Source organism: Chryseobacterium sp. S90 (assembly GCF_047444895.1).
GTDB lineage: Bacteria > Bacteroidota > Bacteroidia > Flavobacteriales > Weeksellaceae > Chryseobacterium.
On sequence record NZ_JBLGCX010000002.1, the window covers coordinates 1 to 115,343 of the forward strand.

100 protein-coding genes and 2 pseudogenes (1 of these 102 running past the window's edge) are annotated in these 115,343 nt (G+C 35.0%); 72 read left to right on the forward strand and 30 right to left on the reverse strand.

From position 1 onward, the window contains the following. Window positions 1–289: 289 nt before the first annotated feature. Window positions 290–766 (reverse strand): DUF1573 domain-containing protein, encoded by a 477-nt coding sequence (locus tag ACLMCG_RS07760; protein WP_047386795.1) that lies wholly within the window; start codon window positions 764–766, stop codon window positions 290–292. Window positions 767–894: 128 nt separating this feature from the next. On the opposite strand from ACLMCG_RS07760, the gene ACLMCG_RS07765 reads away from it, so the two are divergent. The 5 genes from ACLMCG_RS07765 to ACLMCG_RS07785 all read left to right on the forward strand — a co-directional run bounded on the left by ACLMCG_RS07765 (window position 895) and on the right by ACLMCG_RS07785 (window position 6,768). Next, complete coding sequence (locus ACLMCG_RS07765; RefSeq protein ID WP_413961123.1) at window positions 895–3,510, forward strand: valine--tRNA ligase; 2,616 nt, start codon at window positions 895–897, stop codon at window positions 3,508–3,510. A gap of 86 nt (window positions 3,511–3,596) precedes the next feature. Beyond that, window positions 3,597–4,232, forward strand: coding sequence for a DUF4241 domain-containing protein (locus tag ACLMCG_RS07770; RefSeq protein ID WP_413961122.1), 636 nt, complete (start codon window positions 3,597–3,599; stop codon window positions 4,230–4,232). Window positions 4,233–4,299: 67 nt separating this feature from the next. After that, window positions 4,300–5,190, forward strand: coding sequence for a ribokinase (locus ACLMCG_RS07775; protein WP_223600032.1), 891 nt, complete (start codon window positions 4,300–4,302; stop codon window positions 5,188–5,190). 91 nt (window positions 5,191–5,281) lie between these two features. Continuing rightward, complete coding sequence (locus ACLMCG_RS07780; protein WP_413961121.1) at window positions 5,282–6,127, forward strand: serine aminopeptidase domain-containing protein; 846 nt, start codon at window positions 5,282–5,284, stop codon at window positions 6,125–6,127. After that, window positions 6,124–6,768 carry an HD domain-containing protein gene (locus ACLMCG_RS07785; RefSeq protein WP_413961120.1) on the forward strand — a complete coding sequence of 215 codons (645 nt, stop codon included), beginning with the start codon at window positions 6,124–6,126 and terminating at the stop codon, window positions 6,766–6,768. Before ACLMCG_RS07780 ends, ACLMCG_RS07785 begins: the two co-directional genes overlap by 4 nt. Here the strand turns inward: ACLMCG_RS07785 and ACLMCG_RS07790 are convergent. After that, a complete protein-coding gene (locus tag ACLMCG_RS07790; protein WP_413961119.1) occupies window positions 6,765–8,006 on the reverse strand; it encodes an outer membrane beta-barrel protein in 1,242 nt (413 codons plus the stop codon). The genes ACLMCG_RS07785 and ACLMCG_RS07790 overlap by 4 nt on opposite strands. Window positions 8,007–8,074: 68 nt before the next feature. Here ACLMCG_RS07790 and ACLMCG_RS07795 point away from each other — a divergent pair, with 68 nt between their 5' ends. Further along, complete coding sequence (locus ACLMCG_RS07795) at window positions 8,075–8,668, forward strand: hypothetical protein (RefSeq protein ID WP_413961118.1); 594 nt, start codon at window positions 8,075–8,077, stop codon at window positions 8,666–8,668. Between the two features lie 59 nt (window positions 8,669–8,727). Here the strand turns inward: ACLMCG_RS07795 and ACLMCG_RS07800 are convergent, their stop codons facing one another. The 6 genes from ACLMCG_RS07800 to ACLMCG_RS07825 form a co-directional block, all read right to left on the reverse strand. Then, window positions 8,728–8,958, reverse strand: a complete 231-nt coding sequence (locus ACLMCG_RS07800) for a hypothetical protein (RefSeq protein WP_223600037.1) — start codon at window positions 8,956–8,958, stop codon at window positions 8,728–8,730. A gap of 117 nt (window positions 8,959–9,075) precedes the next feature. Next, window positions 9,076–9,966, reverse strand: a complete 891-nt coding sequence (locus tag ACLMCG_RS07805) for a DUF72 domain-containing protein (protein WP_184556840.1) — start codon at window positions 9,964–9,966, stop codon at window positions 9,076–9,078. 98 nt (window positions 9,967–10,064) lie between these two features. Continuing rightward, on the reverse strand, window positions 10,065–12,203 hold the full coding sequence (locus ACLMCG_RS07810) for a T9SS type A sorting domain-containing protein (protein ID WP_413961117.1): 2,139 nt from the start codon (window positions 12,201–12,203) through the stop codon (window positions 10,065–10,067). Between the two features lie 319 nt (window positions 12,204–12,522). Next, window positions 12,523–14,181: a ribonucleoside-diphosphate reductase subunit alpha gene (locus tag ACLMCG_RS07815; protein ID WP_047386822.1), complete on the reverse strand. Its 1,659-nt coding sequence runs from the start codon at window positions 14,179–14,181 to the stop codon at window positions 12,523–12,525. A gap of 54 nt (window positions 14,182–14,235) precedes the next feature. Continuing rightward, window positions 14,236–14,526, reverse strand: a complete 291-nt coding sequence (locus ACLMCG_RS07820; protein ID WP_413961116.1) for a hypothetical protein — start codon at window positions 14,524–14,526, stop codon at window positions 14,236–14,238. A 108-nt stretch (window positions 14,527–14,634) separates the two neighbouring features. Next, window positions 14,635–15,609: a ribonucleotide-diphosphate reductase subunit beta gene (locus ACLMCG_RS07825; protein WP_047378790.1), complete on the reverse strand. Its 975-nt coding sequence runs from the start codon at window positions 15,607–15,609 to the stop codon at window positions 14,635–14,637. A 424-nt stretch (window positions 15,610–16,033) separates the two neighbouring features. Here ACLMCG_RS07825 and ACLMCG_RS07830 point away from each other — a divergent pair, with 424 nt between their 5' ends. The 35 genes and pseudogenes from ACLMCG_RS07830 (at window position 16,034) to ACLMCG_RS08000 (ending at window position 56,298) form a co-directional block, all read left to right on the forward strand. Beyond that, window positions 16,034–16,723: an ABC transporter ATP-binding protein gene (locus tag ACLMCG_RS07830; RefSeq protein ID WP_047420805.1), complete on the forward strand. Its 690-nt coding sequence runs from the start codon at window positions 16,034–16,036 to the stop codon at window positions 16,721–16,723. A 98-nt stretch (window positions 16,724–16,821) separates the two neighbouring features. Continuing rightward, window positions 16,822–17,129: pseudogene (locus ACLMCG_RS07835) on the forward strand (four helix bundle protein). Between the two features lie 176 nt (window positions 17,130–17,305). Beyond that, window positions 17,306–18,535, forward strand: a complete 1,230-nt coding sequence (locus ACLMCG_RS07840; protein WP_223600042.1) for an ABC transporter permease — start codon at window positions 17,306–17,308, stop codon at window positions 18,533–18,535. A 68-nt stretch (window positions 18,536–18,603) separates the two neighbouring features. Then, on the forward strand, window positions 18,604–19,875 hold the full coding sequence (locus tag ACLMCG_RS07845; protein WP_309436242.1) for an ABC transporter permease: 1,272 nt from the start codon (window positions 18,604–18,606) through the stop codon (window positions 19,873–19,875). 110 nt (window positions 19,876–19,985) lie between these two features. After that, complete coding sequence (locus ACLMCG_RS07850) at window positions 19,986–21,197, forward strand: efflux RND transporter periplasmic adaptor subunit (RefSeq protein ID WP_413961115.1); 1,212 nt, start codon at window positions 19,986–19,988, stop codon at window positions 21,195–21,197. Window positions 21,198–21,318: 121 nt separating this feature from the next. Beyond that, window positions 21,319–21,885, forward strand: a complete 567-nt coding sequence (locus ACLMCG_RS07855) for a hypothetical protein (RefSeq protein WP_413961114.1) — start codon at window positions 21,319–21,321, stop codon at window positions 21,883–21,885. 49 nt (window positions 21,886–21,934) lie between these two features. After that, window positions 21,935–23,461: a glycosyltransferase family 39 protein gene (locus ACLMCG_RS07860; RefSeq protein WP_413961113.1), complete on the forward strand. Its 1,527-nt coding sequence runs from the start codon at window positions 21,935–21,937 to the stop codon at window positions 23,459–23,461. 155 nt (window positions 23,462–23,616) lie between these two features. After that, window positions 23,617–24,522: an NAD(P)/FAD-dependent oxidoreductase gene (locus tag ACLMCG_RS07865; RefSeq protein ID WP_413961112.1), complete on the forward strand. Its 906-nt coding sequence runs from the start codon at window positions 23,617–23,619 to the stop codon at window positions 24,520–24,522. Between the two features lie 149 nt (window positions 24,523–24,671). Continuing rightward, complete coding sequence (gene glyA, locus ACLMCG_RS07870) at window positions 24,672–25,937, forward strand: serine hydroxymethyltransferase (protein WP_047378780.1); 1,266 nt, start codon at window positions 24,672–24,674, stop codon at window positions 25,935–25,937. Between the two features lie 56 nt (window positions 25,938–25,993). Beyond that, window positions 25,994–26,452 carry a regulatory protein RecX gene (locus ACLMCG_RS07875; RefSeq protein WP_413961111.1) on the forward strand — a complete coding sequence of 153 codons (459 nt, stop codon included), beginning with the start codon at window positions 25,994–25,996 and terminating at the stop codon, window positions 26,450–26,452. Between the two features lie 358 nt (window positions 26,453–26,810). Next, window positions 26,811–28,739 carry a polysaccharide biosynthesis protein gene (locus tag ACLMCG_RS07880; protein ID WP_223600049.1) on the forward strand — a complete coding sequence of 643 codons (1,929 nt, stop codon included), beginning with the start codon at window positions 26,811–26,813 and terminating at the stop codon, window positions 28,737–28,739. Window positions 28,740–28,778: 39 nt separating this feature from the next. Then, window positions 28,779–29,603: a polysaccharide biosynthesis/export family protein gene (locus tag ACLMCG_RS07885; RefSeq protein WP_413961110.1), complete on the forward strand. Its 825-nt coding sequence runs from the start codon at window positions 28,779–28,781 to the stop codon at window positions 29,601–29,603. A 6-nt stretch (window positions 29,604–29,609) separates the two neighbouring features. Then, window positions 29,610–32,000, forward strand: a complete 2,391-nt coding sequence (locus ACLMCG_RS07890; protein WP_413961109.1) for a GumC family protein — start codon at window positions 29,610–29,612, stop codon at window positions 31,998–32,000. Beyond that, on the forward strand, window positions 32,000–33,295 hold the full coding sequence (locus ACLMCG_RS07895) for a nucleotide sugar dehydrogenase (protein WP_413961108.1): 1,296 nt from the start codon (window positions 32,000–32,002) through the stop codon (window positions 33,293–33,295). The genes ACLMCG_RS07890 and ACLMCG_RS07895 overlap by 1 nt, the downstream gene beginning before the upstream one ends. Before the next feature lie 6 nt (window positions 33,296–33,301). Continuing rightward, window positions 33,302–34,492 carry an L-2-hydroxyglutarate oxidase gene (gene lhgO, locus ACLMCG_RS07900; protein WP_413961107.1) on the forward strand — a complete coding sequence of 397 codons (1,191 nt, stop codon included), beginning with the start codon at window positions 33,302–33,304 and terminating at the stop codon, window positions 34,490–34,492. A gap of 35 nt (window positions 34,493–34,527) precedes the next feature. After that, the gene (locus ACLMCG_RS07905) at window positions 34,528–35,652 is read left to right on the forward strand and encodes a DegT/DnrJ/EryC1/StrS family aminotransferase (protein ID WP_223600054.1); all 1,125 of its coding nucleotides are present in this window, start codon (window positions 34,528–34,530) and stop codon (window positions 35,650–35,652) included. Between the two features lie 12 nt (window positions 35,653–35,664). After that, on the forward strand, window positions 35,665–36,237 hold the full coding sequence (locus ACLMCG_RS07910; protein ID WP_309436254.1) for an acyltransferase: 573 nt from the start codon (window positions 35,665–35,667) through the stop codon (window positions 36,235–36,237). 10 nt (window positions 36,238–36,247) lie between these two features. Further along, complete coding sequence (locus tag ACLMCG_RS07915; protein ID WP_413961106.1) at window positions 36,248–37,258, forward strand: Gfo/Idh/MocA family protein; 1,011 nt, start codon at window positions 36,248–36,250, stop codon at window positions 37,256–37,258. A 170-nt stretch (window positions 37,259–37,428) separates the two neighbouring features. After that, a complete protein-coding gene (locus ACLMCG_RS07920) occupies window positions 37,429–38,739 on the forward strand; it encodes an oligosaccharide flippase family protein (RefSeq protein WP_413961105.1) in 1,311 nt (436 codons plus the stop codon). Window positions 38,740–38,745: 6 nt separating this feature from the next. Further along, window positions 38,746–39,933 carry a glycosyltransferase gene (locus tag ACLMCG_RS07925; RefSeq protein ID WP_413961104.1) on the forward strand — a complete coding sequence of 396 codons (1,188 nt, stop codon included), beginning with the start codon at window positions 38,746–38,748 and terminating at the stop codon, window positions 39,931–39,933. Window positions 39,934–39,967: 34 nt separating this feature from the next. Beyond that, a complete protein-coding gene (locus ACLMCG_RS07930) occupies window positions 39,968–41,047 on the forward strand; it encodes an EpsG family protein (protein WP_414136871.1) in 1,080 nt (359 codons plus the stop codon). A 342-nt stretch (window positions 41,048–41,389) separates the two neighbouring features. Beyond that, window positions 41,390–43,222, forward strand: a complete 1,833-nt coding sequence (locus tag ACLMCG_RS07935; protein WP_413961102.1) for a hypothetical protein — start codon at window positions 41,390–41,392, stop codon at window positions 43,220–43,222. Between the two features lie 22 nt (window positions 43,223–43,244). Further along, the gene (locus ACLMCG_RS07940; protein WP_413961101.1) at window positions 43,245–44,372 is read left to right on the forward strand and encodes a glycosyltransferase; all 1,128 of its coding nucleotides are present in this window, start codon (window positions 43,245–43,247) and stop codon (window positions 44,370–44,372) included. Window position 44,373: 1 nt separating this feature from the next. Beyond that, window positions 44,374–46,224: an asparagine synthase (glutamine-hydrolyzing) gene (gene asnB, locus ACLMCG_RS07945; protein WP_413961100.1), complete on the forward strand. Its 1,851-nt coding sequence runs from the start codon at window positions 44,374–44,376 to the stop codon at window positions 46,222–46,224. Between the two features lie 5 nt (window positions 46,225–46,229). Next, a complete protein-coding gene (locus ACLMCG_RS07950) occupies window positions 46,230–47,468 on the forward strand; it encodes a glycosyltransferase family 4 protein (RefSeq protein ID WP_413961099.1) in 1,239 nt (412 codons plus the stop codon). 33 nt (window positions 47,469–47,501) lie between these two features. Continuing rightward, window positions 47,502–48,680 (forward strand): O-antigen ligase family protein, encoded by a 1,179-nt coding sequence (locus ACLMCG_RS07955; RefSeq protein WP_413961098.1) that lies wholly within the window; start codon window positions 47,502–47,504, stop codon window positions 48,678–48,680. A 51-nt stretch (window positions 48,681–48,731) separates the two neighbouring features. Continuing rightward, a complete protein-coding gene (locus ACLMCG_RS07960; protein WP_413961097.1) occupies window positions 48,732–49,334 on the forward strand; it encodes a sugar transferase in 603 nt (200 codons plus the stop codon). A gap of 9 nt (window positions 49,335–49,343) precedes the next feature. After that, window positions 49,344–49,937, forward strand: coding sequence for an acetyltransferase (locus ACLMCG_RS07965; protein ID WP_413961096.1), 594 nt, complete (start codon window positions 49,344–49,346; stop codon window positions 49,935–49,937). Between the two features lie 20 nt (window positions 49,938–49,957). After that, window positions 49,958–51,094 carry an aminotransferase class I/II-fold pyridoxal phosphate-dependent enzyme gene (locus ACLMCG_RS07970; RefSeq protein WP_413961095.1) on the forward strand — a complete coding sequence of 379 codons (1,137 nt, stop codon included), beginning with the start codon at window positions 49,958–49,960 and terminating at the stop codon, window positions 51,092–51,094. Window positions 51,095–51,108: 14 nt separating this feature from the next. Further along, a complete protein-coding gene (locus ACLMCG_RS07975; protein ID WP_413961094.1) occupies window positions 51,109–51,678 on the forward strand; it encodes a sugar transferase in 570 nt (189 codons plus the stop codon). A gap of 15 nt (window positions 51,679–51,693) precedes the next feature. After that, on the forward strand, window positions 51,694–52,239 hold the full coding sequence (gene rfbC / locus ACLMCG_RS07980) for a dTDP-4-dehydrorhamnose 3,5-epimerase (protein ID WP_047420836.1): 546 nt from the start codon (window positions 51,694–51,696) through the stop codon (window positions 52,237–52,239). A 96-nt stretch (window positions 52,240–52,335) separates the two neighbouring features. Then, a complete protein-coding gene (gene rimO / locus ACLMCG_RS07985) occupies window positions 52,336–53,637 on the forward strand; it encodes a 30S ribosomal protein S12 methylthiotransferase RimO (RefSeq protein WP_413961093.1) in 1,302 nt (433 codons plus the stop codon). A gap of 441 nt (window positions 53,638–54,078) precedes the next feature. After that, window positions 54,079–54,633 carry a hypothetical protein gene (locus ACLMCG_RS07990; protein WP_413961092.1) on the forward strand — a complete coding sequence of 185 codons (555 nt, stop codon included), beginning with the start codon at window positions 54,079–54,081 and terminating at the stop codon, window positions 54,631–54,633. 15 nt (window positions 54,634–54,648) lie between these two features. After that, window positions 54,649–55,362: a hypothetical protein gene (locus ACLMCG_RS07995; RefSeq protein ID WP_413961091.1), complete on the forward strand. Its 714-nt coding sequence runs from the start codon at window positions 54,649–54,651 to the stop codon at window positions 55,360–55,362. 564 nt (window positions 55,363–55,926) lie between these two features. Then, a complete protein-coding gene (locus ACLMCG_RS08000; RefSeq protein WP_034699143.1) occupies window positions 55,927–56,298 on the forward strand; it encodes a septal ring lytic transglycosylase RlpA family protein in 372 nt (123 codons plus the stop codon). A gap of 70 nt (window positions 56,299–56,368) precedes the next feature. Here ACLMCG_RS08000 and ACLMCG_RS08005 read toward each other — a convergent pair whose 3' ends face one another. The 4 genes from ACLMCG_RS08005 to ACLMCG_RS08020 all read right to left on the reverse strand — a co-directional run bounded on the left by ACLMCG_RS08005 (window position 56,369) and on the right by ACLMCG_RS08020 (window position 60,763). Then, window positions 56,369–57,133 carry an exodeoxyribonuclease III gene (locus tag ACLMCG_RS08005; protein ID WP_413961090.1) on the reverse strand — a complete coding sequence of 255 codons (765 nt, stop codon included), beginning with the start codon at window positions 57,131–57,133 and terminating at the stop codon, window positions 56,369–56,371. Further along, entirely contained in the window at window positions 57,133–57,423 is a 291-nt protein-coding gene (locus ACLMCG_RS08010) for a YciI family protein (RefSeq protein WP_413961089.1), read from the reverse strand. The genes ACLMCG_RS08005 and ACLMCG_RS08010 overlap by 1 nt, the downstream gene beginning before the upstream one ends. A gap of 100 nt (window positions 57,424–57,523) precedes the next feature. Then, window positions 57,524–59,068 carry a bifunctional response regulator/alkaline phosphatase family protein gene (locus ACLMCG_RS08015; protein ID WP_047378748.1) on the reverse strand — a complete coding sequence of 515 codons (1,545 nt, stop codon included), beginning with the start codon at window positions 59,066–59,068 and terminating at the stop codon, window positions 57,524–57,526. 132 nt (window positions 59,069–59,200) lie between these two features. Continuing rightward, window positions 59,201–60,763 (reverse strand): S41 family peptidase, encoded by a 1,563-nt coding sequence (locus ACLMCG_RS08020; RefSeq protein ID WP_413961088.1) that lies wholly within the window; start codon window positions 60,761–60,763, stop codon window positions 59,201–59,203. Window positions 60,764–61,081: 318 nt separating this feature from the next. On the opposite strand from ACLMCG_RS08020, the gene ACLMCG_RS08025 reads away from it, so the two are divergent. The 10 genes from ACLMCG_RS08025 to ACLMCG_RS08070 all read left to right on the forward strand — a co-directional run bounded on the left by ACLMCG_RS08025 (window position 61,082) and on the right by ACLMCG_RS08070 (window position 69,722). Next, window positions 61,082–62,308, forward strand: a complete 1,227-nt coding sequence (locus ACLMCG_RS08025; RefSeq protein ID WP_413961127.1) for an HD domain-containing protein — start codon at window positions 61,082–61,084, stop codon at window positions 62,306–62,308. Window positions 62,309–62,379: 71 nt separating this feature from the next. After that, window positions 62,380–63,411, forward strand: coding sequence for a UDP-3-O-(3-hydroxymyristoyl)glucosamine N-acyltransferase (gene lpxD / locus ACLMCG_RS08030; protein WP_047420847.1), 1,032 nt, complete (start codon window positions 62,380–62,382; stop codon window positions 63,409–63,411). Next, window positions 63,404–64,801: a bifunctional UDP-3-O-[3-hydroxymyristoyl] N-acetylglucosamine deacetylase/3-hydroxyacyl-ACP dehydratase gene (locus ACLMCG_RS08035; RefSeq protein WP_413961087.1), complete on the forward strand. Its 1,398-nt coding sequence runs from the start codon at window positions 63,404–63,406 to the stop codon at window positions 64,799–64,801. The genes lpxD and ACLMCG_RS08035 overlap by 8 nt, the downstream gene beginning before the upstream one ends. Continuing rightward, the gene (gene lpxA / locus ACLMCG_RS08040; protein WP_047386961.1) at window positions 64,802–65,596 is read left to right on the forward strand and encodes an acyl-ACP--UDP-N-acetylglucosamine O-acyltransferase; all 795 of its coding nucleotides are present in this window, start codon (window positions 64,802–64,804) and stop codon (window positions 65,594–65,596) included. It abuts the gene before it with no gap. 24 nt (window positions 65,597–65,620) lie between these two features. Next, window positions 65,621–65,956, forward strand: coding sequence for a hypothetical protein (locus ACLMCG_RS08045; protein ID WP_223600081.1), 336 nt, complete (start codon window positions 65,621–65,623; stop codon window positions 65,954–65,956). Window positions 65,957–65,971: 15 nt separating this feature from the next. Next, complete coding sequence (efp, locus tag ACLMCG_RS08050; RefSeq protein ID WP_223600082.1) at window positions 65,972–66,535, forward strand: elongation factor P; 564 nt, start codon at window positions 65,972–65,974, stop codon at window positions 66,533–66,535. Between the two features lie 70 nt (window positions 66,536–66,605). Continuing rightward, window positions 66,606–67,505 (forward strand): LpxD N-terminal domain-containing protein, encoded by a 900-nt coding sequence (locus tag ACLMCG_RS08055; protein ID WP_413961086.1) that lies wholly within the window; start codon window positions 66,606–66,608, stop codon window positions 67,503–67,505. Continuing rightward, window positions 67,505–68,071, forward strand: coding sequence for a hypothetical protein (locus ACLMCG_RS08060; RefSeq protein ID WP_413961085.1), 567 nt, complete (start codon window positions 67,505–67,507; stop codon window positions 68,069–68,071). Before ACLMCG_RS08055 ends, ACLMCG_RS08060 begins: the two co-directional genes overlap by 1 nt. A gap of 90 nt (window positions 68,072–68,161) precedes the next feature. Further along, window positions 68,162–69,034, forward strand: a complete 873-nt coding sequence (sucD, locus tag ACLMCG_RS08065; RefSeq protein ID WP_047378735.1) for a succinate--CoA ligase subunit alpha — start codon at window positions 68,162–68,164, stop codon at window positions 69,032–69,034. A 16-nt stretch (window positions 69,035–69,050) separates the two neighbouring features. Next, entirely contained in the window at window positions 69,051–69,722 is a 672-nt protein-coding gene (locus ACLMCG_RS08070; protein ID WP_223600085.1) for a porin family protein, read from the forward strand. A 107-nt stretch (window positions 69,723–69,829) separates the two neighbouring features. Here the strand turns inward: ACLMCG_RS08070 and ACLMCG_RS08075 are convergent, their stop codons facing one another. From ACLMCG_RS08075 to ACLMCG_RS08085, 3 genes are all read right to left on the reverse strand, one after another. Beyond that, window positions 69,830–71,140 carry an ABC transporter permease gene (locus ACLMCG_RS08075; RefSeq protein WP_223600086.1) on the reverse strand — a complete coding sequence of 437 codons (1,311 nt, stop codon included), beginning with the start codon at window positions 71,138–71,140 and terminating at the stop codon, window positions 69,830–69,832. Between the two features lie 3 nt (window positions 71,141–71,143). After that, window positions 71,144–72,055, reverse strand: coding sequence for an ABC transporter ATP-binding protein (locus ACLMCG_RS08080; protein WP_413961084.1), 912 nt, complete (start codon window positions 72,053–72,055; stop codon window positions 71,144–71,146). A 108-nt stretch (window positions 72,056–72,163) separates the two neighbouring features. After that, a complete protein-coding gene (locus ACLMCG_RS08085) occupies window positions 72,164–72,514 on the reverse strand; it encodes a T9SS type A sorting domain-containing protein (RefSeq protein ID WP_047378731.1) in 351 nt (116 codons plus the stop codon). A gap of 118 nt (window positions 72,515–72,632) precedes the next feature. Between ACLMCG_RS08085 and hemB the strand changes: the two genes are divergently transcribed. Then, on the forward strand, window positions 72,633–73,622 hold the full coding sequence (hemB, locus tag ACLMCG_RS08090) for a porphobilinogen synthase (RefSeq protein ID WP_223600088.1): 990 nt from the start codon (window positions 72,633–72,635) through the stop codon (window positions 73,620–73,622). Window positions 73,623–73,767: 145 nt separating this feature from the next. Further along, window positions 73,768–73,914 (forward strand): bacteriocin-like protein, encoded by a 147-nt coding sequence (locus tag ACLMCG_RS08095; protein ID WP_413961083.1) that lies wholly within the window; start codon window positions 73,768–73,770, stop codon window positions 73,912–73,914. A 77-nt stretch (window positions 73,915–73,991) separates the two neighbouring features. Here ACLMCG_RS08095 and ACLMCG_RS08100 read toward each other — a convergent pair whose 3' ends face one another. Continuing rightward, window positions 73,992–74,285 carry a TM2 domain-containing protein gene (locus ACLMCG_RS08100; RefSeq protein WP_047386984.1) on the reverse strand — a complete coding sequence of 98 codons (294 nt, stop codon included), beginning with the start codon at window positions 74,283–74,285 and terminating at the stop codon, window positions 73,992–73,994. A gap of 153 nt (window positions 74,286–74,438) precedes the next feature. Between ACLMCG_RS08100 and lptB the strand changes: the two are divergent. Both lptB and ACLMCG_RS08110 read left to right on the forward strand, forming a co-directional pair. Then, window positions 74,439–75,164, forward strand: a pseudogene (gene lptB, locus ACLMCG_RS08105) (LPS export ABC transporter ATP-binding protein); the annotation flags it as partial. Between the two features lie 505 nt (window positions 75,165–75,669). Next, window positions 75,670–77,397 (forward strand): ABC transporter ATP-binding protein, encoded by a 1,728-nt coding sequence (locus tag ACLMCG_RS08110; RefSeq protein ID WP_413961126.1) that lies wholly within the window; start codon window positions 75,670–75,672, stop codon window positions 77,395–77,397. A gap of 49 nt (window positions 77,398–77,446) precedes the next feature. On the opposite strand, the gene ACLMCG_RS08115 is transcribed toward ACLMCG_RS08110, so the two are convergent. Both ACLMCG_RS08115 and ACLMCG_RS08120 read right to left on the reverse strand, forming a co-directional pair. Continuing rightward, on the reverse strand, window positions 77,447–77,911 hold the full coding sequence (locus ACLMCG_RS08115; RefSeq protein ID WP_413961082.1) for a carboxymuconolactone decarboxylase family protein: 465 nt from the start codon (window positions 77,909–77,911) through the stop codon (window positions 77,447–77,449). A gap of 187 nt (window positions 77,912–78,098) precedes the next feature. Next, complete coding sequence (locus tag ACLMCG_RS08120; RefSeq protein WP_413961081.1) at window positions 78,099–78,671, reverse strand: Crp/Fnr family transcriptional regulator; 573 nt, start codon at window positions 78,669–78,671, stop codon at window positions 78,099–78,101. 95 nt (window positions 78,672–78,766) lie between these two features. Here ACLMCG_RS08120 and ACLMCG_RS08125 point away from each other — a divergent pair, with 95 nt between their 5' ends. Next, on the forward strand, window positions 78,767–79,720 hold the full coding sequence (locus ACLMCG_RS08125) for a helix-turn-helix transcriptional regulator (protein ID WP_413961080.1): 954 nt from the start codon (window positions 78,767–78,769) through the stop codon (window positions 79,718–79,720). A gap of 227 nt (window positions 79,721–79,947) precedes the next feature. On the opposite strand, the gene ACLMCG_RS08130 is transcribed toward ACLMCG_RS08125, so the two are convergent. Then, window positions 79,948–80,439 carry a DinB family protein gene (locus tag ACLMCG_RS08130; RefSeq protein WP_413961079.1) on the reverse strand — a complete coding sequence of 164 codons (492 nt, stop codon included), beginning with the start codon at window positions 80,437–80,439 and terminating at the stop codon, window positions 79,948–79,950. Window positions 80,440–80,611: 172 nt separating this feature from the next. Between ACLMCG_RS08130 and ACLMCG_RS08135 the strand changes: the two genes are divergently transcribed. From ACLMCG_RS08135 to ACLMCG_RS08160, 6 genes are all read left to right on the forward strand, one after another. Continuing rightward, window positions 80,612–81,196, forward strand: a complete 585-nt coding sequence (locus ACLMCG_RS08135) for a hypothetical protein (RefSeq protein ID WP_413961078.1) — start codon at window positions 80,612–80,614, stop codon at window positions 81,194–81,196. A 328-nt stretch (window positions 81,197–81,524) separates the two neighbouring features. Then, window positions 81,525–83,945, forward strand: a complete 2,421-nt coding sequence (locus tag ACLMCG_RS08140) for a TonB-dependent receptor plug domain-containing protein (protein ID WP_413961077.1) — start codon at window positions 81,525–81,527, stop codon at window positions 83,943–83,945. Between the two features lie 189 nt (window positions 83,946–84,134). Beyond that, on the forward strand, window positions 84,135–84,704 hold the full coding sequence (locus ACLMCG_RS08145; protein ID WP_034699206.1) for a cob(I)yrinic acid a,c-diamide adenosyltransferase: 570 nt from the start codon (window positions 84,135–84,137) through the stop codon (window positions 84,702–84,704). Beyond that, window positions 84,694–85,341 (forward strand): thiamine diphosphokinase, encoded by a 648-nt coding sequence (locus ACLMCG_RS08150; protein ID WP_413961076.1) that lies wholly within the window; start codon window positions 84,694–84,696, stop codon window positions 85,339–85,341. The genes ACLMCG_RS08145 and ACLMCG_RS08150 overlap by 11 nt, the downstream gene beginning before the upstream one ends. A gap of 92 nt (window positions 85,342–85,433) precedes the next feature. Continuing rightward, the gene (locus ACLMCG_RS08155) at window positions 85,434–86,309 is read left to right on the forward strand and encodes a tyrosine-protein phosphatase (RefSeq protein ID WP_413961075.1); all 876 of its coding nucleotides are present in this window, start codon (window positions 85,434–85,436) and stop codon (window positions 86,307–86,309) included. A 122-nt stretch (window positions 86,310–86,431) separates the two neighbouring features. After that, the gene (locus ACLMCG_RS08160) at window positions 86,432–87,826 is read left to right on the forward strand and encodes a decarboxylase (RefSeq protein WP_047378719.1); all 1,395 of its coding nucleotides are present in this window, start codon (window positions 86,432–86,434) and stop codon (window positions 87,824–87,826) included. A gap of 201 nt (window positions 87,827–88,027) precedes the next feature. Here ACLMCG_RS08160 and ACLMCG_RS08165 read toward each other — a convergent pair whose 3' ends face one another. Continuing rightward, the gene (locus ACLMCG_RS08165; RefSeq protein ID WP_413961074.1) at window positions 88,028–88,687 is read right to left on the reverse strand and encodes an HAD family hydrolase; all 660 of its coding nucleotides are present in this window, start codon (window positions 88,685–88,687) and stop codon (window positions 88,028–88,030) included. 185 nt (window positions 88,688–88,872) lie between these two features. Here ACLMCG_RS08165 and speB point away from each other — a divergent pair, with 185 nt between their 5' ends. The 3 genes from speB (at window position 88,873) to ACLMCG_RS08180 (ending at window position 91,628) form a co-directional block, all read left to right on the forward strand. Further along, window positions 88,873–89,730, forward strand: coding sequence for an agmatinase (gene speB, locus ACLMCG_RS08170; protein WP_047095921.1), 858 nt, complete (start codon window positions 88,873–88,875; stop codon window positions 89,728–89,730). Window positions 89,731–89,799: 69 nt separating this feature from the next. After that, window positions 89,800–90,642, forward strand: coding sequence for a bifunctional helix-turn-helix domain-containing protein/methylated-DNA--[protein]-cysteine S-methyltransferase (locus tag ACLMCG_RS08175; RefSeq protein ID WP_413961073.1), 843 nt, complete (start codon window positions 89,800–89,802; stop codon window positions 90,640–90,642). Between the two features lie 377 nt (window positions 90,643–91,019). Continuing rightward, a complete protein-coding gene (locus ACLMCG_RS08180; RefSeq protein ID WP_413961125.1) occupies window positions 91,020–91,628 on the forward strand; it encodes an alpha-ketoglutarate-dependent dioxygenase AlkB family protein in 609 nt (202 codons plus the stop codon). Window positions 91,629–91,842: 214 nt separating this feature from the next. On the opposite strand, the gene ACLMCG_RS08185 is transcribed toward ACLMCG_RS08180, so the two are convergent. The 4 genes from ACLMCG_RS08185 to ACLMCG_RS08200 all read right to left on the reverse strand — a co-directional run bounded on the left by ACLMCG_RS08185 (window position 91,843) and on the right by ACLMCG_RS08200 (window position 97,607). Next, window positions 91,843–93,702, reverse strand: coding sequence for a CocE/NonD family hydrolase (locus ACLMCG_RS08185; RefSeq protein WP_223600101.1), 1,860 nt, complete (start codon window positions 93,700–93,702; stop codon window positions 91,843–91,845). A 126-nt stretch (window positions 93,703–93,828) separates the two neighbouring features. Beyond that, window positions 93,829–96,597 carry an outer membrane beta-barrel protein gene (locus tag ACLMCG_RS08190; RefSeq protein ID WP_413961072.1) on the reverse strand — a complete coding sequence of 923 codons (2,769 nt, stop codon included), beginning with the start codon at window positions 96,595–96,597 and terminating at the stop codon, window positions 93,829–93,831. A gap of 95 nt (window positions 96,598–96,692) precedes the next feature. Then, window positions 96,693–97,112: an SH3 domain-containing protein gene (locus ACLMCG_RS08195; protein ID WP_047420872.1), complete on the reverse strand. Its 420-nt coding sequence runs from the start codon at window positions 97,110–97,112 to the stop codon at window positions 96,693–96,695. Between the two features lie 6 nt (window positions 97,113–97,118). Continuing rightward, window positions 97,119–97,607 carry a BON domain-containing protein gene (locus ACLMCG_RS08200; RefSeq protein ID WP_149833280.1) on the reverse strand — a complete coding sequence of 163 codons (489 nt, stop codon included), beginning with the start codon at window positions 97,605–97,607 and terminating at the stop codon, window positions 97,119–97,121. 220 nt (window positions 97,608–97,827) lie between these two features. Between ACLMCG_RS08200 and ACLMCG_RS08205 the strand changes: the two genes are divergently transcribed. Next, window positions 97,828–99,078 carry a cation:dicarboxylate symporter family transporter gene (locus ACLMCG_RS08205; protein WP_047387035.1) on the forward strand — a complete coding sequence of 417 codons (1,251 nt, stop codon included), beginning with the start codon at window positions 97,828–97,830 and terminating at the stop codon, window positions 99,076–99,078. A gap of 2 nt (window positions 99,079–99,080) precedes the next feature. Then, window positions 99,081–99,803, forward strand: coding sequence for a phytanoyl-CoA dioxygenase family protein (locus ACLMCG_RS08210; RefSeq protein WP_413961071.1), 723 nt, complete (start codon window positions 99,081–99,083; stop codon window positions 99,801–99,803). Between the two features lie 45 nt (window positions 99,804–99,848). On the opposite strand, the gene ACLMCG_RS08215 is transcribed toward ACLMCG_RS08210, so the two are convergent. Together ACLMCG_RS08215 and ACLMCG_RS08220 are read right to left on the reverse strand one after the other, a co-directional pair. Beyond that, on the reverse strand, window positions 99,849–100,616 hold the full coding sequence (locus ACLMCG_RS08215) for a hypothetical protein (RefSeq protein WP_413961070.1): 768 nt from the start codon (window positions 100,614–100,616) through the stop codon (window positions 99,849–99,851). A gap of 15 nt (window positions 100,617–100,631) precedes the next feature. Next, complete coding sequence (locus ACLMCG_RS08220; protein WP_413961069.1) at window positions 100,632–103,433, reverse strand: GH92 family glycosyl hydrolase; 2,802 nt, start codon at window positions 103,431–103,433, stop codon at window positions 100,632–100,634. Between the two features lie 95 nt (window positions 103,434–103,528). Here ACLMCG_RS08220 and ACLMCG_RS08225 point away from each other — a divergent pair, with 95 nt between their 5' ends. Further along, window positions 103,529–105,871 carry a TonB-dependent receptor domain-containing protein gene (locus tag ACLMCG_RS08225; RefSeq protein WP_413961068.1) on the forward strand — a complete coding sequence of 781 codons (2,343 nt, stop codon included), beginning with the start codon at window positions 103,529–103,531 and terminating at the stop codon, window positions 105,869–105,871. A gap of 111 nt (window positions 105,872–105,982) precedes the next feature. Here ACLMCG_RS08225 and ACLMCG_RS08230 read toward each other — a convergent pair whose 3' ends face one another. Continuing rightward, entirely contained in the window at window positions 105,983–106,438 is a 456-nt protein-coding gene (locus ACLMCG_RS08230; RefSeq protein ID WP_413961067.1) for a hypothetical protein, read from the reverse strand. 225 nt (window positions 106,439–106,663) lie between these two features. Between ACLMCG_RS08230 and ACLMCG_RS08235 the strand changes: the two genes are divergently transcribed. The 4 genes from ACLMCG_RS08235 (at window position 106,664) to ACLMCG_RS08250 (ending at window position 110,925) form a co-directional block, all read left to right on the forward strand. Beyond that, a complete protein-coding gene (locus ACLMCG_RS08235) occupies window positions 106,664–108,619 on the forward strand; it encodes a metallophosphoesterase family protein (protein WP_413961066.1) in 1,956 nt (651 codons plus the stop codon). A gap of 39 nt (window positions 108,620–108,658) precedes the next feature. Then, complete coding sequence (locus ACLMCG_RS08240; RefSeq protein WP_413961065.1) at window positions 108,659–109,405, forward strand: hypothetical protein; 747 nt, start codon at window positions 108,659–108,661, stop codon at window positions 109,403–109,405. Between the two features lie 118 nt (window positions 109,406–109,523). Further along, a complete protein-coding gene (locus tag ACLMCG_RS08245) occupies window positions 109,524–110,630 on the forward strand; it encodes an Mrp/NBP35 family ATP-binding protein (protein WP_047378704.1) in 1,107 nt (368 codons plus the stop codon). 46 nt (window positions 110,631–110,676) lie between these two features. Further along, on the forward strand, window positions 110,677–110,925 hold the full coding sequence (locus ACLMCG_RS08250) for a NifU family protein (RefSeq protein WP_002977212.1): 249 nt from the start codon (window positions 110,677–110,679) through the stop codon (window positions 110,923–110,925). 101 nt (window positions 110,926–111,026) lie between these two features. Here ACLMCG_RS08250 and ACLMCG_RS08255 read toward each other — a convergent pair whose 3' ends face one another. From ACLMCG_RS08255 to ACLMCG_RS08265, 3 genes are all read right to left on the reverse strand, one after another. Next, window positions 111,027–111,419 (reverse strand): DUF3060 domain-containing protein, encoded by a 393-nt coding sequence (locus ACLMCG_RS08255; RefSeq protein WP_223599166.1) that lies wholly within the window; start codon window positions 111,417–111,419, stop codon window positions 111,027–111,029. 89 nt (window positions 111,420–111,508) lie between these two features. Further along, complete coding sequence (locus ACLMCG_RS08260; RefSeq protein WP_413961064.1) at window positions 111,509–112,336, reverse strand: SIR2 family NAD-dependent protein deacylase; 828 nt, start codon at window positions 112,334–112,336, stop codon at window positions 111,509–111,511. Window positions 112,337–112,438: 102 nt separating this feature from the next. Continuing rightward, window positions 112,439–115,343, reverse strand: partial view of a choice-of-anchor I family protein gene (locus tag ACLMCG_RS08265; RefSeq protein WP_413961063.1) — the 3' portion only. The gene runs 134 nt beyond the window's last position; 2,905 of the gene's 3,039 nt are visible here — the last part of the coding sequence; its start codon lies off the right edge, out of view; it ends in the stop codon at window positions 112,439–112,441.

Here is a 115,343-nt window from a genome sequence, read left to right on the forward strand (position 1 = left end):
AAGATTAAAAGATTAAAAGATTAAAAGATTAAAAGATTAAAAGATTAAAAGATTAAAAGATTAAAAGATTAAAAGATGTTGTTATTAAAATTCAATAGGGGTGGGCTTTAGCCCACCTTTAAAATATAATAAATCCAAAAGGCTTCAGCCAAAACCTAAATGATATATTAGATAAATATCAACGCCATTCCCTACCACCTGTTATCCGCTATCTGCCACCTAAACAAACATAAATGTAATAAAAAAACCGCCTCTATGGAGACGGTTTCTTTATTTTTTTGAGTAGAGATTACTTCGCAGCAGCCTTTTTAGCTAGTTTAGCAGCTTTTTTCTCAGCTTTAGCAGCTTCTTTCTGCTCTGCAGGAGTCAATACTTTTGCTTCAGCAACAGGAGCAGGAGCATTAGCGTCTACATTACCTTTAATGTAGATTACACTTCTACTGTTTACAGGGTCGTTAGAGAAAACCTCAATCATTTTGTTGAAACCTCCAGGAATAGCAGTGTTGTATCCAACTTTGATCTTAGCGGATTTACCCGGCATGATAGGATCTTGGCTGAACTCAGGAGTTGTACATCCACAAGAAGGCTTTACGTTTGAAAGAATCAAAGGCTTATCACCTGAATTCGTTACAGTAAAGAATCTCGTACCATCAGCGTTAGGCTTAATAGTACCGTAATCGAAAGTTGTTTTATCAAATGTAATCGTTTGTGCAGATGCAATTGCAAATGTCCCGAATAATGCAATTCCTGCAATTAGTTTTTTCATATTCTTGAATGTTAATACGTTTGTTAGATAAATTTTGTGAAACAAAGTTAAAAATTATTTTAATTCATGCTTAAAAATTTTTTTCTTTAGACTATTTTTGCAAATTGCAAGCCAAAGAAATAGAATTTATGCAGATTTCAGAAAAGTACAATCCACAGGAAACAGAACAGAAATGGTACAATTACTGGTTGGAAAATAAATATTTCCACTCAGAACCTAATGACAAACCACCATATACCGTGGTGATTCCTCCGCCAAATGTAACGGGGATATTACACATGGGGCATATGTTGAACAATACCATTCAAGATGTTCTGGTCCGTCGTGCAAGAATGCGCGGATTTAATGCTTGTTGGATTCCGGGAACAGATCACGCTTCAATTGCTACCGAAGCTAAAGTTGTTGCTAAATTGAAGTCTGAAGGAATCAATAAGTCAGATATTACCCGTGAAGAATTTCTAAAACATGCCTGGGACTGGACTCACAAATATGGAGGAACCATCCTTGAGCAGCTGAAAAAACTGGGATGTTCTTGTGATTGGGACAGAACCCGTTTTACCATGGAAGATAATCTTTCAAAGCAGGTTATTATAAGCTTTGTAGATCTGTATAATAAAGGAAAGATCTACAGAGGATACAGAATGGTCAACTGGGATCCTGAAGCAAAGACCAATATTTCTGATGAAGAAGTAATATTCAAAGAACAGAACGGAAAACTTTATTTCCTTAAATATAAAATTGAAGGTTCAGAAGAGTTCCTTTCAGTGGCTACTACACGTCCTGAAACTATTTTTGGGGATACTGCGGTATGTATCAATCCTAATGACGAAAGATACGCCCACTTAAAAGGTAAAAACGTAATTGTACCGATTGTAAACAGAGTAGTTCCTATCATTGAAGACGAATATGTTGATATTGAATTCGGAACCGGAGCTTTGAAAATTACACCGGCACATGATGTGAATGACTACGAAATCGGACAGAAACATCAGCTGAAAATGATTGATGCGCTGGATGATGACGGAAACCTTAATGAGCACGGATTGCATTATGCCGGAAAGAACAGATTTGATGTAAGAAAGCAGATTGCAAAAGAACTTGAAGAAAAAGATCTTTTACTGAAAGCTGAAGACTATGTAAATAAAGTAGGAACTTCAGAAAGAACAGGTGCTGTAATTGAACCGAAAATTTCTGTACAGTGGTTTCTTAAAATGTCTGAACTGGCTAAGCCTGCTTTAGATGTGGTAATGGATGATGACGTAAAATTCTATCCTGAGAAATTTAAAAATACCTACAAACACTGGATGGAAAACATCCGTGACTGGAATATTTCCCGTCAGTTATGGTGGGGACAGCAGATTCCTGCTTTTTACTACGGAACAGGAGATGAAGATTTTGTTGTAGCTGAAACAGCTGAAGAAGCTTTAGAATTAGCAAAACAAAAATCAGGAAATTCAGAACTAACTCTGGAAAGTCTAAGACAGGATCAAGACACATTAGATACATGGTTCTCTGCATGGCTATGGCCAATGTCTGTATTTGAAGGGCTTTTAGATCCTGAAAATAAAGACATCAAGTATTATTATCCTACTTCTGATCTGGTAACTGCCCCTGATATTATTTTCTTCTGGGTGGCAAGAATGATTATGTCCGGATTAGAATACAAAAAAGAGGTTCCATTCAAAAATGTTTACTTTACAGGAATTGTAAGAGATAAGCAAAGAAGAAAAATGTCCAAATCTTTAGGGAACTCTCCAGACCCTATTGAATTAATGGAAAAATATGGTGCTGATGGTGTACGTGTAGGAATTCTATTGAGTTCTGCAGCAGGAAATGACCTTCTTTTTGATGAAGACTTAATGCTTCAAGGAAGAAACTTTATGACAAAAATCTGGAATGCATTCCGTTTGGTCAATATGTGGAATCATGAGGATAAACCGGCAATTGCTACAGATAACCAGGCTATTGAATGGTTTGAAAATAAACTGAACAAAACAATCGTTGAAATTAATGATCAGTTTGAGAAATTCAGAATTTCTGATGCGCTGCATTTGATCTATAAATTAATTTGGGATGATTTTTGTGGTTGGTATCTTGAAGCAATCAAGCCTAACTATGGAGAGGGAATTTCTAAAGAAGTATATAATAAAACAATCTATTTCTTTGAAGAATTGATGAAGTTGCTTCATCCATTCATGCCATTCCAGTCTGAAGAAATCTGGCAGTTGATTTCTGAAAGAAGTATTGATGAAGCGCTTGTTATTGCTCAGCAGAAGGATGCAGATAGCTTTAGTGAAGAAGTTATTAAAAACTTTGAAATCACAGCTGAATTGATTTCAGGAGTTAGAAATTACCGTCAGACAAAAGGAATTTCGCCAAGAGAAGCTGTTGAGGTTTATACCAATGCATCTGAATTTGTCAATGAAGCTGTAGTAAGAAAACTGGCTAATATTTCTGAAATCCATTTTGGACAGAAAACAGATAAGCCTAGCTTTACTTTCCTGATAGGAGCGACTGAGGTTTCTATTCCTTTAAGTGAAAACTTAGATTTAGGAGAAGAAAAAGCAAAAACTGAAGAAGAATTGAAATATTTAAAAGGGTTCTTAATTTCAGTAGAAAAGAAGCTTTCTAATGAGAAATTTGTTGCCAATGCTAAACCTGAAGTTGTAGAGGGTGAGCGTAAGAAGCAAAAAGATGCTCAGGATAAAATTGCAATCCTTGAAGAGAAACTGAAAAGTTTGTAAAATATAGACAATAATTTTTGTCAGAAATCTCAGGCTGGATACAGATGAAAATTGTATCCAGCCTGATGATTTAAAGAATAAATAAAATGACACATATAGAAAACATAAAAAAACTATTCTCGAAGGATTTTGTAGAAAATCCGCTGTTAGAAAGTTTTGAAGCAGGAAAGATTTACCTTTCCAGTGGAAAGTTGGTTGCCTGCGATCCATTGATCACTAATGATATGCTTCCTTTCACTACAGAATTTCCGAAGGGGGATTTTTCTGTGATCGTGCATAAAGAAAGAAACAGTAACTGTGTGGCTTATGCTGAAATCATATTCAATAATTCTGAAATTAAAGAATGGAAACTGGCAACCACAGCAGGACAGAATATAAAAGATCTGGCAAAAGAAGAAATCTTTGGCTATCCTGTAGAAAGCGGGATGGGATGTTTTATGGATGTTGATACCCAAAACAGTCTCAATGAACTTGAACAGAGATTATTCCAGAATAAAGGCGGAGATTTTATGGGAATCTACGAAGAATTTTTCCATGAGTATTTCTTTGATGAAAACGGAGCTATTGACCAATATGCCTTCCTGAAACCTGCAAAAGAACATCCCGGAACTATATTTGCTTTTGAAACCGGATATGGAGAAGGATTTTATGCCAGTTATATAGCCTATGATCAAGATCAACTGCCTGTGAAAATAATTACTGAATTTATAGAAATAAGTTAATTTAAAATTAGTTATTTTTGGAACACGATTTTGTCAGTTATAAATTTTAAAGCTAATACAAAACACAATGAATTTCTCATCAGAACAACCCCGAATTATTGTTGTGGGCAGCTCATCCATAGATTTGGTTCTTGAAACCGAAAAACTTCCTTCACCCAACGAAACGGTTTTGGCCGTTAAGTCAGATAGCTATTTTGGGGGTAAAGGAGCTAATCAGTCGGTAGGTACTGCCAGGCTGGGTGCCAGTGTGTACTTTATAGGATGTGTGGGGATGGATCCCCTTGGACAGCAGATTATGAGAAATCTGGTAAGTGAAAATGTAAATGTAGGTTTTGTACATGAAACAGATAAAGATGCTACAGGAACAGCTTATGTAACTACTTCTCATGGCAATGCAGCTATTGTTGTTGTACCGGCAGCCAATAAATATCTCAGCAAATCACATATAGACGAAGCAGATAAGTATTTTAATACTGCAGACCTTGTATTGGTACAGCTTGAAGTTTCTATGGAGGTGGTAGAGCATACCGTTAAAAAAGCCAAGAAATATGGTAAAAAAGTTGGCCTATATGCTTCTCCTGCAATGAGAGTCAGTGAAGAAATTTTAGAAAAGGTTGATTTTATTGTAGCTAAGAGCAACGAGTTATATACCATTTTCGGAGAAGAAAAAAGGGAAGAGGTCCTTAAGAAATATTTCAATAAAGTTTTTGTAAGAGATGATACCAACTCAACCATTTATTTCGATGGCACAGAAATGAAATATTACAGAAACGATAAAGATGAGAAAGTTTATAAAATGGGAATGGGTGATGCATTTACGTCAGGATTTGCTATTGCGCTTTGCCATGGAAACTCTATTGAAGAATGTGTGAAATTTGGAAATGAAGTTTCCTCAAGAGTTTCCGGAGGTAAAGGTTCTCAGACAGGGCTGCCAAGAATGTCAGATTTCTTTTCTTAAAGCTATTTACGACATATCAAAAGTCTGAAACTTAACATAAAAATATAAGTAAAAATGTCCACTTTTATAGTGGATTTTTTCTTTTTATACTATGGAAAAACTAATATTGACCACAGAAGACCATATTTCTCTGGCTGTCCATCTCTTTAAACCGGAAAAAAGTAATGGGAAACTATTGCTGATTAATTCGGCAACAGGTGTAAAACAGCAGGTGTATTTTTCTTTTGCCAGTTATTTTTCTGAACAGGGATTTACAGTTATTACCTATGATTACAGGGGAATAGGACTTTCCAAGCCGAAAGATATGAGAGGGTTTCATGGTTCTATGAGATTGTGGGGTTCAAAGGATTATAAAGCATTAACCCAATATATCAAAACAGATTTTAAAGACTATAAAAAGTTTTGCTTAGGCCATTCTGTAGGTGCTTTAATTCTGGGAATGAATGAAGACTCTGAAATTTTTGAAGAATTTGTTTTTGTGGGAACACAAAATGCTTTTGTGGGTAATCTGAAATGGAGAACAAAAATTGAGGCATACTTTGGCTTTGGAATCGTTCAGCCATTAACCACTTCATTATTAGGGTATTTTCCGGCACATTGGTTTGGACTGGGAGAAAGTCTTCCAAAAAATTGCGCATATGACTGGAGAACCTTAATTTTAAACAAGAAATCAACTAACCGACTGTTGGAGAAAATTGATGACTTTTCTAAAAATTTGACACAAAAAGTATTTGTAATCCGTGCAGAAGATGATGTCTGGCTGACAAAAAAAGGAGTTTTAAGCTTATTAAATAATACCTATCCTAATCTTAAACCAATTTACAGATTGGTCGCTGTTTCAGAATCTGATAAAAAGAAAATCGGACATGTCAATTTTTTTAGAAGTTACAACAGTAAACTCTGGGATATTATTTTAAATGAACTGATAGATAAATGAAAAGTACGATTGACAATACAATAGCATTTGTAAAAGAAAAATTAGAAGGAGCAGAAGCGGGACATGACTGGTTCCACATCGAAAGAGTCTGGAAACTGGCTGCAAAAATAGCGGAAACAGAAGATTGTGATAAAGAGGTGGTAGAATTATCTGCTCTTCTTCATGATATCGCAGATCCTAAATTTCATAATGGTGATGAGACTATTGCTCCCAAAATATCCAGAGCATTTCTTGAAGAGCAGAATGTTCCCGAAGAAACAATTCTTAAGGTTTTATTTGTGATTGAAAATATTTCATTTAAAAACAGAGATCAGGCACCGACAAATCCACCTATTGAACTTAAAATTGTGCAGGATGCCGACCGTATTGATGCAATTGGAGCTATCGGAATTGCCAGAACATTTAATTTCGGAGGCTTTAAGAATAACCTGATGTACCATCCGGATATGAAGCCTAAATTGGGAATGTCAAAAGAAGAATATAAAAAGTCTGATGGCACAACCATCAATCATTTCTATGAAAAACTATTGCTTCTGAAAGACATGATGAACACCGAAAAAGGAAAAAAAATGGCCGAAGAAAGACATGATTATATGCTGAATTTCCTCGACCAATTTTATAAAGAATGGAATGTAGATTAGAAAATATTATATCCTAAAATTATGGAGACATATTTTAGATTTGCCTCAGGACCTTTTTCTTCAAGTAGATTTATGCCTGTATTATATCTGGCTTCTATAATGTATTTGTTATTATAATTATACCCTATTCCAAATACAGCGCTTTTGAAAGCCTGAGATGAAGATAATTTAAATCTGTCAAATACATATCCATCATAATCTAATGGGAAATCCTTAGCTGAACTTGTTTTCAGAGTTAGAACATTAATACCTGCATTAATAAAGATCTTTGATTTATCATTGATAAACATGTAGTGTCTTACACTTAGAGGAATACTTATAAATGAATAATTATCTACATTTATGTTATACAAATTACCGTTAGTTGTTCTTACAGCCGTTTTGTTATTGTAAAGTGAGAATGTAGGTTCAATTACAACTGACCATTTGTTTTTATTGAATGGTAATACAATTTCTGCTTCAACTCCTATCCTGAATCCAGTTTTTGAAGGAGCCCCTTCATTACTAAAGGTTTTTGTTATTTCCAATGGTGAGTAAAAATTGAGCCCAGGTCTGAGAGCCAAGTTAAACTTAGAATTTCTTTTAGTCTCAGAAGGAGTTTCTTCATTAGTAGTTCCAGAAATTTTGCTGTTATATGTTGAGAAAATTTTCTTTAGATCATTACTCGTATATTTTGTTTTTGGAGCAATTGTCTGAGCTGTATTATCATCTGAAAATATAGTTTTCAATTGATCAATATATTCTTCATTTGTTGCAACCTGCAGATTGTTTCCATTGAAAAAGTATTTTTTATAAATCAATGGCTGAATAGAAAAATTTGAATCAGAATCAGAATAAAAATATCTTATCACATTTTGCCCCTGATAAGAGTAAAGTTTTTTATTACCTGTAACAATTTCCTTAAGGAATACGGAAACTTTTTTAAACTCAGGTTCTTTGTTGGAAGAAAGATCTCCGGTATTATCAGACGAATAATCAATATCACCATTATAGGCAACATATTTTACATCGTTATAAATCCCGAATTCTTTGACTGTAGAGAAGGTGCCTGTACTTTCTTCAGATTTTTCATCTGCCTTGTAGATGAAGCTGTTAGGATTGTTCGCCCATCCCTGATTTTTGATAAGTACTTCTTTCTTTACATTATTAGTGTTAACGATATAACCTTTTTCAAATTTTATCTGAGCGAAGATTAATGTAATACAGAAGGAAAAGAGTACAGAGAATGTTTTTTTCATGGTTAGTTAAAATTAAAATATGGGCGCAAATATAAATAAAATAGAGAGAAAAAGTATCTTTGTAGAATATGACACTCATTATTTTTATAATATTTCTGGCATCTGTTCTTTCTCTGGTTTTATTTAAGGTGAAATCGGGTAGTATGGCCAAGTGGGCGAAGCTGTTTCGTATTGTAACAGTAGTTTTTTCAATTTCTGTTTTTACGTACTGGTTTATTAAGAAAAGTGCTGTGGCATTTGTGGATAATTCTGTAGGACTACAGGTTGTCAATAAGCTTCCTCAGGCATTGGATTTTTATCTGATTAATGTAAATAAAGCAGACCAAAATACAACTCTTGAGCCCAAACATATCGGGAAAATACGTCCGGAATACTACAGAATAGAATACCTGAAAATGGATAAGTCTGATGAATACTGGATTGTAGGCTATCTTGGGAAGAAAAATCTGGTGTACTTTTCCCAACATTCCGTACCGAATAAAAATATAGATCAGATTGTAGAGGTACAGAATTACATCAATCAAAGTATGAAACTTTCTGAATCGGCAAAAAAGCAGGTAGATGCTTACAATTATGAAAACACAAAACTGGGAATCTGGATTACACTGGATTTTCTTCTTTTGTTTCTCAATCTGGTGTTGCTTCTGAAGAAAAATAAATAGGAATAGAATAAATGGGAAATAAGTACTATAAATAGACTCATTTCCCATTGTTATTTTTGCTAAGGATAATCCAGGATCTGCATAATTTGTTCCTTAAATTCCTCCGGACAGGATCTGACAAGTTTGTCTTTGCTTTGTTTACTGATTTCTTTTTGGGTAACCCATTCCGTTTTATTGGAATTCAAACTGTGATGATCATATACTCTTTTTATGGTGTTGTTTTCATAAAAAATATATTCATCACCAAGCCAGTTATTGGCAATACTGATTTTGCAAATTTCTTTTTCCATGATTTATGTTTTTAAAGTATAATGCACCGTGAAATACATTACACCCTAATTTACGAATTTATTCGTTATGAAAAAGAAGTTTGTATCTATCTTTATCCCGTACTCGATTTATATTATCTAAAATAATGTACCTGTACTTTCCGTGGCCATTTGTGGAATATGAATATCAGTTTTCCATTCTTCATTCAGCTTCTTGATAAAATATGCAGATAATAGAGGAGAAGCCTTTTCAATATTCTGATGTACGAAAAAGTAGAGATTCTGAAGACCTTCTTTCTTCCATTTAGTAAGATGTTTCAACCAGTCATCCAATCTTTCATAATCACTTTCTGCATTGGCTCCTACGTAACGGATAAAGGCATTAGGCGTAGTAAGGCGCATATGAAGCATATCTCTTCTTCCGGCAGTATCTACGATGATATTGGTGATGTTATGAGCTTCAAAGAGCTCACAGGTTGTATTAAGGATTTCCTCATCAGTAAACCATTCTGTATTTCTGAGTTCTATGGCTAAAGGAACTTCTTTTGGCCATTCTTTTACAAATTTTTCCAGTCTGTCATAATCTTTAGGTTTAAAATTATCATGAAGCTGAAGAAAAGCCATTCCCAGTTTTTCATCAAAATTGATCACTGCCGAAGCAAAATGAGTCACCGGATCAGTCACATCAATCAGTCTTCTGAAATGAGAAACTGTATTGGTGATCTTAGGGAAGAATTTAAAATTCTCAGGAGTTTTTTCTTTCCATGTTTTTACCTGATCAGGAGTTGGCATTCCGTAGAAAGTAGCATTCAGTTCAATAGAATTAAACTGAGTCGCATAATAGGTCAGTTCATCTTTAGTTCCTTTAGGATAAAATCCCTTAAGATCCGTTTTATTCCATTTTGCACATCCGATAGAAATATTTTCCAGTCCTTTTTTATTAAGAGCCAGCATTTCCTTAGTTTTAGGATGATCTTTTGGTAATGTGAAATCTATTTTTGATGGGTCTTCTACTTGTCCGAATTTCATATCTGTAGTTTTGGTATTAAACAATAAACACAAATATAAACCAAAAAAATCATAGAATTTTCTATGATTTTTAATGGAAATAATTGTATTGAAGATACTTATTTTTTAATGATTTTTTTTGTAACCTGAGTTTTATCAGTAGTAATTTTTATTACATAAACAGCAGTAGGATAGCTGGAAAGATCAATGTTTACAATAGTCTGATTAAAGTTTCTGTCAAAAATAATTCTCTCCTGAGAATCAATAAGTTTTATATTTTTTATAGGAGTATCTGAGCTGACCTGCAGGATATCTTTTACCGGATTAGGGAAGACTTTGATCTGTTTTGTTTTGAAGTTTGAGTTGTCACTCTTTAAGAAAGAATTGCTGCAGTTTGTGGTAAATGTAATATCAGGGTATATGGTCTGGAGTTCATTCAGTTGAGAATCATCCACACAAACGGATAAATTAGAGTTGTTATTGGTGAGATCAATCAAATCTTCTGTAGAACCGTTTCTCAGATTAGCAGAAGTAAGATTAGACATATTCCATAAAGTAGCGGATTCCAGATGTGATGATGTGGAAAGATTAAGCTGGGTAATCTGAGGACAGGTATTAAAATGTACATTCTTCAGATTAATATTAGCAGCAGTATTGATTGGGGTAAGCAAAGGTAGATTTGCTAATGTTAATGATTCTAAATTTGTATTATTTGAAGTATTCACTGAAGTAAGAAGATCATTATAGGAAAGGCTCAAAGATTGCAGAGAAGCGCAGTCCTGGGTATTCAGAGTGGATATTTTTGTGTTGCTTACCGCAATATCTTTAAACCCGGTACATTGGCTGAGGTTGATGTCTTCTAAATTAGAGAACATATACCCGATTGACAGATTCTGCAGTCCCGGACAGTTTTCTAAATCAAGTTTTCTTAAATCGTTATTATTGTCGAATGAGAAATTCGTGAGTGCAATACAGTTGTTGGTGAAAATGTTCTGAAGATTGTTTTCGCCTTGTGTACCGTTGCTTATAAAACGATCCGTTTTTAGGGTATGCAGATAAGAAAGGTTACTTGTGTTTACCGTATTCATATATCCGCAAGAGTTAGTGAGATCAATGCTTTCCAGTTTTTGAGCGATGCTGAAGTTTATAGTATTGGTGATCTTTTGATTAAAAGCCTTCAGGATTTTCAGTTTTGGAAGTCCTGCAAGGTTTAAGGTATTAACATCCCCGAAATAAACTCCGGAAGTGGTAGAGTATATGTATCTGTTATAGAAAGAGCAATCTAATTCTTCAAGGTTAATCAGTCCTGCTGTACTAAAATCAATTGAGGGTGCATTCAGTCCCATTATTTTCTTTAAAGAAGAGCAGCCATTAAGGTTTACATTGGAGAAATAGGATCCTGTTGATTCATAATGATCTGTATCTGCAATGATCTCCTGCAGGTTTGTGCAATTATTAGCGATCAGTTCAATATTCTGTTCTGGATTACCCGAAGAACTGAAACCTCCTGTTACTGAAATTTTGGTTAGAGTATTCAGATTAGGAACGGCAATTTTTTCCAGAAATTTACAGGAATCAAATGTAAGAGTCTGAATGTTGGAATTCTCAATGTATAGTTCCTTGAGCTCGGCAGAACTAATCACTGCATTACTGTTGATTTGTTGACAGTTTTTTATTCTTAAGCTGTTTTCATCAGGGGTCCATTGATTACCAGAGATTTGATAGGCGATGATATCGGCGATATTCTGAATTCCTGAACAGTTGTCAAAAGAAAGATTAATAGGAGATGCCATATATTGACCTCCCTGTGATAAGTCATAATAAAAAGGTCTTCCCTGAACTTTTTTGATTTTAGTATTATTTGTAAAGCTGATGTTGGCAGTCTTGGTATTCCAAAAATAAAGTTCCTCGAGATTGGAGAACAGTAACGCATCTGAAATCCCATCTGGCAGATGGCTGTTGTAGTATGTACTGTTGATGTTATTCGGGTCAAATGTATCACCATTAGGATCAATAAACATTTGGCCGGAATCTAACCTGATCGTCAGAACTTTAACCTGTTGCGCTTCTGAAGGCTGAATCTCTCCATCTCCGTTATTGTCTATGGCAATAGAATTTCCGTTAAAGTCTTGTGCAATCTGGTTTGTTGTGTTTGAGCTTAGAAGTAAAGCTTTAAATTTTGCATCAGAAAAATTCAGATTCTGGGAGTAAGCGATAGAAAATCCGCTTACCCATAAGGTAAATAAAAGTTTTTTCATATTTGAGTTTTAGTTATCAGATAATGTTACAAATCCCTTTGTGTACAATCGGATACCGTAAATATAATATCTTTTTTTAAAAAAGATTCCTTTTAGTTGCTTATGTGCTGATTTCTTGATTTTAAATAAAAATGAATAATAAAAATTTATTATGATTTAAATTTATTTTAAATATTTGGGGTTTTGGTGTCAATTTTTAGTTGTGAAGAAAGGAATATCTCTTAATTTTTTTGCATAAATGATCTGCAAAAGCTCTGATAAATAAAAAAGCACACTAAAAAGTGTGCTTTTTTATTTATAGTGTGTTTATTACTTGATTCTATGCCTCACAGCTTGAACATGACACGAAGTTAACCATCATTTCTTTTGAAACAGATGAACTTCTTTGGTAGTAAAGTGTTTTCACTCCTTTTTTCCAAGCTTCAATATAAAGATAGTTAACATCTTTTACAGGCATTGTAGAAGGAATCTGAAGATTCAGTGACTGTGCCTGGTCAATGTATTGCTGTCTCTGTGCCGCCTGAGAGATGATCTCCATCGGAGAGATTTCTTTGAATGTTTTGAATACTGCCTTTTCTTCAGGAGTAAGCTCATTCAAATGCTGTACAGATCCATGGTTAAGCATGATTGTTCTCCATGTTTCCTCGTTATCCAATCCTTTTTCTTTCAATAGTTTTGCAAGGTATTTGTTCTTACGCATAAAGTTTCCTTTCGCAAGACCTGCTTTATAATAGTTAGAAGAGAAAGGCTCAATTCCCGGGGAAGTCTGCCCTAAGATTGCAGAACTTGAAGTGGTAGGAGCAATAGCCATTGTGGTGGTATTTCTTAATCCGTATCCTTTCAATACTTCAGGCTCTCCATAGATGTTGGCAAGCTCTCTTGACGCCTGCTCGGCCTGATCTTTGATATGTCTGAATGCTCTTGCGTTGAACTGAGTCGCCTCAAAGCTTTCAAACGGAATCATATTTTTCTGTAAATAAGAATGGTATCCTAAAACTCCTAATCCAAGAGCTCTGTGACGCATCGCAAAGTTTCTTGCACCCTGTAAGTAATAGTTACCTTCAGTTTTATCAATAAATTCAGATAGAACTGCATCCAGGAAGTATACTGCTAATTTTACAGCATCTGTATCTTTCCACTCATCGTACAGTTCAAGGTTCATGGAAGACAGACAGCAGATGAAAGACTCTTCCATAGTAGATGGAAGCATGATTTCAGAACAAAGGTTACTTGCGTTCACCGTCATTCCCAAATCTTTATAAACCTGAGGTTTATTTCTGTTTACGTTGTCTGTGAAGAAAATATACGGAAGACCTTTTTGCTGACGGCTTTCCAATACTCTTGCCCAAACTTTACGTTTCTCCATATCACCGTCTATCATATCCTGCATCCAGTAATCTGGTACACATACTCCGGTAAACAGGTTCTGAATCGGGCTACCGATATCTTTAATGGATAAAAATTCTTCAATATCTCCGTGGTCAATATCTAAGTAAGCAGCAAAAGCACCTCTTCTTACCCCTCCTTGAGAAACCACATCCATAGCCGTATCAAAAAGTTTCATGAATGAAACTGCTCCTGAAGACTTTCCGTTGTCAGTTACAGCTGTTCCTCTGTTTCTTAATTCTCCAAAATATCCTGAAGTACCTCCTCCGATTTTAGTCTGCATGATTACTTCACCCATTTTGTGAGTAATCCCTTCAATGCTGTCCGGAATGTGAGCGTTGAAACATGAGATAGGAAGACCTCTTTCTGTTCCCATATTTGCCCATACAGGAGAAGAGAAACTGATCCATCCTTTCGTGATCATTTCTTTAAATGCCGGTTGAAGTTCAGGTTTGTATAACCTTTTTGCAGCGGCAGTGGTAATTCTGTCGATAGCTCCGTCTACCGTTTCACCTTTCAACAGATATCCTCTGTTCAGCATCTGCTCAGACTCTTCATTGAGCCACCATATATTTGAATTTTGCTCTTCCATAGATGTTATATTTTCGAATTCCGGAATGAGAGAATCACTCCGGAATTTTGTTTTTTATAGTATTGATTGTAAAATTTCTACTTTGTGGGAACCGTTCAGCCCGCTTTCGTCTCTTAATCTTTGAAATTCTTTAAAAGACAGAACATTCAAAACTTCATGCTGAACTTCTTCATTAATGTAGTTTGAATAATGTACAAAAGTAACACCATCTTCCTTTACAAAAACTTTGTATTCAAATGTGGAAGAATCTAAATTCTTGAAATCTTCCAGAAACTTTTGGATATTAGTTTTGTTGTTTGGAACAAATTCCGGGTTTACCGTATAGCTTACTATTACATTGATCATCTCTTCTGTATTTGTGCTTTATTAATGAACTGATTTCCGTTAACTGATCAGAAAGGAATAAATCCTGATACTGACTGCTTTGACGCTCGCTTCGCTCGCGCCTCAATATTAAAACAAATCGTTTGCAGTAATACTCTTATCGTGTTTTGTATAGTCCACAGGTCTTTTTGCAAAGAAATCATCTAATGAATTGGCAAAAACTTCCTCTTCGAACCATACCATTGGTTTGTACTGTTCCGGAGTGATGTTGTATCTTGTTTTCATATTGATTTTCTTCAAGCTGTCATCCACACGGTATTTCATGAAGTTTAAAAGATCTTCTTTAGAAACATTGTCTATTTCTCCCAATTCAAAAATCCAGCTAAGGATATCACCTTCTCTTGCAATAGACTCGTCTACTAAAGTGTAGATGTCTTCGATATCGCTGTCTGTTAATAAATCAGGTTGCTCCTCACGGATTTTATTGATCAGGTAGATTCCTGCATTAGCGTGAATTTGCTCATCTACTGAAGTCCATGCGATGATATTGGAAACATTTTTCATGAATCCTTTGAATCTTGTGAAAGAAAGGATAATAGCAAACTGTGAGAAAAGAGAAACGTTTTCCACTAAAATACTGAATAATAGTAAAGCGGAAACATATTCTTTCGGAGTCGCAGAATTAGCGTGCTTTAAAGCATTTCCTAAAAACTCGATTCTTCCTTTTACGGCAGGAATTTCAATAACGTTAAGGAATTCATCATTATATCCTAATACCTCTAATAAACGGGAATATGCTTCAGAATGACGAAACTCGCATTCTGCAAAAGTAGATCCTAATCCATTGAATTCCGGCTTTGGAAGGTGGTTGTATAAATTTCCCCAGAATGTCTTTACAGACACCTCGATCTGTGCAATGGCTAACAGCGCATTTTTCACAGCGTGCTTTTCATGTGGTTCCAACTGCGAATGAAAATCCTGAACATCTGCAGTAAAGTCCACTTCCGAATGCACCCAGAACGATTTGTTGATTGCCTCTACAAATTGAAGAACCTCCGGGTATTCAAATGGCTTATAGCTTACTCTTTTATCAAAAATTCCCATATTAAATATCTTTATAATTAAATAATTTAGATCCTTGTGGATAACGTTCCGGAAATACTTAACTTTTTGTTTGTCTGCGTGTTGTGAAATAAAGTTATTCACTTTCGCAAAATCATATTTCTTGTAAAGAACTAATAGCAAAGTTCGAAAAAAAGAACTGATTTTGAAAGGGGTAAATACTAATCGGCTGACTTTTAGCCGGAAAAGTTTTCCACATTTACATGAAACTGGCTAGAATAATAGGCTAGACCACTATATTGAGGATAAATACATGGAAATCCAGAGTTACAGTTAAACAAAAATATGCAAAGTATTACTAATAAAGGTTTAAGGCGTTAAACAAAAAAATATTTGAATAAATTTTTATTCTTGTAACAATTTGAAAATATCATCTACTTATTGGGTATAAAACATACATCACTTAATGTTAGTAATTCAGGATTTAAATAAGTCATACGATACAGGGAAAAGCAAACTTCATGTTCTCAAAGGAATTAATCTGAATATTTCTGAGGGCGAGTTTGTTTCTATTATGGGAAGTTCCGGTTCCGGAAAATCTACACTTCTTAATATTATTGGGATTCTGGATGAAAAAGATTCAGGAACCTATGAATTGGATGGAGTTCCTATTGAGCATTTATCAGAAGTAAAAGCTGCAGAATACAGAAGTAAATTTTTGGGATTTATTTTTCAGTCTTTTAATCTTATCAATTATAAAACAGCTTTGGAAAACGTAGCACTTCCTCTGTACTATCAGAATGTACCGAGAAGAGAGCGTAACCAGAAAGCTATGGAATATCTTGAAAAAGTAGGATTAGCACAATGGGCAAACCACCTTCCGAGTGAACTTTCCGGAGGACAGAAACAGAGAGTGGCTATTGCAAGAGCATTGATAACAAATCCAAAAGTGGTATTGGCAGATGAGCCTACCGGAGCATTGGACTCTAAAACTACTCATGATATTATGAAACTTCTTCAGGATATCAATAATGAAGGAAAAACAATCATCGTTGTAACCCACGAACCGGACGTAGCCGCACAAACCAAAAGAAACGTAGTACTGAAGGATGGGGTTATTGAAAGTGATGAATTTATTAAGCAGATTGTACTATAAGTGAATAGTGAATGGTCAATTTTGCTTCGCAAGTGAATTTTATAATGAGGAAGATAAATAATTTATAACACACACAAATGAATATGAAAAAAATAAAAATGTTTTTAAATCTGAACCATTATAAACTTGACGTCTATCAGTCAGCCAGAGAATTAAGAATAGAATGTTATAAAGTTTTATCTAAAATTCCTGATTATGAAAAATTTAATATAATTGACCAGATACGAAGAGCTTCTACTTCAGTGGTATTAAATATTACCGAAGGGTGTTCAAGAAAATCTGAACTGGAAAGGAAAGATATTTTGAAATTGCCAGAGGCTCAGTTATTGAGTTGGATTCTTGTTTTGATATCGTTATGGAATGTAATTATATTGAAATAGAAGAATTAACAAAAATTGGAAATTAATAAAAACAGCATTTATCTTATTAAGTAAAATGTTGAAAAAAGATTAGAAATGTGAAAAGTAATTAGGTCGTAATTAAAGTCTGGTGAAGAATAAATTGGCAACAAAGTTAATTGACTTCGAAGAAAATTGATTGCGCAGCTAATTGACTTTTTTACAAAGTAAAAAAATAAAAACTATGTTTGACCTAGATCGTTGGCAGGAAATATTCAGTTCTATCCGTAGTAATGTACTTCGGACGGTGCTTTCAGGGTTTACTGTAGCTTTGGGACTGTTTATTTTCATTGTGCTTTTTGGAATTGGAAAAGGACTTCAGAATGCATTTTCTGAAGGGTTTTCGGGAGATGCCAAAAATCTTATTATTTTTTCTACAGGAAAAGCCTCTTTAGCTTATAAAGGACTTCAGTCTGATCGGAATATAACAATGAATAACTCAGACTATGACTTTTTAATTAATACAGATAAGGAAAAAGCGGGCCCTTCCAGTCCCAGATATACTGCCAATTTAATGGTGAAATATGGAAAAGAAAGTGGTCTTTATCAGATTAATGGGGCTCAGCCAGGGGAGCAAGTCATTGAAAACAGAAAAATTATTGATGGCAGGTATGTGACAGCGATGGATTTGGAAAGGAAATTAAATGTTGCTGTTATTGGGAGAATGGTTCAGCGGGATTTGATCAAAAATGGGAGTCCGATAGGAAAAGAGCTCGATATTAATGGAACAATGTATAAGGTTATTGGAGTTTTTTCAGATGATGGAGGAGATAGAGATGAAAGACATATTACCGTTCCGATTACTACTTTACAGCAGATGAAGAAAGGATCTGATACTGTAAATATAGCCTATATAACATACAATGATAAACTGACTCCTGATCAGGCCATTAAGTATGGTGATGAGCTTAAAGATAAATTAAAAGCGAGAAAAAGTGTTTCTCCTGATGATGAAAATGGGGTGCGTGTCTGGAATAATGCGAAAAACATGAATGATACATTTGCATTTATGGCAGTTCTTACAGCCATTGTCGGGTTTATTGGGATGGGTACATTGCTTGCGGGAATCATTGGGATCAGTAACATTATGGTGTATATCGTAAAAGAAAGAACCAAGGAAATCGGAGTACGAAAAGCCATTGGTGCAAAACCAAGCGGAATTGTAGGACTGATCGTTCAGGAAAGTGTTGTGATTACAGTGGTTTCCGGACTTGTTGGAGTAGGAATAGGCGTTTTGACTTTAAGTCTTATCGGAAACAGCCTTGAAGAGTTCTTTATTAAAAGCCCGAGTGTAGGATGGGGAGCCATCATCATGGCATTTATCGCTTTGATTTTTTCAGGATTGATCGCAGGATTTGTGCCAGCGTACAGAGCTTCAAGAATTAAACCGATCGAAGCTTTGAGAACAGAGTAATTTGCGGAAAAAGATAAACGGATTAATGAAATTCATAACTCATAATTTATAACTTATAATTCAACAAGGTGAATATCATATTTAAAAAAGATACTTGGCAGGAGATTTATTACTCATTGAGGAATAATAAACTCCGAACATTTCTTACCATGATCGGCGTAGGGTGGGGGATGTTTTTGTATGTGAGCCTTCTTGGAGCAGCAAAAGGAATGGAGAATGGTTTTGATAAATTATTTTCCGGTTTTGCCACCAATTCAATCTTCCTGTGGGCACAGAAAACCTCTATTCCCTATGAAGGATTTCCCAAAGGAAGAGAAGTTCATCTGAACTTAAATGATATGGAAATGCTTAAAAGAAAAGTAACTGCTATTGATTATATCTCGCCGCAAAATGCAAGAGGAAGCTTTACCGGAACGCCTGGGGAAGCCATGTCAAGAAACGGGAAAAACGGAACCTATTCGCTTACGGGAGATTACTCTGTAGGAAATAAAATTTCAGAAAAGAAGCTGATCTTCGGACGTTACATCAATGATGCCGATGTTTCAGGGAACAAAAATGTAGTGGTCATTGGAGAAGAAATTTATAAAAACTTCTTTGATGCCAAGAAAAAAGAAAATCCAATAGGAAAATCGATCAATATTAAAGGATTGTTCTTTAATGTAATCGGTGTTTTCCGGGTAAAAAAAGGAGGAGGATTTGAAAACGACCAAACAGCTTTCATCCCGCTTTCTACCTATACAAAAATGTATAATGCAGGAGACCAGATTGATATGTTTGCCATTGTAAGTAAACCTAATGCCAATGTGAATTCTGTAGAAGAAGATGTAAAGCAGGTTTTAAAAACAAAAAATAAAGTTTCACCCGAAGATACCAATGCTTTCGGAAGTTTCAACCTTGGAAAAGAGTTTAAAAAACTGACAGGCTTTCTTACGGGAATGCAGCTGCTAACAATCATTGTAGGTACACTTACAATCCTTGCCGGAGTTATTGCAATTTCAAATATCCTTTTGATTACAGTAAAAGAGAGAACCAAAGAAATCGGGATCAGAAGAGCATTGGGTGCAAAACCGGCAGAAGTAAGAAATCAGATTTTGCTGGAAAGTGTGGTGATTACACTCTCCTCGGGATTATTAGGTTTTATGTTTGGAATTTTTGTATTGATGATTCTGAATGCTGTTACCCAGGGTCAGGATTCATTTCCTTTCTATAATCCAACGGTCAACTACGGAAACGTATTTGCTGCTATGGCTGTCATGGTTATTTTAGGATTAATAATCGGAATGATTCCGGCGCAAAGAGCGGTTAAGATCAGACCTATTGAAGCCTTAAGAACAGAGTAATTAATTTGAAAATGAAACCATTTTAAGATTTAAAAGCAAAAATTAATATAGAGAATCAATCTTTGAATTTTAAATCTTTCAATCTATTTAATAAAAAATAAACTATACATATGAAAAAGAAATTCACCTGGAAAAAAGCCATTTATATTGTGTTGGGGCTTTTATTTGCAGTGGCATTGTTCTCAGGGCTTGGCTATCTTATCAAATCTAATTCTCAAGAAGGAGAAGCTTTCCTTACCCGTAAGCCTACAATCCAGAATATGGATGATAAGGTAATGGCTACAGGAAAAATTGTTCCCAAAGAAGAAATTGAAATTAAACCCAATATTGCGGGGATCATAGATAAAATCTTAGTAAAAGAAGGAGATAAGGTAGAAGTAGGACAGCTGATTGCTACCGTGAAGATTGTTCCCAGTATCTCTGAAGTAAACGCTGCTCAGCAGGAAGTTCAGAATGCACAAATTCAGATTAGCAATGCTCAGATGAATGTAGGAAATATGCAGAAGCAATTTGAAATGCAGGATAAACTGTACAAGCAGGGAGTAGCTTCTAAACAGGAGTATTTGAATTCTCAGCAGCAATTGTATTCTCAGCAGCAGACGTTGAAAAATGCTCAACAACAATTAAATACCGCTCAAAAAAGATTACAGATTGCTAAGACAGGAGCAACTCCTGAATTGAAAGGACAAGGTTTAGCTACTACAGAAATCCGTTCAAAAGCTTCAGGAACCGTACTTGAGGTGCCTGTAAAAGCAGGAAGTCAGGTGATTGAAGCCAATAACTTTAACGCTGGAACCACAATCTGTTCAGTGGCAGATTTGAATGTCCTGATCTTTAAAGGTGAAATTGATGAAGCTCAGGCTGGAAAACTAAGCGAGGGTATGGATATGAACATCGTAATCGGTGCACTACAAAACAAAACTTTCCCTGGAAAACTAACGATGATCGCACCTAAAGGAAAAGATAATGCAGGAACCATTAAATTTCCGGTAGAAGGTAATGTAAGTAATCCTAATAATGAGTATATTAGAGCAGGTTTTTCTGCAAACGGTGAAATTGTTTTAAGTTCTCAGAAAAATGCATTATTATTGGATGAGTCTCTAGTTCAGTATGAAAAGAAACAAGGAAAAGATGTTCCTTTCGTAGAAGTGAAACAAAAAGACGGGAAATTCAAAAAAGTATATTTGAAACTGGGAGCTAGTGACGGTATCAACGTTCAGGTTCTTCCGGGATCAGATATTACAAAAGATACTGAGATTAAAGTTTGGAATCCGTCTGATAAAGACAAAGAAGAACTGAAGGAAAAGTCTAAGAAGAAATAATAAACTACACTATACACTTTTAAACTGTAATCCTGGAGGAAATTTTTTTCTCCGGGATTTTTTATATCAAAATCTTTACAAGAGTAAATTCCTATATTTGAGTCAGATAAATCCATGAAAAATGTGTCGATACGCCAGGAAAACTTATAAATCACATTATGTCTGTTTTAAATGCCGGAAATCATTTAAACAGCCGGATGCTTATGACATTATAAAAAGAATCGAAAAAGAAAAGGTATACCACGAACCTGGTGGGAGAACAATTCGTAAAGTAGGATATGTTTTCACGAAAGCAGAAACAAAGGAATTGGAAAAAATTGTTTCAGACCTTGAAAACAGAATTATAAAATGCCCGGAATGCAGCAGTGTGATGGCTGATCTGGGGAAAGACTTCAAAGCTCCTAAAAAAACAGCAGTCAAAGAATGGAAGATTGTAGAAAGCCTTTTTAAAACAGGAAAATGTTTTCATTCCTGCGGCTGTGATGGAATAGGATATATTCCCAAAAATCCTAAAGACTATGAAGTATACCTGAATAATATACTGAAAACGTATCAGGAATATTTGGCCGCCTGTCAGAATACTCCCATAGAAGAATGTCCTGAGAAGATTGAAGAAATTAAATATTGGTCCGGCAATATTCAGAAGATAAAAACTGAAATCATAGATAATAAATTTGAAATTATGTAACAATAGAAAGAGTTGTACTGTCTTACCTTTAAATTCCAAACTATATCCCATGAAAAAAGACTATTGGATTCTGTTTCTTTTTGTCATTACAAAGTTTGCCCTTCAATACTCGCTGATAAGTCCTGAGTATGAACTCCACCGGGATGAATATCTGCATCTCGATCAGGCGAATCATTTGGCGTGGGGATATCTTTCAGTTCCTCCCGTCAACTCATGGATTGCCTGGGTAATTAAAATGTTAGGAAATTCTATATTTTGGGTTAAATTTTTCCCGGCTTTGTTTGGAGCACTAACGATAGTACTGGTATGGAAAATTGTTGAAGAACTTAATGGGAGTCTCTTTGCTAAAATACTGGCTTCTTTAGGCATTCTGCTCTCAGTACTTCTCCGGGTAAATATGCTGTTTCAGCCTACCTCTTTAGAAATTTTTCTGTGGCTGTTCCTTTATTATGCTTTGATTAAATATTTTAATTCAGAAAAAGTAAAATGGATTTACATTGGAGCTGTCATTTTTGGAATAGGAATATTAAATAAATACAATATTGCTTTTTCATTATTGGGGCTTATTCCTGCATTATTGTTAACAGAGCAAAGAAGGATTTTTATGCAGTCTCATGTGTATTGGGCCGCTCTTTTAGCCTTAATTATTGTTTTTCCCAATCTTCTCTGGCAGTATCAGAATCATTTTCCGGTGATCCATCATATGAAAGAACTTTCTGAAAAACAGCTTGTGCATGTGGATAGAATGGGTTTTATGAAATCTCAGATTCTCTTTTTCATAGGAGTTGTTTTTGTTATTATAGCAGGCTGGGGAGCATTACTGTTGTATAAACCTTTTGAGAAATTCAGATTTTTCTTTTGGAGTTATATCATTACAATCACTCTGTTTTTATTTTTTAAAGCAAAAGATTACTATGCAGTAGGGCTTTATCCTGTGTATATTGCCTTTGGTTCTGTTTTTCTGGGCCATTTATTTGAAAAAGGATGGATGAGGTTTTTGAAACCTGTCAGCATACTTATCCCTATACTTTTATTTCTTCCCTTATATAATGTAGCCTTCCCCAATAAGAGTCCTGAATATATTGAGTCCCATCAGGATCAGTACAAAAAAATAGGGCTGCTTCGTTGGGAAGATGGGAAAGATCATCCGTTGCCACAGGATTTTGCCGATATGCAGGGCTGGAAAGAATTGGCTCAAAAAGTAGATAAAGAATATTCCCGACTGTCAAAATCCGGAAATACCATGGTACTATGTGATAATTACGGACAGACGGGTGCTATTAATTATTATTCAAAGGCGGGTGTTGTGGCAATGTCTTTTCATGCGGATTATATCAACTGGATAGATTTAAGCAAAAAATATAGAAATGTGATCAGGGTTAAAGATGCCCCTGAAGCAGGAAAGGAACTTAAAGAATCTGGTTCTTTTTTTGAAGTGGCAAAATTATATGATTCTATTGCCAATCCTTATGCAAGAGAAAGAGGAACGGCAATCTTCAGTTTACAGGGTGCAAAAATTGATATCAATAAAAGAATTCAGGACGAGATTGATGAAACTAAAAATGAATGGAAATGATAGAATAGAAGAAGGATAATTAGTTTAAGATATAAACATAATAGATAAAAAACATTATCGCAACAATATTGCATTAGTGGGATTTGTTTTACCTTTGTACTATCAACTATCAACTATCAACTATCAACTATCAACTATCAACTATCAACTGAACTATGGAAAACAAAAACTTTGATGTCATAATAATAGGGGGAAGCTATTCAGGATTATCTGCAGGTATGTCATTAGGAAGATCTTTAAGAAATGTCCTGATTATTGACAATGAAAAACCTTGCAACAGACAAACACCACATTCCCATAATTTTGTTACTCATGATGGAAAAACACCGTCAGAAATTACTCAACTTGCCAAAAAGGATGTCGAAAAATACAACACCGTTCATTTTTATAATGGAACGGTTGTAAAAACGGTAAAAACAACTGAAGTTTTCGGGATTGAAACTTCATCCGGCGAAAAATTCCAGGCTAAAAAACTCATTTTAGCTTCCGGAGTGAAGGATAAGATGCCGGATATTCCAGGATTTGCAGAATGCTGGGGGATTTCTGTTATCCATTGCCCATACTGTCATGGCTATGAAGTGAAAAATGAAGTTACCGGGATTCTTTCCAATGGAGATATGGCTTATGAATTTTCAAAACTGATTTTTAATCTGACTAAAAATCTTACCCTCTTTACCAATGGGAAAGCTGTTCTTACTAATGAGCAGCTCGAAAAACTGAAACAGAATAAAATCCTCCTTAACGAAGATGAAATTGAAAGTATAGAGCATACAAAAGGTTCCATTCAAAAAATTGTTTTCAAAAACGGAAAAGAAGTTGCTTTACAGGCTTTATACGCTAAAATTCCTTTTGAACAAAACCTAAATGTGTCCGATGATCTGGGATGTGAACTGACAGAACAGGGATTTATTAAAGTAGATATGATGCAGAAAACAAATATTCCCGGAGTTTTTGCCTGTGGAGACAATGTGACTATGATGCGTTCCGTGGCTAATGCTGTTGCACAGGGAAATTTTGCAGGTGCAGTGGTCAATAAAGAACTTGTAGACGAAGAATTTTAAAGGGTTTTTGATCAAATTAAAACAGCTATAATATTTGATTTATTGATGAGGTTTTTCAATTTTTAGTGTTTAAAATCATTTTTTCAATAGAGAAATCTCAATGAAAAATCCGTACATTTGGGGTGGAAATTTCAAAAACTAAAAGTAAAATGGATATTATTTTCGACCTGATTGAAAAGGAAAGACAAAGACAAACTCACGGATTAGAGCTTATCGCATCAGAAAACTTTGTTTCTGAAAACGTGATGAAAGCAATGGGAAGTGTACTGACAAATAAATATGCTGAAGGATATCCCGGAAAAAGATATTACGGAGGATGTGAAGTTGTAGATGAGGTTGAAACATTGGCTATCAACAGAGCAAAAGAACTTTTCGGAGTAGACTATGTGAATGTTCAGCCACATTCCGGTTCTCAGGCGAATGCAGCCATTTATCTTGCAGTTTTGAAACCTGGTGATAAAATCATGGGGATGGATCTTTCAATGGGAGGACACCTTACTCACGGTTCTGCAGTGAACTTTTCGGGTATTCAATATAATGTAGTTTCTTACGGAGTACAGCAGGAAACAGGTCTTATTGATTATGACCAAATGAGAGAAGTTGCTCTAAGAGAAAAACCAAAAATGCTTATTGCCGGTTTCTCAGCATATTCAAGAGATTTAGATTATGCTAAATTCAGAGAAGTAGCAGACGAAGTGGGAGCAACGCTTTGGGCAGACATCGCTCACCCGGCTGGTTTAGTAGCAAAAGGATTATTAAACTCACCGTTCGAACACTGTCACGTAGTAACTACCACTACTCACAAAACCCTTAGAGGCCCAAGAGGAGGGATGATCATGATGGGGAAAGATTTTGAAAATACCTATGGACACAAAACTCCAAAAGGAGAAATCAAAATGATGAGCCAGGTATTGGACGGAGCTGTATTCCCAGGTATTCAGGGAGGACCGCTAGAGCATGTAATCGCTGGTAAAGCAGTAGCTTTTGGTGAAGCTTTGGACGGACAGTTCGAAACCTATGCAAAACAAGTTAAATCCAATGCTCAGGCGTTATCAAAAGCGATGATCGACAGAGGATTTGATATCGTAAGCGGAGGTACAGATAATCACTTGATGCTGGTAGACCTTAGAAATAAAGGAGTAAACGGTAAAGAAACAGAAAAAGCATTAGTACTTGCTGATATTACCTGCAACAAAAACATGGTTCCTTTTGATGATAAATCTCCATTCACAACATCTGGTATCAGATTAGGAACGGCAGCAATTACAACAAGAGGGCTGAAAGAAAATGATATGGATACGATTGCAGGATTAATTTCTGAAGTGGTAGACAACATCAAAAATGAAGAAGTTCTTACATCCGTAAGAAAAAAAGTTAACGAATTAATGGAAGGAAAAGCTCTGTTCAATTACTAACAGACATTCCGATATCATATAAAGAATGGGCAGACTGCTCATTCTTTTTTTATTCAATGGAAAAGAAATCTTATACTTTCGAGGAAATCAAGCAGAAGCTGGTTAACTACTGTGTTTACCAGGACCGCTGCCATGCAGAAGTGGAACAGAAGATGAGAGAATTTCTGCTTATTGATGAAGCTAAAGAAGAAATCATTTTATTTCTCCTGAAAGAAAACTACCTGAATGAAGAAAGATTTACACGAAGTTATATCAGAGGCAAATTTTACATCAAACACTGGGGGAAGACCAAAATTAAAATGAATCTGAAACAAAAACAGATTTCAGAAAGGTTGATTAGTTCATGTTTTGATGAGATAGATGATTCTGATTATGAGAAGACTATCAGGAAAATTTTTGAAGGGTATTATTCTAAACAGAATGGTTTGAAAGAATATCAAAAAAAAACCAAAACTATAAAATATTTGATGGGTAAAGGTTTTGAATATGAGAAAATAATTGATATTTTTGGATAATATATTAATAAATTACAAAAAACTTGACATATGACTTTTAACAAAAAAACAATCAGTTCAGTGAAAGAGATTGATACATAAATATTTAATAATTATTTTAAAGATAAAACAGCTGAAATAAAGAATTATTATAGATAAATATCGCCTTTATAAGAATTTATATGGTATGATTTTTGTCTGTGAGTTTTAGCTATATCGTAATGAAATTGCGAGATTTCATAAATATAACATCAAATTTATTTTTGATTTCAACATATTGAAATAAATTTATTTTATTTTTGCATGATTGTATCGGAATTATCTTTGATCAGATGATCAGATATTACACATTAATTAAATATGAACACCAATATAGACAATGTACGATTCTCTTAGAAAAACAATATTTGGAGGGGATAATGTTGTCAATCTCTCAGACGTAAGATATCTTCCTAGATGGATAATTCTTGTAATAGACATTATTATTCTGGTTATATCTTTATTTCTTTCTACTTACATTATCGAAAGAATTACCAAGCAGGAATTTATATACCATGAAGATAAAAGCTTAATCTTTGCTTTTATTATTATGGCGAATACTGCTTTTATGTACCTCTTCAAGACGTATGCCGGAATTATCCGCCATTCAACATTTATAGATTTATTTAAGCTTCTGATATCATGCTTTTGCACAATGCTGACTATCGGAACGATCAATATTCTTTATTTCTGGACCACAGGAGCTAAGTTTATTCTTACTCCTTACCTGATCCTTTATTTTGTAATTTCATTTATGGGATTATTCCTTTTCAGATTATATGTGAAAGAGTTTTTCCATATTGTAAGGGAATACAGAAGAAGTGCACTGAAAAAAAGAATTCTAGTGTTAGGAATTGATGAACAATCAATTGCAATTGCACGTGCCATTCTGGATAATCCGAGCCTGCCTTATCAGGTAGTAGGTTTTTTAACGCAAAGAACAGATTCTAAAAGGGCATCTCTACTAGGAAAACCCATTTACGGAAAACAAAAAATAGAAGAAAACACGAAAGAAGATCTTATTATTGATGGTATTCTCATTGTTAAAGAAATGATGGCCAGAGATGAGATGAACACGTGGGTGAATTTATTTTTAGAGAAGGATCTTAACGTCTTTAAAGCGCCGTCAGTACAAAAGCTGAGAGACAGCGATTTAGGTGGATCTATCAGAAATCTTCAAATTGAAGACTTATTAAATAGAAAGCCTATCAAAATTCAGAATGAAAAAGTAAAGAGCAGACATTTTGATAAAACCGTATTAGTAACTGGTGGAGCAGGATCCATAGGAAGTGAAATTGTAAGACAGGTTGCCAACTTTAATCCTTCTTTAATAGTAATACTGGATCAGGCAGAGACACCGCTTTACGAAATTGAACTTGAAATGAGAGAGAAATATCCTCATATTGCTTTCAAATTTGTTTTAGGAGATGTTTCTAATCATCACAGAATGGAATCCTTATTCCAGACGTATAGATTTTCGATGGTGTACCATGCTGCTGCTTATAAGCATGTACCTTTGGTAGAAGAAAATCCGCATGAAGCAATTTTTGTTAATATATTAGGTTCAAAGATTGTCGCAAAATTATCCAGCAAGTATAAAGTAAACAGATTCGTAATGGTATCTACAGATAAAGCTGTAAATCCTACCAACGTTATGGGAGCTTCAAAACGGGCTGCAGAACTTTTTGTACAGTCACTTCAAAATGTAGAGGGTAATGTTACCAAGTTTATTACAACAAGATTTGGAAACGTATTAGGATCCAATGGTTCTGTAATTCCCCATTTTAAAAAACAGATTGAAGCCGGAGGTCCGGTAACCATCACTCACCCTGAAATTGTAAGATATTTCATGACTATTCCTGAGGCTTGTGAATTGGTACTTCAGGCCGGAACAATGGGAGAAGGTGGTGAAATTTTTGTCTTTGATATGGGTGAACCTGTTAAAATTCTTGACCTTGCGAAAAGAATGATCAAATTATCAGGATTCGAGCCTAATATTGATATTAAGATCATTTATACAGGATTAAGGCCTGGGGAAAAGCTTTATGAAGAACTTTTAAGTGATGATGCGAAAACTCTTCCTACGCATAATGATAAGATTATGATTTCTAAAGACCCTTCTACGGGATTCGAAGAAATAGAGGCGCTTACCACACAAATTACTAAAGCTTCCCTTAGAAGAGATAAAGTAGAAGTAGTAAGGATTCTTAAAACAATAGTGCCGGAATTTCGAAGCAATAATTCAATCTATGAGGCCTTAGATAAATAGGAAAAAAATAAATGTATATTTGTACAATTTAACAAGATAATGAAAGGAAAAATATTAGCAGTAATCTTAGTGTCCTCTTTAGTGATTTCCTGTAAAGTTAATCCCAATGCAAAGAATGATTTAAATTATATGCAGAATATAGAACAGGTTGCAATCAATGCTTCTGCTAAAAATTCTGCAAATACAATTCAAGCAGGGGATCAGCTGGTTATTCTGATCACGGCAAAGGATATGGATGTTGTAAAACCTTTTAATCAGAATTATTCTTCATCAGAACTTATCCAAACAAATGCTATAGCAGGAGGAAATACTCCTAATCAAGGAGCAACAATACTATCAGGTCCAACATATATTGTAGATGCCAATGGAGACATTGATTTTCCAATATTGGGAAAACTGAATACATCAGATAAAAGTTTGACAATATTTAAAGATGAACTAAGGGAAAAAATGACAAAATATGTTATTAACCCGACAATAAACGTTAGACTTTCGAATTTTAAAGTTACAGTACTAGGGGAGGTAAATAGACAGGGTGACTATACTATAGTAAACGGGCAAGCCACTATTTTAAATGCGTTAGGTATGGCTGGTGATTTGACTCAGTATGGAAAAAGAAATGATATATTGGTGGTAAGAACAGAAAATGGCGTTGTTTCTCATGGCCGTATTAATCTTCATGATGCTAATTTAATTAATTCTCCATACTATAACCTGAAACAAGGGGATGCCATTATTGTTTCCTCAAACAATACAAAAGATGTTATGGCAAAACAAAATCCTAACACTGGACTTTATCTGACCGCTATTTCTATTGCGGTTACAGCCGTTGCCGTAGTAGTAAGTTTATTTAATAAGAAATAAAAATTGATGGATAACCAGCAATCTTCAGAATTTTCAGAAGTAGAAAACAACTCAAATAGTATTAGCATTAGTGAAATTATAAAACCATACCTGAGAAAATGGCCTTGGTTTATTATAAGTGCATTTATAGCCCTAGTAATAGGATTTGTAGTGCTTAAATTCATGACACCAATATATAATGTTCAGACTACAGTTTTAATCAAAGATGCAAGGAACTCTTCGCCTATGATGGGAAGTGATCTCGGAGTATTACCAGATTTATCAGGTTTGGGCGGTCTTAAAACAAATAGTATTGCTAATGAAATAGAGATACTGAAATCTAAAAAGATGATGCGCGAGGTTGTTATCAATCAAAATTTACAGGTAAATGTAATAGGAAAAGGAAGAGTTACTAAAATAGAGCTATATAAAAAAACGAACCCAATAGACGTTAAGGTTATTGAAGAAAAACAAACTGATAAGCCTGTAAGCCCTATAAAACTTACAATCGATAAGGATAAACTTGTACTCACTTCGAAAAGTCTGTCAAAAGAAATTATTACAACATATGGGAAAACTATAAGTCTTCCTTTTGCTAATATAATTATAACAAAAAATAAAGAATTCGCTCCGGGTAATCTTGGAGTTGATATGAAAAACCTGGAGTTGCATATTTCTACAGTAAATGAAAAAGTAAATAGTTTACAGGGTGGATTAAGTGTGGATCTGGTTAATAAAGAAGCAACTGTACTTAGATTAGGTCTGAATTACCCACAAATAGTAAAAGCAGAAGATATTCTAAACAATTTAGTTGTAGCCTACAATAATGATGCAATGTCTGATAAAAATTCAGAGTCAAAAAAGACTCTTGATTTTATTGAAGACAGAATCAAAAAGCTATCCGGAGAGCTGGGAGAAGTTGAAGACCAAAAAGAAAACTTTAAGTCCAAAAATAATATTATTGACATAGAAACTGAGGCTAAAATAGGTTTGGAAAGTTCTGCTGCAGCAAGAGGTAAACAATTGGAAATAGATGCACAATTGGAACTTACAAACTCTTTGATTAATTATGTTTCAAATCAAGGACAATACCAAGTTCTGCCTGCTAATGTTGGACTAAATAATACCGAAGCTATAAGTGGAATTTCTACCTATAATCAATTGGTATTACAAAGAAACAGACTTTTGGAGTCTGCAACATCTGAAAACCCTACTGTTATAGATGTTACAAAACAAATTAATGCTATGCGGAGTTCTATTATGCAGAGTCTTCAGAAAAACAAAACAGGACTTGAGCTGGCAAGAAATGAATATTTAGGAGAACAAAGTAAAGTTTCTGGAAAAATATCAAAACTTCCTTCTATTGAAAAAATGTTTAGGAGTATTGAAAGACAGCAACAAATTAAAGAAAATCTGTATTTGTTATTATTGCAAAAAAGAGAAGAAACTGCCATTGCACAATCTATCACTGCTCCGAAAGCTAAGATTGTTGATTCTGCTTATGCATCCGGAGGACCTGTTTCACCTAAAAGAGAGGTCATTTTAGCGGCTTCTTTCATTTTTGGATTATTAATTCCTTTTGCTTTCATTTATCTGACTCAATTGTTTAACAATAAAGTTGTTACAAAACATGATCTTGAAAAGCTGGTGCATGGACCTATTATTGCGGAATTACCAAGCCTTGAAAAAGGTGATTCTGAAATAGTAAAAATGAACGATATTACCCCTATGGCGGAAGCATTTAGAATTCTTATTACCAATATGAATTTCATGCTTTCAAAAGAGAAAAAAGGAAAAGTAGTATTTGTTACTTCAACAGTAAAAGGAGAAGGAAAAACCTTTACTTCTGTAAATTTAGCTTTAACACTTGCCAACCCTAAGAAAAAAGCTATTATCATAGGATCTGATATCAGGAATCCTCAGCTTCAAAGATATAATCCTGCAAGAAAGGGACTCGCCGGACTTACAGAGTATCTTTATGATGACAATACTAAACTTGAAGATATTATTCACGTATCATCTTTTAATCCTTACCTGGATGTAATTTATTCAGGAATGATTCCTCCTAATCCGACAGAATTGTTATCCAATGGTCGTTATGAAATCCTACTAAGCGAGTTGAAAGATAAATATGAATATATTATCCTGGATACCGCACCATTGCTTCTTGTTACGGATACATTCCTTATTGCAGAACTTTCTGATATTACTATTTATGTGTCCAGATCTAAATATACAGAAAAGACGTTATTAGACTTTGCAAATAGCAATATTGATCAGAAAAAAATCAGAAATGTCGGATTTGTACTTAACGATGTAAGCAGAGAGAATTTAGGATATAGCAACAAGTACGGTTATGGTTATAACCAACATACAGAACAATCTTGGTTTCAAAAAATAAAAAATAAACTTAGTTAATGATAACAACATATAAAATAGCAGTTATAGGCCAGGGTTATGTAGGTCTACCTTTATCTCTTGAATTTGCAGATCACTATCCTGTCTTTGGATTTGATATCAATACACAGCGTGTTGAGCAGCTTAACAACGGAAAGGATATAACGCTTGAAGCAGATGTTGATAAATTAAATAACGGACTGAAAAAATATAATGAATCTAATGGTTCTTTAGGATACAAAGCAACAAGTCTGTTGTCTGATATTTCTGAAGCTAATGTATTCATTGTAACAGTTCCTACCCCTATTGATAAATATAATGCCCCGGATCTGAATCCATTGATTTCTGCCTCAAAAATGTTGGGAGAAATTATCAAAAAAGGAGATATTGTTATTTATGAATCTACAGTCTTTCCAGGATGTACAGAAGAAGAATGCGTACCGGTTCTTGAAAAATATTCAGGACTTCAGTTTAACGAAGACTTTTTTGTAGGATACTCGCCGGAAAGAATTAATCCGGGAGATAAGGTAAATACGCTTACAAGTGTTAAAAAAGTAACTTCAGGCTCTACGGAAAAGATTGCCGAAGAAGTTGATAATCTATATAAGAAAATCATTACTGCTGGAACTCACAAGGCACCCAGCATTAAAGTAGCAGAAGCTTCTAAAGCTATTGAAAATGCACAAAGAGACGTTAATATTTCTTTTGTGAACGAATTGGCTTTAATTTTTGATAGAGTAGGAATCGATACCAATGATGTATTGGAAGCTGCAGGTACAAAATATAATTTCCTTAAATATAAACCGGGATTAGTAGGAGGACATTGTATCTCCGTAGATCCTTATTATCTTGCACACAAGGCAGAGCAGTTAGGATACCACCCTGATGTTATCTTATCCGGAAGACGTGTAAACGATTCTATTGCTAAGTTTGTTGCTGCTAAAGTAGTGAAACTTCTTATTGCAAAAGGTGGAGTGATCAAAAATTCTAATGCCTTGATTTTAGGAGTTACATTCAAAGAAAACTGTCCGGATGTCAGAAATACCAAAGTTGTTGATATTTACAGAGAACTTGCTGATTATGGAGTAAATGTAGACATTTATGATCCGTGGGCAAGCAAAGAGGAAGTAAAACACGAATATGGAATTGATATTCTGGATACTTTGCAGGAAGGGAAAAAGTATGATTCTTTAGTTATTGCAGTATCTCATAACGAGTTTCTGGAAATGGATATAGATCAGCTTAAAAAAGAAAATGCTGTGGTTTTTGATACCAAAGCATGTTTAGACAGAAATCTGGTGGATGCAAGACTGTAACAGATAATGAACTATGATATTATAATCATTGGTGCGGGTTTGGTGGGTTTGGCTACAGCCTATCAGACTAAGCTGAAAAATCCTGATTCTAAGATTTTAATTTTAGAAAAAGAAAACGATGTTGCATTGCACCAATCGGGACACAACAGCGGCGTAATCCATAGTGGGATTTATTATAAACCAGGCAGCCTTAAAGCAAAAAACTGTATCGAAGGATATAATTCAGTCATTAATTTTGCCGAAAAACACGGGATTAAATACGACCTCTGCGGAAAAATAATTGTAGCTACCTCACAGGAAGAATTACCCCTTTTAGATAATATTTATAAAAGAGGTATTGAAAACGGTCTGCAAAACTTAAAATACCTTTCAAGAGAAGAATTCCGTGAAATTGAACCTCACTGTGAAGGTATAAGAGCAATAAAAGTGCCACAAACCGGAATTATTGATTATCCGGGAATAGCAAAAAAAATAAAAGAGCTTTTTGAAGAATTAGGAGGCGAAGTAAGATTCAACAATGAAGTAAAAAACATCCTTGATAAAGGATCTGAAATTATTGTAAACACCAATATTTCCGAATTTAAAACCAAAAAGCTGATTTCCTGTGCAGGACTCTATTCTGATAAGATCACCAAAATGACCAACGAAAAAAACGATGTGGTCATTATTCCGTTCAGAGGAGAATATTATAAAATTAAGGATGAAAAAAAATATTTGGTAAAACATCTTATTTACCCGGTTCCTGACCCTAGTTTTCCGTTCCTTGGAGTACACTTTACCAGAATGATTGATGGTAATATCGAAGCTGGTCCTAATGCAGTGCTGGCTTTCAAAAAGGAAGGATATCATTTTTTTGATTTCAATTTCAACGAAACAATGCAGACCATGCTATGGCCTGGATTTAGAAAAATTGTTGCGAAATATGGGAAAACTGGAATGGGAGAAATGCACCGTTCACTTTCCAAATCCGCATTTACAAAAGCTTTACAGAAACTTTTACCGGAAATACAGGAAAATGACCTCGTAGCAGGAGGCTCAGGTGTAAGAGCTCAGGCTTGTGACAGAAATGGAGGACTAATTGATGATTTTGATATCGTAAAAAACGGAAACATCATTCACGTTAGAAATGCACCCTCTCCTGCAGCCACTTCCTGTCTTTCTATAGGAAATAAGATCAGTGAGCTTATCGTGAATTAAAATGCACCTCTACGTGCACTCAAAAAACTAAAGATATGAAAATTCAAATGGTTGACCTTAAAGGTCAATACCTGAAAATAAAAGAAGACGTAGATGCCGGTATCCAGGAATGTATAAACAATACAGCATTTATTAACGGTCCTGCTGTAAAAGAATTTCAACAGGATTTTGAAAAATATTTGGGCGTAAAACATGTTATTCCATGTGCTAACGGAACAGACGCCCTTCAAATTGCCATGATGGCACTTGATCTGCAACCCGGTGACGAAATTATCTGCCCGGCTTTCACTTACGTAGCTACAGCTGAAGTTATTGGTCTTTTAGGATTAAAACCGGTAATGGTGGATGTAAACGAAGATACTTTTGATATTGAGCTGGAAGATTTACAAAAATATCTGACACCCAATACCAAAGCAATTGTTCCCGTTCATTTATATGGCCAAAGTGCCAACATGCAAAAGATTCTTGAATTTGCAGAAAAACACAATCTTTTTGTTATAGAAGATAATGCTCAGGCAATTGGTTCTGATTATACTTTTTCTGATGGAACTGTCAAAAAGACAGGGACTATCGGCCATATAGGATGTACCTCATTTTTTCCATCAAAAAACCTTGGTTGCTATGGTGATGGAGGTGCGTTAATGACGAATGATGATGATCTGGCTTTAAAAATAAGAATGATTGCCAACCATGGTCAGGAAAAGAAATATTATCATAAAGTTTTAGGCTGTAATTCCAGATTGGATACAATTCAGGCAGCTGTTTTAAAAGTTAAGTTAAAACATTTGGACAAATATTCAGCAGCCAGAAACAGGATGGCTGATTATTATGATAAAAATCTTGCAGATATTGCCGAAATTCAAACTCCCAAAAGAGCTGAAAACTCTACTCATGTATTCCATCAGTATACCCTTAGAGTAAAAAATGGGAAAAGAGATGAACTACAAAAATACTTGGCAGAAAAGAATATTCCAAGTATGATATATTATCCTTTGCCCCTTTATAAGCAAGAAGCTTTTCTTCAATATGTAGAAGAAGGCTTTAGCCTTCCTGTTACGGAACAACTTTGCACCGAAGTGATTTCCCTTCCCGTACATACAGAATTTGATCAGGAAGTATTAGATGTTATTGTTACAGAAATTAAGAATTATTTTAATTAATATAAAGCAGATATGTCAGATTTTTTTGCACACGAAACAGCTGTTATTGATGAAGGTTGCCAGATAGGGACCGGAACGAAAGTTTGGCATTTTTCACACCTTATGACCGGCTGTGTTTTAGGAGAAAAATGTAATATAGGACAAAACGTTGTTATTTCTCCAAAAGTAGTGTTAGGAAAGAATGTAAAAGTTCAGAATAATGTTTCTATTTATGAAGGAGTAACATGTGACGATGATGTCTTTTTAGGCCCTTCAATGGTTTTTACCAACGTAATAAATCCTAGAAGTGCTGTAAACAGAAAGAATGAATATCTGAAAACACATGTTGGAAAAGGTGCATCTATAGGAGCGAATGCAACTATTGTCTGTGGACATAATATAGGTCAGTATGCTTTTATTGGAGCAGGAGCTGTAGTCACAAAAGAAGTGCCGGATTATGCCTTGGTGGTAGGAAACCCGGCCAGACAAATGGGGTGGATGAGTGAATTTGGGCAAAGACTTCATTTTGATGCAGAAAATATTGCCGTTTGTGAAGAAAGTGGAGAAAAATACAAATTAGAAAATAACAAAGTTTCTAAAATTTAAAAACAAACAAATGAGTGAAAAAATCAAATTTGCAGTAGTTGGCTGCGGACATATCGGAAAAAGACATGCCGAAATGATCTCAAGAAATGAGGAATGTGAATTGGTTGGATTAATCGATATTAAAGATAAATCTGTACTGGGCATTGAAAATTATAAAGTACCCTTTTTTGCTTCATTGGATGAATTTTTGGCTTCCGGGATTGAAGTGGATGTTATTAACATCGCATCACCAAACGGATTCCACTTTGAACAGTCTTATAAAGTGATAGATTCAGGAAAGCACGTTGTGGTAGAAAAACCAATGGCTCTGAAAAAACAGCATGCCGAAAAACTTATTTTTCAGGCATTGCACAAGCATAAGCAAGTTTTTGCAGTAATGCAAAACAGATACTCTCCACCTTCGGCGTGGGTAAAAGAAATGGTAGAGAGCGGAAAACTTGGTAAAATATATATGGTTCAGCTTAATTGCTACTGGAATCGTGATGACCGATATTATAAACCGGAATCATGGCATGGAAAGAAAGAGCTGGATGGGGGAACCTTATTTACACAGTTTTCTCACTTTATAGATATTATGTATTGGTTATTCGGTGATATTACCAATATTCAGGCAAAATTTGCAGATTTTAATCATGAGACGCTAACTGATTTTGAAGACTCAGGCTTCGTTAGCTTTGATTTTGTAGACGGAGGAATGGGATCATTAAATTATTCTACTTCAGTGTGGAATCAGAATCTTGAAAGTTCCATGACAATCATTGCAGAACATGGAGCCGTGAAAATCGGAGGACAGTACATGGATAAAGTAGAAGTTTGTAATATAAAAGACTATGTAATGCCGGAATTAGCTCCAACGAATCCTGGAAATGATTATGGTGCTTACAAAGGATCTGCGGCTAATCATCACTTTATCATTGAAAATGTTGTAGATGTATTAAAAGGAAGAAATACTATCACTACTAATGCTTTAGAAGGGCTTAAAGTGGTGGATATTATAGAAAGAATATATGCGTATAAATAATATTAATAATTTAGACGTTGTTATCTGATATTGTTAATGTTTTGTGTTTTTAGAAGGCTGTTGTTTCTCTTTTAAACCTGATTAACTTTTTTGTCAGCAGAAAATTACCGTTTTTTGGAAAGGTAATTAATTTTTAATATTATATGAATGTTGAGTAGAACCAATTATACATGATAAAACTTTTTAATCGTTTAAAAGCCTTTTTACTTTCTAATATTCCCAAGAAAATGGGACAGGGGATTTTTTGGGCCACCCTAGCTTCCGTGGTGAGTCAAGGAATAATGCTTTGTTCAATGTTTATAACGGCAAGGTATTTAGGACTTAAACTTTATGGGGAATTTGCTATGCTTAAATCAACCATCAGTACATTTACATTATTTGCTGGATTGGGGATAGGGCTTACCACCACGAAATTTATATCACAATATAAAAATAATGATAAAATAAAAGCAGGAAAAATTATGGCACTTGCTATAATATTCACCTATTTATCGGCAATATTGATTGTTGCACTTATTTGTATTTTTGCCCCCTATATTGCAGCTGAATATTTAAATGCGCCACATTTGGATGGAGAAATAAGGTTTAGCAGTTTAATAATTCTTCTCTGCGCATTGAATGGTTTGTATAATGGAAGTTTAATTGGATTTGAGGCATATAAATCTGTAGCTAAAGTCAGCATTATTTCTACAATCCTTTTTTTTCCATTGCAGCTTATATTGTTTAAAGTATATTCAAATTTATACGCAGCATTAATTGGATTAGCAATATTTTATTTATTTAATTTCTTAGTAGGTCATTTTGAAGTTAAAAAGAAAATAAAAGAGTTTGGTATTAAGGTCGATTATTTTAACTGTTTGGACCAGCTTCCTATCCTATATAAATTTACGTTACCTGCATTTTTATCAGGAATAATGATTACACCTGTTTTATGGGTTTGTAATATGATACTTGTTCATCAGGTGAATGGATATAAAGAAATTGCAATCTTTGATGCTGCTAATCAGTATAGAACTGCAATTCTATTTTTACCTGGAGTTTTTTCTCAAATAGCAATACCTATGTTTTCAAGGAATAATGAAAGTTCTAATTTTAATAAGATATTGAAAATTAATATTTTGGTAGTTTTTACAGTAACGGTTTCTGTCGCATTATTAGTATACTTTCTATCGGAATTTCTAATGAATTTTTATGGGAAAGGATTTATAGGAGGAAGTAATGTATTGGTTATTCTGGCAATTTCAGCAATTCTAAGTTCTATAAATAGTGTTTTTGGTCAGGCCTTAGTGGGTAAAGGATTAATGTGGTCAGGATTTTTGATGAATTCTGTTTGGGCATGTGCTCTATTAAGTTTTGCTTATTATTATACCTTATCCAATGAAGGAGCAATGGGATTTGCAAAAGCTTATTTGTTTTCATATGCCATTCATTCTGTTATTCAGCTTCTATTCTTTAAATATCACCTTCGTCAAAAATCTTAATTTATTATGAAAGAAAAAAAGAGAGCACATTTGGTTTTTTTGAAGACTAATCTAAATTTTGATGGTCGTGTTTTTTCATTAATAAATACACTATCATTTGCTTACACTAATGATGAAATTATTGTATATAACTATGATGTAAATGTAGATGAAACAATCAGATTACAAAAAAATACAAGAATTATATATTTTAAATCGTTTTTTGAAAAGTTTAATAAATTTAAAGTATTCAGAGCACTGCGATTGTTAGAGTATAGTATAAATTCTTTTTTTAAATTAATATATTATCGACCAGAATCAATACAGCTGCACCATGAAGTTACCTTGATAGCACCTTTATTATACAAGTTTTTTAATAGAAAAGTTACATTAGTTTATGATGATAAAGAGTTCTATCATTATAAAAATAAAAATATTTCACCATTTTTTTATTTTATTGAAAAATCTATAATCCGATGGAGCGAATTACTTATTATTACGAATGAGTATAGAAGAAAGGCTGTTTTCAAGATGAACAAAAATAAAATTAAAAAACATATTATAGTTGATAATTTTGAGTTCAAAAATCAGTTTTCTAGAAAAATCAACAATATTTTACTTGATAAATTAAATCTAATAAAAAACGATAATAAAAAGATTTTATTGCATCAGGGGGTGATAAGTAAAGAAAGAGGGGCGAAAAAGTTAGTTGATGTAATAGAAACACTTCCTTTCGATTGGAAATTATGTTTTATTGGAGTTTCACAAAATGATTATGAAAAGTTTGAACAGATTTTAAAAGACGAACTAAAAAATAAAATTAAAAATTTCGGATATGTTGACTATAATGAATTAAGTGATTTTTATAAGTATGTAGATGGTGCAGTACTATTTTATGATGTTTATAATTTTAATAATAAGTATTGTGCCCCTAACCGTCTTTATTCTGCAGCAAATAATGGTGTACCAATTATTGTTAATGAAGATAACTTTACGTTAAGTACATTTGTAAGAAAATTTAAAAATGGTGTATGTTTTTCAGGAATTGATGATTTGAAAATATTTTTCAGTAATTATTCTTATTTCAAAAAAAATGCTGATATTATGAAAAATAACTATGAGCATAAAGAAATGATTCCTGAATTGTATAAATTTTATAAAAATGATGTATTACCTATTTCCTATTTTGTTTGGCTTTTTCTACAGCTTCAATAGGAAACGTTTTAAAATAGATGATAAAGTAAAAAAAATGATAGAGAAATTTTGTATTTATTTCTCTGTCTTTATATTTTGTGGTGGCTATATGACCGGTAGTGACTGGGTAAGTTATGAAGTATTGTATAAAGATTTCAATATTGATGCCTTTAGCAGAATAGATAAAGAACCCGCTTTTTATCTTTTAATTCTTTTATTTAAATCCCTTGGGTTTTCCTTTTTCTTTTTCTTGATTATTATGAAAATTATAGTATTTTTTATAATAGTCAAATTTTTAAGAAAATATAGTCAGGATCGTTTTTTACTCTCTTTTTCTGTTTTTTTATGTACTAATGCTCTCTTTATATTTGTAGATAACCCATTGAGGTATATGATTGCTTTGGGTGTTATAGTTCTGGCATTAGATTTTTTAATCCAAAAGAAACTTGCCTATTTTATACTGTTTATTCTTTTAGCTTCCATGTTTCACGTCAGCAGTATAATAGTAATTATTGCTTATTTTTTCAGGATTCAAAGATTATCAAATTTAAAAATATTTTTTATCTACATTATCCTTACTTTATCCTGGACACCTAAAAATATTATCAATATCCTTGATATGCTTCCTGGCTGGCTTAATTTTTTAATAGGATCATATTATAGGAGATTTATAGAAGAACAAAATGATAGTTATTTTAGTATTGGATGGTTTTTTACCCACTTTCTTTTTCTATTTATTCTGTTCAATAGGAAAAAAATCATCGCATCCTCCTCATTTGGTATGACTGTATTCAATATGAGTATACTCTATTTCTTTTTAATCGCCACAGTTGGGCTTATCCCAACTTTTTTTAGAGTTCCAATATATTTTGCAGTCTTTTTATATATAGCATTAGCAATAAGTTTAGATGATATATTTAAAAAAAATATTCTCATTAAGTTATTTTTTGTATTATATATGATTCTGGCCAATGTTAAAAATATATATTCAACTTATGTCTATATTCCTTATTCAAGTTATTTTGTTCATCTTTTTAAAATAGATTTACCCTATGAATATAGAATACAATATAATAAAAATGAATATTTTAAAAGAACAGGTGAAGCTCCACCAGAATATATTCCAAGTGAGTAAATAGTAATCAAATAAACCTCTAGAGTGAAAAAATATTAATAAATGGCTCCTTTATATCAGGCATTTAAGGACTCAGAATTTGAAACTAGGATCCTGTTAATAAGATATGCTAGTAAAAGAATAGTTGATTTTATTGTATCTCAAGCAAACTAATCTTTAAAAGAAGAGTATTAATGTTTTTTGTGAAAATAGTTATTTAAATATATTTTTTTGATATGATATATTTTTTGACTTCAGATTGACAAATGTCAAAAATATTATTTAAATATGCAAAAAATATTAATTAGAATTTTTAGAAAAAACTGATTGATAAAAATATAATGATTAAAAAAAATAAAACAAATGTGTGGAATTTTTGGTGTTGTATCGAACACCAGCATTAATAGACAAAAATTTCAAACTCTGGTCAAACATTCCGAACAAAGAGGAGTAGATTCTAGTGGTTTGATTTATTATCAAAATAATCAATATAAGGTAAACAGAGCTGATTACAGCATTGAAAAATTACTGAACAAGGTAAAACCATATGATAACAATATTGTTTTAGGACATAGCAGGTTGATTACAAATGGGCTGGGAGATAACCAACCGGTAATCAGAGGAAATATATGTGCAATACACAATGGAATTATTGTAAACGAAGAGGAAGTCTGGAGCAAGTTATCAATAAGCAGACAATTAAAAATTGATTCTGAAGCTATTGTTGCTATCGCAGAAGAGTTTCTTCATAATAATGACAATAAAATAGAAGATCTTCCTAAAAAGATACTTTCTTTATGTCAGGGAGTTATTGCCTGTGCTCTTGCTTTGCCGGAAAAAGGGAAACTGCTTCTCTTTTCTAATAATGGCAGCTTATATGTAGGGTATAATGAGGATAAAACTTATTTCGCATCAGAAAGCTATGGACTTAGAATTATTGGATGTGAAAATATTACCCAGATCAAAGAAGAATCTTTGATTCTGGATATTCCAATTTCACAAGAAAACCTGTCAGTTACGGACGAAAAGAGCAGAGTTGAAGATTTAATTCCCGAGTTTAAATTTAATACTATTGAAGAAAATCTACTTGAATATAAAAAGCTAAACATCAAAAGATGTACCAAATGTATTCTTCCGGAGACAATGCCTTTTATAAAATTTGATGAAGTAGGGGTATGTAATTATTGTAAAAGCTATAAACCAAGAAATAATCCTAAACCGAAAGAAGAAATATTTAAGCTGGTTGAACCATACAGAAGAAAAGGGAAGGAACTGGACTGTATTGTCCCTTTTTCAGGAGGTAGAGATAGCTGCTACGGACTACATCTTATTGTAAAAGAGCTGGAAATGAAACCCGTTACCTATACTTATGATTGGGGAATGGTAACAGACCTTGGACGAAGAAATATTAGCCGTATGTGCGCAGATCTTGGTGTGGAAAACATTATTGTGGCTGCAGATATTTCATTGAAAAGAAAGAATATCAGGATGAACCTTGAAGCATGGCTTAAATCACCCCATTTGGGAATGATGGCAATGCTTACAGCAGGGGATAAACATTTCTTTAGATATGTGGAGGATATCAAAAAACAAACAGGAATTAATCTAAATCTTTGGGGAGTAAATCCATTAGAAGTAACTCACTTTAAAACAGGTTTCTTAGATATAGAGCCAGATTTTGAAGAAAAAAGAGTATATAGTCATGGTGCTATGAAACAGCTGAGATATCATTCTAAAAGATTCAGAGCAATGATGGAGAGCCCTGGATATTTCAATAGTTCACTTTGGGATACTCTCTCAGGAGAATACTATCGCAGCTTCACTGAAAAAGAGGATTATTACCATATTTTTGATTACTGGAGATGGGATGAGGAGCAGGTTGACAATACTCTTTTAAACGATTATAATTGGGAAAAAGCAATAGATACTACTACTACCTGGAGAATTGGTGATGGGACAGCTGCTTTTTATAATTATGTATATTATACTGTAGCCGGGTTTACGGAGCATGATACTTTCAGAAGTAATCAGATTAGAGAGGGGCAAATAACAAGAGAAAAAGCTTTGGAACTTGTTGAATTAGAAAATACTCCACGTTATCAGAATATCAGGTGGTATCTGGATACTTTAGGGCTCGATTTTGAAAGGGTAATTAAAATCGTAAATAAAATTCCGAAATTGTATTTAGAAAAATAATTTCAAGTCCAAAATCCAATTAATGAATAAAAAATACGCATTTCACATATGCCATCTGACGAGTGTTCATCCAAGAAATGATTCTAGAATATTTCATAAGATGTGTAAAAGTCTGGCATCTAAAAATGTTAAGATAACTTTGGTAGTTGCTGACGGTAAAGGCAACGAGGTGGTGGACAATGTAGAAATTATAGATATTGGAGCCCCGGCTGGTAGATTGAAAAGAATTACACAAACTACCTTTGAAATCTTTAATAAAGCTAAAGAACTCAACGCCGATGTATTTCATCTTCATGATCCTGAATTGCTTTTAATAGCAAAGAAATTGAAAAAATTAAATAAAAAAGTAATCTTTGATTCCCACGAAGATACGGTAAACACTATTTTAGTTTCACCTTATTTAAAATTTCCTGTTTCAAATATAATTTCCACATTATATGAGAAGTTTGAATGCTACACTTGTAAAAAGATAGATGGAGTAATTGGTGCTACGCCTCATATTGAAAACTATTTTAAAAAGTTTGCCAGACAAACTGAAAATATCAATAATTATCCTATCTTATCTGATAATAAACCGGAACAAATTTCCTGGGATCAAAAACAGAATGAAGTATGCTATGTAGGATCTATTGATGATACAAGAGGCATTAAAGATCTGATGGATTCATTGGCGCTTACAAAGTCACAGGTCAGACTGAATCTGGCAGGTATGTATTCTTCCCCCACTTTGGAAGAAAAGATAAAACTGCATCAAGAGTATCACCTTGTCAATGATTTTGGATATGTAAATTCTGAAGAAGTGGAAAATATTTATAATCGTTCCTTGGCTGGTGTGGTTACTTTGCATCCTATCCCAACATTTTTAGTGAGTCTGCCTATAAAAATGTTTGAATACATGGTTGCAGGAATTCCTTTTATTGCTTCAGATTTCCCATACTGGAGGAATTTATTGAAAGGGAGTGAATGTTGTATTTTTGTAGACCCTCAGAAACCTAAGGAAATTGCTAATGCAATTGATTACTTTATTCTTAACAGAGAAAAAGCGAAACAAATGGGTGAAGTGGGAAGAAAATTAGTCTATGAAAATTTTTCATGGGAAAGCCAGTCCGAGAAATTATTAACGTTTTATCAAAAAGTTTTATCAAACTAATATGTGCGGAATAACAGGTGCAATAGAATTTAAAAGATCACAAAACCTCGATTTTAAAGAAGGAAGTGATTTACATAATTATATACGAAGAAGAGGACCGGATTACTATGGAGTTGAAAAAACAGAATATGCAGATTGGTCGGTAACGCTGGCTCACTCAAGGCTGGCTATTATAGATCTTTCAGGAGCATCTAACCAACCAATGATTTCTGATGATGAAAGATATAGCCTCACTTATAATGGTGAAATATATAACTATCAGGAAATCAGACAAGAGTTGGTGTCTAAGGGTTTTGCTTTCAGGACAAAAGGAGATACTGAAGTTCTTTTAAGAGCATGGGAGTGCTGGGGTGAAGCTTGCTTGAATAAGCTGAACGGAATGTTTGTTTTTGGTTTATTTGATAAGATAAAAGGAGAATTCTATCTGGTAAGAGACCGATTTGGAATTAAACCATTAATTTATACCTTTTTTGATGGGCAGTTACTATTTTCTTCTTCGATAGCTTCTGTAGCGAAACAAATAAATCAGGAGATAGATCTGGAATATTGTTCCAGTGGAATAAGATTTGGTTTTTTCGAAGGATATGAAGATAGAACTCCTTTCAAAAATGTAAAATATCTTTTACCGGGATCATTGATGAAATGTAAACTGGGAGAAGAACTGAAAACAGAGACTAAGATCTGGTATTCTCTGGAAGAGCAGGTTGCAAAAAAAAGAAAGGAACTGGAGTCATTAAGCCCTAGTGAACTCATTCTGCAAGGAAAAACTCTGTTGGAAAATTCAACAAAAATACGTTTACGAAGTGATGTACCCCTCGCTATTTCTTTGAGCGGTGGAGTAGATTCTTCCTCTATAGCTGCAATTACTTCAAAAGAAGTTGATCATCTCATGGCTTTCAGCTATGGAGCCCCTGATCACCCAAAATCAGAAGGCCCTGTTATTAATAAGTTTGCAAAAGATAAAAATATTAATGTTGAGTATATTCACCATTCTTATACCGCACAAGAAATGGGGAATATTTATGATCAAACTATGCAGGCGCAGGAATCTCCATTTCTTGGCTTGAGTATTATTGCACAGCACGAAGTATACAAGCAGGTAAAAGAAAGGAACATTAAAGTATTATTAGGCGGTCAGGGAGGTGATGAAATTTTTGCTGGATATAGGAAATTTTTCATAGTTGCATTGCGGAAAGCAATGGAAAAGAAAGAAATTCTACCTGGCTTACAATATTTTCACTCATTAGCTCTTATGTTGATATTTGAAGTAAAACAAATAAAAACATATTGGAATGAAAAAAACAGATATCTGAAGACAACAGGAAAAGATACATCGTTCCTGGATTGCTTACCGGAAATTTCTTTAAATCTGTTTGAAAATTCATCGCTATCAGACAGACAGATTTCAGATATCCAAAAATATAGTATCCCTTCCCTTTTAAGATATGAAGATAGAAACTCAATGTATTTTTCTATCGAGAGCAGGCTGCCTTTTATGGACTACAGATTGGTAGAATTTGCTTTAGCATTGCCGGATTTACTTAAAATTAAAAATGGTTATGGAAAATGGATATTACGTGAAATGATGAAGAAAGATGTACCTGGATATATTCTTAAGAACCGTTTGAAAAGAGGCTTTGATGTTACACAGAATTGGGTAAATGATGGTGTGGGAGAAAGAATAAAATCAAATATTTTAGAAAATAAATCTAAAGCCAAAGATTTTGTATCAGACTTCAGCAGATTGGAAAACAGTCTCACAATTGAGAACCTTAATAACAGTAATGTTCTGAATGAAGCAATTATGCTTGATTTCCTAATTGATCCAATTAAAAACCCAACCTCGCACTAGTGAAAATGAAAAAAAATATCTGGCTGATTTCCAAATATGCCTCACCACCACAATATGCAAAAGTTCCGTCACGTTTGTTTTATTTGGCAAGAGAATTTAAAAGACAGGGGAATAATACCCTCATGATAACTTCAGATTCTAATCATTTTACCAATTGTCCTGAAACTGACAAAATTTATAATGATGAAGAACAGGATGGGGTAGCCATAAGATGGATTAAAACAAAAAAATATACTAGAACAGCATCTATAGACAGGATTTTATCATGGTTTGATTTTGAAAGAAAGCTGTTTTCTATGAAACTTTCCGGGATGACAAAACCTGATGTGGTTATTGTTTCATCACTTTCTATTTTTACTATTATTTATGGTTATTATCTGAAAAAGAAATTTGGCAGTTTTCTGGTTTTTGAAATCCGTGATATCTGGCCTTTAACGATGACAGAAGAGGCTGGTTTTTCTAAATCACATCCCCTTGTTTTACTGATAGGATTTATAGAAAAGTTTGGATACAAAAAGGCTGATCTGGTTGCGGGTACAATGCCAAGGCTGGATTTACATGTAGAAGAATTACTCGGATATAAAAAACCTTTCCATTGTTCACCATTAGGATTTGATCCTGAAAATTATTCTGAAGAATTCCTGAAAGAGAAAAATCCGTTTTTAGAGATAATACCATCAGGTAAAGTAATTGTTGGCTATGCCGGAAGTATGGGGGTTACCAATGCGTTGGAACCTTTTATTGAAACCATACAGATGATGAAGGAAGATCATAATATCCATTTTGTACTTGTTGGAAGTGGTGATCTCAGAGAATCTTACGAAGAACAGTTAAAAGATTGTTCCAATGTTACATTTTTACAAAGAATCCAGCAAAGTGAAGTTAAATATTTTCTTGAAGCTTGCGATATTCTGTACCTATCTACTAAAGATTCAAAAGTGTGGGACTACGGGCAATCTATGAATAAAGTGGTAGAATATATGTTGGCTGCAAAACCGATTATTGCTTCCTACACCGGTTATCCTTCTATGATAAATGAGGCGGATTGTGGTAAATTTATCAATAGCACATCTGCAGAAGATATCAAAAATGCAATCTTATATTATGCCAATATAAGCTCAGAAGAAAGAATTGCGATAGGTGATAAAGGCAGAAAATGGATTTTTGAAAACAGAACGTATCCGGTATTGGGGAAAAAATACATGGATGCTATTTTATTTCATTCCCTAAAGCAAAAGAAGTAGCTTTGCACTGGCTGAAATAAATAATAGGCTATTTTGAAAATTACTATTAATAATAATTTCATTGATAAACTATTCCTGTTGTCTGTTATGGTGGGAAATACTATCGCCATTTCTTTTGCAAAACCTTTGGGAATGGACCCCAGGAATTTTTCTATCCCCTATAGAATATTAATCATTCTATTTTCCTTATTGATCATCTATAGAGAAAGAAGAAATATTAATCTTAAAAATATTTCAATAATAAGCCTTGTAGGATTCTGGATTTTTTACATCATCAAGCTTATCTATTCATTTAATAATTATCCTTTTGATCAGGATGTACTATTATCAAAGAATGAAGATATTTTCAGAATTTTATTTATGGTACTTTTACCAAGTTTTGCATTATTATGTATTAATTACAATAAAGTAGATTTCAAGAGCATAACAAATTACTGCATCACTATTTTATGTGGTCTTCTCGTTGTCAACTATATATATGGTTTTATAAAATTAGATCATATTTTTAGTACATACTATATAATGTATGGACATATAGGTGCCTCATTGTTTATCATATCGTTATTTTTGCTTCTGTTTTGTAAAAAAGATTATAATTCATTTTTTTTATTTTTCTGTCTTTTTTTAGGTCTCTTCAATGTGATTCAGTCTATGGCAAGAAGTCCGTTATTAGCTGTTTTTGTGTGTTCTTTTTACATGGTTCTTTTAAAAGGAAATAAAAAATATCTGTTATATATAATTACATTGGTTTTGTTATTCATAGGTTTGGTTATTTTACATGAATATTATGGAAATGAGCAAATAACAAGCTTTAACAGAATATATAAATGGGTTGCACATGGAGATACATCAGGAAGAGGACCTTTATACAGCAGAGCTATTGAAATCTTTAATTCAAATCGCTTTTTAGGTGGAAGGATTTTATATGAAGATGGAGTTCATCCGCATAATATCTTTTTAGAACTTTTAATGGCTACGGGTATTTTAGGGTTAATTATTTATTTCCTAAAGTTTTTACCTGTTTTAAAAAATGCTGCCTTATTTTGGAAAATTCAAAAGGGAAGTATATACTATAAACTGATTTTTGCGTTATTTTTGCAATACTTTACCTTAGTACAGACTTCCTGCAATCTTTTCAATATACCGGAATTTTTGTACTTTAGCTCAATAATTATAGGTATTGGTTATACAGTAAAAACACAGGAAATTTAAAAAAAATATTTACAAAAAGTATATGATGATTGATACACTTAATTTCTAAAAATGTACAAAAATTATTTAAAGAGGATTTTCGACTTTGTAGTTGCTCTCATAGGAATTACCTTTCTGCTTCCAATTTTTCTTATCGTAATGATTGGATTGTTTATTTCCAACAATGGTAAACCCTTTTTCTTTCAAAAGAGGCCTGGTAGAAACGGTAAGATTTTTAAAATTATAAAGTTTAAAACAATGAATGATAAAAAGGATTCTAACGGAAACCTTTTATCAGATGCAGAAAGACTAACAGCAATTGGATCTTTCGTCCGTAAAACATCTTTGGATGAAATTCCACAATTAATCAATGTTTTGAAGGGAGATATGTCACTTATTGGACCAAGACCTCTTTTGGTTCAGTATTTACCTCTATATAATGAACATCAGGCCAGAAGACATGACGTGAGACCCGGAATCACAGGTTGGGCACAGGTGAATGGTAGAAATGCAATATCATGGAATCAAAAATTTGATTACGATGTATGGTATGTAGAAAATATATCATTGATGTTAGATGTGAAAATCTTCTTTTTAACAGCTAAGAAAGTTTTTATAAGAGAAGGAGTTTCTGCTGATGGACATGTAACCATAGAACCCTTTCAGGGAAATTAATTGATCGTTATGTATTTATTTGGAGCAAGTGGACACGGAAAAGTAATTGCAGATATTGCAATGGCTAATGACATAAAGATTAAGGCATTCATAGATCAGGATATCACTAAAAATGAATGCTATGGCTTTCCTGTATTAAATAATTTACCTGAAGATAAGGAAAAACTGATTATTTCAATCGGAAATAATTCTACTCGTAAAAAAATATCAGAACAAATTAAAAATGAGATAGGCATCTTAATACACCCAAAATCTATAATTTCAGGGTCTGTAAAGATTGAACCGGGAACAGTAGTAATGGGTGGCGTAGTGATCAATGCTGATACCAGTATAGGTAAGCACTGCATCATCAATACCAATGCCTCTGTAGATCATGATTGTGTGGTTGAAGACTTTGTTCATATCTCACCCAATTCGGCACTTGCAGGAGGAGTGAAAATTGGAGAAGGTTCTCAGATCGGAATCGGTGCTTCGGTAATACAAGGAATTAAAATAGGAAAATGGTGTGTAATAGGTGCCGGAGCGGTAATTATTAATGACATCCCTGACTATTCAGTTGTAGTGGGAAATCCCGGTAGAATTATTAAGAAGAATATTATATAAACAAATTACAAATCAAAAATATGAATACTAAAATCTGGTTGTCCTCACCCCATATGGGAGGTAACGAACAAAAATATATCAACGAAGCATTTGAAGAAAACTGGGTAGCACCATTGGGACCTAATGTTGACGGACTTGAAAAAGATCTGGAGCAGTTTTTGGGTGAAAATGCAAAAGTTGCCGTTCTTTCTGCTGGTACTGCAGCACTGCACCTTGCACTTATTGAATGCGGAGTACAGCATGGTGATGAGGTTATTTGCCAGTCAATGACTTTCTCAGCATCAGCTAATCCTATCGCTTACTGTGGAGGAACTCCTGTTTTTGTAGACAGCGAACCTGATACCTGGAATATGTGTCCGAAAGCTTTAAGAGAAGCCGTTGAAGACAGAATTCAAAAAGGAACAAAACCTAAAGCTATTATTGTAGTTCATTTGTATGGTATGCCAGCAAAAATGGATGAAATTACAGCTATTGCTCAGGAATTCCAGATTCCTGTTATAGAAGATGCTGCAGAAGCGCTTGGTTCTACTTATAAAGGACAGGCTTGTGGAACATTCGGACGTTTTGGAGTATTAAGTTTTAACGGAAACAAAATTATTACCACATCAGGGGGAGGAGCTTTGGTTTGCCACACTCAGGAAGATAAAGATAAAACGGTTTTCCTTTCTACCCAGGCAAGAGATAATGCACCTCACTATCAGCATTCACATATTGGTTTCAACTATAGAATGAGCAATATTGTTGCAGGCATAGGAAGAGGGCAGATGGAAGTCCTTAAAGACAGAGTGGAAGCCCGTAGAGCAATGCATGATTTCTATTTTGATATCTTCAAAAATATTGAAGGAGTGACAGTATTCTCTGAGCCTGGAAATGATTTTTATTCAAACCACTGGTTATCTGCCATTATTGTTGATCCGCAGGTTACAGGAAAAAACAGAGAAGGCTTAAGACTTGCATTTTTAGAAGATAATATAGAATCAAGACCGCTTTGGAAGCCGATGCACCTACAGCCGGTTTTTGAATCTTCTCCTTATTACGGAGGAAAAATTTCCGAGAATCTTTTTGATAACGGACTGTGTCTTCCGTCAGGATCAAATTTGTCAGATGATGACAGAGAAAGAATAGCAACTGTAATCCGTAATTACTTCGGAGCTTAATATCATTGGATTTAATGAATCAGTACAAATATTGGAAAGTGGTTTTTGATTTTATCTTAGCGGTAATATTGACCCTCTTTCTTATGCCGGTACTGATTATTTTATTTGTGGTTGCTAGTCTCGATACCTCATCAAATGGAATTTTTTTTCAGACCCGGATAGGACAGTATGGAAAACCATTTACCATATTTAAATTTAAAACAATTCATGATAAAAAGAGAGTATGCTCCAGAATTGGGCAGACACTCAGGAAATTTAAATTTGATGAATTTCCCCAGTTGTTTAATATTTTAAAAGGTGATATGAGTTTTGTAGGCCCCAGACCGGATATTGAAGGCTATTACGATAAACTTGCAGGAGCAGATAGAAAAGTTCTGGACTTAAAACCAGGATTAACCTGTGAAGCAAGTATTAAATACAGTGATGAAGAAAATCTTCTGAACAGCCAGAAGAATCCGTTGGAGTATAATGATGAAATATTATTTCCGAACAAAGTAAAAATGAATCTTGATTATTATGAAAATATGTCTTTCAAAAATGATACAAAGATTTTATTTAAAACAATAATAACCATATTGAAATAGAGTTTTTTTACTATTATGAAAATTAAAGAAACCCCGCTTAAAGATTGCTATATCATAGAGCCTACCATATTTGAAGATGAAAGAGGCTACTTCTTTGAAAAGTTCAACGAAAAAAAATTCGAAGAACTGACAGGAATGAACGGCCACTTTGTACAGGATAATATTTCCAGATCATCTTATGGTGTACTAAGAGGACTACATCTCCAGAAAGGCGAGCACGCACAGGCAAAACTGGTATCATGTTTAGAAGGCAGTGTATGGGACGTTGCCGTAGATCTTAGAGAAGATTCTCCTACCTTCGGAAAATGGTTCGGAATAGAGCTTACCGCAGAAAACAAACTACAGCTTTATGTACCGAGAGGTTTTGGACACGGGTTTGCTGTATTAAGTACCCACGCTGTATTTTCCTATAAATGCGATAACTTTTATAACAAAGAATCAGAAGGCAGCGTAAAGTTTAATGATCCGGATCTTGATATCGATTGGAAAGTGGATGAAAAAGATGCCATACTTTCGGAAAAAGACCAGAACGCCCCTGGATTTAAAGACAAAAACTTTTAAAATATATCCCTGAAAACCACTTTTATAAAGTGGTTTTTATTTTTTAATTCTTAACTCTTCAATATTTTGTATCTTTGCAGACTCAAAATCAAAACGATGCGTACAAAATCTGTAGGGAAGAAGAAAATCAATGTAGTCACTCTTGGGTGTTCCAAGAATGTATATGATTCTGAAGTATTAATGAGCCAGCTGAAAGCTAATGGCAAAGAAGTGGTTCATGAAGACCGTGGTGACATTGTTGTAATCAATACCTGCGGATTTATTGATAATGCTAAAGAAGAATCTATTAATACTATCCTTGATTATGTTGAGGCTAAAAATAGAGGAGAGGTTGAAAAAGTATTCGTTACAGGATGTTTATCAGAAAGATACAAGCCGGATTTGGTAAAAGAAATCCCGGATGTAGACCAGTATTTCGGAACAAGAGACCTTCCGATGCTCCTGAAACATCTTGGAGCAGATTATAAACACGAACTGGTAGGAGAAAGGCTTACAACAACTCCAAAGCATTATGCTTACCTTAAAATTTCAGAAGGTTGTGACAGACCATGTTCTTTCTGTGCGATCCCATTGATGAGAGGAGGGCATATGTCAACCCCTATTGAAAAACTGGTTTTAGAAGCTCAGAAACTGGCGAAAAAAGGAACAAAAGAATTAATTCTTATTGCACAGGATCTTACTTACTATGGTCTTGATCTTTACAAAAAAAGAGCGTTAGGAGATCTTTTAAAAGAATTGGTGAAAGTAGAAGGAGTAGAATGGATTCGTCTTCATTATGCTTTTCCAAGCGGTTTCCCTGAAGATGTTCTTGATATTATCCGTGAAGAACCTAAAGTTTGTAATTATATAGATATTCCTCTTCAGCATATCAACTCAGATTTGTTGAAATCAATGAAAAGAGGAACTACCCATGAGAAAACAGATGCTCTTTTAGGAAAGTTCAGAGAAAAAGTCCCGGATATGGCGATCAGAACAACGCTTATCGTTGGATATCCTGGTGAAACAGAAGAAAGATTCCAGGAACTTAAAGACTGGGTAAGAGAGCAGAAATTTGAAAGGTTGGGATGCTTTACTTATTCTCATGAAGAGAATACTACGGCTTATGTATTGGAAGATGATATTCCACAGGAAGTAAAAGAAGCGAGAGTAGAGGAAATCATGGAACTGCAGTCTCAGATTTCGTGGGAAAAGAACCAGGAAAAAGTAGGTAAAATATTCAGATGTATTTTTGACCGTAAAGAAGGGAACTATTTTATCGGAAGAACAGAGTATGATTCACCAGATGTGGACAATACAGTTTTAGTTTCTGCCGAAGATACTTATATCTCTATAGGTGAATTTGCAGAGGTTAAAATTACTTCAGCCGAAGAGTTTGACTTATACGGAGAATTAGTCTAGCTAAATGCTTACTAATCAGTTTAAAATAAGATTTATAAAATGGAGTTATTAACGAAAATTAACATAGAATTTTCTCGGTAGCTAATTTTTATTTTATTGATAATCAATTCGTTAATATTTTACATAATTAAGATTTTTCAAATTTCTTTTATAAAGTATATAAATTCAAAAATTATGTCTTAAATTTGCGCAATAAGCAATATTTTTAAATAATATGCTTTCAATAAGTTAATCATTAAAATGAAGCTGAAATTAATTAAGATAGTATTTTAATATGGCAGTTTCAATATGATATTCACAAGTTGGGATGCATCTTCCATTTTGGAAATATTGATGAAAAAAAATGTAATTAAAAATCTTTAAAAACTTATGAAAAAATTTTTATTAACAGCAATTATGCTTGTTGGCCTTTCGGCCGTTTCTAAGGCTCAGCAGGGGCGAGTGGGGATTAACACAACCACACCTGCCGCAACGCTAGACGTAGTAGCTAATACTACTGACAACACTAGACCTGATGCCTTATTAGTCCCTCGCTTGACAAGAGCTCAATTATTAGCTAAAGATGCGGCTTATACTGCAGCTCAAAACGGAGCGCTTGCTTTCGTTACGACGATTGACGGTACAGCAACTCCTAAAACTACAAACGTTACAGCAGTAGGTTTCTACTACTATGACGGGCAGACTACGAACACCTGGATTACTGTAGGTGGTGGAACTCCTGCTCCTGCTGGTATGACAGTAAGAGCGCAAACAGCTTCTACGATCTCTGATACAGATTTGAATAATGCAGTTCTAGTTACATCAAATGTTACTTTTAACTTAGCTACGTTAACGAAAACCAACGGTAAAACTATTACATTTATAGATGCAACCAATGGTGCTTTTTTTAGTGTAACAGGAGTTCACAGTACAGCTTCAACGACACCTCTTCAATCTGGTGGATCGCTGTCTTATATTTGTGATGGAACAAATTGGTATAGCTATAACTCATTCTAATAACAAAACACAATTATGAAAGTATATTTAACATCAGCATTGTTTGCCATTGTTGCGGCATCAAGCACGTTTTTCGCACAATTAAGATCAAACGGTACTGTGAGTGCTACGGTAGCTACACAGTCTGTATTTTTAGATGCTTCTGCAAATGGATTTACAACATCAAATAGTAATGGTAAAGGATTAGCATTTCCTAGAACAAATTTAACTACGTTTACTTTTGTTACGCCAGTGACTAGTGCTCTAAACTTCCCTACTGCATATGATGGGATGATTGTTTATAACTCTACTGCGGGTACTACTCCTGCTACAGGATCAGGTATCGGAGGACAAACTGTAGGTGTAGGCTTTTACTATTTTAGCAATCCTACTCCAACACCGGCATTTTCTTCTGCTTCAGGACAATGGTTACCATTAGGTTCTTCTGGGAAAGAAAATATTCTTACAACTGAAACAGTTACAAACAGACAAGTAAACAACGCTCAGATATATGGTGTAAAAGGAACTTTTGCAGCGAGTGGAACTTCTACTTCGGTGACAATTCCTGCTCCTACTGGAATAACTTCACTTTATGGAATCACAATCTATAAAGCAGGTACAAATACTGTATATTCCAGAGAATTATATTCTTATGATACATCTACTGGAGCTGCAGTTACAGGATCACCAAGTATTTCTGTAGTGTATCCTAATGGTACATACGATTATGTATTAGAATATTTAAAATAAGACATTAATTTAATTACATATAAAAACCAATGAGAAATCATTGGTTTTTTACTTTTAAGAGGATTTCGTTCATTTATTTTTTCGGGTTATACATCATCACTTATTCATTTTTTTGGATGGCTAAAGTGGATTTGGGGTTAATAATAGATCAGTCTATAAATTTTAACAAAATAAAAGGTGTTAAAAAATAGTTCTGGTGCCTCTCTTTATATAAGCAGATGTTGTCTGTCAGAAAGTTTTTCCGGAGTGCGGTTCTTAAGACTTTAAATTTTTTAAGATTGATTTTCTGAGTTTATTTTAACTTTATCAATTTTGTAATTTATTGATTATCAGTTGTTTTAAAAAGTGTAAAATTTAAATTATGCACGAATTAGTTAATTATGTTAACTTTTTAGTTATTTTTTTAACACTTTTTAACACTGTAGTCTAAAACCCCTGTTCATAGGAGGTTACAACGATGCTTAACATTTATTTAATGTTTTGTTAACGGTTTTTAACATATCGAATAGTGTTTTATAAAGATTCCTGATACTTTTGTCCCGTCAAAACCAATAAAAGTTCAAAATGATGAAAAGATTCATTCTCGTAATCATAATGATGATTTCAACCTTAGGTGTTTATTCTTTTACGAGTAATGCCTTAGATGCGAAAAAAACAAGTTATGCATCGTACTACCACGATAAATTTAACGGTAGAAAAACTGCTAGCGGAGAAATCTTTGATAACTCAAAGTTTACTGCAGCAAACAGAACGCTTCCATTTGGAACAAACGTTAAGGTTACTAACCTTAAAAATGGTAAAGAGGTAATAGTGAGAATTAATGACAGAGGGCCTTACCATTCATCAAGATCTTTAGATATGTCTAAAGCTGCGTTCGATGAGATTGGAGATATCAGTCATGGTACAATTCCGGTCGAATATGAAATTGTCGATTAATTTTATGATTTAAATTAAAAAAAAGCCAGCTGAATCAGCTGGCTTTTTGTATGCGGTAATATCCTGTTGATTATACATCCAATTCCAATAAGGCAGGACAATGGTCAGAATGTACGGCTTCCTTTAAAATAACAGCCCTTGAGAGCTTGTCCTTTAAACTGTAAGAAGTAAAGTTATAATCCAGTCTCCATCCTTTGTTTCTGGCTCTTGAATTTTGTCTGTAGCTCCACCACGTATAATTGTCCGGATCTTGATTGAAAAACCTGAAACTGTCTATCAGCTCACATTCATTAATGAAATTCGTCATCCACTCTCTTTCCATTGGAAGGAAACCGGAAACATTTTTTAAACCGATTGGATTGTGAATATCGATTGCTTCATGACAAATATTAAAATCACCGGAGATAATCAGGTTGGGAATTTCTTTCTTTAAATTTTTGATATATTCCAGGAAGTCATGGCAGAACTGCATTTTAAAATCAAGCCTCTCGATATTAGATGCAGAAGGAACGTACACGGAAATAGCTGAATATCCGTCAAAATCTGCACGGATGATTCTCCCTTCATTATCATAGCTTTCGATACCGCAGCCATACTCTACATGATTGGGTTTGATTTTTGAGGCGATTCCGACCCCGCTATAGCCTTTTCTTACTGCTGAGTGCCAATAACTGTGATAACCTAATTTTTCGAGGCTTTCGATGTCTATCTGATCGTTTCCGGCCTTACTCTCCTGAATACAGATAATATCCGGATCAGCAGTCTTTAGCCAGCCCAGGAAATCTTTCGTAAAAGCGGCTCTGATTCCATTGACGTTGTATGTAATTAATCTCATTAGTCTTCTATAAAAAGTTTAAAATTTTCATTGTATTTCGAAGGGATAAATTCCGTGATATCATAATCCGCTACCTGATGAATATAAAAAGGATCTTCAGAAATAATCTGCTCAACTTCATTTTTAGATTCTGCATTGGCCATGATGATCCCTCCCGTTCTGGGTTCTTTTCTACCCGAAGCAATAAACTGTCCGGATTCATAATGCTTATTAAGGAAAATATTATGCTGGGGAATAAGAAGCTCTACATTTTCAATAGAACTCTTATAGGTAAGCGAAATAATAAACATGATTTATTTTTTACGAAGATATGAACTATAAAAAAGAAGCGGAAAAAATCATTTGATTTTTTCCGCTTTAAACCCAAAATTAAATAAACTATGAAAAAAACTACTTGGGTTCTAAAATGCTGATAGGAATGATACACTCTTCCAGTGAAATTCCTCCATGCTGGTAGGTTTCTTTATAGTAATTAACGAAATGATTGTAATTCTTAGGATAAGCCAGGAATATATTGTTTTTAGCAAAAATATATTTCGAGCTTAAGTTTCCTTTTGGAAGGAAAAGTTTTTCAGGATTGGTAATCGCCCATACATCACTGTCATCATACGTTAAGCTTTTACCTGTTTTATATCTGATATTAGTAGAAGTTTCTCTGTCTCCCACCACTTTACTTGGCTTTTTAACATATACCGTTCCGTGGTCTGTAGTGATAACCAGTTTATAGCCGTTTTCTGCTGCTGTTTTTATAATCTTCAGTAAAGAAGAGTTTTCAAACCAGTTGAAGGTAAGGGAACGGAAGGTTTTATCATCACGGATCAGTTGATCTACAATGTGGTTGTCTGTTTTCGCGTGAGAAAGAATATCAATAAAGTTGTATACAATGACCAGTAAATCATTGTTTTTATGCTGGTTAAAATCATCATAGATTTTTCTTTCAAAATCGGCATTCAGTACCTTCAGATACTTCATAGATTTTGAACCCAAACCTATTCTCTTCATTTGATCTTCCAGGAAATCACGCTCAAATTCATTTTTGTTTCCCTCTTCATTATCATTAAACCATTTATCAGGGAAACGTTTTTCAATTTCGGATGGCATTAATCCAGCAAAGAAAGAGTTTCTCGCATACTGTGTAGCCGTAGGAAGGATACTGTAGTAATAATCTTCCGAAATCTTATTGTAATATTTTGTAAATAAAGGTTCAATCACTTTCCACTGGTCGTAACGAAGATTGTCTACCATCAGCAAAAGAACTTTTTCTTTTTCAACCTCAGGTTTTACTTTCTCCTTGAAAAGGGTGTGGCTCATAAGAGGTTTGTCTGAGTCAACAAGCCAGTCTGTGTAGTTTTTTTCAATAAACTTGGCAAACTGAATATTAGCTTCCTCTTTCTGAGACTGCAGAAGGTCTGCAAATTCATTATCCGCTACCTTGTCAAATTTGATCTCCCAGCTAAGGATTTTTTTATAATATTCCGCCCATTCCTGATAGGTTCTCAGGTATGACAATTCCATAGAAAGGTTTCTGAATTCCTGCTGGTACTGCAAAATAGTTTTTTGCTCAACAAGATTATCTTCCTGAAGGTTTTTCTTTAGGGAAAGTAATATCTGGTTAGGATTTACAGGCTTCAATATATAATCGGCAATCTGAGATCCGATAGCCTCTTCCATAATGTGTTCTTCTTCGCTTTTGGTAACCATCACAATCTTTAAGGAGTTGTCTTTTTCCTTAATCATAGGAATAGCTTCCAGTCCGGAGATACCCGGCATATTTTCATCAATTAATGTTAAAGCAAATTTCTCTGAATCCATAAGTTCCAAAGCCTCATTCACATTATTAACAGGGGTTACCTGGTAGCCCTTCTTTTCTAAAAACACAATATGAGGTTTAAGTAAATCTATTTCATCATCAATCCATAATATCTTTTCTGACATAATTTATTTTTTACATGGTTATTCTATCAAAATGTTGACCAAATCCTTCTAAATTCTCACAAAATAGAAAGATTAAAAGTTAAATATTAGTTAAATGAAAATACCGTTTGATATTTCACATTTTTGTTTCATTTAATCCGTGTTTTCTATATATTCCAAAGCCCTTTCCAGAACTTCATCTTTTCCGTTTTTAAGCCCTTCCACAGTCGGTTTTACAAGAATATCGGGAGTAATGCCTATTCTCTGCGTTTCTCTTCCGTCAGGATAATAAGCACCAAGCCCTGTAAACCGGGTGTCAAGACCGGCAATTTTAAACATAATCACATCTCCGTTGGCTCCTGAAGTATTGCTTCCGATAATTTTGGCGTTCGGATGCTGCTTGAACATCATTGTGGTGGTCTCTGCCTGGCTTTGGGTATTCTCATCTACTAAAACGATTACATTCCCTTTATAGTATTCAGGGTTTTTTCTGCCGGTAACATTTTTTCTGCTGTAAAATTTACCAGGATAATTGGAATCAGGAAAAGTAAACTGATAATAAACGGACGGTACAGGAAGCAAAAGATAGCTTAAAGGGATGATCGTTTGCTTTGGATAATTTCTAAGATCAAAGATAATAGATTTTGAAGATTTTAAACTGTTGTACATTTCATTCAGATCATCTTTTTCTATAATACCCATATTGACATAGCCGATTTTCTTTTCCTTATCTATAAACTTCCATTTTCGAGGAGCTTTATTTTTTTCATGAATAATATCTTTTGCAAAATACGTTCTGGTTTTGATTTTCAGATTTTGTCCTTCTCTCTCAATTTTTACAGAAATAGAATCGTTATTGCTAAAGAGAAGTTTGCTTTTTGCTTTGTTGAATTTCCCCCAGGAATTGGAGGCTGGAATATATTTTCCAAAGCTGTTGACGATTTGCGGTATCGTTTTCCCTTCAATATCATAAATGACATCTCCTACATGAAGCGGGCTTTTATCCCTGAATTTTGTTGCATTGATTTTTGTAATCACAAGTTTTCCTTCTGCATAAGAATAATCTACAGGCACACTTCGGATTCCGTATTGATGAAGCTGAATTTCCTTTGACGAAAGATAGGCATGGGAATCATCTGTTTTGGTAACCAGTTCTGCCAATGTTAAATGATAACTTTTATCAGTATCAATCATAAGAAATTTGGGAATCATTTCTGTAAGAACATCATTCCAGTTCTGATCAGTTTCATACTTATAAGGAAAAAAATACTCTACATAATTCCAGTATCTGAATAGCTCCAGTAAGCTGATCTTTCCTGAGGTGAATTTTGAACCGTAAGATTTTTCATTTCTGAAATATATTTTCCTTCCGCCTTTCCCAAAGTAATGATTGTTTCCCAGATTTCTGTTGTTTTCTATATAATGAAGCTTTTGAGAAAGATCTCTGGAGAAAATTTGACGGTTATCTATCCAGCTCAGGTCAAAATTTTTAAGAAAATATACTTTATTATCCTTTACTGAGCATTCTTTGCAGGGTGCAACTTCTCCAAGACTTTTGATCCAGTCAACATAAAAATTATTCAACACCTCTTTGTCATTAATAGATTCAAGCTCATCAATCTTTTGAAAAAGCTGTTGATCCCAGTTCAGATTTCCTTTTGCTACATGAGGATGGTAATATTTTAAAAATCCCCATATTCTGCAAAGGGATTCCAACTTTTGTGTTTCAGTTATAATTTGTGCGGAAAAATTTAAACTTAAAAGTAATAAAAGGAAAAGAGAATACTTTCTCATTAAGGGTTATCGTGCTTTCTCTCAAAGGTAGTCCTTTGCCATAACAACTGCAAAAGGTTTTCAAAAAAATATTGAATTAAAAATAAAAATGAGCCGGAGAGATTTTTAATGATATTAAGAAGATGGTTATTTGTGAAAAATATGAATAATATCAGTTTTTAAACTCTATTTTTTAATAGTAATTTAATAAAAGCCTAAACTTTAAAATGCCTAACTTTGTTTACTAATATTGACGTTTCAATGCAGAATAAGCTAAAAATCATCAACGATCCTGTTCATGGATTTATCAAAATTCCCCACGAAATTTTATTTGATATCATTGAGCATCCTTACTTTCAAAGGTTAAGAAGAATCGGGCAGACCGGGCTTTTAAACCTGATATTTCCAGGTGCTACTCATACAAGATTTCACCATGCTCTGGGAGCAATGCACCTGATGTTTACTGCATTGGAAACATTAAAGCAGAAAGGGGTTAAGATTTCTGAAGAAGAGGAAAAAGGAGCGATGCTGGCTATCCTGATGCATGATATTGGTCATGGTCCGTTTTCTCATGCGCTGGAAAGTATGCTGATGGATGACTGGCATCATGAAAACCTTTCTTTGCTCCTGATGAACAAGCTGAATGAGGAGTTTGACGGTCAGTTATCAATGGCTATCGAAATGTTTCAGGGAAAATATCACAGGAAATTTTTCAACCAACTGATCTCATCCCAGCTGGATGTAGACCGTTTGGATTACCTTAAAAGGGACAGTTTTTTTACCGGTGTATCGGAAGGGAATATTAATACCCAGAGAATTATTTCCATGATGAATGTTTGTGAGGAAGGTGAACTGGTAATTGATGCAAAAGGAATTTATTCTATTGAAAATTTTCTTACAGCCAGAATGTTTATGTACTGGCAGGTATATTATCATAAAACGTCAGCTTTAGCAGAATTTCTCTTGGTTAAGATTCTTGAAAGAGCTAAATATCTTATTTCTCAGGGAGCAGAGCTTCCCGCAACGGATAATCTGAAGTATTTTCTATACCGCGAAAAGAGTGCTGCAACGGATGAAGATATAGAGCGATTTACCAGCCTTGATGATAATGATGTGATCCAGGCGATGAAAGAATGGCAGAATGCAGACGATTTTGTGCTGTCCTATTGGTGTAAATGCGTAATTCAAAGAAATTTACCTAAAACAATTATTTCATCACATCCATTCAGTCAGGAAATAATTGATGAAAAAGTAAGAAATACCAATGAATTTTTCAAAATTGACAATGGAAAAAAATTGGTTCATGAAATAAAAAGAAAACTTTTGCCCTATCATGCGGAGAAGCAGCCCATCTATTTACTGCATAAAAATGGTAAGAGAACAAGGCTTCATGAGTCAGAAGATCAGCTTTTATCAGGGTTAATTGTAAATAAGACAACCCGCTATATCCTTATGTTTCCAAGAGATATCTCAAAGGTAGACTCTTAAATAATATTAAAATTTACGATCTGAAACCAAAAAATGTTTGCAAATTCTAGAATTTCTTATCTTTGCAGAATATGGAATTTACAGCTTCGCAAATTGCAAGTTTTATTGACGGAAAAATAATAGGTGACGAGAATGCACTTATTACAGGGGTTTCACCAATTGAAAATGGGGAATCAGGACATCTTTCTTTTATAGCACAAGATAGATTTTCTCATTTCTTGGATACCTCACGATGCTCTGTTATCATCATTTCGGAAAAACTTCTGGAGAAAAATAGTTATAACCCTACCTTAATCGTTGTAAAAGATGCTTATCTTTCTTTTCAGATCCTGATGAATTTATATCAGGAAATGCAGGGAAGAAAAGAAGGTATTGAAAATGGTTCTTCCATTCACGATACGGCTGTCATAGGAGATAAAGCCTATATCGGAGCATTTACATATGTTTCCGAGAAAGCTAAAATTGGGGAAGGGGCACAGATCTATCCACATGTATATATAGGAAAGGGAGTGAAAATTGGTAAAAACTGCAAAATAGACAGTGGGGCCAGAATTTACGACTATTGTATTATTGGGGATAACTGTGTAATTCATTCCAATACGGTAATTGGAGGTGACGGTTTTGGTTTCCAGCCAACTGCCGAAGGTTTCAAAAAAATACCACAGCTTGGAAATGTAATTATTGAAGACGATGTTGAGATCGGCTCCAACTGTAGTATAGACAGAGCGACAATAGGCTCTACCATTATAGGAAAAGGAACTAAAATTGATAACCTGATTCAGATTGCTCACAATGTGAAAATAGGTCAGAACAATGTAATTGCAGCACAAGCAGGAATTGCAGGTTCTACTACAATTGGTGACTGGAACCAGATTGGGGGACAGGTAGGTGTTGTAGGACATATCAAAATAGGAAATCAGGTGAAGATTCAGGCTCAGAGTGGTGTGAATTCCAGCGTTAATGATAGAGAAACCCTGTATGGCTCACCAGCCATCAGTTATAATGACTATTTGAGGAGTTATGTTCATTTCAGGAATCTTCCTGGAATAGTAAATAGAATAAATAATCTTGAGAATAACTCAAAAGATAATACTAATGAGTGATATGCAAAAAACACTTCAGCAAGAGGTAACTCTTTCTGGAATTGGCCTTCATACGGGTAGAGAAGTAAAACTTACCATTAAACCTGCTAAAGAAAATACAGGTTTTGTATTTGTAAGAACCGACTTAGAGGGACATCCTCAGGTAGAAGCAGATGTAAATTATGTTGTAGCAACAGAAAGAGGAACTACATTAGAAAAATTAGGAGTAAAAATTACCACATGCGAACACCTTTTGGCAGCTCTTGTAGGTTGTGATATTGATAACGCAATCTTAGAAATGGATGCCTCTGAACCACCTATTCTTGATGGATCTTCAAAATACTTTGTTGAAGCTATTGAAAGCGTTGGTGTTGTAGAACAGGGTGTAGCAAGAGAATATCTGGTTGTAAAAGAAGTTCTTACCTACAGTGATCCGGCTACCGGTTCGGAAATCACAATCATTCCTTCAGATACTTACGAAGTAACAACAATGGTTGATTTTGGGACTAAAGTATTAGGTACTCAGAACGCCACTCTTAAAAATATTTCAGAATTTAAAGACGAAATCTCATCAGCAAGAACGTTCAGCTTCCTGCATGAATTGGAAATGCTTTTAGATCACGGTTTGATCAAAGGTGGAGATATTTCCAATGCCATTGTATATGTAGATAAAGATCTGACTCCTGAAACTACAGAAAAACTAAAGAAAGCCTTTGGAAAAGATAATGTATCGATCAGACCAAACGGTATTCTTGATAATCTTAATTTAAACTATCCTAACGAAGCTGCGAGACACAAATTATTAGATGTAATTGGTGATCTTGCTCTGGCAGGGGTGAAAATAAAAGGTAAAGTTATTGCCAACAAACCGGGACACTATGTGAATACCCAGTTTGCGAAAAAACTGAACCGCCAGTGGAAATTGCAGAAAAAGAAAAACGTTCCGGATTTTGACCTGACAAAAGAACCGGTATTCGATATCAACGGAATTATGAAGCTTATGCCTCACAGACCCCCGTTCTTATTGATCGACAAAGTTCTTGAACTTTCAGACTCTCATGTTGTTGGTTTGAAAAACGTGACGATGAACGAACCATTCTTCGTGGGGCACTTCCCTAAAGAACCTGTAATGCCTGGAGTACTTCAGGTAGAAGCATTAGCACAGACAGGAGGAATCCTGGTACTGGCCAGCGTTCCGGATCCTGAGAACTATTCTACTTATTTCATCAAAATTGATAAGGTGAAATTCAAAAGAAAAGTAATTCCCGGAGATACCCTTATATTCAAAATTGAATTGATAGAGCCTATCAGAAGAGGAATTGTTCATATGCAGGGGTATGGATATGTAGGAGATACAGTAGCAGTAGAAGCAGAGCTTATGGCTCAAGTTGCAAAAAATAAAGTTGATTAAATGATTCATCAATTAGCAGCCGTAGATAAACGCGCGAAAATCAGCAAAAATGTAATCGTAGAACCATTTACTACAATTGCAGGGGACGTGGAAATTGGAGAAGGAACATGGATTGGTCCTAATGTTACCATTATGGAAGGGGCAAGAATCGGAAAAGACTGTAAAATCTTTCCCGGAACTGTAATCTCTGCAATCCCTCAGGACTTGAAGTTCGATGGTGAAGACACACAAACCATTATTGGAGATAATACTACTTTAAGAGAATGTGTAACCATCAATAGAGGAACCAAAGCATTAGGATATACAAAAGTAGGAAGTCACTGCCTGATTATGGCAACCTCACACGTTGCCCATGACTGTATTATAGGAGATAATGTAATTATTGCAAATGGCTGCGGTATTGCAGGACATGTTGAAATTGGTGACTTTACCGTAATGGGAGGTTTATCAGCTGTTCAGCAGTTTGGCAAAATCGGGAAACATACGATGATTTCAGGAGGATCTTTAATTAGAAAAGATATTCCGCCTTACGTAAAAGTTGCAAGAGATCCAATTTCTTATGCAGGGATCAATTCTGTTGGGTTAAGAAGAAGAGGCTTTTCTAATGAGAAAATCTTTGAAATTCAAAAAATCTACAGAGCTATTTTCCAGATGAAGATGAATGTTTCTCAAGCGTTAGCATATATTGAAAAAGAAATGCTTCCAACGGCTGAAAGAGATGAAATTCTACAATTTATTCAAAACTCACCTAGAGGTATCGTAAAAGGATATGGTACCGGAAAGGATAGAGATTAATTTAATTATAAATACTATCAGACAATGAAAAGTTTAATCGTACTTATTGCGCTTTCTGCAACTTCTTTTTTGTTTGGACAGCAAACAGAAAAGTCTGCAACAGGTAAAAAAGAAAAACCTTTTACCATAGAAAGAAAACTTTCCGGAGAGTCTAATGATAGTATTGCCAAGAATAATTTAAATGGTATTCTGAAACAGAAAAGTACCGGAAGTTCAATATTAGGAACAACCGATCAGTATAAAACTGATATTCAGATGAATGTAAACAGATTGAATAACAATGTGAATATGTTCAATAATAATACATTTAACAGAATGATGCCTCAAGGACAAGGTATCGAAATTAAAAAAAGAAAATAAATATTTATATAATTAATGGCAACAAGTAACGATATCAGAAAAGGTCTTTGCATCGAATTTAGCAACGATATTTTTAAAGTAATCGAGTTTCTTCACGTAAAACCAGGGAAAGGTCCTGCTTTCGTAAGAACAAAACTAAAATCTGTGACAAACGGAAAAGTATTAGATAATACATTCTCTGCAGGCCACAAAATTGATGAAGTAAAAGTAATCACCAGAAAGTTCCAATATCTTTACGATGACGAGAACGGTTTCCACTTCATGAATAACGATGATTTTTCTCAGTTATATTTAAATAAAGAAATGATTGAAAACTCAAACCTGATGAAAGCAGGTGAAGAAGTAACAATCATTTTGAAAGAAGCTGATGAAACTCCACTTTCTGCTGAACTTCCACAGTCAGTATATCTGGATGTGATTGAAGCTGATCCGGGTGTAAAAGGAAACACTGCAACAAACGCTCTTAAAAACGCAATCGTTGAAACAGGAGCAAGAGTAATGGTTCCTTTGTTCATTGAGCCGGGAGACAAAATTAAAGTAAGCACTGAAGACGGTAGCTACTTAGAAAGAGTGAAATAATAAATAAAATTTACATAAATTCGGTTTGCATTAGCACTCCGAATTTTGTTTTATAAGAAAATCTATTGTTATGAGATTCCATTCTCCGCAAAAGCTTAAAACGATTGCAGATTTAATAGGCTCAGCATTTGTTGGGCCGGAAGACTTTGAAGTATTGGGAACCAACGAAATTCACATGGTAAAACCAGGGGATATCGTTTTTGTGAATCACCCCAAATATTATGATAAGGCTTTAAATTCTGCAGCGACTATTATTTTAATTGATAAAGAAGTAGAGTGCCCGAAAGGCAAGGCGCTTTTGGTTTCTGATGATCCTTTCAGAGACTTTAATAAAATCAATACTCATTTTACCAGAATATATAATTTCACAGAAGAACTTCACGATGTTGAAATAGGAGAGGGGACAAAAATTCACTCTTCTGCAGTAATCGGAAACAATGTGAAAATTGGAAAAAATACCCTTATTTTTCCAAATGTAGTGATTGGTGACCGCACGGAAATCGGAGATAATGTGATTATCCAGTCCAACACCGTTTTAGGAGGTGATGCATTTTATTACAGAAAATTAAACGGAAACTTTGACCGTCTGATTTCTGTAGGGAATGTTATTATTGAAAACAACGTAGAGATCGGAAACGGCTGTACCATTGACAGAGGTGTTACGGATTCTACCATTATTGGAGAAGGGTCTGTGTTGGATAACCAGATTCAGATCGGACATGATACCGTAATCGGGAAAAAATGCCTCATTGCATCTCAGGTAGGAATTGCAGGATGCTGCATCATCGGTGATGAGGTGACGTTATGGGGACAGGTAGGAATCGCTTCCGGAAACAAAATTGAATCAGGATCTGTACTTTTAGGGAAAACCGGAGTAAACAGAGATCTTGAAAAAGGAACCTATATCGGGATGTTTGCAGAAGATTTTAAAACTTATCTTAAAAAAGAAGTAAAACTGAGAAAACTGTGATGAAGAATTTACTAGCTCTATTTCTTTTTATATATTCAATAAGTTTCGCTCAGAAATCACAGATTGAAGCAAAGGTTACATTTAGCGACAACAGAATAGTAGATGCTAAAATACCTTTTATAACAAATCTTTTTGATAGTAATCAGATTGATGAGATAACGATTAGCGACAGAAAAGTTAAGATTTTGGAAGATGGAAAAGCTATTAAGTACCAGCCTTCTGAAATTCAGAAAATAGAATTTACAGATCTTAAAGGTAAACCAAGGATTTTCATTTATTTTCCTTTAGAATCAACTAAAACTTTGGTGGAGCTTGTGTATGACGGTAAAAAAATAAAATGGGTGAAAGCATATAGACGCCACGGCTATGATGGATCTACCCTTGTATCAGATGTCTTGTTCAAAGGAGATATAAGACAACCTTTGAGTATTTTGGTCAATAACAGGAAGAAATTAAAACAATTAATGGTTGAAAAACCCGAACTTGAGCCGCTTATTGAAAATATTAATTATAACAGACTTAAGGAGCAGGATTTAATCGATCTGTTGAAAAAATATGATGAATAAAATCAGATTTAAAAATTTTTTTAACGACAAATAATCATTATTTTTGTCTGACGTATAAACTGAAAATAAATAAATTAAAACAACAATAAAATGTCAATTTTAGTAAACAAAGATTCTAAAGTAATTGTACAAGGATTTACAGGGAACGAAGGAACTTTCCACGCTGGTCAGATGATTGAATACGGAACAAACGTAGTAGGTGGTGTTACTCCAGGAAAAGGAGGTAGCGAGCACTTAGGAAAGCCGGTATTTAATACAGTAGCTGACGCTGTTGAAAAAGCAGGAGCAAACGTAAGTATCATTTTCGTACCACCGGCATTCGCAGCAGACGCTATCATGGAAGCTGCTGAAGCAGGGATCAAAGTAATTGTATGTATTACTGAAGGTATTCCTGTAGCTGATATGGTAAAAGTAAAATCTTATATTGCTGACAGAGACTGCAGATTAATCGGACCAAACTGCCCTGGAATCATTACTTCTGAAGAAGCTAAAATTGGTATTATGCCAGGTTTCGTTTTCAAAAAAGGTAAAGTAGGTATCGTTTCAAAATCAGGTACTCTTACTTACGAAGCTGCTGACCAGGTTGTAAGAGCGGGTTACGGTATTTCTACTGCTATCGGTATCGGTGGTGACCCAATCATTGGAACAACTACAAGAGAAGCATTAGAATTATTCATTAATGATCCTGAAACTGAAGCTGTTGTAATGATCGGAGAAATCGGTGGAGGTCTTGAAGCTGAAGCTGCAAGATGGTACAAAGCTAGTGGTTCTAATAAACCAGTTGTAGGATTCATCGCTGGACAAACTGCTCCAAAAGGAAGAACAATGGGTCACGCAGGTGCTATCGTAGGTGGTGCTGAAGATACAGCTCAGGCAAAAATGGAAATCATGAGAGAAAACGGTATCAACGTTGTAGACTCTCCTGCTGACATTGGTGCTACTGTAGCAAAAATTCTAGGATAATATAAAACCACATCATATGAAAAAACTTTTATTAGCCTCAGCTTTGACGCTTTCCGCATTATCTTTTGCACAGGTGCAATGGAATAATACAAGATTCGGTCTTACAGCAGGTTTAAACTACTCAAGAGTAGCAAATGCCCACAATCCCTCTGGCCCAAGATACGCCTTCCAAGGTGGAGCTTTGGCTTTGATCCCCGTAGGGAAGGCAAACCAATTCTTTATACAACCCGAAGTTCTGTACTATGGTGCAGGAGAAACCGGGAAAGATAAAGATGCTAAAGGTCAAAATGGTTACGATGCAGTATATGCAAATAACTATCTGAGTGTACCGCTTTATTTCAAAGGATACTTTTCAGAAGCTGAATCAGAGTTCTTTGGAATGATTGGACCTAGATTTAACTTTTTAGTAAGTCAGGACGTAAAGAATCCTCCAGTAGGAAGACCTTACTATGATCCGGACGTTACTGATCCTACACAGCCGGCAGGAGTAAACGGAAAAGCAAAAAGCTTTAACTGGGGACTTGGACTAGGCGTAGGATATAGCTATAAGAGACAACTCGAAGTAGCTTTAAAATATGATTTAGGACTTTCTGATACTTACCCTGGTCTTGTAAAAGAGAAAGGAGGTACTGATAAGAAAAAATCAGAACAGGTAATTGCACTTACCTTAAGCTATATATTCAAATAGAATATCTCAGAATATAAAAAATCCCGGAAACTTAGTTTCCGGGATTTTTTATATTATAAATTGTAAACAGGCTAATCGGTAATCTTTACTTTTCAGCCTTGTTGTGATTATCCTTTAATCCACTTCCAAAGCTCTTTTAAAGTAGCTTTGTTACCGTACATCAAAATACCTACACGATATATTTTTCCGGCCAGGAAGATCATAAAAACAGTTGTTGCCAGCAATAATCCAATAGACAACGCAATCTGCCATGCAGGAACTCCAAATGGGATTCTTGCAATCATTGCCACCGGTGAAGTAAACGGAATGATTGATAACCAAAAACCTAATGGCCCATCAGGATTATTCATCAGGGTAAAACTTCCATACATCCCCAATGTTAAAGGTAGAATTGCAAACAAAGTAAATTGCTGTGTTTCTGTTTCGTTATCTACCGCAGAACCAATTGCTGCATAAATAGAACTGTAAAAAATATACCCTAAAAGGAAGAAAACAATGAATACAAAAATAATCAGAGGGAAGTTCAGTTCCAGAAGACTGTGAGAGATCTGGGTAGCAAGCTGCCCCACATCCAGTTTACTGGCAATCTCATTATTTCCACCCGGAATATTTTTCTGAAGAGGTGAGAAACCTGTATTCAGAACTAATGCTCCGATGACAGACATCGTGATCCAGATCAGAAACTGTGTAAGCGCAACCATGGTTACTCCTAAAATCTTCCCCATCATCAGTTCAAACGGTTTTACGGAAGAAATAATGATCTCCACAACACGATTGTTCTTTTCCTCAAGTACACTTCGCATTACCCTTACCCCATAAATAATGATAAACATAAAAGTAACATACATCAGGATCATACTCAACCCGGATTTAACCCCGAAAGCAAGATCAGAATCTTCTTTATTGTTATCACTAACATTAATGGTCTTTAATGTAAAGCTTTTATCAAGATCAATTAACTGAGTCTCCTGAATGCCCAGCTGCTTGATTTTTTCTTTTTTAACAACATTGCTGATGTCAGAAATAATTTGCTGCTTTGTATCGAATCCTATTTTACTGTTGATCACAAGTCTTGCCTCTTTTTCAAGCGCGTCGAAATTCTGATTTTTCAATTCCGGAAGAATCAAAATACCATCCAGGGATTCATTTCCTTTTAAATTGTTGATCTTTGATTTTTCATCTGCGGCAGAAACAAAAACATAATTTAGTTTATCATTAGATTTCAGCTGATTCATGAATAACCCGCTCTTATCAACCACTTCTATAATACTGTGTGATTCGTTTGCCTTAAACATTAACCCTATCACAGCTCCAAAAGCAATGATCATAATAGGAGCAAGCAGCGTTAATATAATGAAGGATTTTTTCTTAACCTGTGTAAGAAATTCTCTCTTGGTAATTAAAAAAATATTATTCATAAATTAAGGATGGTTACTTACAGCATTAATAAACACTTCATTCATACTGGGAATTCTTTCATCGAATGATCTCACTTTGCCCACTTGTACCAGATCAAGAAGAACATTATTCTGACTCTCTTCATTTTTCAGGTCAAAAGAAACAAGATTATTTTCATTCGATAAATTGAAAATGTCATATTTATTCTTGAAATAGTCAAAATGATCACTGTTGACTTCAGAAAGCGTAACTCCAAAAATATTTTTCTTGAATTTTTCCCTTACGTCAAAAACCCTTCCGTCAATGATTTTTTTAGAATTGTTGATCAAAGCAACATAATCACACATTTCCTCCACACTTTCCATTCTGTGAGTAGAAAGAATGATAGTAGTTCCGTTATTTTTAAGATCAATAATCTGATCTTTGATTAAGTTGGCGTTTACAGGATCAAAACCCGAAAAAGGTTCATCAAGAATTAAAAGATGAGGTCTGTGTAGAACGGTTACCACAAACTGGATTTTTTGTGCCATCCCTTTAGAAAGTTCAGACAGCTTTTTTTTCCACCATTGGTCGATGTTCAGTTTCTCAAACCATTTTTTTGCTTCATTCAGAGCATCGCTTTTACTCATTCCCTTCAGTTCCCCGAAATATAAGATCTGATCTCCAACACTCATGTTTTTGTACAATCCTCTTTCTTCGGGCATATAGCCGATGTCTTTGATATGATCGGGGTTCAGTTTTTGTCCGTTGATGAAGATATCTCCAGAGTCTGCCTGAGTAATTTGATTAATGATACGGATAAAAGAAGTTTTTCCGGCTCCGTTGGGTCCTAAAAGGCCGTAAATACTACCTTTTGGAACATGGATGCTGAAATCATCCAGGGCGACCTTTTTTCCGGCGTTATAGGTCTTTTTAATATGTTCAGCTTTTAGCATTAAAATTATTCTTTTTACAATTAGTATAAAAAGGTCCCGAAAGTTACGGAAATATTAAAACAGAATTAATGTAAAAGAAAAAATCCTGATGATTATCAGGATTGTAATTTATTGTTTCACGATTTGAGTAACTTTTTGCGTGTTGTCACTTAAAATATAACGGATCATATACTTTCCGGGTTTCAATTTTTCAATATTAATCTCACCGGAATTCATATTCACTGTATAATTAGCGACCTGCATACCCAAAATAGAATAAAAAGTCACACTTTTGATTCTTAAAGAAGAATCTTTTGCCTTAATGATAAGGAAATCCTTTGCAGGATTTGGATAAGCAAGCAACACCCCATCATCCGCTTTCTGAGTGATGGAACTCGGCTCTCTAAGCTGAGCTTTTAAATTGTTGGAAAATCCAACAAAAGTGCCTACAAATAGAAATAAAAGTAAAAGTTTTTTCATCAAATTTATAATTTCTCGAATATATGTAACAAATGTAATAAATTCTACAATTTCATACAATAGTTTTTTGTAGAACTTATATTAAATTTGTAGAAACTTATTCAAAAAGTATTCCAAAATGATACATTCAAGAAATAGAAGACTTAGAGTTAATGAATCTATCAGAAGTTTGGTAAGAGAAAATGTGCTTACAACTGATGATTTTGTAATGCCGATCTTCGTAATGGAGGGCGAAAACAAGCAGGAGGCAATCCCGTCTATGCCGGGAATTTTTAGGCGGAGTATAGATTTAACCGTTAAGGAATGTAAGGAATTATTTTCTTTAGGAGTAAAAGCTGTCAATTTATACATGAAAGTGTCAGAACATCTGAAAGACAATACAGGAAAAGAAGCCTGGAACAAAGACGGATTGATGCAGCGCACGATCAAAGCAATCAAAGATGCCGTTCCGGGAATGATTGTTATGCCCGATGTAGCTTTAGATCCTTATTCAATCTATGGACACGACGGAATCATTGAAAACGGAAAAGTTATCAATGATGCTACCAACGATGCACTGGCAAGAATGTCAGTATCTCATGCTGAAGCAGGCGCAGATCTTGTGGCACCTAGCGATATGATGGACGGAAGAGTACAGGTTATCCGTGAAGCGTTGGAAGAAAGCGGTTTTACAGACGTAGGAATTGTAAGTTATGCTGCCAAATATGCGAGTTCTTTCTATGGACCATTCAGAAGTGCTTTAGACAGCGCTCCAAAAGATGACATGGAAATTCCGAAAGATAAAAAAACATACCAGATGGATTTCCACAATACCCGTGAAGCATTGAATGAAGTATTTAAAGATATTGACGAAGGAGCAGATGTGATCATGATCAAACCGGGACTTCCTTATCTGGATATTGTTTCCAAAGTACGTGAAGCTATTGATCTTCCGATTGCAGTATACAATGTAAGTGGAGAATATGCGATGGTAAAAGCAGCGGCTCAGAACGGCTGGCTGGATAATGACAAAACGATCATTGAAAGCCTGACTTGCTTCAAAAGAGCAGGAGCAGACATGATCTTTACTTATTTTGCAAAAGAAGCTGCGGTCCTTTTGAATAAATAACGGTTAGAAAATCATGATACGGACATCAACGTTAATGTTAAGTTAATGATCCGGATTGAAGACTTCCGAGTAAATAAAAAATATACTTTTGAGTAAAGCTAATTTCGAGAAACGAAAATTATTAAAACATCAAAAGAATTTATTTATGAGAAATCTTAAAAAGATCGAAAGAAATCAATTGAAAAAAATCAAAGGAGGAGAAGTGATTATTGATGATCCAAATTGTGGAACATGGTGTAAAGGAATCTGGCATCCATGTACAATTAATCATTTAGCTTGCCCGCCGGATTAATTATTTCAATTTAAAAATAAACAGGCTGTTCTCACCGAACAGCCTGTTTTATTTTCAAACGGATAAGAGGTATTATTTTATAACCAACCTTTTTTCCCGTAAACGTAAGTATCATCAAACTGCTTATCACTCATGAAAAGATATAAAATACCTTCAATAAAAGGGATAACAGAAGCTGCTCCTAAAGTAACAACATTCAGAACCAGCTGGATGATTCCCTCTTTCGTGTATCCCAGATAAAACTTATTTAAAGCCAGCCAGCCCACAAGAATTCCCAATAAAGCCGCAGGGATTTTCTTTTCCGAACGGTAAGGGACATTGCTTTGCTGGTTTTGTACATTTTCTGTTTTTGTGTAACCGTAATTTTCCATTTCTTAATGATTGTAATTGATTGTGATGTTTTACGATAAGTAGTTGAAAATGATAAAAAGTTACAATGATTTGGAAGTGAATAAGTTTACATTTAAATCAACAAGTTGCTATTAACATATAAGTGAAGTTTATATTTTTGATATATTTGCCCTATGATTTTACGAGGAGAAAACTTAATCAAGGAATACGGTCCTAAAAAAGTTGTAAAAGGAGTTTCTGTACAGGTTCAACAGGGAGAAATTGTTGGTTTGCTGGGTCCGAACGGAGCAGGAAAAACCACATCGTTTTATATGATCGTAGGGTTGGTTAAGCCCACTTCAGGAAAAATTTTTCTGGATAAACAGGAGATTACGACTGATGCAATGTACCGAAGAGCCCAAAAGGGAATCGGATATCTGGCGCAGGAAGCTTCCGTTTTCAGAAAACTTTCCGTGGAAGAAAACATTATGGGAGTATTGCAGCTGACCAAGCTTTCAAAGCGTGAGCAGCAGATCAAATGTGATGAACTGATTGAAGAATTTTCTTTACAGCACGTCCGTAAAAACAGAGGAGACCTTCTTTCCGGAGGAGAGAGACGTAGAACTGAAATCGCACGTTGTCTGGCTACAAGCCCGAATTTTATTCTTCTGGATGAACCTTTCGCTGGGGTAGACCCGATTGCTGTTGAAGATATCCAGAAAATCGTAAGAAGTCTTGTCGATAAAAATATCGGAATTCTGATTACCGACCACAACGTACAGCAGACGTTGGCGATTACCAACAAAACCTATATTATGTTTGAAGGAAAAATCCTGAAAGAAGGACTTCCGGAAGATCTTGCCAATGATCCGCAGGTAAGAGAAGCATATCTTGGTGAAAACTTTGTCTATCAGAGTATCTTGGATAAACCTAAAAAGAAAAAATACGCTTACAATATCTGGGCAGGTAATTTTGATTCAAAATCGCAGTTGCAGGGATTTGTAGATGAAAATTTCAAACAGTTTGATGATCTGAGACTGATGTATGGTTTTGAAGATATCAGCTTTGCTTCATTAGCGAACTCTGAAATTGAGCATATCTTTAATGATGTGGTAGATAAAAATGCCAACAATTCATTTGTTTTCCAGAAAAAAGAAATCAATTCTCAATATTCTTTAGAACAGGCAGAAGCGGAATCTAAAGAGGCCGGCAGAAAAGAACTGCATTACCTTACCACTTATCTGTTTGAAGGATAAAATATAAAGCATTTATTTGCTGAACATCATAATAAAACGTACCTTTTTCTTTTGAAAGCGGTACGTTTTTCATTTAAAAATGATTTCTATGGCTAAACCTTTTAACAGAACAGTCACCTTGTTCGGAATTTATAAACAGCTTGTTCCATTCATCAGACCTTACCGACCCATGATTTACGGAACCTTGTTTCTTACTTTTCTGGGAGCTCTGGCAGCACAGGTAAACCCGATTGTTTTAAAATATACGGTGGATGAAGTTACCAAGCTTACCCATCTTCCACATCCGATGTCAGAAGGAATTCATATTCTGATCATCATTTCAATTATTTTGCTGGGAAAAGAGCTGCTCAATATTTTTATCAATTTCGGGCAGAAGTTTTATGGTGAAAAAATTAGGATTAATGTGAGTTCTGTGTTAGCCCAGTCAGCTATTGATAAAATTTTAACCTATAGAGTTGCTTATTTTAACGATGAAAACCATGAATCCGGAAAATTACAGATCAGAATTGATCGTGGGATAGAAAGCTTGACAAAACTGGTGCAGAATTTTTTTATTGATATTCTGCCTCTTTTTTCCAATGCGATCATTGCCCTGATCATTATGTACATGCAGAATGTATATGTAGGACTTGTTTCAACCATTATTGTTCCCATTTATTTTTATATCAGCTCCCTGCAGGCAAAAAAACTGAACGGAGTACGTCGTCAGCTTAGAAATCAGAGAGAAAAAAAGACCTCCGGACTTCTGAATCTGATCAATTCTATTATGGTTATTAAAAGTTTTGTCCGTGAAAAATTTGAAGGAAAAAAACAATACGATCTTCAGATGGAGCTGATGGAAAGCCAGATGATCACAAGAAGAACCAACTTTATTTATGATGGCTTAAAAACGTTTATTGAGCAGTTCGGAGTTGTTTTGATTATTCTTTTAACGGTTTATCTCGTTTTGGATCAGCAAATGACGATTGGTGCGATCATGCTACATATTATGCTTTTCAACAATGTTTCTGCACCTATCCGTCAGCTTCACAGAATTTATGATGATATGAATGATGCCATGATCTATGCTGAAGGCTATTTTGATATTCTGAATGCAGATAATGAGACAGAATCGAATGGAAATTTTGTAGAAAATGAAATCAAAGGTACTTTTGAACTGAAAAATGTTGATTTTACTTATCCCAATGGCACAAAAGCTTTACATAATGTTTCCATGAAAATTGAAAACGGAAAAACGACGGCTTTGGTAGGGCTGAGCGGTGCAGGAAAGTCAACGGTCATTAATCTTTTGTGTAAATTTTATTTTCCGGATTCAGGAGAGATTCTTCTGGACGGAGTGAATCTTAATGAATTTGACAATACTTTTCTTAGAAGTGACCTTGGACTGGTACTTCAGAGAAATCACATCTTTCAGGGAAGTATAGAAGATAATATCCGCTATGGAGATATGAATGCCAGTTTTGAAGAAATTCAGGAAGCTGCAAAGAAAGCTTATCTGCATGAACAGATCATGGATCTTCCGGATCAATACCTGCATGATGCTACTCAGCTTTCCGGAGGACAGCAGCAGAGAATTGCCATTGCCAGACTGTTTCTGAAAAATCCTCCGATTATCTTTCTGGATGAACCCACAGCCAGCCTTGATGCCATTGCCACCGAGCAGATCAAGAATTCTCTGGATGCCATAAAAGAAGGAAGAACTGTTGTCATCATTTCTCATTCCCTGTCACAGATTCTGGATTCGGATATCATTTATGTGATGAAAAAAGGAAGAGTAGTGGAAAATGGAACTCACGATGAACTTTACAGTAAAGAAGGAACTTACCGGGAGATCTTTGACGCATCAGCCCGCAGTCTGAATCTCGATAAACTGGTGAATACTTTCAAAGAAAATTAAATAAAAAACTCAGCGGCCAAGCTGAGTTTTTTATTTTCATAACAACTGTTTAATGCGCTTTTTCAGGAACCTGATAAGTACCTACATCTGCTCCGAAAGCAATATTAATTCTGTTGTAGCTGTTGATGGCAATAACAGCCATTGTTAAATCTACGATCTCAGTTTCAGAAAAATAATGGCTTACCTTAGCATAAATTTCATTATCCACTTCCTTACCATTTAAAGCCGTTAAAGTTTCAGCCCATAGCAGTCCTGCTTTTTCTTTATCCGTATAAAATGAACATTCTCTCCAGACACTTACCAGAAATATTCTCTGTTCAGTTTCACCTTTTGCTCTTAGTTCTTTGGAATGCATATCCAGGCAGAAAGCACATCCGTTCATTTGTGAAACCCTGAAATACATCAGTTCAAGAAATGAATTGTCCAGTGATGAATTCTGTACCTGAAATCCCATATTGTGAAGGGCATTTACAGCTTTGTTTCCGATCGCAAATGCGTTGATTCTTTGTGACATAATATTTGTTTTTTTGATTAATTATGTGACAAATGTAGAACTGTATTTTCCTGAATTTTTTTACAAATGATAAATTTTATAAGGAAAGATTTTAAAAGCTGGATGCTAGAAGCTACTATTAGGTAGATGATATATATTCGGTCTTCAATAACTTCCCTCTTCCAGCTTCCAACATCCCCTCCTCCCATTAAAGTTTTTGTGCTCTGATTCTGCTTAAAGAAACCTGAGTAATTCCGATATAGTCTGCCAGATCTCCAAGACTGATGCGCTGGATAAGATCGGGTCTTTGCTTCATAAAATTATGATAACGCTTTTTTCCGTCGTCTTCCAGCATTTCACTGATCCTTCCCATCATATTCACCGGAGCTTTTGAATAAAGCTTGCTGAAAAGTGTTTCTGCCGTGTGATACTTTTTACATAATCCTTCAATAATATCTCTGTGCACACGGAGAACTTCAGTAGGTTCCAGAGCAACGATCATGTATTTTGAAGGCTGTCCGGTAAGAAAACCGCTCAGCTCAGCGAAAAAAGCATTTTCTGCAAAAAAAGTCATGATAAAATCTTTATCACCATTGTCAAAAAATAGTTTGACAAGTCCCTTTTCGATAAAATAGAAATACCGGCAGGTTTCGTCACCTTTTAACAGAAAATCTCCTTTTCTGTAGGATTTGGATTCCAGATGAGAAACAAGTTCGTCCATGACTGCCTGTTCCGGTTTTAAAACTTTTTCAATAGACTGAACAAAATGAGTGTGAAGCATAAAGAAGAAACTGTTTTGTGAAAAATAAAATTAATAAAAAAAGCAGTCCCATTGATAAGACATACCTCGAAAAAGAATTTTAGCTTTGCTGTATCATGAACGATCACTATCTTAAAAAACTTGATCGGGTAACGGCTATCCTTACCCAATTACAGTCTAAACCTGTTGTTCGGGCGCAGGATCTGGCTGAAAAGTTCGATGTAAGTATCAGAACCATTTACCGTGATGTAAAAACCTTGGAAAACGCAGGAATTCCAATTGTGGGTGAAGCAGGTAACGGCTATTCTTTAATGGACGGCTACAAACTTCCTCCCATTATGTTTACCAAAGAAGAAGTATTAAGTTTCATTACTGCCGAAAAGCTGATGCAGAAATTTTCCCACCAAAGTTTGGGAAGCCACTATCAGGCGGCCATGGAAAAAGTACGCTCAGTATTGAGAAATTCTGATAAAAATCTCATTCAGAATATTGAAAAACAGATTGATGTTTTTAGTTTCCATACCGATTCCGGAGATTCTCTTAAAAATGTGATTCCTATTATTTTAGAAAGTATTGCAGACAAAACCCAATTGAATATCAGATATCAGACGGTAGATGGAAGGGTAGATAACAGAACTATTGAAACTGTCGGGATGTTTTTTGAGTTTAATTTTTGGTACATCATGGCATTCTGTACCCTGAGAAAAGATTTCAGACAATTCCGGATAGACCGGATTTTAGAGATTTCAAAAACCTTGAATCCCTTTTTACAGGAATACGGCCAGGTGAATGATTACCGGAAAAAATCAAACGGAAATAAAGTCAGAGCTAAACTTTTGGTAGACAAAAAAATAATGTCTCATCTGGTGAATTCCAAAAAATATTACGGACTGATAGAAGAAGTAGAAACTGAACAAGGAGTAGAACTCACTTTTGAAACAGAATGGATCAGCGATGGATTTCCCCGCTGGCTTATTACTTTTGCAGATTATGCCACCGTTCTGGAACCGGAAAGCCTTCGCATTAGATTGAAAGAGCTGCTAGTAAAAATGGTTGAAAGACATCAATAATAAACCCCAACAAGACAGCTGTTGAGGTTTAAAGACTTAATTGAGGCAATAAATGAAATGGTTAATAAGCAAATGGTAAAATCGCAAAAAAGCTAAATTTGTTTAGTCGCAAAAAATGATATAAGTTGTTGAGATGGAGGAAAATCACTATAATAAATGACATTGCAGATGTATTTTTCATGATTTCCGCCTTTTTGCAATTTTACCGCTTCACTTTTTTATTAAAATTAAAATCTTTCCCAGAAGAAAGGCGGTTCTATTCCTAAAGCTCTCAGATAAACATATCCTTGTCCGCGGTGGTGAATCTCGTTATCTACAAAATAAAGGATGTTCTGATATACCGGGAATTCATATTCTCCGAATAAATTGAAAGTTTCCTGGAAACGCTCCTCAGAAATCATATTAAAATAATGGTTGATTACTTCTGTTTGTTCATCCCACTTCTTTAAAAGTTCTTCTTTTGTTTTTGGATTAAAAGCTTCTTCATTGTAAGCTTCCATAGTTCCTTCAACAATTCCCTTCAAAGCAGGTCCGCCAATACCAATCAGCTCTACTGCCAGTTTTGCAAACGGTCTCATTCCGCCTATTGAAAATTCAAATAAATCTTTTTCCGGAAAAGCTTCAATAACTCTTCTTGTCAGATTTCTGTGTCCCTGCCAGTCATTTAATAGCTGTTCAGAAGTCATGAATTGTTTAGTGGCTGTTGCTGTAGTTGTCATAATGTTTTGTTTTTGTTTGTTGTTGATACAAAGGTAAGACAGGGTTATGGCAACAGTTTGTCAGCAGGATTTTTGATAGTAAAAAAATATTTTTTTCTTTGCTAAAATATCCTGACCTGTTTTTGCGTTAGAAGGATGGATATTAATAACAAAAATCGCTATTATTAGAATTATGAAGAAGTATATTTTGCCTGTTGTCACCACTTTTTTATTAGTATCATGCAATAAGATTGAAGAAAAAATTGATCAGACTGTTAAAAAAACAACCGAAACTGTGCAGCAGAAAGCACAGCAGGCTGTAGATGAAACAGTGAAGAAAGCGGTCAATGAATCTGTGAATTCTTTAATTAATTCCGAAGACGTTAAGTTTAATACTGTTTTTCCCGGTGCAGGTGCTGCTATTGTATCTGAAGAAAAAGGGAAAAAAATTAAAATCCCGGGAAGATCAGAAGGTTACATTTTTAAATACAAAGCAGACATTGCAGTATTAATCCCATTTTTAGAGGGACAGCCTACTTCTGATGAAAGTAAATCAGAAAAGAAAGCCCGCAAGATTGATGGGCAAAACATCATTGCTAAAATAAGTCTTTTATCAAAATTTCTTCCTGATAATACCTTTGATGCCAGTATTCTGGAAGATATAAAATCCGATAAAAACATTCAATATTATAAATTGAAAAGGTTTCCCAACAGTAGTACAATTATCTACAACCCAAAAAATCAGACCATCATACAATACGTAGAGGTAAATAAATAATTTGGATATGGCCGTTTTAACGGCCATTTTTTATATACAGTCATTGCGTGCCATAGGTGAAGCAATCTCTACAAAAACTACTTATCAAAAAGAATGAAATCATATTTATTTCCAGGTGTAATTTAATCGCTTTTTCAGATAGAATTAGGAAATTATTACTACGTTTCTTTTTAGATTATTAATAAATTACTTGATATTTGTAAATTTACTGCTGTTTTGTAAATAAACACTATTTATAAATTTATGAAGTATTATTTGTATCATATGATTTGTTTTTGTGTTTAATGTTGATATTTTCATTAGATTTATTGAATAATTATCAAATCACATGAAAGAGAAATCATTTAATAAAAAAATCTGTGTATTAGTATTAAGCGGAGCTGGTGCAATGGGATATGCTCAGGACAGCATAAAACAAAATAAAATAGATGAAGTTGTGGTTACAACGGGTAGAACTAAGCCCAGAACCATCATTACCTCAGCAATTCCTATTGATAATATCTCTGCTGTACAATTAAAATCCACGGGGCAAACTACTTTTGATAAAGCCTTAACCTACGCTGTTCCATCTTTTAATTCATCACAGCAAACTGTTTCTGATGCAACGGCTCATTTTGATCCGGCAGATTTAAGAGGATTAGGGCCATCCAGAACATTAGTGTTAGTTAATAATAAAAGAAAAAATCAAAGCGCTCTTATTTATGTAAATGATACCCCTGGAAAAGGTGAAGTAGGTACAGATCTTAAAAGTATTCCTTCAGCAGCCTTACAAAACGTAGAGGTATTGAGGGATGGAGCATCTGCACAATACGGTTCTGACGCTATTGCAGGAGTGATCAATATTATTCTTAAAAACAGCGTTGGAAAAAGTACAGTCAACCTTTTTTCAGGTATTACTTCAAAAGGAGATGGCTTTAATATAGGAGCAGATTTTAATACAGGAATCAAAGTAGCAAAAAACGGAAGCCTGAATCTTACACTAGGATTTTCATCCCAAAATAAAACTAACCGTGCAGGTTCTGTTACAAAAGATGATCTTTTTGGTGTAGATAATGCCTGGACGCAGGCTAATCCTGGTTTAGGAATGATCATTGGGCAGCCGGAGACAAAAGTTGCTAATATGTTTGTAAATTTTGAATTGCCAACAAGTGAAACAGGCAAATTTTATGCTTTTGGGGGTACAACTTATAGAAGTGGGACCAGTTTTGCTTTGTACAGAACACCCTATTGGGTAACTTCAGATTTTGGTTTATTAACTCCAAAAGGACAACCCTATAACGGATTTCAACCGGAATTTAAAACAGATGTTTATGATTATAATTTAACCTCCGGATGGAAAGGCATGTTTGGAAAATGGAGTTTTGATGGGAGTGCAACCTTTGGCTCTAATGCAGTAGATTATGCTGTAGGAAATACTATTAATGTTTCTTTGGGTGCCAATTCACCAACCCGTTTTAAAGCAGGCGGTCACCAGTTCAGTAATATTATAGGAAACATAGATATCAGCCGGGATTTTGGTGCGCTTGTTTTAGGAGCCGGAGCAGAAGTGCGTAATGAAAACTATCAGGCGAAAGCAGGAGAAGAAGCATCTTATATAGGAAGTGGTGCAGAATCATTTCCGGGGCTGCAGCCTCAAAATGAAGTCAATAAAAATCGTCAGAATATCGGAGCTTATATGAATGCTGAATGGGATGTTACGAAAAACCTGTTATTGGGAGGAACTGTGAGATATGAAAATTTCAGTGATTTTGGAAATAATGTTTCCTGGAAAGGAAATGCAAGATATAAGTTTCTGGATGATAAATTGGTTTTCCGTGGGTCTGTTTCTACAGGATTTAGAGCGCCTTCATTACACCAGATTTATTATTCCAATGTTCAAACCAAAATTACAGGGAATACTGTAGCTAATCAGGGTACTTTTAATAATGACTCTCAAATTGTAAGATCCGATCTTGGTGTACCCAAATTAAACGCTGAAAAAGCTTTTAACATTACTGGAGGATTTGCCGTAAAACCATTTAAAAACCTTACGATTACAGCAGATTATTACAGAATAAAAATTAAGGACAGGGTACTTTTCTCAGGAGATATTGGTTACAAAACAGGTGCTCCCGGGAGTCCGGATCTGACAAACCCTGTGGAAGTAATATTAGATAATAATAAAATAACTTCCCTGAAGTTTTTCACCAATGCTGTAAATACAGTTACTCAAGGGGTAGATTTCGTCGCAAATTATTACACTTCCGCTATTGGCAAAGGAAGATTGGGAGTTATTGCTGCTTTCAATTATAACGAAACTGAAATAGTAGATAATATTGCCGTTCCTAATATTTTGGCTGAAAATGGGTACTCAGAAAACTTTTTTGATAGAAAAGAACAATCCAGAATTACCTCCGCAAGGCCAAAAACAAAAACTATTCTTAGTCTTTCGTATGATATTTCAAAGTTTAATTTTAACCTTAATAATACTTATTTTGGTTCTGTTACATGGCAGCACGCCACTGATCCTGCCAAAGATCAGACATTCTCTGGCAAGGTAATTACAGACATCGTTTTAACTTATAAAATCACCCAAGATCTTAAAGTTTCCGGAGTTGTAAATAATTTGTTTAATATTTATCCGGATGTAATAGATACTAAAGGAGATATAGTAACAGATCTTGGAGGAAGATTCAAATATCCTTGGGAGGTGAATCAGTTCGGATTTAACGGAACAACTTTTCAGCTCAATGTTAATTACACTTTTTAACTCATAAATAAGGAATTAAAATTTGCTTGTCATGCTTAAAATGAGAAAGCAATTTCAAAAGATATACAACCAACCTATGTGAAAATTGCCTGACACTAATTAATGTCAGGCAATTTTTTTTCAAATAGAATAGGAACTTATTACCACATTTTACTTTTTACATTCTACAAAAAAAGGTATTTTAGTACTATGAAAATTTATACGAAAACAGGAGATAAAGGTCAGACGGCATTATATGGCGGAACGAGAGTTTCTAAAGCCAGTGCCAGAGTAGACAGTTATGGAAATATAGACGAGCTGAATTCATTCATCGGGATTGCAAAAAGTCATATCGAAGATGAAGAAGTGTTGAGACAACTTAAGAAAATACAGTTTGATTTGTTTACTGTAGGTTCTGAAGCTGCTACACCTGTAGATAAACTGATGCTGGCCAACGGGAAATCACGCCTTCCGATCATTATTTCAGAAACAGAAATTGAAGAACTGGAACAGTGGATGGATGCTTTTGATGAAAAGCTGGAACCGCTTCAGTATTTTATCCTTCCAGGAGGTGGGAAATCCGCAACTTTTTTACACGCTGCAAGAACCATCTGCAGAAGAGCAGAACGTTCATTGGTATTTTTGAATGAATCAGAAGAAGTACGTCCTGAATTGATTAAATATTTAAACAGGCTTTCAGATTATCTTTTTGTATTGGCCAGATATATTTCAAAACTGAACAACGAACCGGAAGAATACTGGAATCCGAATGAGAGATAAAGCATTACTTTTCATCAACGGAGATGCTCCAAAATTGTTACCTAATCCTGGTAATTATGGCTTGATTGCCTGTACAGACGGTGCTTTTCATTATCTAAAAAGACTGGGTTTTCCTATGGATAAGCTGGATTTTATTTCCGGTGATTTTGATTCGCATTCCGGATCAGATGAAGAGATGTATCATGAAAAATTTATCCTTACATTGGATCAGGATAAAACAGATTTTCACAAAGCTTTGGAAATCATTTTGGAAAAAGGATTTTCGGAGATTGATGTTTTCGGAGGAAGTGGAGGCGAGCAGGATCATTTTCTTGGAAACCTTACCGTTGCTTATATATTCAAAGATCAGATGGACATTAAATTTTATGATGAATTTTCAGAATATTACTTTATTCCCAATCATTTTAAATTGGAAGGAGCAAAGAATAGAATGATTTCTCTCTATCCATTTCCATCAGTGAATAATATTACAACGAAAGGACTCAACTGGCCTTTGACAAATGAAACTCTAAGCATTACTTCAAGAATAGGAACCCGAAACTTTGCCGTTGAAGATGAGATTTCCGTAGAATATGAATCAGGTGATGTCTTGTTATTTGTAGGAATTAGCGAAATAGAATATCCAACAATCTATTAAAAAATCAATTATCAATAGAAACGGGCTTTAGCCCGTTAGATAAATAAACAAAGTCCAGTGGCTTTAGCCAAAACATATTATAAAAAACGTCATTGAATAAACTAATAAAAATATCAGTTTTCACCATTTCATTATGCAGTATTGTTTCATGCAAAACACAGCATTTTGAAACACCAGAATATGGTAAAAATGAAACTGAAAAAGTAATTCATGTTAAAAAAGTAACGAATTTCCGGACGGTAGGAAATATTAAAAATACAGAAGGAAGAACTTTAAAAGAGGGAAGGATCTACAGAAGTGCCCATCTTCATAAGCTTAAAAAGAAATCTTTTGATGATATTGATAAGCTGGGAATAAAAGAAATAATTGATCTTAGAAATTCTAAAGAAATATCTCAGAAACCGGATCAGCTTCCGGCATCAGTAACCTATAAAAAATATTCAGCGTTTGAAGATGAGGGAGATCAATTGGCTCAGGCTAGAAAGCTGGTTCTGAAGGGTAAGGTAAATGCTTCTGATGCAGACAAAAGAATGATAGATTTCTATCGCGAATACGTTACAGAAAATCCTGAAACCATCAAGAAAATCATTACAGAAATTCTGGAATCAGAAAATCCGGTTTTGTACCATTGTACAGCAGGAAAAGATAGAACCGGGATTACCACCGCGCTCATCCTGACAATTCTGAAGTTTGATAAAGAGACCATTTATAATGAATATCTGCTATCCAACAACTACAGAAAAGATATGGTTGAGAAAAGACTTCGTCTTGCCAATCGTTTACATTTTATCTATCCAAAAATGGATTTACAGGTGCTGGAAAAACTGAGCTGGGTAGAAAAAAGATACCTTGATGCAGCTTTTGGGGAGATTGATAAAAAGTATGGCTCTACAGATGCCTACATTCAGCAGGTATTAGGGATTTCCGATGCTAAAAGAATAGCATATATTCAAAAGTTTACCTATTGATTATCAGAGGTAAATTTTTACAGGACATGATATTGGGTCTTTATTTAAAATTATGATAATTTTAACACCCAAAAATCAAACTTTTTTAGCAATTTTGCATTTCTTAATTCACTTGTTTAGAAATGAAAATAAAGTACTCGGAACTTATTGATCAGACATTATATTTTCCTACAGAGGAGTTTAATGTATCTGAGAACAATTTGTTGTTCCACGACGTTCCATTGATGGATGTGGTTGAACAATTTGGCACTCCGCTAAAGATTAGCTATCTGCCGAGAATTTCTCAAAATATTCAGAAGGCCAAAAGCTGGTTTAAAGAAGCTTTTGAAAAAACCGGATATAAAAAGAATTATACCTACTGCTATTGCACAAAATCCAGTCATTTCAATTTCGTATTGGAGGAAGCTCTGAAGAATGATATTTCAATAGAAACATCTTCCGCTTATGACATGGATATTGTAAAATCTCTTTACGAAAAAGGGAAAGTAGATAAAAACATCGAAGTAATCTGTAATGGTTTTAAAACGGATGATTATCTGACAAATATTTCAGATATGATCAACAATGGTTTTGAAAATATTACTCCGATTCTTGATAATTACAGAGAATTGGATAAACTTACGGAAAGCATCGATTCTACCTTTAATATCGGAATCAGAATCGCATCAGAGGAAGAACCTAAGTTCGAGTTCTATACCTCAAGACTAGGAATCGGATATAAAGATATTATTCCTTATTACAGTCAGAAGATTGCCGAACACCCGAATGCAAGATTGAAAATGCTTCATTTCTTCATCAATACCGGGATCAAAGATACTTCTTACTATTGGAACGAGTTGTATAAATGTCTTCGTGTATATGCACGATTGAAAAAAATTGCACCGGAAGTAAATTCATTGAATATCGGAGGTGGTTTCCCAATTAAAACTTCTTTGAACTTTGATTATGACTATCAGTATATGGTAGAAGAAATCGTTTCTCAGATCAAAAAATTCTGTGAAGAAGAAGGAGTAGAAGAACCTAATATTTATACGGAATTCGGAAGCTTTACTGTAGGGGAAAGCGGAGCGAACCTTTATAAAATTATTTCCCAGAAACGTCAGAATGACAGAGAAAAATGGAATATGATTGACTCTTCTTTCATGACCACTCTTCCTGATACATGGGCAATTTCAAGACACTTTATCATGCTTCCGCTAAACCGTTGGGAAGATTCTTATGAAAGGGTATTCTTAGGAGGGCTGACATGTGATTCAGATGATTATTATAACTCTGAACAGCATACCAATGCTATTTATTTACCGGTTTTCAGTGATACTAAGCCATTGTATATAGGATTCTTCCATACAGGAGCGTATCAGGAAACGATCGGAGGGTATGGTGGAGTTCACCACTGTCTGATGCCTCAGCCGAGACACGTCCTGATTCAAAAGGATGAAAACGGAGAGTTGCAATATGAAATTTTCCGTGAAAAACAGGAGCCGGAAGATATCCTGAAAATTCTTGGATATAAATAAGACTTAATCTGTCATTGCGAGGAACGAAGTGACGAAGCAATCTCATCTTAATAATCTTAACCCCTGAATGAATCTTAATGTTTTAAAATTTAACCATTAAGTTTTTTATTAAGGATTAAGTAAATTTAAGGGTCTTCACTTCATTCAGATGACAAGGTACATGCAAAATAAAAGCTCTCAGATTTTTCTGAGAGCTTTTATTTAAAAATATTTTGCAATCTTATCCAGTTCTAATTCTTCATAATCAGTAACTACAGTATCTGCCAAGGTATAATCCTGATTTCTTGAATGTGGACTTCTGTATGCCGCACAGAAAATTTTAGCCCGATGTGCTGCAAGAATTCCGTTGGTAGAATCTTCAATCACCATGCAGTTTTCAACAGGTTCACCTGCCATTTCTGCAGCCAGTAAAAAAACTTCAGGATGAGGTTTTGATTCTTTTAAATCGGCACCGCTGATTTTTCCGCTGAAATATTTTTCCAACCCGAACTTTTCAAAAACCATATTGATCGTTACCATGGTAGCCGAAGAAGCGAGGATAAGCTTTATTCCGTTTTCATGATAATGTTCAATCAGTTGTCTTACTCCCGGAATTAAATCAAATTCATCATCATTATAAAAATAATCTTTGAAATGTGCTCTTTTGATTCCTGCAATGGATTCATAAGTCTGATTGAGGTTGAATTCATTAATCAAAGTTTCAGAAACTCTTTTGGTTGATGCTCCGGTAAAAGAGGTGTACAGCTCTTCGGAAACCGCAATTTCCAATTCATCAAACGTTTTGAAATAAGCTTTTCTATGCAATGGTTCTGTATCTACAATTACTCCATCCATATCGAAAAGAATAGCTTTTAAAGACATACTAAAGTTTTGTGCAAAAATAACTTTAAAATTTAAACATTGAAAGATTTAAAAATTTAAAAAATAGAAAGGAAGGTTAAAAATTCATAACAAACCGTTCATTATTTATAACTCAGGTACTATTTTGTATCTTTGTGGAATCTTTTAATTTTTCAATCATTTAATTTTTTAATTAATAATTATATATGAAAACATACGCAGGAATTCCCGAAGAAAACGCAACGTTAGAGAATTCAAAAGTAATGTTGGTAACTGTTCCTTATGATGGAACTTCAACATGGGGGAAAGGAGCTGATAAAGGCCCTGAATTATTCTTAGATGCTTCTGAAAACATGGAGCTTTATGATATTGAAACCCAGACAGAACCTTATCTTCAGGGAGTGTATCTGGCAGGAGAAGTTTCTGAAAACTCCAGCCCGGAAGCAATGACAGAAGCTGTTTACCAGAAAACCAAAGAACTTTTGAACAATGAAGGGAAAGTATTTACTTTATTTGGGGGTGAACACTCTGTGTCTATCGGTTCTATCCGTGCAGTAGGAGAGAAATTTGAAAACCTTACCGTTCTTCAGTTAGATGCTCATACAGACTTACGTCCTGAATTCCACGGTTCTACTTCTAACCATGCTTGTGCGGTGTTTGAAGCTAACCAGAAACATAACCTGGTTCAGGTGGGAATCCGTTCTATGGACGCAGAAGAAGCTCAGTATTTACCGGAAGGAAGAGTATTCTTTGCACACGAGATTGCGAACAACGAGAACTGGGTGAATGATGTATTGGAAAAAGTTTCAGGAAACGTATATATTACAATAGATCTTGATGCTTTTGATCCTTCTATTGCTCCTTCTACAGGGACTCCTGAACCAGGTGGATTACAATGGTATCCAACACTGGAATTATTAAGAAAAGTATTTGAAAAATGTAACGTAGTGGCATTCGATATTGTAGAATTAATGGATTCTCCAATGGCTAAGCCAACCGCTTTCCTTGCGGCTAAGTTATATTATAAAATGCTTGCTTATAACGATATTTATAACAACAACTAATATTCCGCAAGAATCGGATTTTTTCTGCCGTATATTCTTTGGAAATTTGTGAGGTAAAATAACAATACAATGTCCACACAAAGTCAGATAGATTATAACAGAATTGCAAAGGCGATAGAATATATCCAGAGCAATTTCAGGCTTCAGCCAAGTTTGGAGGAAGTGGCAGAGAATATTCACTTAAGTCCCGCCCATTTTCAGAAAATCTTTACAGATTGGGCAGGAACAAGTCCGAAAAAGTTTTTGCAGTTCATCAGTCTTGAACACGCTAAAAATTTATTGAAGGAAGAAAAAGCAAGTTTGTTTGATACCGCATATGAGACAGGATTTTCCAGTACCAGCAGGCTTCATGATCTGTTTGTGAAGGTAGAAGGAATGTCTCCGGCAGAATATAAAAATGGCGGAAAAAGCCTTAGTATTTATTACAGCTTTTCTGAAAGTCCTTTCGGAAATATAATAGTAGCTTCTACAGAAAAAGGAATCTGTTATATGGCTTTTGAAGACAATAAAGAAACAGCATTCGGGGAGCTGAAACAAAAGTTCCCCAATGCTTCTTTTACAGAGTACCAGGATGCCCTTCAAAAGAATGCACTGTCCATATTCGATAAAGACTGGACAAAACTCAATACTATAAAATTACACTTAAAAGGTACAGATTTTCAGCTTAAAGTCTGGGAAAGTCTGTTGACAATTCCAATGGGTAAACTGTCTACTTATGGCAGCCTGGCTGAAAAAATAGGAAATTCTAAAGCATCCAGAGCAGTGGGAACAGCTATTGGAAGTAATCCTGTTGCATTTCTTATCCCATGTCACCGTGTGATTCAGTCTACAGGACATCTCGGTGGATATCGATGGGGAAGTGAAAGGAAGCAGCTGATTGTAGGCTGGGAAGGCTCACAAATGTACTCGTAACTTATTTTTACCACAAAAGGAACAAAAAGATTTGAGGGATGGATAATAAGATTAAAAATTATCTGTTATAAAGCTCACAAAGAGAAAATCAAAGATTTTCAAAGACTTTAGTATACTTTTATGCATGAATCTTGTTACTTAAATGGTTTAATGGATTACAACTTTTGTGACTTTTGCGGTTGAAAAATATTGAGCCTTAAGTTTTGGCTAAAGCCAATGGATTGAGCTATTTTTATTAAACGGACTAAAGTCCGTTCCTATTGATACAAAAGTTACTGTGTCATTTGTGAAAATATTGGTGTAATTTGTGTTTAATTATTAAGATCATAAATACATTTTACCTTTTACAAAATTAGCATTTAAATTAAAAAACTATGATGAGCCTCTTCGAAGAAATATCAGACTATCCGATCAATATACTTCCGAATGACGGAACTGTTCATTATTATGGAAAGGTTTTTTCAAAAGAACTTTCTGATTCTTTTTATACCTATTTGCTGAACGAGATTCCCTGGGAAAATGATGAAGCAATTATTTTTGGAAAACTGATTTTAACCAAAAGAAAAGTGGCCTGGTTTGGAGAAAAACCTTTTGAATATACATATTCTAAACGGACAAAATATGCAAAATTCTGGACTCCGGAATTACTGGAATTGAAGAAAAAATGTGAAGAAGTTTCAGGAGAAACTTACAATTCATGCCTGCTCAATTTATATCATGATGGGAGTGAAGGAATGGCCTACCACAGCGATGGTGAAACAGATCTGAAAAAACACGGTGCCATTGCTTCCCTGACCTTTGGGGCGGAAAGAAAATTTTTATTTAAGCATAAAAAGACCAAAGAAAAGGTAGAAATATTCCTGGAAAACGGAAGTTTGTTAATTATGAAAGGAACTACTCAGGACCATTGGCTTCACAGACTTCCGCCCACTACAAAAGTGAAAACTCCCAGAGTAAATCTTACCTTCAGAACCATTGAAGAATAATTTTTTTAGAGAGACTTTATCCACAACATTTGTCATTCCGTAGGAAATCTCAATACAGATTAGATCGATTATGCAGACTTTAATTTTAATTAAGCTAATCATTTCTATCAATAGAAGTGGGCTTTAGCCCACTTGAACAAAGAAATAAATTCATCCGGCTTTAGCCAAAACCTAAAAAAATAAAAAGCTGTTCAGACGAACAGCTTTTTCAAAATTATTTTAAAACTTCAGCTTCAATAGAGCTGTCATTATATACTTTAATAAATGCTTTTGTATAATCCTCTTTGGTTGCGAAATTTGGATTATCCATAAACTTCTGTGGATTGATAGCGAAAAGGGGGAACCATGTACTGCTGATCTGAATCTGGATTTTATGTCCTTTTTTGAAGGTGTGAACTACATCCTGAAGTCTGAAATTAACAGCTGTTTTTTGATTAGGAACCAAAGCTTCTCCTTTTTCTTTCGTATTTCTGAACCTTGCAGGCATTATTTCACTTCTTACCATCTGATGATAGTTACCATAGATAACACCTTCTTTCTTTTCTGCAGGTTTAAAGTCTTCAGGGTAAACGTCAATTAATTTTACCGCAAAATCAGCATCTGTAGAAGAAGAAGCAATATTAAGTTTGGCCATGATCTCTCCGGCAAACGCGATATCTTCTGTCAGAACATCGGTTGTGAAAGTCAGAACATCAGGTCTTCCGACAGCAAATCTCTGGTCTTCGGACATATAATTTTTGGGGGTGAAACCATTGAAATCTTTTAAATGATCAGAGCTTAAAACAGGATTGTTAGGATCACTGTAATATTCAGAATATCCTTGTCCGGAAGTTTTCTTCAAGGTGTTGTCAGCTAAATAAAAGTTAACTTTCTGAGCATTTTTAGGTGGGTAAGAAGTAAATTCTTTCCATTCTTTAGCTCCAGTATCATACATCAGCGCTTCAGGAAGTCCCGCATCTTCTTTTGTATTGCCTTTCAGGTAGTGGTTGAAGAATTTTGTTTCAATATTTTTCTGGTAGTATGTTGCAATACTGTCTCCAAAATAGGTTTCGCTGTGGAAATGTTTTCCCTGCTCCTGAGACCATCCACCATGAGAGAAAGGTCCCATTACAATTGTGTTTTTAGCTTTAGGGCTTGTTTTTTCAATCGTTTTATAAATATTCAGAGGACCGGAAAGATCTTCTGCATCAAACCATCCGCCAACAGTCATTACAGCATGATTGATATTCTTCAAATGAGGAAGAAGACCTCTTTTCTGCCAGAATTCATCATAGTTGGTATGATTCATAATTTCTGTCATGAAGAAATTATTCTTATAATACTTTTCATATCCGTCTTTCAGCGTACCCATGTCTCTGTAGAATTTTAATCCGTCTTCAGAAGTCTGCTTGATGAAAGAATCCATATACCACGCTTGTTTTTCAGGTTGTGTTTTCTGAACTCCAAAAACAGGGAATGTTCTGAAATAGCCTAGCATAAACCTTCCGTTGTGAAGGAAATCGTCATTCCAGAAATCTGAGATAGGGGCTTGTGGAGAAGAAGCTACCAGCGCAGGGTGTTGTGACAACGTTCCTACAGCAGTATAGAATCCGGGATAAGATGTCCCAAACTGACCTGCTTTCCCATTATTGTCCTTGATGTTTTTCAAAAGCCATTCGATGGTATCATAAGTATCTGTACTTTCATCTACATCTTTTTTAGTTTTACGCTCTACCTGTGGAGTCATATTGGTAAAAGTACCTTCACTCATATATCTTCCGCGTACATCCTGGTATACAAAAATATACTTGTCTTTCATCAGATAGGTGTTGGGGCCTACCTTTGTTTTATATTCATTCTCTCCGTATGGGGCGATGCTGTAGCAGGTTCTCTGCATCAGAAACGGATATTTGTTCTTGTTTGATATATCTTTCGGGATATATACAGCAGTGAAAAGCTTCACGCCATCACGCATTGGAATATAAAATTCTTTCTTGGTGAAATTGTCTTTAACGAAAGTATCTTTCTGTTCCGTCTTCTGAGCTTTTCCAAGAATGAAAAAAAGAATACATAATACTGAAATATGGATCTTCATAAAAAAAATTTGATGCTAATTTAAAAATAAAAACACGGTTATTGATACATCTTCTCTGTATTCATAAAAAATAGCCGGAAATATCCGGCCATTATCAAAATATATATATAAAAGTATGGTGTAGTATTATTGTGCTTTTTTACCTGCAAACTTATTCAGCTTCATGCTGATAGAGAACATGATGTATCGTTTCAGGATCAGGTCTTCACGGTCTTCAAAATAAGAATCTGTGATCGTTCTTCTTACGCTTTGATTTTGATTCAATACATCATAGATCTTCACTTTTGCTGTAAACTGCTTTTTGTAGAATGAATAGCCCAGACTGGTATTCCAGAAGTAGAAATCTTTTTTAAAGCCGGGAGCAATATTGGAATTGGTGTTATATTCAAAATCATTTCCAAAAACAAACCTTCCCTTCAGCATATAATTGGTCAGTTCAAGTTTCAATGACTGGTTGGCTGTATTTACACTTTTTAAATTATAATTGGTATAATTTGAGAAGCTGTATCCGAGCCTGTAAGAAGGTTTTATGGTCATTTTATCTTTGATCTCATACACAAGATTAAGACCAGGATTAAGATTGTATGAACTGCTGGTAAAAGATTGTCCGTCGATAAAACCATTATTGTAATTATAATTCATGTTGAATGTTGGGTTAATGGTCAGTTTATTATTTTTCCATTTCAGGTTTTTACTGAAGCCTCCGCCGGCGTTAATGCTTTTATTTCCGCTTACGTTATTATAAGTTACCACTTGTTTTCCTGCATTATCATAGGTGGAAAAATTGATGATGTCATTATTTCTGTAAGTAAAACCAATATTGAAATAGTAACTGAGGTTTTTTACTTTATTATAATTATTGAAATACAGATAAAGATTGTTGACCCAGGTATTTTTCAAATTGGGGTTTCCTTGATAGGTAATCAAAGGATTGGATTCATCTTTATAAGGAGTCAGCTGTTCTGCAGTCGGAATGTTAAAGTTGGAGTAATTATAGATACTTAAGGTTTTACCTTCTCCAAGCTGATAGTAAAGGTTGAGATTATATTCAGGCAATACGAAATTTTTCTGCAGGTCATATTGCTGTCCGTTATAGATAGAGTTTACTTTCATATCAGAAATATCAAGGTTCACCGAAGCCCAGAAGTTGAGTTTATTTTTATTGATCTGATAGCTCAATTCAGGAGAAATCTGATTGATTCTCTGCTTCATATTATTTGATAAAAGCTGGTTGAATTTAGTGTAATCTCCGGTAGCATTATCAAAATCGTTTACATTCCTTATATCCCTCGCTGATCTCGCTTCATATTTTATTTTAAAATTTACACTGGACGAATCGGAAATGGGTTCTGAATATCCTGCACTGAAATTGAAAGAGCTGTTCTGATTTTTATTCTTGGCCAATTGATCACGATTATCTTTTGTTATCTCGTTTTCATCATAAAACGTATTCTGGGATTGACTTAGATTATCCCTTTTAGACTCAGAAATTGAACTGTTCATATTGGCTGAAAGCACACGGCCTTTTTTCTTGAATTTTCTGGAAAAATAGATGTAAGGATTAAATGAATTACTTTCCGAATCATTACTTGAATAGGAGTTACTTTCATTCAGAAGGCTTCCATTCTTCAAAGTAGATGATTGTGAATTATTGAAACTGAAACTGCTGCTTTTAGTAAATCTCGGGGAAAGATAAACACTTGTCATAGAATCCAGCTTGATTTTGACTGAAGTATCAAAACTGTACTGTTTAGATTCATTTTCTCCGTTACTTTCAGAATTGGTCTGAAGCGTATAATTGGGTAAAAGAGTAGATCTTGAAACCTTGGATCTTGTCTCCGTATTAGAATCCGAATGCATCAGACTGAAAGAATCCAGATCAGCATTTTTCCCCATTTTATCACTGTAATTCAATCCAATGGTTGTAGACCGCTGAATTCCTCTTGTACCGCCTCCCTGGTTGTAATACGTCACATTTCCTACTGTTGAGACAGATCCTCCCTGCATCATCCAGGCATTCCGGCCGTTCCCCATACTGTCAAAAACCTCATCCCTGGAAAATCCCTGTGAATTGATATTATTGGAAGAAGCAAGGATACTTACTTTGGTATCGCCTTTAAAATAACTGGCCAGCCCGCTAGCCTCATACCGCTTGTCTGAACCATAACCTACCGTAAGTCTTGTCAGCAAACCTTTATTTTTCTTTTCGTCAATATTAAAATTGATGGTGGTATTCTGAGATTTGGCTGTTGTCCCGCTCAGTTCTTCTTCCTTTGTCTTGGTTGTTGTAAACTGGATATTCTTGATAATATCTGCGGGCAAATTCTGAAGGGCAATTTTGCCGTCTTTATCAAAGAAAGGTTTCCCGTTGATCATAATTTGATCGACTTCCTTCCCATTCACTGTAATTTTTCCATCATTATTGATCTCTACGCCTGGAATTTGTTTCAGAAGTTCTTCTATTTTACTGTCAGGTCTTACTTTGATTGCTGCTGCACTGAACTCAATAGTATCTTTTTTAATTTTTACGGGTGATGCTGTGATTTTTACCTCATCAATATTGTTGACAATACTTGGTTTTTCAAGCTGAATATCTCCTAAGGATAATGCCTGATCTATTTTATCAAATTTTTTTGAATAGGAAGATAATTTATCAGCGTCAATTTTAAGAATGGAAGGTTCTTTTACATCATCAATCTTCAGAGAAAATTTTCCTTCTTTATTGGTGGCTGTGTAATTGATAATGGACGAATCTTTTTCTTTCAAAAGGTAAACGGTGGCATTTTCTATCGGCTTCTTTTCAGAATCTGATATTTTTCCGTCAATGTGTAGTTTTTGAGCGTGCAGAATAATGACTGTGAACATCAAAGTCAATAGCAACAGAGTTTTCTTCATTAGTTTTTTTTCTGAGCCGTAAAAATATAAAAACATCCCAAAATAGGGATGTTTCTATGCTTTATTTGTGAAACTTTATTATTTTTTAATAAAATTTATGCTCTTAAATATCTTGAATAAGCATATCCTTCCTGACCGTCATCAGTTTTCACTTTCCACCAGTCATCAGAAGTTTGTTCAATTAAAGTTACAGAAGAACCTTTAGCCGCTTTACCTACTACGGCAGCTTCAGTAGAAGGCTCCTGTCTGATATTAAGGTTAGAATCTTCTGTTGCCACTGTTAAAGAAGCTCCTGAAGTAAGACCTGCAACCTGTACATCAATATTGATATCTGAAGCAGAATAAGTAGAATCAATAGCTCCTAAAGCATTCCATACAGCATCTTTAGCCGCAGTGTTGGAAGCATTTCCGGAAACATAAAGAATTCCGTCCTGCTCCTGAACCTGAAGATTAGAGATTCCTGCAGACTGTGCCGCTGAAACTACGCTTGAATATTTATCTTGTAATTCGCTCATCTTAAATTATTTTACGATTAGGTTGTTGTTATACTTTCCAATTTTCAAAGCATCTACAGATTCTTTGATTTTTCTAGCCTGTAAGCCGGAAACATTTCCTGTAAGAGTAAGCTGCCCGTTTACAACTTCTACTTTTACAGAAGGGAAATCCTTCACCGCATCCTGAACTTTTTTCTGAACAGCAGGATCTACAGCAGAAGCAGTTTCAACAGGTGCCGGAGCAGGAGCAGCTGCTACAGTAGACATATCCATAACGTCTTTTACTCCGTTGATCGCTTTTAATTTTGCGATCATCGCGTCTTTAGACTGCTGATCTGCGAAAGTACCGCTTAAGTGAGCTACACCTTCTTTTACTTCAACAGAAGCATTGGGATTAGAAGTTACTACCGTTGTAGCCTGAGTCTGAAGGTCGGCATCAGAAACTTTCTTTTTACAAGAAATAGCACCGAAAGATACAGCTACAGCTAATGCAGCCATTGCAATAGTTTTTTTCATATTGTATATTTATTAATGTTGTTATACAATCAAATGTAATAATAAAATTTGTACCAAAAGAATAAAAATTCAATAAATGTTTCTTAATTTTTTTACAATATTTTCTAAACCAGGCTTTTAATTTTTGGGTATTAAAAACTTAATGTAAAATTAATCCCCATTGAAGAAAATCTCCTGCCAATTGAAAAACCATTATATTTGCGCAAATTGAACTATATATATGAAAGGACAGAATAAACTTTTTATAGCAATTATCATTGCCCTTCTTGTTGGAGTAGGAATTGGAGGTATTGTACACGTGAAATATCCTGAGAATGCAGAACCTTTTGCTAAAAACATAAAACTGCTGGGAACGGTTTTCATCAGATTGGTACAGATGATTATTGCTCCTTTGGTGTTTACGACTTTGGTGGTGGGTATTGCCAAAATGAGTGATATCAAAATGATCGGAAGAGTAGGAACAAAAGCAATGCTTTGGTTTATTTCCGCATCTCTGATTTCCCTTTTTATCGGGTTGATCCTCGTTAACTGGCTGGAGCCGGGACATGTCACAAAACTACCGATTCAGGACGTATCTTCTGCTGATGAGCTTCTTAAAAGCAGTAAAAGTTTCTCCATGGAAGACTTTGTAAAGCATATGATTCCTAAAAGTTTATTTGAAGCCTTTGCAACCAATGAAGTATTACAGATTGTGATATTTGCAGTGATGTTTGGAGTTGCACTTGCCAATTTAGGTGAAGAGTATTCTAAGCCTGTGGTGAAGCTTTTTGATATCATCGCTCACGCAATCCTTAAAATGGTTGGGTACATCATGTGGTTTGCTCCGCTGGGAGTATTGGGAGCTATTGCTGCAGTAGTGGCGACCAATGGTTTTGAAATCTTTAAAGTATATGCTATTTATTTAAGAGACTTCTTCTTTGCTATAGGAGTTCTTTGGCTGGTACTTTTACTGGTAGGTTATTTTATCTTAGGAAACCGTCTTTTTGACCTTTTAAAAAGAATAAAAGAACCTTTACTGATTGCTTTCTCTACTACGAGTTCAGAAGCTGTATTCCCGAAACTGGTTGAAGAATTGGAGAAATTCGGGTGCAACAGCAGGGTAGTATCCTTTATTTTACCTTTAGGATATTCATTCAACCTTGATGGAAGTATGATGTACATGACCTTTGCATCCATCTTTATTGCACAGATTTACGGTATCGAAATGAGCCTTGGACAGCAGATCACCATGCTATTGGTATTAATGCTTACTTCAAAAGGAATTGCCGGTGTTCCGAGAGCTTCTTTGGTAATTATTGTAGCAACGTGTTCCATGTTTGGTATTCCGCCGGAAGGAATTGCTTTGATCTTACCGATTGACCATTTCTGTGATATGGGAAGAAGTATGACCAATGTGCTGGGAAATACATTGGCGACTTCAGCAGTTTCTAAATGGGAAGGACAATTGACAGAGCCACTAGACAAAATTTAAATATGAGTTTACATAACTTAGAAAATCATAAAAGCCATATTCTTGAATATGGCTTTGCTGTTATCAATAATGTTTTTTCGCAGAAAGAACTTGAAGAAATAAATCACGTTCTTCAAAACATAGACACTTCAAAGGAGAATTTCAGAAAATCTGAAGACCTGTTTGCGATTAGACAGTTTTTAAAAGAGGTCCCGGAAATCAAAGAACTTATTTTCAATGAGAATATTCAGAAAGTGGTTAGGGAAATCTTCGGAGAAAAATATTTTGTGGTAAAAAGTATTTATTTTGATAAGCCTGAAACTTCCAATTGGTATGTAGCCTATCATCAGGATCTGACTATTTCTGTTGATAAAAAGCTGGATCTTCCTGAGTTCGGTCCATGGACAACTAAAAAGAATCAGTTTGCAGTACAGCCACCACTGGATATTCTGGAAAATATCTATACCATCAGAATCCATCTGGATGATACCGATGAAAATAACGGAGCTTTGAAAGTAGTTCCAAAATCTCACGCAAAAGGAATTTACAGACCGGAAGCCATCGACTGGACAATTGAAACAGAAGAAATCTGCAACGTAGAAAAAGGGGGAATTATGCTGATGAAACCTTTAACGCTTCACGGTTCCAACCGGACAACCAACGGAAAGAAAAGGAGAGTGATCCACATCGAATTTTCTGATAGGGAACTTCCGGAAGTCCTGCAATGGTCGGAAAGAATGAATTAAAAAATAACCCCTTTTCAAAATTCTGAAAAGGGGTTTTATTTTAGCTTAATCACAGGATATGACTTCGTCGTATGGCTTTCCTATATTTTCTTTATTATAAAAAAGAAAAAGTAAAGCTTCTTTTTGATTGGGTATCCAGAAAGATGTTGGTGTGGAGACGATCATATTTGTTTTCAGTATATTTTCGATGGTATCATCCTTACTTCCAAAAGTTGTAACAGGAGTAATTTCCTGAATTTTTGATCTATCATCTATTTTTACTTTATAGATAGCAAAAGGCTGCTTAGGTTTGAATCTACTGATTTTTGATAAATCAGATACATGTTCAGTTTGGATTTCATCATAGCAACTAGTAAACTGTAAGCCCATAAATCTGAATTTATTATTATCTAAGTAAGTAAAGGCTTTGCCCAGATTTTTAAGCCATAAATTTTCAGCTTTTGTCGGTTTATTTCCCAGCTTTGATTTCGGAGTACAGGATGAAATAGTATAGGTGCTATCGGATTTTAGGAAGATCAGATATCTTTCATTAGGCTGTACATCAATTTCGCATGCTCCGGAATAGGAATTTCCAATTAAACCTCTCACATTCATTGTTTTGAATGTTGTTTTTCCCTTATACACTTTTTCAAATTCAATATCTGCTTTATATGTTCTTTGCTCAGTGTTTTGATCATATACTTTCAGAATTTTGATAATACCTACAAAGTCAGAACTTAGATAATTCTGTGCTAATGTTTCGACTACGCATTTACAGGCTGAAACTTTTATGATACTTAAGAGTAAAAAGAGCAGTAACGATAATTTTTTCATATATAATTGTGGTTTTTATCTCGCAGAAATCTCATCAAGGAAAATATAAGCATCTCCTCCTGCTCCCTGATGCCATTCAGGAAGTTTCCCGAAGTAGTAAGCTTTTACTTTAATGTATCGGGCTTCGGTAGGAAGAATTTCAGTAGAAAAATCTTTGATCTGTACCCTTTCATCCTTAGGATCAATGTCATTGTCAACAGTTTTCAGAAGGATAAAATCTTTCCCGTTCATGGAAGCGTAATATTCTACTTTTTTAGGCATCAGAATCCACGCTCTGCTGTCCTGAAGATAGGTGGAAGATAATGATTTGATTTGCTGAGGAGATTTGAAATCAATGATTGCTTCAAAATTCTGTCCCTGATAGCCATGCCATTCACCTTTTCTCCAGTTGACATCGCCTCTGATTCCGTCGATAAGGGCCAGTTTTCCGGTAGCGCTGTATTGTGGCGTAACTTTAGATAGTATATTAATATCCCAGTAATTAGGTCTTCTATTGAAATTGGCTGTAGTTACAGAACTTTTTTCTCCGTTTCTTTCAGCATAAGCCATTACCTGGGTAGTTTTTGTGATTGAGAATGGCCCTTTATAAGTAGAAAAAGTCTTTCTTTTATTGCTGTCGCTTTCATCCATGGTCATATAATATACCTTGTCATTGGGATTCAGCGGAGTGATCTCAACTTTGGTAGAAAAATCAAAGATTCTATCGGCAGCGATCACGGGTGAAGCAGTTTGTTCCTCATATTTAAAATCTTTAACAGGTTTCACATTTTCAAAACCAAGTTTTTTAAGTTCCGCTCTGCCGGTGTTTTTAGTAATGGTTTTTGTCGTACCATCTTCCAGATGAAGCTTGATTTCATCAAAATAAGGTGTTGTGGTTTCCCATTCCGGTAATCCTGGAGTTACAGAATAAATTCCCATAGAACTTAGAATATACCATGCACTCATCTGGCCGCAGTCTTCATTTCCGATCAGGCCGTCAGGTGTATTTTTATAGAAATTATCAAGGATATATTTTATTTTGGCATCTGTCTTTTCAGGTTTGTCTACAAAATTGTACAGATAAGCAATGTGGTGGCTTGGCTCATTTCCCTGAGCATATTGTCCCATCAAACCTGTGATATCTACCTGTTCTCTTCCCGTTGTTTTATCAGGAGCGGTGAAGATGGCATCAATAAATTGTTCAAATTTTTCTTTTCCGCCATGCGCAGCAATAAGACCGGGAATATCCTGTTGTACAGAATAAGAATAATGCCATGAATTTCCTTCCGTATAATTGTTGTTGACTTCTCTTGGATCAAATGGTTCATACCAGTTTCCATTCTTTCTTGGCTGCATAAACCCGGTTTTAGGATTGTAAAGATTTTTCCAGTTCTGAGAGCGCTTCATGAAATACTGATAATCTTCTTTTTTGCCTAAAATTTTTGCCATTTGGGCAATGCACCAATCATCATAGGCATATTCTACCGTTTTGGAAATACTTTCATGCTCATCATCAATACTGATATAATTATTCTGTTTATAAGCATTCAATCCGAAAATGTCCTGCATTGCCGAACCTTTCGCAGCCTGAAAAGCCTTTTCGTAATCAAACCCCTGAATTCCCTTGGCCATAGCATCTGCAATGACAGAAACTGAGTGGTAGCCAATCATACATTCTGTTTCATTGGAAGCCAGCTCCCATACCGGAAGTTTTCCACCCTGTTCATATTGTTTGATGAAGGTATTGATGAAATCTGCAGTTCTTTTTCGGTCAATTAAAGTCATCAGCGGATGAGCTCCCCTGAAAGTATCCCAAAGTGAAAAGACGGTGTAATAATCAAAGCCATTTGCCGTGTAGAGTTTGTTATCCCTGCCTCTGTATTTTCCATCAACATCCATATTGATGTTCGGTTGTGTGAAAACATGATAAAGAGCGGTGTAAAAAACTGCTAATTTATTTTTATCATCAGACTTTACTTCAATTTTTGAAAGTTCTTTATCCCAGTTGGCTTCTGCCTGTTTTCTTACAGCATCAAAATCTTTAGATTGTCCTTCTGCCAGCATATTTTTTCCTGCTCCTTCATATCCTGTAGGAGAAATAGAGACTTTTACATTGATCTTTTCTCCTTTTTTAACATTAGCTGAAAATGCCAGTGCAAGTTTTGTCCCGGTAAAAAGATTAGTTTCCTGTTTTCCATTAACCTCTTTTTTAGAGATTTTCATAGGCTTTGAAAATTCAATTCTGGCGTAGATATACTGGTTGGTAGCCCAGGCTTCACTTCTTCTGAAAACTTCAATGGTTTTATCATCAATAACTTTTACTTCACCTTCCAGAAGTTTATCTCTGTGGTTGAGGTCCAAAATGATATTGGCATCACCTGCATTGTTGAAGGTGTATTCATGGTAACCGACTCTTTTTGTCGTTGTCAGACGCACTCCAATATTATGTTTATCTAATTTAACAGTATAATATCCGGCAGTAGCCTTTTCATTTTTATGCGAAAATTTTGAGGAATACTCTTTACTGCTCAGACTTGGATTTCCCATCGTGGGTATCAGCATAATGTCTCCGTAATCTGAAACTCCTGTTCCGTTCAGATGCGTATGAGAAAATCCATAGATCACGGAATCCGAATAATGGTATCCGCTGCAGCCATCCCAGCTTCCGTCTATTCTTGTATCGGGAGAAAGCTGCACCATTCCGAATGGAACAATAGCACCTGGAAAAGTATGGCCATGGCCTCCGGTTCCTATAAAAGGATTCACATATTGGGAGTAATTCTGTGCAGAAATGATCTGAGTAATAAATAAAGAAAATGCTATAAGCCCTTTTTTCATGTTTTGATTTTATAAAGGCGAAGATATTGAAAAACAGCAAAACAGAGGTAATAAAACAAAGGAGTAGCTTGTCTTATAGAAAACGACTATAATTCATGAAGAAGACATTACTTGCTGTAATTGTGCTGTTGCCGGCAGCTGCATTTGCCCAGACGGTAACAGGGAAGATTACCCAAACCGGAAATGCTGTTCCTTACGTTGAGGTGGTTGCAGAAAAAAATCAGAAGAAGCAGACTGCTATTTCGGACGAAAAAGGAAATTACTCACTGAAACTTTCAGAAAATGGAACGTATCATATTAAACTTATTCAGGATGGTATAGAAATATCCAGCAAGGAACTGGCAATAAATGGTGAGGTAAAACATGATTTTTTTATTGAAAAAAAGAAAGAGAAGCAGATCGAAGGAGTTACACTTACTGCCAGAAAAAAACTGATTGAGAGAAAAGCAGACAGATTGGTTTTCAATGTTTCCAATTCCGTGGCTTCACAGGGAATGGATGGAGCAGATGCTCTTGCAACAACACCATTGGTAAAAGTAGATGATAATACCGGAGTTTCAATTGTCGGGAAAAGTGGGGTAGCAGTAATGATTAATGACAGGATTCTGAATTTGTCAGATGCTGAATTGGTTACTTATCTTAAAAGTCTGCGATCTGAGAATATAGAAAAAATTGAAGTCATTACTTCACCTCCCGCCAAATATGAAGCACAGGGAAACAGCGGTCTTATTAATATTGTTTTAAAGAAAAATCAGAATCTGGGATGGAACGGAAGTTTTACCTCCAGCCTTCAGCAACAAACTTATACCGGAAATTCAAACAGTGTAACCTTGAATTATCAGAATGAAAAACTGCGTACCTCATTGAAGTTAAGACAAAATAAAAATGAAAAACACTCTTATGAAAACTATTGGATAGAAGGTGCAGATGGTCTTAAAAGTAATGATAACAGAAGAGATTTTGGAGATGGGCTTGGAGCAAATTTAAGTCTGGATTATCAGCTGAGTAAAAAGTCCAATATCGGACTTATTTATGATTTCGGATTCGGGCATTCTAATATGGATATCAGGAATACTTCAAACTATTTCCAGAATGGGATTTATACCAATACACTCCTGACTGATGCGGAGCACAGAGCTACAGGAAGGCAAAATACGGCCAGCGCTTATTATGATCTGAAATTCGGGAAACAGGACAATAAACTGAGTATTACAGGAAATTATTTTTCCAATACACCGGAAACGACCATTGATTTTACCACTACAGAAAGCTCGGGAGACCGGTTTGTTGTAAAGTCGCCATCTATGGTAGATTATAAAATTTATTCAGGGCAGGCAGATCTTACATTACCTTATCAGTTTGCAAAGACAGAAGCTGGGATAAAATTCACCAATTTTGATAATAACTCCAATATTTTTTATCAGAATTTAAAGAACGGACAATATATCACAGATCCTCTGAAGAGCAATGAATTTGAGTACAATGAAAAAAATTACGCCGCTTATATCAGTTTTGAAAAGACTTTCAACGAAAAATGGTCGGCAAAGGCAGGCTTACGTTATGAATATTCTGTAGTCAATGGGAATTCTTTAACTTCAGGTCAGCAGAACGAAAATTCTTACGGAAAATTTTTTCCTACAGCCTATGTCAGCTATAAAAGCAATGAGAATCATACATTCAACCTGAATTATTCCAAAAGGATTAACAGACCGGGATTCCGTGCCATCAATCCCTACCGCTGGTACATCAATATCAATTCTTATTTTACCGGAAATCCTTTCCTTAAACCGTCGATCAATCATAATTTTGAACTTTCTTATGTTTATAAAGGAAAACTATCAGCGTCTGCTTATTTTCAGAAATCAGTGGATGCATTTGGCCAGCTCGCTAATCTGAAAGGTGAAAACAGGGTAAGTACTTTTGAAAATTACTACAATCAGAATAGTATGGGTATTTCGCTTAATTACTCAGATACTTTTTTCAAAAGATGGGAAGCGAATTACTCTGCTAATTATTCTTATATGAACACGGATGTTTTTGCAACGGATGCCCTTGCCAGAAAAGGAAACAGCTATGATTTCGATTTTCAGAATAATATATCACTCAACTCAAGCAAAACCATACAGCTGATTCTGAACTACTGGTTCCGCCTGCCTTCCAACTCCGGAAATTCATATATGAAGTTTGCCGGGAATTTTACATCAGGTCTGAAACTAAACCTTATGGAAAAAAGCCTTCAGCTGAATGTATTTGTTTCTGATATTTTGAAGCAGGGGAAAAGCCAGGGTGAAATCTATTATACCACAGGAACACACTCTTATAATAATTATTACGATGCAAGAAGGCTCACGGTATCTGCAACATATGCTTTCGGAAATAAAAAAGTAAAAGGTGCGGACCGCAATGTAAGGTTTGATGAAAAAAACAGAGCGAACTGATAATCTGGATTTAAGTCATTCTTTATGTTTCGTGTCATTCTGAATGAAGCGAAGCGGAATGAATAACCTCTTCCTTTTATGAGATTCTTCATTCGCCCAGGATGCAAATACTTACACTTCTCCTTCAAAAACATCATTAAGATATTTCTCCTTATCATTTTCTTCCCGCCCGGAACCCAGATATTTTTTCCAGGACTGGGATTCATGATAGACAATACCCATTTCCCAGACACAGTAAGTAGGGAGGTGGGTTTTGTTTCTGTCCCATATTTCAAAGTTGCCGGAACCGTCATAATAAACACTTTCCCATAATTCATTTTCACTTCGCCATGTACATACCAGGAGAAGATAATTTTCTCCGCAGCGATGCATAATGATAAATCCAAGATCATCAATATTTTGGAAGTCTTCTTCGGCATATTCAACACATAACCGGGCATTATGAATATCCTGTGGGGAGATTTCTGCCGGATCATCAGCCAGATCGTACCATTTGAATTTTGTTTTTCCAACTGTAAAAACTCCTTTCGGTAGTGCATATTTGGAAGGGTAGGTATTGGTTTTCATATTAATTATTTTACAATGATAATGGTGTTAATAAATCTAATTATTTTATTTAATACCTAATCATAAATATTTTTGTTAACGGATAAAATACCACAAAAGTGTTATATGAATCGAATTTCAAATTTCATACATTTGATCGTAAACTAATAATTTCCGGTTTGGTATGTTAAAAAATAGCTTAACATAAGAACCTTAAGAAAACCAGTACAAATTCAATATATAAATATGATGGAAACACTATTTTATTATCTTCTGCTGCTCGCTGCAGTTACGTTTCTGATATTTTACTTTAAAGACAGTTTCTACTCTGCTAAAAAAGTGAAAATATTTAAAGATATTGATGAGAAATATCCCTATTACTTTATTCCTCAAAAACCTGTCAAATGGTTTGATTTTACCGGGCTGATGAATAGTTTCAGAATGGTTTCTCTTTCTGCAGATATCCTTTCTATCATTGATAAAAGAGAAATGCAGACTGCTTTGGGGAAAGATACCGGCAGAGAGCTGTTAGAAAGTAACTGTGACGAATCGGAAGATGAATTCTGGTTTGATTTCATTGCAGACACGGGCGATGGCTTTGATGCTACTACCTCTGTTTTTTATCATCTGACAAGAGAAAGTTATATCTATTCTTTTAAAAATGAATTCAACAGAGAGGTTGAAGATGAGGTTGAAATCAAACTGAAAAGGGGATCTGTTTTGGTTGTAGGAGGTGATCTGGTGTATCCCGTAGGCTCTGAAACCAATTACAGAGACCGCTTCAAAGGACCTTTAAGACTTGTTGCTCCTGATACAAAAGAGGCAGGTCCAATACTCATTGCTACACCGGGAAATCATGACTGGTACGATGGTTTAAGTGCTTTTTTCAGGCTGATGTGCCAGAGAAGCAAAATCAGTGATTACAGAACGGTACAGAACCGAAGTTATTTTGCTTATTCACTAAGGGAGAATGTTCACTTAATGGGTATTGACAATCAGTTGCTGGGAGATATTGATATTCCTCAAATGACTTTTTTTACTGAATATGTCGAAAAAATATCAAAAGGAAATGATACCAATCATGTTATTTTGCTCATTGCAGAACCTTATTGGTACAATTATCAGATAAAAGACAGACACAAGAGAAGACAACGTATGGATAGTCTGGAATATATTATCCGAACAATGAAAGAAGCTGTCAGAAAACTGGAGGCAAGCAATATAAAGTCAGAAATTATTTTTGACGTAGTGCTTACAGGAGATATTCATCATTATTCACATTATAAACTGGATAAAAATGAGAAAGGCTATGATAAAGAGATCAAACATTATATTACTTCAGGCGGTGGTGGTGCTTTCGGGCATATTACCGATTTTTTAAAAGATACAATCACTCTTCCGATCCTGCAAAACACAACGACTACAGAGCTCACCTATCAACTGGATGGCAGATATCCGTCTAAAGAAAAATCCGGTAAAAAAACATTCTGGAATCTTATTTTCTTTATCATCAATTATGAATTTACCGTATTGCTGTTTTTACTTTCATTAATCGTTACGTATACCCATTGCTACTCAGATTCTATTTTGAAAGGGTTGATTTTATTGTTAATTCCTGTGATCTTTCATTTTACCATCACCAAAGTCACCAATACAGAATGTTCCGAGAAGGAAAAATGGACGAGCAAAATTCTGCGGGGATTTTTATTTTTATTATCGTTTGCTGTTCAATGGTTTGTATTCATGAAACTTCCGACGTATGGATTTACTTTTTTACAGGACAGCCATTTGTCTTTTATTCATATTAATGAAATAAAAAGCTTCTTTAAAATTCCGGCCGGGTGTGATTATTTTATTTCTCAGCTGATTATTTCTGCTCTTTTGCAATCCATACTTTTTGGATGGTATATTCTTTTCGGATATCATTTTTTTAAATTATATGTCACCGAAATTTCATCCGGGAAAATAAATACAGGAAATAAAAACTTTCTGAAGTTTAAAATAACAGATAAAGAAATTGTGATCTATGTAGTTGCCATAAAAAAAACATACCAGTGGATGAATTTATTAAAAAAGAAACACGCTTCTCAATTACAAAAAGAGATGCTTACCGAAGATCCGAAGAAATTTATCAAAGACAATTTCAAGCTGGATCCGGACAAAAATGTGAAAATTATTGATAAAATAACGATTTCATTATAACTCAGTTTCTCAACAACTATAACCTCAAAAACGAACCTCATGGAAACTAACTTTAAAAAACCTGCTCAGGATGATAATAACGGAGTACTGATCTCCTATTACCAGCTAAGAATGTTTATCGGATTACTTGGATTTCTTCTTTCATTCCTTCTTTTTATGACCACCTATTTCCTGAATGATGAGCATCCGCTCAAAGTAAGTATCAGTCATTATTACTACAGTTTCGGACATATAATTTTCGTAGGAACATTATGTATTCTGGGTGGATTATTCGCTACCTATAGGGGAAAAGATAAATATGAAAATATGCTTTCAAATTTTGCCGGAGTAATGGCGGTGTTGGTCGCTGTATTTCCGACAAAATTTACTGGATATGGAGGAAATATTTACATTACTATAGATAAAGTGAATTACCAGGAATGGTTCAGCTGGGTACACTATATCAGTGCAGGACTGCTTTTCGTGTCTTTTGCTGTTTTTTGTCTCTATTTTTTTCAGAAAAGTGATAAAGAACAGGATGGTGAACCTGTTTCTGCAGCAGAAGCGCTTAAGAAAAACCGTAGAAACCTGTATTATAAATTCTGCGGCTGGGGAATACTCATCAGTCTTGCCTGTATTGGACTCATTGCTCTTTTAGGAGATGATTCGGCTTCAGCGAATAAATTTCTAACTTATTCTACCCTTATTTTTGAAACCACATCATTGTTTTTCTTCTCTACCTCCTGGCTGTTAAAATCCAGTGAATTCTGGAACAAAAATATTCCATTAGTAACCTATTTCAGGTAATAATTGCCGATATATAAAGGGCTGAAGGTCTGTGTTTACAAAAGAATTTATCTATGATTGTGTTTACTTATTCTAAATAGGTGAAAAATGCGTAAATTTGTAAACAATTTATATTTATATGTTGACGAAAGAAAAGGTTCAGGATTTCCTTAAAGAAATAGAAGTAGACGATTTGGTGAATAATCTTCAGATTATGGGTGATGATGTTTATATTGACATGACTGCTCATTCGCCTGCAATGCACGAAAAGAAAAAACTGGAGGCTGCTATGAAACAGGCTTTTGCCAGTGAGTTTGGAGAAAACGTTCATTTAAAACTTAAAATCGTTTCTCCGGAGCCTAGTGAAATTCAGCAAAGTCAGATCAAAGGAAAACAAATTCCGGGAATTCAAAATATTATCGCTATTGCTTCTGGTAAAGGAGGGGTAGGGAAATCTACAGTTTCTGCAAATATGGCAGTAACTTTAGCTAAAATGGGCTTTAAAGTAGGATTATTAGATGCTGATATCTATGGTCCTTCAGTTCCTACCATGTTTGATACAGAGGGGCAAAAGCCAATTTCTGTAGAAGTGAATGGTAAGAATCTTATGAAACCTATCGAGAACTATGGAGTAAAAATGCTTTCAATCGGATATTTCTCTGGAGCTAATCAGGCGGTAGTGTGGAGAGGGCCAATGGCTTCAAAAGCATTAAACCAGATGATCAGAGATGCTGCATGGGGAGAATTGGATTTCTTACTTATAGATCTTCCTCCGGGAACAGGTGACATTCACTTGTCAATTATCCAGGAAGTACCGGTAACAGGTGCGGTGATTGTAAGTACACCTCAGCATGTTGCACTGGCAGACGTAAGAAAAGGTATTGCCATGTTCCAGATGGAAAGTATCAATATTCCTGTTCTTGGATTGATAGAAAATATGGCGTATTTTACACCGGAAGAGCTTCCTGAAAATAAATATTATATCTTTGGAAACCAGGGAGCACAATATTTAGCTGAAGATCTTGGAATTCCTGTATTAGGAGAAATTCCATTGATCCAAAGTATCAGAGAAGCAGGAGATGTAGGAAGACCAGCTGCGCTTCAGGAAGGATCTAAAATTGCAGATATCTACACAGAGACAGCCAGAAAAATGGTAGAAAGCTTAGTGGAAAGAAACAAAAGTCTTCCTCCTACTGAAGCTGTGAAGATTTCAACAATGGCAGGATGCTCACCAAAAGCAAAATAATAATAACTTTCAATACATTTGAAAGTACCAAATTGAACTGAAAAATATGGAAACAAACATAACGCACGAAGATACAGTAACAAGAGTAATGGAAGCTCTGGAAAGCATCAGACCGTTTTTGAATAAAGACGGTGGTGATATTGAGCTTATTGATGTGAAAGATAATCAGGTGTTTGTGAAACTTTTGGGTAACTGTTCCGGATGTTCGTTGAATTTCTCAACCCTGAAACTAGGAGTTGAAAATACCATCAAACAACATGCGCCGGAAATCGAAAAGGTAATCAACGTAGAGTAAAATTATATCTGAGATATTTTTAAAAAGACAGACCTCATTGAGGTCTGTCTTTTTTGTTTGAATATGCTCTTTACAGACTTTGAAATCTGTGAGAATTGTCCTTATTGTTTTACAACTTTATTTCCCACTCCGGTAAGAGAAACATCGGGTTTTCCTGATTTTGTTCCGGCAGTCCTGTAGTAGACTACATTGCCACCGCCTTCTATAGTTACTTTGTCTACTTTATCAATGTATACTTTATTGCCGGTTCCGGAAACAGCGATCTTTTTTGCACTTCCTTTGATCATTACCGTGTTATCACCGCCTTCCACCTCAGCAACTCCTCCGTTGAGTGTATAATTGAGTTTATGACCTACACCTTCTACCTGTATGGTTTTATCATTATCTGTTTTCTCTACCCCTTTTGTAGATTCTGTTTTTCTGGATTGTGAAAAGGCAGTACCTGTTCCCATTAACAGGAGAGCCAGAATTCCTGCTGTCTTAATATTTTTCATTATGAATTTGGTTTTGTTGAGAGTAAATATAGAAATAAAATGATTTTTTCAGGCATTTCAAAAGTTAAATCATCTTAAATAATGAGTTTTTATGATGCCATTTTTTCAATGATCTTTTTTATCACTTTCAATACTTCAGTTGATTTTTCCCGGATGATTAAAGCATTTTTTTTATTTCTGATCAGATCTGTAAAATTATTATCTTCCGTATTGATGTCTATGATAAATGCTCCATATTTTATTGCTGTTTCCGCAATGGCAATCGGTAGGCTGGTGGCACCGGAAGTTCCAACAATAAACAAGACACCACTATTTTTGGCGATTTTCAAAGCGCTAAATTTTTTGTTGGTTTTTTCATCATAATATTCGTCAAACCACAAAATATTAGGACGCATCCAATGTCCGCACTGAGCGCATGTTAGAAGTTCTTTATCATGATCAGTAAGATCTTCATCCAAATTCTTACCCTTTATTTCCGTAGGAAGCAACAGAATTTCTTTGCATCCGTTTGAACATTTAATTTCTCTGTTATTTCCATGAATTTCATAAATTCTTTGGTTTCCGGAACGGCGATGAAGATTGTCAATATTCTGGGTAATGAGATGAAATCTGTCCTGAAGTTGAGTTTCAATGTCAGCAAGATCAAAATGACTTTGATTGGGAGATGCATTTTCAAACATCTTTTTTCTGAAAAGAGAATATTGCAGGACTTCTTCCGGATGTTGTCTGAAATAACGTAAAGTCCCAAATTCTTCAGGTTTATGAAACTGAGTTCCTTTTACCCAGATTCCATCTATTCCACGATAAGTGGGAATGCCGCTGTCGGATGAGATTCCGGCACCAGTAAGAAAGGTAAAAAGATTTCGTTTTTCTTTATGCCATACTTGTTGAATAATATTTTCTAATTGATTTTCCATTGTGTTATAAAAAAGTTTAAAACTAATGAATTTCTCAATAACAAAAAAGCTTCGGAAAAATCCGAAGCTCTAACTAAATAGAATGTATACTGTAATTTATGTTTACTTTACAATAACTCTTTTGATCTGTCCTTCTGAAGTTTTTACAATATAAACACCTGTAGAAAGATTGGATGTGCTTATGGTTAAGGCATTCTTTTCTTTTCCAATTAATTTTCCGGACATATCATATAATTCGTAATCCTGTTTTCTGTTAAAATAAAGTGTATTTCCTTTGTTGACAGGATTTGGGAAGATATTAAAGGTTGCCGGTTCCGCTTTAGTTTCACCAGTTCCCAGAGTAGATGGCATTGCTACTTCATACATAGATAAAGTTCCACTGATCTCGTTGGCAATAATTACATACCCTTTGTTGGTTGTTGTATTTTCAGGAGCAATATAGATAATTCCTTCAGGGCCATTGTCACCTCCGTAAGCTGAAGTAGAGCGGGAATGTTTATAATCAGTGAAAGTAGGATTGTTAGGGTCTGTGATATTATACACCATAACTCCTCCTGTTCTTTCTAATGTGATAAAAGCATAGGTCTGTCCGTTGATATTTCCTAATGCCACACCTTCCGGTTCTGGACCTTTTGCACGACTTCTGTTTTTAACAGCATTGGATTCATTATCTGCATTGAAAATTAACGGCTGATAGGCTGCAATATATCTTTCAAACTGATCTCCACTGTCGTACACGATCTGTTTGGTATCCGTATTGAAAATAGAGAATGAACGCGCTCCTAAAGCTGCCATTTCTTCAAACTCTGCATCTCCGTCTGTATTTCCAGTAGCAGATGAAACCCTGAATCTTCCCAGATTATACGAAGCCTTTAAAATACTTGAATTAGGGAAAAGCACAGGATCTAAAATATAGCTGTTTGCCCCTACAGTAGTTCTTTCACTGTATCCTGAAAGGTCTTTTTCATCTCCTTCATTGGCGGTTACAATATAATGGGTATTTCCTACCTTATAATTCTGTACAGCATCCGGAACATAGTAGGCTTTTACAGGCCAATTGGCAATTAAAACCTCTCCATTATTGTCCGAAGCATCAAAACCATTACCTGGCAGGCTCATATCTTTTTTACCTAATCCCCAGATTCCTGTGATGGTTTTGGTTGCCAGATTAATTTCAGCGACAGCATTATTTTCCTGAAGCGTTACCCATGCTTTCTGACTGTCAGAACTGATGGTAACATATTCAGGCTCCAGATCCTGAGAAAGAGTATTATTGGTTCTTACCTTTCTTAAACCTGTAGCGGTTAATGCAGCAAGTTGAGAATCAAAACTGTTGAAATTGAGAGTGGTTACATTACTTTGCATAAGATTTCCGATACCGCCAGAAATGTCAATGATGCTGATTGTTCCTTCAGGATCTACAGTATAAGCATCATTAGGTTCTCCTTCATTCGCTGTAACAACTTTTGTTCCATCAGGGGAGAAGGTAATCATATCCGGTAAAGCTCCTACAGTAAGCTGCTTCAGGAAGTTTCCGTTAATATCGAAAAATACTACAGAACCGTTTTGCTGAGGATCAGTATTCGGAGAAGCGGCTGCGATGATTCCATTTTTTACAGCAATACTTGTGATACCGCCATAAGGAGCCATATTGACTGTTTTTACGACTGATGGAATGGCTGGATTACTGAAATCAATAATGTCAAAAACATCTGTAATGGAACTTATTGTGAATAAACGTTGTGTTGATGCATCATGAACTACAATTTCCGTAGAACTGTTATTATTTCCTGAAGGATCAAAACTTCCAAGATAATTCAGTTGGATCTGATGAGAAGGAACCGGCGCCGGTTTATCATTATCAACAATATAAACCGTTGCAGAATTATCCCCTGAAATAGTAGCTCCGGTAGGATTTTCTAGGCTTACCACAAAATATTTCGCCTGTTGTTCTGCCACTGTGTCATCAATAATCGGAATGTTAACGGTATAACTCGTTGTAGATGGAGTGATATTAATAGTATGATTGGCTAAAGTAAAATCATTGGCATCAGCTGTACTGAATGGCGCCTGTTTTACAACAAGATTTACGGTAGATGTGGAAGGATTCGTGACATTGATTTTGAATGCAAGGTTTCCTGCATTTTCATTGACCTTAATGAAGTTTTTTTCCAGAGAAATTGTTGTTCCTGCTGTTGTGAAAGTGCTGGATGTAACGGCAGTAACCCCATTATCACTGAAATCTTCTACTGTATTGGGTTTAAGTGCAACATAATAAGTTTGTCCCGGTACCAATCCTGAAGTTGGGATCACGGTGATAGTATTGTTGCTGAAAGTTGTCGTAAAAGGAATTGGTATTCCTGCAGCATTTCCAAGACGAAGCTCTATAAGATTTTGAGCGTTAGAATTATTGATCGCAGAATTATCTGTTAATCTCACATTTTCATTAAAAGTCAATGTAGGATTTGCAGTTGTAGAAGCGTTATTGGTATTATGAGCAGGAAGATAGGTAACAGTTGGTGGAGTGGTGTCCGCACCTCCGGCAGGAGTCGCATCTACCGTGAAATTATCGAAACGGTTGTTGCCACCGGTTCCGCCTCCTGTTACTGAGAATTCAACCTTTAATTTAAAATTGGGATTGTTATTAGCTCCCTGTATGGCAGAAAAATCAAGAGTAACGAGCTGAGGGTTGGCATCCTGTGGAGTTACAGTCTGAAGCTGCACAAAATTAGTTCCGTCTGTTGAATAAGACCATGTCTGAGTTCCGGCTCCCTGTCCTGATCTTCTGGTGGTAAACTTAACAATGACATTGTTGTATCCTGTGGTTGGCAGATTAAACTGTAATCCTCCTCCAATTGGATTATTGAACCTTAAATGAGTTCCGGATGCATCTCCATTTCTTGCATTTAAGTTTTCATCACTAAAATTCTGTCCGGTACCACCAGCAAAATCTATTACACTTGTACCTCCTGCTATTGGCGTAAGAGAACCATTCACCATGGTAGAA

What these genes read in the sequence shown, in the direction of transcription:
- ACLMCG_RS07760 (WP_047386795.1), bottom strand. Translation starts at nt 766, where the DNA reads ATGAAAAAACTAATTGCAGGAATTGCATTATTCGGGACATTTGCAATT.
- ACLMCG_RS07765 (WP_413961123.1), top strand. Translation starts at nt 895, where the DNA reads ATGCAGATTTCAGAAAAGTACAATCCACAGGAAACAGAACAGAAATGG.
- ACLMCG_RS07770 (WP_413961122.1), top strand. Translation starts at nt 3,597, where the DNA reads ATGACACATATAGAAAACATAAAAAAACTATTCTCGAAGGATTTTGTA.
- ACLMCG_RS07775 (WP_223600032.1), top strand. Translation starts at nt 4,300, where the DNA reads ATGAATTTCTCATCAGAACAACCCCGAATTATTGTTGTGGGCAGCTCA.
- ACLMCG_RS07780 (WP_413961121.1), top strand. Translation starts at nt 5,282, where the DNA reads ATGGAAAAACTAATATTGACCACAGAAGACCATATTTCTCTGGCTGTC.
- ACLMCG_RS07785 (WP_413961120.1), top strand. Translation starts at nt 6,124, where the DNA reads ATGAAAAGTACGATTGACAATACAATAGCATTTGTAAAAGAAAAATTA.
- ACLMCG_RS07790 (WP_413961119.1), bottom strand. Translation starts at nt 8,006, where the DNA reads ATGAAAAAAACATTCTCTGTACTCTTTTCCTTCTGTATTACATTAATC.
- ACLMCG_RS07795 (WP_413961118.1), top strand. Translation starts at nt 8,075, where the DNA reads ATGACACTCATTATTTTTATAATATTTCTGGCATCTGTTCTTTCTCTG.
- ACLMCG_RS07800 (WP_223600037.1), bottom strand. Translation starts at nt 8,958, where the DNA reads ATGGAAAAAGAAATTTGCAAAATCAGTATTGCCAATAACTGGCTTGGT.
- ACLMCG_RS07805 (WP_184556840.1), bottom strand. Translation starts at nt 9,966, where the DNA reads ATGAAATTCGGACAAGTAGAAGACCCATCAAAAATAGATTTCACATTA.
- ACLMCG_RS07810 (WP_413961117.1), bottom strand. Translation starts at nt 12,203, where the DNA reads ATGAAAAAACTTTTATTTACCTTATGGGTAAGCGGATTTTCTATCGCT.
- ACLMCG_RS07815 (WP_047386822.1), bottom strand. Translation starts at nt 14,181, where the DNA reads ATGGAAGAGCAAAATTCAAATATATGGTGGCTCAATGAAGAGTCTGAG.
- ACLMCG_RS07820 (WP_413961116.1), bottom strand. Translation starts at nt 14,526, where the DNA reads ATGATCAATGTAATAGTAAGCTATACGGTAAACCCGGAATTTGTTCCA.
- ACLMCG_RS07825 (WP_047378790.1), bottom strand. Translation starts at nt 15,609, where the DNA reads ATGGGAATTTTTGATAAAAGAGTAAGCTATAAGCCATTTGAATACCCG.
- ACLMCG_RS07830 (WP_047420805.1), top strand. Translation starts at nt 16,034, where the DNA reads ATGTTAGTAATTCAGGATTTAAATAAGTCATACGATACAGGGAAAAGC.
- ACLMCG_RS07840 (WP_223600042.1), top strand. Translation starts at nt 17,306, where the DNA reads ATGTTTGACCTAGATCGTTGGCAGGAAATATTCAGTTCTATCCGTAGT.
- ACLMCG_RS07850 (WP_413961115.1), top strand. Translation starts at nt 19,986, where the DNA reads ATGAAAAAGAAATTCACCTGGAAAAAAGCCATTTATATTGTGTTGGGG.
- ACLMCG_RS07855 (WP_413961114.1), top strand. Translation starts at nt 21,319, where the DNA reads ATGTGTCGATACGCCAGGAAAACTTATAAATCACATTATGTCTGTTTT.
- ACLMCG_RS07860 (WP_413961113.1), top strand. Translation starts at nt 21,935, where the DNA reads ATGAAAAAAGACTATTGGATTCTGTTTCTTTTTGTCATTACAAAGTTT.
- ACLMCG_RS07865 (WP_413961112.1), top strand. Translation starts at nt 23,617, where the DNA reads ATGGAAAACAAAAACTTTGATGTCATAATAATAGGGGGAAGCTATTCA.
- glyA (WP_047378780.1), top strand. Translation starts at nt 24,672, where the DNA reads ATGGATATTATTTTCGACCTGATTGAAAAGGAAAGACAAAGACAAACT.
- ACLMCG_RS07875 (WP_413961111.1), top strand. Translation starts at nt 25,994, where the DNA reads ATGGAAAAGAAATCTTATACTTTCGAGGAAATCAAGCAGAAGCTGGTT.
- ACLMCG_RS07880 (WP_223600049.1), top strand. Translation starts at nt 26,811, where the DNA reads ATGTACGATTCTCTTAGAAAAACAATATTTGGAGGGGATAATGTTGTC.
- ACLMCG_RS07885 (WP_413961110.1), top strand. Translation starts at nt 28,779, where the DNA reads ATGAAAGGAAAAATATTAGCAGTAATCTTAGTGTCCTCTTTAGTGATT.
- ACLMCG_RS07890 (WP_413961109.1), top strand. Translation starts at nt 29,610, where the DNA reads ATGGATAACCAGCAATCTTCAGAATTTTCAGAAGTAGAAAACAACTCA.
- ACLMCG_RS07895 (WP_413961108.1), top strand. Translation starts at nt 32,000, where the DNA reads ATGATAACAACATATAAAATAGCAGTTATAGGCCAGGGTTATGTAGGT.
- lhgO (WP_413961107.1), top strand. Translation starts at nt 33,302, where the DNA reads ATGAACTATGATATTATAATCATTGGTGCGGGTTTGGTGGGTTTGGCT.
- ACLMCG_RS07905 (WP_223600054.1), top strand. Translation starts at nt 34,528, where the DNA reads ATGAAAATTCAAATGGTTGACCTTAAAGGTCAATACCTGAAAATAAAA.
- ACLMCG_RS07910 (WP_309436254.1), top strand. Translation starts at nt 35,665, where the DNA reads ATGTCAGATTTTTTTGCACACGAAACAGCTGTTATTGATGAAGGTTGC.
- ACLMCG_RS07915 (WP_413961106.1), top strand. Translation starts at nt 36,248, where the DNA reads ATGAGTGAAAAAATCAAATTTGCAGTAGTTGGCTGCGGACATATCGGA.
- ACLMCG_RS07920 (WP_413961105.1), top strand. Translation starts at nt 37,429, where the DNA reads ATGATAAAACTTTTTAATCGTTTAAAAGCCTTTTTACTTTCTAATATT.
- ACLMCG_RS07925 (WP_413961104.1), top strand. Translation starts at nt 38,746, where the DNA reads ATGAAAGAAAAAAAGAGAGCACATTTGGTTTTTTTGAAGACTAATCTA.
- ACLMCG_RS07930 (WP_414136871.1), top strand. Translation starts at nt 39,968, where the DNA reads ATGATAGAGAAATTTTGTATTTATTTCTCTGTCTTTATATTTTGTGGT.
- ACLMCG_RS07935 (WP_413961102.1), top strand. Translation starts at nt 41,390, where the DNA reads ATGTGTGGAATTTTTGGTGTTGTATCGAACACCAGCATTAATAGACAA.
- ACLMCG_RS07940 (WP_413961101.1), top strand. Translation starts at nt 43,245, where the DNA reads ATGAATAAAAAATACGCATTTCACATATGCCATCTGACGAGTGTTCAT.
- asnB (WP_413961100.1), top strand. Translation starts at nt 44,374, where the DNA reads ATGTGCGGAATAACAGGTGCAATAGAATTTAAAAGATCACAAAACCTC.
- ACLMCG_RS07950 (WP_413961099.1), top strand. Translation starts at nt 46,230, where the DNA reads ATGAAAAAAAATATCTGGCTGATTTCCAAATATGCCTCACCACCACAA.
- ACLMCG_RS07960 (WP_413961097.1), top strand. Translation starts at nt 48,732, where the DNA reads ATGTACAAAAATTATTTAAAGAGGATTTTCGACTTTGTAGTTGCTCTC.
- ACLMCG_RS07965 (WP_413961096.1), top strand. Translation starts at nt 49,344, where the DNA reads ATGTATTTATTTGGAGCAAGTGGACACGGAAAAGTAATTGCAGATATT.
- ACLMCG_RS07970 (WP_413961095.1), top strand. Translation starts at nt 49,958, where the DNA reads ATGAATACTAAAATCTGGTTGTCCTCACCCCATATGGGAGGTAACGAA.
- ACLMCG_RS07975 (WP_413961094.1), top strand. Translation starts at nt 51,109, where the DNA reads ATGAATCAGTACAAATATTGGAAAGTGGTTTTTGATTTTATCTTAGCG.
- rfbC (WP_047420836.1), top strand. Translation starts at nt 51,694, where the DNA reads ATGAAAATTAAAGAAACCCCGCTTAAAGATTGCTATATCATAGAGCCT.
- rimO (WP_413961093.1), top strand. Translation starts at nt 52,336, where the DNA reads ATGCGTACAAAATCTGTAGGGAAGAAGAAAATCAATGTAGTCACTCTT.
- ACLMCG_RS07995 (WP_413961091.1), top strand. Translation starts at nt 54,649, where the DNA reads ATGAAAGTATATTTAACATCAGCATTGTTTGCCATTGTTGCGGCATCA.
- ACLMCG_RS08000 (WP_034699143.1), top strand. Translation starts at nt 55,927, where the DNA reads ATGATGAAAAGATTCATTCTCGTAATCATAATGATGATTTCAACCTTA.
- ACLMCG_RS08005 (WP_413961090.1), bottom strand. Translation starts at nt 57,133, where the DNA reads ATGAGATTAATTACATACAACGTCAATGGAATCAGAGCCGCTTTTACG.
- ACLMCG_RS08010 (WP_413961089.1), bottom strand. Translation starts at nt 57,423, where the DNA reads ATGTTTATTATTTCGCTTACCTATAAGAGTTCTATTGAAAATGTAGAG.
- ACLMCG_RS08015 (WP_047378748.1), bottom strand. Translation starts at nt 59,068, where the DNA reads ATGTCAGAAAAGATATTATGGATTGATGATGAAATAGATTTACTTAAA.
- ACLMCG_RS08025 (WP_413961127.1), top strand. Translation starts at nt 61,082, where the DNA reads ATGCAGAATAAGCTAAAAATCATCAACGATCCTGTTCATGGATTTATC.
- lpxD (WP_047420847.1), top strand. Translation starts at nt 62,380, where the DNA reads ATGGAATTTACAGCTTCGCAAATTGCAAGTTTTATTGACGGAAAAATA.
- ACLMCG_RS08035 (WP_413961087.1), top strand. Translation starts at nt 63,404, where the DNA reads ATGAGTGATATGCAAAAAACACTTCAGCAAGAGGTAACTCTTTCTGGA.
- lpxA (WP_047386961.1), top strand. Translation starts at nt 64,802, where the DNA reads ATGATTCATCAATTAGCAGCCGTAGATAAACGCGCGAAAATCAGCAAA.
- ACLMCG_RS08045 (WP_223600081.1), top strand. Translation starts at nt 65,621, where the DNA reads ATGAAAAGTTTAATCGTACTTATTGCGCTTTCTGCAACTTCTTTTTTG.
- efp (WP_223600082.1), top strand. Translation starts at nt 65,972, where the DNA reads ATGGCAACAAGTAACGATATCAGAAAAGGTCTTTGCATCGAATTTAGC.
- ACLMCG_RS08055 (WP_413961086.1), top strand. Translation starts at nt 66,606, where the DNA reads ATGAGATTCCATTCTCCGCAAAAGCTTAAAACGATTGCAGATTTAATA.
- ACLMCG_RS08060 (WP_413961085.1), top strand. Translation starts at nt 67,505, where the DNA reads ATGAAGAATTTACTAGCTCTATTTCTTTTTATATATTCAATAAGTTTC.
- sucD (WP_047378735.1), top strand. Translation starts at nt 68,162, where the DNA reads ATGTCAATTTTAGTAAACAAAGATTCTAAAGTAATTGTACAAGGATTT.
- ACLMCG_RS08070 (WP_223600085.1), top strand. Translation starts at nt 69,051, where the DNA reads ATGAAAAAACTTTTATTAGCCTCAGCTTTGACGCTTTCCGCATTATCT.
- ACLMCG_RS08075 (WP_223600086.1), bottom strand. Translation starts at nt 71,140, where the DNA reads ATGAATAATATTTTTTTAATTACCAAGAGAGAATTTCTTACACAGGTT.
- ACLMCG_RS08080 (WP_413961084.1), bottom strand. Translation starts at nt 72,055, where the DNA reads ATGCTAAAAGCTGAACATATTAAAAAGACCTATAACGCCGGAAAAAAG.
- ACLMCG_RS08085 (WP_047378731.1), bottom strand. Translation starts at nt 72,514, where the DNA reads ATGAAAAAACTTTTACTTTTATTTCTATTTGTAGGCACTTTTGTTGGA.
- hemB (WP_223600088.1), top strand. Translation starts at nt 72,633, where the DNA reads ATGATACATTCAAGAAATAGAAGACTTAGAGTTAATGAATCTATCAGA.
- ACLMCG_RS08095 (WP_413961083.1), top strand. Translation starts at nt 73,768, where the DNA reads ATGAGAAATCTTAAAAAGATCGAAAGAAATCAATTGAAAAAAATCAAA.
- ACLMCG_RS08100 (WP_047386984.1), bottom strand. Translation starts at nt 74,285, where the DNA reads ATGGAAAATTACGGTTACACAAAAACAGAAAATGTACAAAACCAGCAA.
- ACLMCG_RS08110 (WP_413961126.1), top strand. Translation starts at nt 75,670, where the DNA reads ATGATTTACGGAACCTTGTTTCTTACTTTTCTGGGAGCTCTGGCAGCA.
- ACLMCG_RS08115 (WP_413961082.1), bottom strand. Translation starts at nt 77,911, where the DNA reads ATGTCACAAAGAATCAACGCATTTGCGATCGGAAACAAAGCTGTAAAT.
- ACLMCG_RS08120 (WP_413961081.1), bottom strand. Translation starts at nt 78,671, where the DNA reads ATGCTTCACACTCATTTTGTTCAGTCTATTGAAAAAGTTTTAAAACCG.
- ACLMCG_RS08125 (WP_413961080.1), top strand. Translation starts at nt 78,767, where the DNA reads ATGAACGATCACTATCTTAAAAAACTTGATCGGGTAACGGCTATCCTT.
- ACLMCG_RS08130 (WP_413961079.1), bottom strand. Translation starts at nt 80,439, where the DNA reads ATGACAACTACAGCAACAGCCACTAAACAATTCATGACTTCTGAACAG.
- ACLMCG_RS08135 (WP_413961078.1), top strand. Translation starts at nt 80,612, where the DNA reads ATGAAGAAGTATATTTTGCCTGTTGTCACCACTTTTTTATTAGTATCA.
- ACLMCG_RS08140 (WP_413961077.1), top strand. Translation starts at nt 81,525, where the DNA reads ATGAAAGAGAAATCATTTAATAAAAAAATCTGTGTATTAGTATTAAGC.
- ACLMCG_RS08145 (WP_034699206.1), top strand. Translation starts at nt 84,135, where the DNA reads ATGAAAATTTATACGAAAACAGGAGATAAAGGTCAGACGGCATTATAT.
- ACLMCG_RS08150 (WP_413961076.1), top strand. Translation starts at nt 84,694, where the DNA reads ATGAGAGATAAAGCATTACTTTTCATCAACGGAGATGCTCCAAAATTG.
- ACLMCG_RS08160 (WP_047378719.1), top strand. Translation starts at nt 86,432, where the DNA reads ATGAAAATAAAGTACTCGGAACTTATTGATCAGACATTATATTTTCCT.
- ACLMCG_RS08165 (WP_413961074.1), bottom strand. Translation starts at nt 88,687, where the DNA reads ATGTCTTTAAAAGCTATTCTTTTCGATATGGATGGAGTAATTGTAGAT.
- speB (WP_047095921.1), top strand. Translation starts at nt 88,873, where the DNA reads ATGAAAACATACGCAGGAATTCCCGAAGAAAACGCAACGTTAGAGAAT.
- ACLMCG_RS08175 (WP_413961073.1), top strand. Translation starts at nt 89,800, where the DNA reads ATGTCCACACAAAGTCAGATAGATTATAACAGAATTGCAAAGGCGATA.
- ACLMCG_RS08180 (WP_413961125.1), top strand. Translation starts at nt 91,020, where the DNA reads ATGAGCCTCTTCGAAGAAATATCAGACTATCCGATCAATATACTTCCG.
- ACLMCG_RS08185 (WP_223600101.1), bottom strand. Translation starts at nt 93,702, where the DNA reads ATGAAGATCCATATTTCAGTATTATGTATTCTTTTTTTCATTCTTGGA.
- ACLMCG_RS08190 (WP_413961072.1), bottom strand. Translation starts at nt 96,597, where the DNA reads ATGAAGAAAACTCTGTTGCTATTGACTTTGATGTTCACAGTCATTATT.
- ACLMCG_RS08195 (WP_047420872.1), bottom strand. Translation starts at nt 97,112, where the DNA reads ATGAGCGAATTACAAGATAAATATTCAAGCGTAGTTTCAGCGGCACAG.
- ACLMCG_RS08200 (WP_149833280.1), bottom strand. Translation starts at nt 97,607, where the DNA reads ATGAAAAAAACTATTGCAATGGCTGCATTAGCTGTAGCTGTATCTTTC.
- ACLMCG_RS08205 (WP_047387035.1), top strand. Translation starts at nt 97,828, where the DNA reads ATGAAAGGACAGAATAAACTTTTTATAGCAATTATCATTGCCCTTCTT.
- ACLMCG_RS08210 (WP_413961071.1), top strand. Translation starts at nt 99,081, where the DNA reads ATGAGTTTACATAACTTAGAAAATCATAAAAGCCATATTCTTGAATAT.
- ACLMCG_RS08215 (WP_413961070.1), bottom strand. Translation starts at nt 100,616, where the DNA reads ATGAAAAAATTATCGTTACTGCTCTTTTTACTCTTAAGTATCATAAAA.
- ACLMCG_RS08220 (WP_413961069.1), bottom strand. Translation starts at nt 103,433, where the DNA reads ATGAAAAAAGGGCTTATAGCATTTTCTTTATTTATTACTCAGATCATT.
- ACLMCG_RS08225 (WP_413961068.1), top strand. Translation starts at nt 103,529, where the DNA reads ATGAAGAAGACATTACTTGCTGTAATTGTGCTGTTGCCGGCAGCTGCA.
- ACLMCG_RS08230 (WP_413961067.1), bottom strand. Translation starts at nt 106,438, where the DNA reads ATGAAAACCAATACCTACCCTTCCAAATATGCACTACCGAAAGGAGTT.
- ACLMCG_RS08235 (WP_413961066.1), top strand. Translation starts at nt 106,664, where the DNA reads ATGATGGAAACACTATTTTATTATCTTCTGCTGCTCGCTGCAGTTACG.
- ACLMCG_RS08240 (WP_413961065.1), top strand. Translation starts at nt 108,659, where the DNA reads ATGGAAACTAACTTTAAAAAACCTGCTCAGGATGATAATAACGGAGTA.
- ACLMCG_RS08245 (WP_047378704.1), top strand. Translation starts at nt 109,524, where the DNA reads ATGTTGACGAAAGAAAAGGTTCAGGATTTCCTTAAAGAAATAGAAGTA.
- ACLMCG_RS08250 (WP_002977212.1), top strand. Translation starts at nt 110,677, where the DNA reads ATGGAAACAAACATAACGCACGAAGATACAGTAACAAGAGTAATGGAA.
- ACLMCG_RS08255 (WP_223599166.1), bottom strand. Translation starts at nt 111,419, where the DNA reads ATGAAAAATATTAAGACAGCAGGAATTCTGGCTCTCCTGTTAATGGGA.
- ACLMCG_RS08260 (WP_413961064.1), bottom strand. Translation starts at nt 112,336, where the DNA reads ATGGAAAATCAATTAGAAAATATTATTCAACAAGTATGGCATAAAGAA.